This window comes from Pseudomonas sp. MWU13-2862 (assembly GCF_023242495.1).
Taxonomy (GTDB): Bacteria; Pseudomonadota; Gammaproteobacteria; order Pseudomonadales; family Pseudomonadaceae; genus Aquipseudomonas; species Aquipseudomonas gingeri_D.
In genome coordinates this window covers 1-115343 of the sequence record NZ_JALMEZ010000004.1, presented here as the reverse complement: position 1 = coordinate 115343, position 115343 = coordinate 1, and the positions used below count along the sequence as shown (strand labels likewise).

Genomic DNA, 115343 nt, shown 5'->3' with positions numbered 1-115343 from the left:
TTGCGGTCGAACACCAGGGTCGGGGCCATCGACGAGCGTGGACGCTTGCCCGCTTCGACACGGTTGGCCACCGGCTTGCCGTCTTCGCTGGGCACGAAGGAAAAGTCGGTCAACTGGTTGTTGAGGATAAAACCCTCGACCATCAGGTGCGAGCCGAACGAGCTTTCCACCGTGGTGGTCATCGACACGGCGCCGCCCTGGTCGTCCACGGCGACGATCTGCGAGGTGGAAATGCGCATCGGCGAGCGGTCCGGCGCCAGGGCCACCTGGATACCGGCCGGTACCCCGGGCTCGGCCTTGCCCAGGCTGCGTTCGCCGATCAGGCGCGCGCGGCTGGCGAGGTAGCCGGGGTCGATCAAGCCGGCGACCGGGACCGGGATGAAATCGCTGTCGGCGACATACAGGCCACGGTCGGCATAAGCCAGGCGATCGGCTTCGGCGATCAGGTGCACGGCCTGCGGGCTCGGTTCGAGACCGGCGGGACTTGAGCTTTTCAGCGGGCCGAGTGCGGCCAGGGCCTGGCGTTTGTCCTGCGCTTCCAAGGCCTGCAAGGTGCCGAAGATCTGCGCGATGGCGATGCCGCCGGAGGACGGTGGCGGCATGCCGCAGAGCTGCCATTGTTTGTAGTCGGAGCACACCGGTGCGCGCTCCTTGGCTTGATAGCCTTGCAGGTCGGCCAGCGAGAGCGTTCCGGGGTTGGTGCTGCCATTGACCGCCGCGACGATCTCCTCGGCGATGACACCCTTGTAGAGTGCGTCGGTGCCTTCGTTGGCGATGCGTTTGAGCACGGCGGCCAGCTTCGGATTCTTCAGCGTCGTGCCGACGGCTTTCGGGCTGCCGTCGGCGTTGAGGAAGTAGGCGGCCATGGCGGGCGAGTGGGGCAGGAACGGACTGGCGACGATCTGCTTGTGCAGGCGTGGCGAAATCGGGAAGCCCTGTTCGGCCAGGCGGATGGCCGGCGCGAAGAGCTTCGCCCAGGGCAGGCGACCTTGAGTGCGATGGGCCAGTTCGAGGGCGCGCATCACCCCGGGTGTACCGACCGAACGTCCGCCGATCTGTGCCTGGGTGAAGGCCATTGGTGTGCCGTCAGGGTTGAGGAAGAGTTTCTCGGTGGCGCCTGCCGGTGCGGTTTCACGTCCGTCGTAGGCATGCACCTTTTTGCCGTCCCAGACCATGATGAAGGCACCGCCGCCGATGCCGGTGGCTTGCGGTTCCACCAGGGTCAGTACGGCTTGCATGGCTATCGCCGCATCCACGGCGGAGCCGCCCTGGCGCAGGATCTCGCGCCCGGCTTCGGCCGCCAGGGGGTTGGCTGCCGCGGCCATGTGCCGGGTCGCGTGTTGCGTGAGCATGCCGGTGCGATAGCCCGTGCCGATTTCCGGCGCGTCGGGCAGGGTGGCGTCGGCGGAGGCAAACGGTGCGTTGCAGACGGCGAGCGCGAGGCTGATGGTCAGGGCGCAAAGGGAGAAACGACGTAATGGAAAACGTGAGTGCACTGTGTAGGCTCCTGCCTTGGACTTGCTCGGCACTATAGTCCGGGCGTGGCGGCGGGAACAATCGTTGAGCTGGCGGGGCCAGGCAGCAAGCCGTGCAAGCGGTGAATACCCAGCTGATCGAGTTGTATTGGCAGGTGGGTGCTTATATCAGCCATAAGCTGGAACAGGCCGAGTGGGGCGATGCAGTGGTCAGCCAGTTGGCCGAGCATCTGGCTCGGACGCAACCTGGGCTACGCGGATTTACTCGATCGAATTTGTTCCGCATGCGCCAGTTCTATGAGATTTATCGTGTAGAAGAAAAAGTCGCGCCGCTGGCGCGACAATTATCCTGGTCACATAATCTGATCATCTTCAGCCAGAGCAAATACCCGGAAGAACGAGAGTTTTATCTGCGTATGGCGGTTCAGGAGAAGTGGTCGAAACGTGAGTTGGAGCGCCAGTTCAAGGCGGCGTTGTTCGAGCGTAACGTGACCCAACCGGCAAAAGCTTCGGCAGTGCTGAGACAATCTCACCCCGATGCGCTGGAGGTATTTCGTGATGCCTATATGGTTGAGTTTCTCGGCCTCCCCGGCAGCCATGCCGAGGTCGATCTGCATCAGGGATTGCTGACGCGCCTGAAAGATTTCCTCATCGAGTTGGGCCGCGACTTCTGCTTTATCGGCTCCGAATACCCGCAGCCTGTCGCCAGCCTTGATTGCCTGCCGGACAAACAGTTGCTACAGGCCAAGCTGCATGAGTTCTATGCACTCAATACGTCGTCATAAAGGCGTACTCAAAACGCCCGGATCCAGCGCACTTTCGTCGAGGCCTGGACCGCCCCGCCTCCGCTTCCCGTGGTGGGTTGGGTGGTGACGGTCTGGTCGGCGGTGACGCTCGACACGTCGATGGCGATGCCGCCCTGGGAAATAGTGGTTGGGCTGGTGCCATTGTTACCGGTGGACAGCGCGCCTTTGATATTGGTGGTGGCGCCCGAGGTGCTGACCAGGCCGCCGAGGATGACGTTGCCGTACAGGGTCCAGCCGCTGGTGCTCAGTCCGCTGTTGGCTTCAATGGCAATGTTGCCGATGGGCAGGCCGCTGTGGCTGACGTTGGAGGCGTCGGTCCAGGTGGCCAGGGTCCCCGCTGTCTTGTTGCACAGGTTGGTCGGGTAGAACGACCCGCCGCACAGGTTCGTATAGCCGGAGAAGTTCGGCGAGTACAAGGGCACCATGCCGCTGCTGGTCAGGGTGACACTGGCGTTGGTGAGCACGGTATTGGTGAGTCGGGTCAGGCTCTGCACGCCATCGAGGGTGATATTGCCATTGAACCAGAGCACGCCCGGCGGCATGGCCTTGATACCGGTGAAGGTCCATCCGCTGCTGGGCGTCGCGCTGCTGCCGCAACTGGTGTTGCCATAGTTGCAGATCAGGAAGTTGGCCCCCAGCAGGGTGCGCATATCGGTGGTCGCCAGGTTGTAGGGGCCCGCCGGCACCGCCGTACCGGCGGCGGTCTTGACGTTCTGGATGGTCAGCATCGGCGTGTTGCCGACAAAGTCGAACACATAGTTGGCCTGGCTTTTCAGGGGCGTGACATCCACCGCGACGGTGGTGATGTTGCAGTACGGCACGCCGGGCAGGCCGGGTGAGGCGGTGGCGACGTTCTGCGTCAGGTTCGCCAGGGCGGCGCCGGTGTAGGCCGTGCCGTTCTGGTTGAGCAGCTTGCCGGCGATCTGGCTGGCGGCGGTGAACGACGGCGTGTTGTATTGCGTCACGCTCAAATTGCCGCCGCCCTGGAACTGGCCCACCGTCGCGGTAAGGATAGACACGTCACTGTTGGCCTTGAGCGCGGTGTAGGTGGCGCTGTAGCCGGTCAACGCCATGGTGTTGCCCCAGAAGGTGCCGACGGTGCCGGTGAGGAAGTTGATATCGCCGCCGTACACCGAGTTGTAGGTCAGCGAAATATTCGCGGGCAGGCTGCTGGTCCCGGAGATCAGCACGGCGCCGGCCGTGGTGCTGATGACCCCGCTGGCTTGGGTGACCTTGCTCAGGTCCAGGGTATAGACGGTACCGTCGGTGAGGGTGATCAGAGCCGTGCCGCTGCCGGCCGCGGTGATCGAGTTGTCGGTGTTTTTCGTGCCGCCGACCAGGGCGGTGCCGATCGTCGAGCCGCCCGATACCACGTTGGCCTTGAACGCTCCTGCCTGGATCGCCACGTAACTGCCACCGGACTGGGAAATCGCAATGGACTTGGCGCCCACCGTCAGGTTGACCGGCTGGCTGCTGGAACTCATGGCAAAGGTCCCTTCGGTATAGAGGGTCGCGTTGTTCGCGATGCCGCCACCGCTGAGGTTGATGCCGCCCTTGGCGCAGCCGGAGACATAGGCGGTCGAGCCGTTGGAAATGGTCAGCACACCGGTTACGGCGATGTTCGCCAGGGTGCTGCCGTTGGTGATCGACAGGCTGCCACCGCTGTAGTTGAAGTTGCCGTTGAACTGCAACGCCGGCGGCAGATTACCGCTGGGAGGCGAGCTCGCGGCACTGGCCGGCGTCAGCAGGTAGACCACTTGCACGGTGTTGGTCGCCAGGGTGTTGGTGGCGGTGATGGTGGCGGTGACCAGCGTGCTGCCACCGCTGGCGACCTTGGAAAGGATCTGCGCACTGAGCCCGCTGGCGCTGATCGGCAGGTTGCCGACGGTCACATTGGCCAGGGTGCTGTCCTGCTGCAATTGCGCCTGCAAGTACAGGCGCACCCATTCCACGCCACTCCAGACCCGCGATTCCGCCGGCGAAGTGGCGTGTGCCGCCAGTTGTTGCTGCTGGGCGCCGCGTATGCCGTACATCATCCCCAGGGCGGTCACGGTCAGGGCCATGCCGACGAACAGGATCATCAGCGTTGCGGCCATGCCGCGTTGAGCGGCGCGCGGCGATTGGGAAAACGATCGGGCTGGCATCGGGGGCTCGGTCAGGAAGAGGGTTTTTCGAAATTGATCAGGCACGCCGTCGCCTTGCTTTGGACGTAGGCGGGCTGCGGGTTGGTGCTATTGGGATCCAGTGTGCTGTTGTTGGCGCTCAGGGTGATTTGCAGGCGATAGGCGGTATTGGTGGTGTCGGTGTTACGGCCGTAAGGCCAGCAGGTGGCGAAGCCGACCGAGAACGGCGTGGTGCCCTGGCCGGCGGCGATCAGTGTGGTGCTGGTCCAGGTCGCGCTGCCCCATTGCGCCGAGGCCTGGGTACAAGTGGCCCCGCTATTGATGCTGATCAGGGCGCCGTTGCTGACCAGCAGCCCGGCACAACTGGCTACGGCCGCTGAGCTGGTCTGATAGGACCAGACAATCGCGTTGCCGGTGGTGCCGTTCGGCGCGGCGCTGGTCAGGGTCGGGAAGTTGGCCTGGGCGGTGGCGGTGCCGGTCAGGGTGCCATTGGTCAGGGTGGCGCCGGACAGCAGCACGAAATTGTTGTCGATATCGGAGGTGGCGCGCGCGGTGGGGCTGCCACTCCAGAACCCGCCATTCATCAGTTCACGTTGGGCCGTCAGCAGTCCCGAGGCGACCTGGCCATCCTGGCTGGCGCTCTGGAGCGATGTCACCGTGCTATAGACCAGGTTTTTATACAGCGAGAGCATGGCCAGGATACTGAGCAGGGAAATGACCGTGCCGACCATCAGGCTGATCATCGTGAAGCCACGTTGCGCGCGGCTCATGGCTCGTCTCCGACGCGGATGATGCCGCCAAAAATACCGCTGTCCTGGGTGCGGGTGGTCAGCACCACCGAACTCTGCGGTGCGCCGCCGGTGAGGACGCTGGTGCCGACGGTGACGGCAGGGGGGCTGGTGCAGGTCGCGACGATCGGCTGGGGCGTGGTCTGGGTGGGGAGGGACACGACGAGCAGGGCGGCGTTGGTCGTGCACAACAGCGCGCCATTCTGCTCCAGCAGGCTGCGCATCTGGCTGACCACGATATTTTCCAGTTTCATGTCGCGCTGGCTCACCGCCGCCCTCGACGCGATATAGGTGATCCCCAGGCCGATGATTGCCATCAGCAGGATGCCGACCAGTGCCTCGATCAGGATATCGCCGCGTTGTGGCTTCGCAGCCGATCTATATGAGCGGGACATTGACTGCAATCTCGCTGCCTGCCGTGACTTGAATGGTACCGGTGGTGCATGAGCCGCTGCTGACCGCGAAACCGCGGTTGCTGAAGGCGACGCAGGCCAGGTTGACGTTTGCGACCTGGAGAACGGCGGCAGTCGGAAGCGGGGTACTCCAGAGGATCTGTGTGGTCACGGTACAATCGATGGTCTGCCCGGGAGTGAGGCTCAATAACTTGAGGCTCTGGCCGGAGACGCACAGCACGGCGGCGGGTGCGGTGTCCTGTACCTTGCCCGGGTTGCGCAGGGCGATCGACTTGGCGCGGCTGATCCCTTGTCTCAAGAGACCGGCGGCATCGCGCTGATAGGCGCTGTTGGTCCACGACTGGGTCAAGGGCACCCCTACTACCAGCAAAAGCGTGAACACGGTAATCGTGATCATCAACTCGATCAGAGTGAAGCCACGGCTATGCATTACAGCCAACTGTTATACGGACTGCAGGAGGAGAGGTTGCGATTGTTACCCTGGTCCAGTGTCAGGACGCAGCCACTGACAGTGGCGCCGGTACCCGTGGCGGTCACAGTGTAGGTTGTGGCGGTGGAACTGAGGGAATAGCTGAAATTGCTGGACTGGCTGGGTTGCCAGCCTGACGTCGGGCTGGTGCAGGGCGACGGGCTGCCAAGCAGCACGCATTGGATCTGGGTGACACCGCTGGCGGTCGAGACCGGGTACACCAACTGTTTCTGGTAATAGTTTTCCAGGTTGAGGCTCAATGCGACCAGATCCGCCTCGGCTGACTTGAGGTTGCTCTTGGTGATGTAGCTGTTATAGGCCGGAAGGGCGATGGCGGCGAGGATCGCGACAATGGCGACCGTGATCATCATTTCGATCAGGGTAAAACCTGATTGTGTTCTGGCGTTGTTCATAGGCACTTCATCGGCAATTTTATTGGCGTTTACCCGGTGACCGACTGGTCGCGCGTCATTATGACATCATTGAATGACGGTTCGGGAATCGAGCCGACAGGAACGACCCGGCCTGAAGAATCTTTCATTATCGGTCTTATTCCAGGACCTTCTGCTGATCTCCATCACTCCGCAGGCCGATCGATCAACCGAGCGGAGCCTTGCTCAGGGCAGGGCTCCGTTCGGTCCGATTCATCGGTACGTTCAACGCAAAGCCTTTACGCCATCGCCAATTGCACCACCTTGAAAATCACCATGCCCATGGCGACGACCAGATAGCCGCGCAGTACGCCCATCCAGATCCGATTGCGTTGTGACAGGATCATGGGCTTGAGTTTGTTCAGGGGTGGCATGCGCCAGGAGTGCATCATTTCCTGGGTGACGGGGGGTGTTTTGTGGGGCAGGCCCACCTTGTCCACGGCTTCGCGGGCATGCAGCACGTTGACAGCGATGGCGATGACCAGGCCCACGACACCGCCACCAATCAGGATATCGGTGATGGTTTCACCGGACATGTCCGGGAAGGCCACGGCCGAGGTCAGGACCACGGACAACAGCACGAGTATCGCGACGATGACCGCGGTCACCAGATTGGTGAAGCGCTTGTTTACCCAGGGGCCGAGTACTTCCTTGTCATTACACAGCAGCAACAGGAACACCGTGGCGCTGGGCAGCAGGACGCCGGCCAGGGTCTGTACCGCGTTGGTCAGCAGGCCCAGCGGGACGCCGGGGATCAGCACCAGGGCGGCGGCGACGGCGATCAGGCCGCAGTACATCAGGTAGAAGCCCTTGGCATCGCCGGGTTTGCGGTGCAGCGAGTGCTTCAGGCTCAGGACATCACCCAGGGCGTAAGCGGTCGACAGCGACACGGCCATGGCCCCGATGATACTGGCGTCGATCAGGGCGACCGCGAACAGCACGCCCGGCAGGCGCCCGTGGTACTTGGCGATACCGGCGGCGATGGCACCGGCGTCGGTGAAGTTGCCGAACTCCGGGTTACCGACGAAGACCTGCGCGGTGAAGGCAATCATCGCCACCGCGCCGATCACCACCAGGGCGATGCCCAGCCACAGGTCGGCGCGTTCGTACTTGATGAAGCGTGGGGTGATGCGCTTGTCGATCACATAGCTTTGCTGGAAGAACAACTGCCAGGGCGCCACGGTGGTGCCGACGATCCCGATGATCAGCAGCAACACTTCCGACAGCTTGCCGTCAGCCGGCAGTTGCGGGGTGAAGAAGTCATGGGCCACCTGGGTCATGGGCGGGTGGATCATCAGGAAGATCGGCACCAGCAGCAGGCTGCCGAAGACCAGGACCAGGGCGAACCGTTCGAAGCGCCGGAAGTTGCCCGTGCACGCCGCCAGCATGATGAACACCGCTGCCAGGCACACGCCGGCCACCTTGGGCACCCCGAGGAAATCCATCCCCAGGCTGATGCCGATGAACTCGGTGACGATGGTCAGGGCGTTGAGGATAAACAGGTCGATGGCACTGAACGCGCCCCAGAACTTGCCGAAGCGGTCGAGGATCAGGCGGGCATGGCCGACACCGGTCACCACACCGAGGCGCAGGACCATCTCCTGGTTGACGTAGAGCACCGGGATCAGCAGGGCCAGGGTCCACAGCAACAGCGTGCCGTAGTTCTGGCCGGCCTGGCCGTAGGTGCTGAAGGCGCCGGCGTCGTTGTCGCCGACCATGACGATCAGGCCTGGGCCGAGGATGGCCATCAGGGTTTTGAGGCGATGCATCCAGCCGTTGCGTGGGGCGACATCGTCATGGCGGATGGTGCCGAAGGCTCCGCGGATATCGCCGATATGGGCGCTGTCGAGGACAGCGGATTGGGCATTCAAGTTGGACATGGTGAGTTCCTCCAAAGCGTGGCATTGGCAGCCGCTTTCGATTCCCATCGGACAGGCGAGCACGGGTCTTCCTTCTCCTGGCCACAATCCGTGGGCTTTGTTGGAGACGAAATGACAGGCATTCCTGGCGTTACGGGAAACGCAATAAATTGGGTTGTTCAACCGCTGACCGAGGTCGGTCCGGGTTGCTTGGAGGTCACACGGAAGGGAATTGCGTAAAGCGCGGGGCGTTCGAGCGGGGGAGATCAACCAGGGTCAGTCCTACCTGCCAGGCGGCACCATTCCAGTCAGTGTGACCGGCCTACTAGAGCTGGGGTCCATAGGAGTTCTCCGTGGTTATTTCGGCGAATGTAACCAAATGTGAGAGAAAATGGCGAGTAAAAATTTATGAATTTTTTATCGGCGTTTCGACCTGGTCAACGCCGAAGACATGGCGGGTGCGGATCAGCAGTTCGCCCGTTGGAACAAAGCCGGCGGCAAGGTGATGACGGATCTCACTCGCCGCCGCGCCGCCTCAGAACTGCTCGGCCTCCAGTCCGAACAATGAAGCGCTGCCCGCGCGGATGCTCTGTTCCAGACTCAGGATGCGCGGCAGCAACCGGCTGAAATAGAACCGCGCGGTTGCCCGTTTCGCTCCGTAAAATCCAGGTTCCTCGCTGTGCTTGTCCTGCGCGACCCGGTCCATGCGCGCCCAGAGATAGGCGTAGGCGACATAACCCAACAGGTGCAGGTATTCGACGCAGGCACTGCCGATGGTGTTGGGGTCGTCCACGGCCTGCTCCTGCAACCAGTCGCTGAGGCTTTCCAGGCGTTGCACCGCGTCCAGCAGATCGTCGGCGTAGGCTACGCCGGGCTGCGCGGCGTAGTGGCGGATCTCGGCGATGAACAGGCGCAAGGCGACACCTGCGTTTCCCAGCACCTTGCGGCCCAGCAGGTCGAGGGCCTGGATACCGTTGGTGCCTTCGTAGATCTGCGCGATGCGCACGTCCCGCACCAACTGTTCCTGGCCCCATTCGCGGATATAGCCGTGACCGCCGAAAATTTGTTGGCCGTGGATGCAACTGTCCAGGCCGGTGTCGGTGAAGAACGCCTTGGCCACCGGGGTCAGCAGGGCGACCAGGGCCTCGGCGTTGTGCCGCTCATCAGGCTGGTCGGAGAATTTGGCCAGGTCCAGTTGCTGGCCGACATAGCTGGCGAACGCGCGGCCGCCTTCGGTCATGGCCTTCATGCTGAGCAGCATGCGCCGCACGTCGGGGTGGACGATGATCGGGTCGGCGATCTGGTCCTTGGCCACTGCCCCGCCCGGGGCGCGGCTTTGAATGCGTTCGCGGGCATAGCTCCGGGCGTTCTGGTAGGACGCTTCGGCGCAACCGATACCCTGGATGCCGATGGACAAGCGCTCGTAGTTCATCATGGTGAACATGGCCGCCAGGCCCTTGTTGGCTTCTCCGATCAGCCAGCCGCTGGCACCGTCGAAGTTCATCACGCAGGTGGCGGAAGCCTTGATGCCCATCTTGTGCTCGATCGAGCCGCAGCTGACAGCGTTGGCGGCGCCCAGGCTGCCTTCGGCCTCGACGAGGATCTTCGGCACCAGGAACAACGAGATGCCTTTGGCGCCTGGCGGTGCATCCGGCAGCTTGGCCAGCACCAGGTGGATGATGTTCTCGGTCAGGTCCTGTTCGCCGCCGGTGATAAAGATCTTGCTGCCGCTGATGCGATAGCTGCCGTCGGCCTGGGGTTCGGCGCGGGTGCGGATCAGGCGCAGGTCGGTGCCGGCATGGGCTTCGGTCAGGCACATGGAGCCGGCCCAGCGGCCCTCGTACATCAGCGGCAGGAAGCGCTCTTTCAGCGCCTCGCTGGCATGGGCGTCGATGGCCAGGCAGGCGCCGGAAGTCAGCGCCGAATACAGGGCGAAACTGGAGTTGGCGCCGTAGAGCATTTCTTCGAATTGCACGGCGAGCATCTTCGGCATGCCCATGCCGCCGAACTGCGGGTTGCCGCTGAGGCCGACCCAACCGCCTTCGAGATAGGTGGCATAGGCGTCCTTGAAGCCTTTCGGGGTGCTGACCTGGCCGCCGTGCCATTGGGCGCCTTCTTCGTCGCCGCTACGGTTGAGGGGGGCGATCAGATTGCCGGTGACCTTGGCCGCCTCTTCAAGAATCGCGTCGGCGGTCTCCGCATCGACAGTCTCGGCCAGGGCCGGCAGGCGGGCCCAGAGTTGGCTGGCGTTGAAAACTTCATGTAATACGAAGCGCATGTCGCGCAGGGGGGCGTTGAACTCGGGCATGGCGTTAAACATCCTGCAAACAGGGGATGGAGACACGGCCGCGGCCGCGCCATGGGCGATGCGTATTACCCCGGACGTCGACAACGGCCGGGGAGGATAGGGCAAGGCTAGAGGTTTTTCGCCATATCGCGCAGGACGAACTTCTGGATCTTGCCGGTCGAAGTCTTGGGCAACTGGGTGAAGATCACGGTCCGCGGAACTTTGAAACCGGCCAGATGCTCGCGACAGAAGCTGATGATCTCGGCTTCACGCACGTCCGGGTGATGGGCCTTGAGGGTGATGAAGGCGCATGGTGTCTCCCCCCATTTTTCATCCGGACGGGCCACCACCGCGGCTTCCAGCACCGCCGGGTGGCGATAGAGCACGCCTTCGAGTTCGATGGTGGAGATGTTCTCACCGCCGGAAATGATGATGTCCTTGAGCCGGTCGCGGATCTCCACGTAACCATCCGGATGGGTCACCGCCAGGTCGCCGGTGTGGAACCAGCCGCCTTCGAAGGCTTCGGCCGTGGCGCTGGGGTTCTTCAGGTAACCCTTCATCACCGTGTTGCCGCGCATGAAGATCTCGCCGATGGTCTGGCCATCGGCGGGGACCGGCTCCAGGGTTTTCGGATCGGCCACCATCAGCCCTTCCAGGGTCTGGTAGCGCACGCCCTGGCGTGCCTTGACCTGCGCGCGTTCTTCCAGCGGCAGTTCATCCCAGGCCTCATGCCAGGCGCAGATGGTCACCGGGCCATAGACCTCGGTCAGGCCGTAGACGTGGGTGACCTTGATACCCATGGCTTCCACGGCGCCAATCACCTTGGCCGGTGGTGCGGCGCCGGCGACCAGGGCGTTGACCGGGTGATCGATCGCGGCCTTGGCCGACTCGGGCATGTTCACCAGGGCGTTGAGCACGATCGGCGCGCCGCTCAGGTGGGTGATCTGGTGTTCACGGATCAGGTTGAGGATCTTCTGCGGGTCGACCCGGCGCAGGAACACATGCACCCCGGCCATCGCGGTGACCACCCAGGGATAGCACCAGCCGTTGCAGTGGAACATCGGCAAGGTCCAGAGGTACACCGGGTGGTTGCCCATGCTCCAGATCATCTGGTTGCCGAGGGAGCTGAGATAGGCGCCGCGATGGTGATAGACCACGCCCTTGGGATTGCCGGTGGTGCCGGAGGTGTAGTTCAAGGCGATGGCCTGCCATTCGTCCTGCGGCCACTGCCAGTCGTAGGCCGGATCGCCTTCGGCCAGCAGCGCTTCATAGTCCAGGTCGCTGACGGCCTGGCCTTCGCCGTATTCCGGGTCATCGACATCGATCACCAGCGGCGGGTGGTCGAGCATGCCGATGGCGGCCTGCACCACGTCATGGAACTCGCGATCGGCGATCAGTACCTTGGCTTCGCCATGGGCCAGCATGAAGGCAATGGCTTCGGCATCCAGGCGCACGTTGAGGGCGTTGAGTACCGCGCCGATCATCGGCACGCCGAAGTGGGCTTCGAGCATGGCCGGTATGTTCGGCAGCATCACCGCCACTGTGTCATTACGACCGATGCCGCGTCCGGCCAGTGCCGAGGCCAGGCGCCGGCAGCGTGCGTAGGTCTGGGCCCAGGTGCGGCGGATCGAGCCGTGGATCACGGCGGGGTAGTCGGGGTAGACCTTGGCAGTACGCTCGATAAAGCTGAGCGGAGACAGGGCAATATGATTGACGGCCGTTGGCGCGAGGCCTTGCTCGTAGATGGACATGGTTCGGGTACCCGGTGGCTGATTATTAGCTCTATGTCCGAGGCGTTCGGTCTTTACCGACCCCTCGATGACTTATCCGGGGTGTTTTATATAATGTTTGCGGATAGGTATGGAAGTACTACCTGAGTTGTATAGTATATCTACTATAAAAATTTCAAGGCTCAAATCATGACCTCTGCACTGCCCGTGAAGTCGCTGCCGGCCCGGCCTTTCTCCAGGTGGTGGCCGCGATGATGTCCGCCTCCATTGGCCTGGTGCAGGGTTCGCCTTTACTGGAACATGATCCGCAGCCGAGCCTGCTGCTCGATGCCGGGGCACGACCGTTGGCGCTCAACGGGGCGCTGCTGGCGTTGCTCGAACAACAGCCATTGGCCGATGCCATGAGCCTGTTGCCGGTCAATCATCTGCCGCTGGTGCGGGCCTGCCTGGAACAGCAACGGGCCATCGAAGGGGTCGAGGCGCAATTCGAGCAGCGGATCCTGATCTGGACCTTTATTCCCGAGCCGCGGGAGAACCGTGTGCTGGCGCGTTGTCGCGAAGCCACCGCACAGGTCCTTGCCGAGCGCGAGTCGGCCACGGCCAGGCGTCTCTATCGCCTGATCACGGAAAACACCACCGACCTGATTTCCCGGCATACCCCCGATGGCTGTTTTCTCGATGCCTCCCCGGCGTCCTGGACCTTGCTCGGTTATTGGCCCGAAGCGTTGCGCGGCCGCCCGGCCCACAGCCTGTTCCATCCCCAGGGCCTGGCCGGCCTGATGCACCGCACCCGTGATGCCCTGGAGCAGGACGGTTATCACACCATGACCTATCGCATCCGTCATCGCGACGGTCATTACCGGTGGTTCGAGACCGCCTGCCGCGCGATCCGCGAAACCTATACCGGGTCGGTGGTGGAAGTGGTGAGTGTGTCCCGGGACATCACCGCCCGGGTCCAGGCCGAGGAAAACAAGCACCGGCTGGCGGAGGTGGTGGAAGCCAATCCTGACCCGGTGTTGTTCATCGAGCCCAGTGGCGATGTCACTTATCTCAACCCGGCGGCCCGGCGCACCCTCAAGCTCGGCGAGCAGTCGGCGATGCCGAGCCTGGGCGAATTTCTGGCCGCCGATGTCTTGGCGGCTCTGCAGCGCGAGGGGTGGAGTCGTGCCGAACGGGATGGTCGCTGGAGCATCGAGGCCCGCTTGCAAGCCCTCGATGGCGCTACCTCGGTGCCGGTATCCCTGATGCTGCTGGCGCATCGCTCGGCCAGCGGCGAACGTTTCTACTCCCTGGTCGCTCACGACCAGACCGAGCGCGAATTGCGCGAGGCCCAGCAGCGTCACCATCAGGACGAACTGGCCCACACCGCAAGGCTGGTGACCCTGGGCGAGCTGGCCTCGGGCATCGCCCACGAGATGAATCAGCCATTGGCGGCGGTGGTCAATTACGCCAGTGCCAGCCAGCGTTATTTGCAGGCCCTGGATAGCAATCCGCAGGCGGTCGAGCGGGTAGCCCAGGGCTTGGAGCGTATCGCCGTACACGCCAATCACGCCTCCGAGGTGATCAAGCGGCTGCGTGCGTTCCTGCGCAAAGGGCGGCGGCGCATGCAGGCCCTGGATATCAGCGAAGTGGGTCGTGACACGGTGCGCTTGTGTGCCTGGGAAGCCAGTGCCTGCCAGGTGACGATCGAGGAGCGCCTGCCGGATAATCTGCCGCCGGTTTATGCCGACCGGGTGCTGCTGGAGCAGGTATTGCTCAACCTGTTGCGCAACGCCATCGATGCCAACCGCGAGGTGCACCCGCGGCAGGCGTCGCGGATTATCCTGGCGGCCGAGCGCGGTGCTGATGGTGGCGTGGAGGTGAGTGTCAGCGACCAGGGCCCCGGTGTTTCCCCGGCGCAGTTGGAACAGATCTTCACCCCGTTCTACACCAGCAAGGCCAACGGCCTGGGCCTCGGGCTGTCGATGAGTCGCAGCATCCTCGAAGGCTTTGGTGGTGAGTTGCAGGCGCAGCCCATGGCCAGCGGCCTGCGGATGCGCTGCCGTTTGCCGGCGCAATAAGGTGCCGGCCGAAAAGAACAACAACAGGAGTAACGCAATGGTGAGTGTGGCGCAGCAGCTGGTCTATGTGGTTGACGATGACCAGGGCATGCTCGACTCGACGGTCTGGCTGCTGGAGTCGGTCGGCCTCAAGGCGCTGCCCTTCACCAGTGGACGGGACTTTCTCGAGGCCTGCGATGCCCGCCTCAATGCCTGCGTGCTGCTGGATGTGCGCATGCCGGGCATGGGCGGCTTGAATGTGCAGGAAGAGATGAGGGCGCGGGATATCCGCTTGCCGGTGATCTTTGTCAGTGGCCATGCCGATGTGCCGATCGTGGTGCGGGCGTTCAAGGCCGGTGCCCACGACTTTATCGAAAAGCCCTATAACGAACAGTTGCTGCTCGACAGCGTGCAGCAGGCCTTGAGCCGGGCCGACGACAGCCAGACGCTGAGCGAAGGACAGGCCCGGGTCCAGGCCCGGCTGGACAGCCTGACCCCGCGAGAGCGCGATGTGTTGTTACCGTTGGTGCAGGGTTACGCCAACCGGGAAATAGCCGAGCAGTTGGGGGTCAGTGTGAAGACCATCGACCTGTATCGCTCCAGGGTCATGAAGCGCATGGAGGCGCAGAGCCTCCCGGATCTGGTGGGGATGGTGATTGCGGTGGGATTGGTGGATCCGTTGAGGTTGCGTTGAGGCTTCAGCGGTGAGCTCCGTGGGTGCCTGAAATTATTTCTAACCACGATGGGCGATATGGATCTTGTTGCCATCCGGGTCACGAAGGTAGGCACCGTATGTGCTGTTAGCCGTGGACTGAAACTCATGACAGCTGCTTCAGCTTCGCCTCCACGGCATCGTCAAAAATGATGTAGAGCGCTTCGATATCGGCTGGCCGCAAGCGCTTGGCACTTTCCAAACCGCCGATAAACGTAATCTGAATGGCCCTTTCAGCCTCCAGGTCTGCGACGGTGCTGGCGGCATTGAGCGCCCTGACCAGGTCGCTGACAGGATCTCGGATGGGTTTTGGAAGTCGTAACAGGTCGAGCCTTTCTTGAGGCATGTCTTCCTTAACCGTTTGAGTTTAATGGTTAATATTGATTTTTATATGGAGTGAAAATTGAAGTGTCTTTCGAAATTACACTCCACTGTAACACCCATTTGAACTCGATCTGATAACCGATCCACACTCATTGCATACCCCCTATGTGGCGTTTTTTGAGGGTTATACGACCTTTACGCCATCAAGGTGCTGTTTCCATACTTTGCCCGGGAAATCGAGCGCAGACATGCGCATAACCGTGATGACGCCATGACCTTTCGGCTTGACCAATCACGAGGCAGAGAAGGGGACAGAAGATGAGGCTCAAGAACAAATCGGTTTTGATCACCGGCGGTACCAGTGGCATCGGTCTCGCCACCGCCAGGCTCTTCATTGCAGAAGGCGCGCGGGTCGCGGTGACCGGTCGCGATGTTGCCGTATTTGAGCGTGTGCAGGCCGAGCTGGGCGAGAACGCGCTGGTACTCCAGGGCGACGTACGTTCGCTCAAGGATATGCGGGCGATTGCCGCCGAGGTGAAAGAGCGGTTCGGCGGCCTGGATGTCGTGTTTGCCAACGCCGGTCGAGCATTCCCGTCGGCACTCAACGACATCGACGACGATCTCTATGAGGAAATCATGGACATCAACGTCAAGGGCGTGGTGGTCACGCTTCAGGCGGTGCTGCCTGACTTGCGGGAGGGCGCTTCGGTCATTCTCAACACCTCCTTCGTCGCGCAGACCGGCAAGCATGGCATCTCCCTGACCGCCGCGGCGAAGGCGGCCGTGCGATCACTGGCGCGCAGTTGGTCCTACGAGTTCCTCGACCGGAAAATCCGCTTCAACGCGATTGCGCCCGGTGCGATGGACACGCCCCTGATCAGCAAGTGGGGGATGTCCGATGAGTGGGTTCGCGAGCGTAAGGCCGAGTTCGCCCAGGCGGTTCCGGTGGGCCACATGGGCAAGGCCGAGGACATTGCGTACGCGGCGCTCTATCTCGCCAGCGACGAATCTTCCTATGTGGTCGGCACCGAACTGGTGGTCGATGGCGGTGCCTCGCAACTTTAAAGGAGAAGTTATCGTGACCGACCATAGCGAAAACAACGCCACCGGTGAGCGCCCGCTCAGCACGGGGAGTTCCCGCCGCGATGTGCTCAAGTTCGGCGGCATCGTCACCCTCGGCTCCCTCCTGGGCGGCGGAGCCCTGCTTGGCCGTGCCGCTCCCGCTCTTGCGCAGGCCGGCAGCGGGGGAGAGCTGGCCCCGAACGAACCGCTGAATATTCTGATCGTGAATTACGACGGCGGCACGCTGCTCGATTTCGCCGGCCCCAGCGAGATTTTTCACCGGCTACCCAATACCAAGGTTCGTTATGCGAGCCTCAATGGCGGCAATGTGACCCTCGAATTCGGGGTCGTGTATGGCAACACTGAACGACTGGCCGACATTGAGAGGACCGACCTGCTCCTGGTCCCAGGCGGCTCTGATTTGTCGGCACCGATGCGGCCGGAGTACCAGGCACAGATCCTGCGCCTGGCGGAAAGCGCCAAGCATATTACGTCGGTCTGCAACGGATCGCTCGTGCTCGCCGCCACGGGCATTCTCAAGGGCAAGCGCAGCGCCTGCCATTGGGCCTTCGTCAACAAGCTGACTGAATACGGAGCCATCGCTGTTCCTGATCGCTTCGTCGAGGACGACAACGGCCGATTCATGAGCGGCGGCGGCGTGACGGCGGGCATCGACTTCGCGCTTCGTGTTGCCGCGAAGTTGCGTGGTCAACAGGCCGCCGAATTCACGCAACTGGCGATCGAATATGACCCCGCTCCGCCGTTCCATTCCGGTCATCCCAGGGACGCTCGGCCAGAAGTCATCGCGATGGTCGACAAAGAACTGCCCGGTGCATCCAAGGGGCTCGCGCGAATACCCGGCGTTCGCTGAAACGCTGCCAGGCAATGTGGGCTGCACCTGCCCAATCGGGTGCAGCCCTCTTCCATTCAAGCCAATATCGGAAATCATCAGATGCGACAGATCCGTCCTTGTGCGGCTGCCCTTGCAGTCGGCTTCTCCTTTTTCGCCTTTATCCTGCCGGCCACCGCCGGTGAACCACAGCGTCCGCCGGAAGCGGCCATCAAGGCCGAGAACGCCCGATGGGCGCAGGCCTTCGCGCGGGGTGACTATGAGGCGATAGGTCGCCTCTATACGGAGGATGGCGCCCTCTTGCCGCCCGGGGGCGACCGAGTTATCGGCGCCCGCGCAATCACCGAATACTTCGCCAAGGGCTATGCCGGATCCCAGCCTGGCAGCGTATCTTTCAGCAATTACGAGTTCTACGGTGACGATCAGGCGGTTACCGAAGTTTCGGAGGCCGATGTCCGTGATCACAGTGGCGCGCTCAAGTTTCGCGGTAAACAGATCCTGGTCTTCCTGAAGCAGGGTGGCGTCTGGAAGCTGCACCGCGACATGTGGAGTGATTACGGCCCCCTGAAACCTGACGCGCGTTGAGCGCCCGGTTCTGACAACAGTGGCCCTGGTGGCCACTGACTAGGCTACGCGCGCGGATAGGGCGTCGATCTATCCGCGCTCACCGCTCAATCGGCTCTCGCGACGGACCGATTGCGGCGGATGTCCGTGCAGTTTGACGAAGGCCCTGCGCATCCGTTCCGGATCGCTGAAGCCCACCGCCAGGGCAATCTGTTCGATCGGTTCGCTGCCATCGCGCAGGCGCAGGCACGCCGCTTCAACGCGCAAGCGCTCGACCGCCTTGGCCGGCGTTTCACCGGTTTCCCGGCGAAAGGCCCGTCCGAATTGTCGCAGGCTCAATCTGGCCGCATCGGCGAGCCGCTCGACAGGTAGCGCTTCAGCCAGATGTTCCCTGGCGAAATTCAGCGCGATGCGGATGCGATCCGACTCCGGCTCCATTTGTGACATGGCGGAGAATTGCGACTGGCCTCCCGGTCGACGATAGGGCACGACCAGCAGCCTGGCGGTGGCACGCGCCACTTCCGCGCCCATATCCTGTTCGATCATGGCAAGCGCCAGGTCGATGCCGGCGGCGATGCCCGCGGATGTCCAGATATGTCCGTCCGCTATATAAATACTGTTCCCCCCGACCTTGATGCCAGGGAAGCGCGACTGCAATTGAGCGGCGTACAGCCAGTGCGTCGTGGCCCGGCGTCCGTCCAGCAGGCCGGTTTCCGCCAGCAGGAATGCCCCGGTACACACGCTTCCCACCCGCGAGGCCTTGGCCCCCAGTTTCTTGGCGGCGGCGATGTTTTCCGCTGTCCGCATCGGCTCGATATCGCCACCAATGAACAGGATGGTGTCAAACCTGCGCCTACCTGCCGACTGGGTCTCGATCGGAAGGCCAGTATTGCCAGGCACTGACCCTCCCGCCTGCGAGATGACCTGGAGATCATAGGGGGTATGGCCGGCGGCGGTGACCACCTGATTGAACGCCGAAAGGGGGCCGGCAAGATCAAGAGCATCATGGCCATGGCAAACGAAGAATCCGACTCGATGCATGATGAGGTCACTCAAAATCCGGGAGGGCGTATTTTGCGGGAAACCCTCGGATAGCGCCATGGCAGATCATTGCCTTCCACTGATGCAGAAGTCCTCGCGCTTGGCATGAGTGGGCACTGCCGCTGTTCGAGTGTGACGTTTCGTCGCTCCCATCGAGGCCGAGAATATTGATCTGAGTCAAGGTTGGCCGTCTTCGCCGTCGGGACAATTCCGCCATCCCTGCGAGTGCCCATCATGCCAGGCCCCTTCGATTTTCTAAAAAAACCATTAATGAAGGAAATTGGCCTGATATTGCTTATCAAGCTCATCTTGTTGTTGGGGATCCGAAGCATCTGGTTCAGCGCTCCGGTCGAGGTCATGGATGACGGCGTCAAAGTAGGCCAGCACGTGCTTGGCCCCACTCCTACACCTCCGGAGAAGCCCCCCCAATGATCTCGGAATCAGTCGTCGACTTATCTCGACTGCAATTCGCTATGACGGCGCTGTATCACTTTCTGTTCGTCCCTCTGACCTTGGGTTTGACCTTCCTCCTGGCCATCATGGAGTCGGTCTATGTGATGACCGGCAAGCAGGTCTACAAGGACATGACCCGGTTCTGGGGCAAGCTGTTCGGCATCAACTTCGCCTTGGGTGTCACCACCGGCCTGACCATGGAGTTTCAGTTCGGCACCAATTGGGCGTACTACAGCCATTACGTCGGCGACATTTTCGGTGCTCCGTTGGCGATTGAAGGCTTGATGGCGTTCTTCCTGGAATCGACCTTTATCGGCCTGTTCTTTTTTGGCTGGGATCGCCTGAGCAAAGTCCAGCATCTGGGGGTCACCTGGCTGGTCGCGATCGGCTCGAACATGTCGGCATTGTGGATCTTGATCGCCAACGGCTGGATGCAAAATCCAATCGGGGCAGAGTTCAACTTCACCACTATGCGGATGGAGCTGACCAGTTTCAGCGCCTTGTTGTTCAACCCCGTGGCACAGGTCAAGTTCGTCCACACCGTTGCGTCCGGCTACGTGACCGGCGCGATTTTTGTCCTGGCCATTTCTAGCTGGTACCTGCTCAAGGGCCGCGATATCGGGTTCGCGCGGCGCTCCTTTGCCATCGCGTCGGCCTTCGGCATGGCATCGATTCTTTCGGTCATCATTCTGGGCGACGAGTCTGGGTATGAAATCGGCGATGTTCAAAAAACCAAGCTCGCGGCGATCGAGGCCGAGTGGGATACCGAGGCCGCACCTGCAGCCTTTACGCTGTTCGGGCTGCCGAATCAGGCCGAACAACGTACCGATTACGCGGTGAAGATTCCTTATGTCATGGGGATTATTGCCACGCGATCGCTAGACACACAGGTGACAGGCATCAAGGACCTGGTGGCCCAGCATCAGGTACGGATCCGCAATGGCATGGTTGCCTATGACCTGCTTCGGCAACTGCGCGCAGGGGATAAAAGCGAACAGACAGTCTCTGCCTTCAACGCCGTGAAAAAAGATCTGGGCTACGGTTTACTGCTCAAGAAATACACGGACAAAGTGGTCGATGCCAGCGACCAACAAGTCAAACAGGCTGCGCTGGACTCCATCCCCGGCGTATCTTCGATTTTCTGGACCTTTCGCCTGATGGTACTCAGCGGCTTCCTGATGCTGGCCTTGTTCGTCTGTGCGTTCTGGGCGTCTACCCGCAAGAACGAAATGAGCAAACCCTGGTTGCTCAAGTGGGCGCTGTTCAGCCTGCCGCTGCCGTGGGTCGCCACGCAAACCGGCTGGTTTGTCGCGGAGCATGGTCGTCAGCCCTGGTCTGTCGGCGAAATACTCCCGACCCATCTGTCCGCTTCAAGCATTTCGACCGGTGATGTCTGGGGTTCTCTGCTGGCGCTGGTCGCGTTTTACAGCGTGCTGTTGGTGATCGAGATGTACCTGATGATCAAGTTCGCCCGACTGGGTCCGAGCAGCCTGCATACCGGTCGCTATCACCTGGAACGCGAGGCATCACTCGCCCACGCCACACAGCCGGCCCTGGTCTGAGGAGCACAATGATGTTCGACTATGAAAGCCTCAAACTGATCTGGTGGGTACTGGTTGGCGTCTTGCTGATCGGCTTCGCCCTGACCGATGGTTTCGACCTCGGCGCCGCCGCGCTGATGCCCTTCGTCGGCCGCAACGATAACGAACGACGGGTGGTGATCAACACCATCGCGCCGCATTGGGATGGCAATCAGGTTTGGCTGATTACCGCCGGCGGTGCCTTGTTCGCCGCTTGGCCATTGGTCTATGCCGCTGCGTTTTCGGGCTTCTACTGGGCCCTGCTGCTGGTGCTGTTTGCCTTGTTTGTTCGCCCGGTAGGCTTCGATTATCGGAGCAAACTGAGCAACACCCGCTGGCGGCAAAGCTGGGACTGGGGCCTGTTTGTTGGCGGTGTGGTGCCTTCGCTGGTATTCGGCGTGGCGTTCGGTAACCTGCTCCTGGGCGTGCCCTTCCAGTTTGATGACACGCTGCGCTCCAGCTACCACGGTAGTTTCTGGCAACTGCTCAGCCCATTCGGACTGCTCGCCAGCGTCGTCAGCTTGAGCATGCTCTGCCTGCACGGCGGCACGTGGTTGATGATGCGTACGGAGGGAGATATTGCCCGGCGTTCACGCCGCGCTGCTCAGCTGTTCGCGGCGGTTTATCTGCTGGCCTTCATCGGTGCCGGTCTCTGGCTCTTGCTGGGCAGCATCGAAGGGCAAACCATCACCTCCGCCTTTGAGCCCGGCATGGCCCTGAATCCGTTGAGCAAGACCGTCGCCGCGAGCAACCTGGGCTGGATGGCGAACTACGGGAAATACCCGCTGACCGTCATCGCACCGGTAGTGGGAATAGTCGGGGCGTTGTTGGCCCTGCTTTCGGCCAGCGGCGGTCACAGTCGCTGCGCGTTCCTGGGCAGCAGCCTGGCCATCGTTGGCACCCTCTGCACCGCTGGTTTTTCCCTGTTTCCCTTTGTCATGCCGTCGAGTATCGACCCGGCCTCCAGCCTGACTGTATGGGATGCGGTTTCCAGCCGTATGACACTCAATATCATGCTGGTTGCCGCAACGATTTTCGTGCCGCTGATCCTCTGCTACACCCTTTGGTGCTACGCCAAAATGTGGGGCAAAGTGACCACCAAGCACATCGACGCCAACCCCCACGGCCTTTACTGAGGAGCGCACACTATGTGGTATTTTGCCTGGATCCTCGGCGTCTTATTGGCCTGTAGCTTCGGCATCATCAACGTCATGTGGCTCGAAGCCACCGACACGCTGGATAAGGAGTCCGCGGGTGACCGCTGAAGCCGCACCGCGGTTGCGACGAGCCAGCAGCAGGGTCTTGTCCCTGCTGCTGGCCGTTCCATTGAGCCTGATTCTACTGATCCACCCCATCACCATCCTCAACGCCCAAGGTCACTACAACCACAACCTGCTGATGCTGGTCATGTGGGGCGTGGCCGCAGGGTATGTGCACGGCGTGGGCTTCGACCCGCGTGCGCGAGTGTGGCAAGTGCTGTTTCATCCGCTCGTGGCCTGGGGGCTGATGACCTTGGGCTATGCGGTGATGTGGGTGCATTAGGGAAACTTGGATGGGCGCCGCCTTTTCCAGCCACCTTTTCCGCAGAACGAGGACCTGCTGGCCGTCCTGACGGGCTGATCTGCCGCGACACGGCGGGTGACCATCGTCAACCTGGCCATGGCCGCTGCTGATGCCCGGGGACCGTCGGCAGCCCCCGGCATTTTTGCTCGATACCGTGGAGCGCTTCCGGCTGGACAGGGAGATCAGGCGCTTCATCGAGCATCCCGAAGACGAGACGCCGGCAAAAGACGCCGATGTACAACGCTATCTGCAACAAGTGGGACTGCAACTGATCTGGCCCACTTCACGGGTATTGCAGTTGTTCGAAGCGGGAGCCGCCAACCGGGTCGAGTACCCGCAAGACAGCGCCGAGGACTTGCCGCGAATCTCGGTGAGCGAGGCTCAATTGATGGCCGGCGATCTGTGGATCAGTGTGCTGAATCATCTGGACGACGAGCAGATCAGGGAGTGGCTGGGGGGCGACTACGCCTCGGCCGCAGACCGCCTGTTGGCGTTGAGGCGCAAAGCTGGCGAAGCCCTTGCCCGGCGCAGGAACGAAGTGTTCGACATCTGTTATCAGTTTCGGCAGCAGTCGGGCGATCCCCGGGTGCGGCAGGTCAGAAGGTTCTTTGCCGATCTGCCGACCTCCATGGTACGAGAGCTGATCGCCCGTGCTGACGAGGACGAGCTTCGTCAGTTGTCCACGGCGCAGGTGGCACCCCCGCGGATGCTCCGGGATGCGCTGTGGTATCGCCAGCAGTTGCGCTTGAACCGCGCGTACGAGGGGCTCTACCTGGCGTCGGCGGCCGGAGAGGACAGCGATGTGCTGGTGCTGCACACCCTGGAAACCTTGCCTTGCTGGCCCGGCTGCATGCGCATCGAGGTGCGCCAGGACAGCCCCGCGGGGGCCTTGCTGGACAGCATCGGGCTTGAGCAGGCCGAGTTGCAGCGGGTGCTGGTACGGGCGGATGGGCGCTATCGGGTCTACAACGGCCTGGGCCAATCATTGGGTGAGGCCGTGGATATGGTCACGGCCTTGCGGGTGGCCCTGCCCAAGTCGGTGCGCAGGACACTGGACATGCCGCTTGAAGCCGATGCCAGTGTATTGAGGGCCCTGCTGGTCGATCACACGCCGTTGCCACGCGTGCGATTGCTCGCGGCGTTGGGAATGACTGCCGTATCGCCGCCGGTGGCGGCCATGGCAGGGCTGTCGCTGCCTTCGTCGGCCAGGGACTTGCCGTCGAGCAGGTAGCCGTCGTGAAGGGACTTCGGGCGGTTGGCGGTGGTGTTCCGGGCCCAGCGGTTGAACGGTACGAGCGCGCGGAAGGCCCGTTGATCGCCGTTCAGCAGGTAGTCAAGGTTGTAGTAGCTGTCGTCGACATCTGCTCCGATGTCGAGCTCCTATCGATCAAGCAAAAAAGTGATGCATTTATTTTCGAAAAAATAGATCCGTCACCTTTTCAGTCATGCTTGGCCCCTACTTAGTCCCTGCTTGGTCCCGAAAGAGGCCCGCTTTCAACGGCCCGCCGAATCACCCCCCTGAACTGGTTACCCTGCCGGTCGTCGTCCAGCCTGATCATTGACCAGGCGTCGATCGCGCGCGGGATGCCCGTGCCCAAACCGCGATAGGGGAGGATGTGCACAGCATGGGAGGTGAGCGTCGGGTTACGACGGTTGGACAGGCCGAATCGAATTTTCTCGGTATCGAGCACGTCAGGCAGGTGCCCGGGGCTGATCAGTTCGATGCGATCGGCGAAGATCATGATCCGGATCGAGGCGCTGACAAAGTAGTCGCGATGGATCAGGGCATTGACCAGCAGTTCTTCGAACACCTCCTCCGGCACTTCCAGCTGGCCGAGGGTATTGAAGCCCTGCTGGCGCTGCACATGGCGCAGTTTGCACTTGATGAAGGCCAGGCTGCGCCGGTAATGCTCCAGCAGGTTGCCGTCTATGTCTTCGCTGTCTAGATAGTGGCGGTCATGCAGCACCGTGCCCGGAAACGCCACGGCCTTGATATCGAACGCCGGGCACAGACGTTGTGGCGCCTGGCCGAAGAGCAGCAAACCGGCCAAATTGGGTGTGCCGCCATTGGCGAGCCCAAGATTTTCCAGGATGCGGATGGTTTCCAAACCTGTCTGTTCTGAGCTTTGTCGAAGCGTCTTTGGAAGTACTCGCCAAGCGCCTTGGCGTCGATATCTGGCCGGGGTAATCTGAATCAGTGTTTTAATTAATTGATTATTAAGATTTATGTTAATTTTTTATTTTGGCTGGAATGCCCATTGGAATACTTTGCGAAAAAGAGCATACCGTCTCAGCGCCAGTTTGTATTTGATTTGACAAATATGCAGATTCACGATGACTAATCTGCTTCGGGTCTACGATGAGCTGTGAATAGAGTCCTGCTATCGCAGCATAAGGCAAATCGGCCAGAATCCGCCGTAGTGACTAGACTTAAGAGTAAGAGCTATTGACATAGTATCGCTCGTCATAACGTCATCAAAAAAATTAAAAGCGAGGACTATAAAAATGTATTGGGTGGAGATTGAAGCAGACGGTAGATATATCTATGACGGGCAAGAATATCCTATCCCTGTCGATGATGTTCAGGAGTTTGAGAGTTATGAGTCTGAGCGCTTTGGTAACGATTGGGCAAAGATAGTTATCCCATTTTTACTTGAAACGGAACACGGAAATTTTAAATGGGAGATTGAAGTAATTGAATATTTAAAATTAAATGTGACGAGTTTTTTAGGTTTCTCTCTTAAAGAACTACCCAGTGAAATAATTCTTAAGGAAGAGGTGGTGTTTCGTCTTCAAGATGGTTGGCTTTCGTCTGATTCAATGCGTATCGAACAATGCCGGTTTAAATGCGCCCCTGGTAAATTAAAGGGGCGCGTATTAATATCGTCACAAGTGTGTTGAGCTTATTTGTGTGTGATTAGTGTATAGGTCTAAATTGATCCAGTGTTCATTGTTTGGAGAGCTTAAAAATATAGCAATATAAATCAGTGCAAAATTTTTTGCAGTCAATAAGTTTTATCGCCCTACCTATAGGAAATGTATCGCCTCGATTAATTTCGAGCAGGGGAAGTTCCGCAGCTTCCTTGAGAAATATATAGGTTTGCATGTACGAGTAAATAAGCTCGATTTTTTTACGTTTAATGGCAAAATAGGAGTATGGTAAAATTTGAGAAGTATTGAAAATGTTTTTTCCGAGAAGCTCGAGAAGCTCGACAAGCACCACTTTGAGAAAAGGAAGGCACTTAGTTAATATGCCCCATATTAAGGAGATCTTGGGTCAGCTAGAATTTTTGAACCTCTCTCATGAGAGTGTTAGGGCCATATTAGAATGTTAAGTTGTGTGGACCTTTTTGCAGGTGCGGGCGGATTTTCTTTGGCTGCACGGATGGCCGGCTTTAAAGTGAAAGCTGCCGTTGAGCTAAAAAAGCAGGCTTGCCTAACCTATCGACATAATTTATGTCCGAACGGGGAAACGACACTTTACGAAGGCGATATTTTAGATCTATCCCCTAAGACGATAGTCAATGATAATTTTACCGACATCCAGTGTGATCTGCTCCTTGGCGGGCCTCCATGCCAGGGTTTTTCTGTACACAGAATAAATAGTAGCGGCGTTTCTGATCCTAGAAATAAACTAATCTTAAGGTACTTTGAGTTTGTGAAGGAATTGCAACCCAAAGTCTTCCTAATGGAAAACGTACCGGGCCTATTGTGGGAGCGACATAAATCGTTCCTACAGGAATTTTATGATGCAGGTAAAAAATCAAAGTATAAAGTATTACCCCCAATAGTCTTGGATGCGAGAGACTTCGGTGTTCCGCAACGCAGAAAGCGTGTATTTATACTTGGGATTCGGCCTGATATCGACTTAGATATAGTTTGGCCGCCGAAGAGAACCCATGGAGATAAAAAAGACTTATTAAATAATCCCCACCTAAAGCCATGGGTGTCATGCCAATCTATATTTGATACGGCTACAACTAAAGATGATGAAAATGATGTGCATATGAATCATACTGAATCATTAATAAACGTTTTTAAGTCGACCCCTATCAACGGTGGTAGCCGCAAAGACTCCACTCGCATCTTACCTTGCCATACAAGTCATAATGGACACACCGACGTTTATGGGCGCATCGATCCCTCGCTACCTGGTCCTACGATGACAACAGCTTGTGTGAACCCCTCTAAAGGCCGTTTTGTACATCCAGTGGAGCACCATGGTATCACAGTGCGCCAGGCAGCACGATTTCAAACGTTTCCTGATTGGTTTGTATTCAAAGGCGGATTGATGGCTGCAGGGGAACAGGTCGGAAATGCTGTCCCTGTTGACATGGGAAAAGAAATAATTAGTGCGATAGCTAACGCTTTAAGCAACTATAAATAAGTCTGCGACCGGAGATGGAACCTCATTATGATCGAGTCTATTTCATTTAAAACTAGAGCCAGGACTGTTGATCACTTAGGGCGAGAACAGATTGCAGATTGCCCAACAGCTATATCGGAGCTTTGGAAAAATGCATATGACGCATATTCAAGGAAAGTCTCGCTTGATATATATCAAGACGACACTCCTATAGCAGCTCTTGTTGATGACGGTCACGGTATGAACAAAGAGGAGTTCATACAGAAATGGCTTGTTATTGGCACGGAGTCGAAAGCAACCGGCGAAGCAGCGGCGGATGATGATCGAAAGGGATTACTCCCGAGACCTCGACAAGGTCAAAAGGGAATTGGTCGGCTATCAGCAGCAGCTCTTGGTCCCTTACTTTTATTTGTTTCAAAAAGAAGTAAGTCTTCATTTGTTTTAGCGCTTATAGATTGGCGATTATTTGAAAACCCTTTCCTGTTGCTAGATGACGTACAAATACCCGTTCTGGAAATCGAACATAAAGAAGATATTCTCAAAAATATACCCGTAATGTTCGATCAATTGCTAGAGAATATTATAGGCACTGGTCCAGATGAAAGGCGAAACGAGCGAATATCTGACGCTTGGGAAAAGTATGATGCCATCGAAACCCGGGAAGGGTTGCCGAGCACTCGCTTATCAATTGAAAATATCATCATAACTACTGCTTTCTCTGACCGCCATTTTGAGCAGTGGCCAGTTTGGAATGGCAAGTCAGATAGTGGAACTGCTCTTTTAGTGTCGGATATATCCTTCGACTTGTACGCACAGTTAAACTCATCGGCCACGTCCTCATTAGAACAGCCAGAGCAGCAGGCTAAAGAAAGACTTTTTGAAACGTTATCTAATTTTACTGATCCATTTTCAGATGCCGACGATGTTGATAGTGGATTCAGTGTATCAGATTTTGAGTATTCTGTTACTGCCTGGCATGGTGCACTTCCGACCACGATAGTTTCTTCAGATAGATCTTTTGATTATGAAAATCTTGAAGATTTGGAACACATATTAGAGGGGCGATTTGATGAGTCTGGTATATTTCGCGGAAAAGCTAAAGTTTTCGGGAAGTGGCTAGATGAGCCTGTTTTGATACCACCAAAAACGCTCGGAGGAGTTCGCTCGGATACAAGAGTAGGTTCGTTTAGAATAAGGATTGGTACATTTGAAGTATTGCTTTCCAATACTTCTCATTCTGAAGAGGTTTGGTCAAAGTTAACCGCTCAAGCTGAGAAGTATAGCGGCTTTATGGTTTACCGGGATGGTTTGCGCGTCATGCCTTATGGCAGGGAAGACAATGATTTTTTTGAAATTGAGAAAAGGAGGTCAAATCATGCTGGCCGGGAGTTTTGGTCATACCGGAGGGTTTTTGGCCGAGTTGCTATTGCGAGAGCGCACAATCCAAACTTGAAAGATAAAGCCGGCCGCGAAGGTATTATTGATAATAAGGCTGCGAAAATATTTCGTGACCTTGTTGAAAACCTTCTAATGACTTCTGCGAGACGATACTTCGGAACTGACTCAAAAATCAGGCAAGCGGTGTTGCCCGAGATACAGCTTGGTAGGCAGCAGCAGAAAGCCGAAGAAGCGCAGAAAAATATAAGAAGTAGACAAAGAAAAGAGTTTCGCCAAAAGCTAAATCGTTTCATTCCTATCATGGATGTCATGTGCAACGAGCTTGAGCTAATTGCTGAACAAGCTAAAGTTAACAGTCTTCCAGATAACGAAGAAGGATTAATAAAGCTTAGAGAGGCTTTATTGGAAATACAATCGACAAGAAGCGATTTAACATTTGGCTCAGTCCCTAAAACTCTCGGGTCATTATCTAGCGACTATAAGTCATTTAGAAAAAAGCAGTGTATGCTAGCGACTTAATCAGCCAGCTCAACAGTTCGGTAATCTTAAGTCTGGAAAAAATCAGACCTCGCTCGCCACGTGATATTGCTTATTCTGAGCTTAGCAGACACGCTAACTCCATACAGCAAAGGCTTAGACGCTGGAACATTGAAGCAAAAAAACTTTTAGCGGAGGAATCGGAGCGCCTAGGAAACTTGATAGATGAACGTAGCAAACTCTATCACTCAGCGTGTTTGCCATACCTAGAACCGCTCACTGAAGGGGCCACCTCCTTATCTACGACATTGAACCAACTTGAAGTGGAAAGAGAAGCGCTAGATTCTGAAAACGAAGAAATTTTTACAGCATACATTTCTTCCTTACAAAGTTTACGAGACAGTGTAAACGTAGAGGCGATGGTGTCATTTTCTTTAGATCGTTATGAAGAGGCGACGAAAGAAATATCCCGTCTAAATGCATTGGCGCAGTTAGGGATCACTGTAGAAATTATAGGTCACGAAATCGAAGGTCTCGAACTATCAATAACAGAGGCTCTGCGCAGCTCACCTCACGATTTTAAGTGCACACCAAACTATAAAACAATTAGTCAGTCTCATGAAGAACTTATAGATCGCTTACGATTTCTTTCCCCGCTGAAGCTATCAGGTGAAAAAATCAGGACCTGGATCAGTGGGAAAGAAATATTTGAATACTCTAGTATGTTTTTGAGGAAAACGCTTGAGGCTTCAGGAGTGAAGTTGGTTGCAAGCCAAGATTTTTTGAGGTTTTCAGTCTTTGAACAGCAAGAAAGAATATTTCCAGTATTTATTAATATAATAAATAATGCGATTTATTGGTCCTCGCAGCAGCGTAGCGATCCTCCTGAAATACTTCTTGATGTAGTCGATGGTGAAGTATTGATCGCGGACAATGGACCTGGAGTTGAAGCTGATGATATCGATCGGCTATTCACTTTATTTTTTACAACGAAAATTAGAGGCGGCCGCGGAGTTGGACTTTACTTATGTCGAGCTAACCTAGCAGTTGGCGGCCACTCCGTGTTCTATGTGACAGATAAAAGCAAGTGTAAATTACCAGGAGCTAATTTCTTGATTAATTTTAAAGGAGTAAAATATGATTGAGAATATGCCGATAGCTTCTGCGCCACTAGTGCCGACTGAGATATATGAAAAGCTTATTGAGCAAGCCTATATTGACCCTATCAGGACGGTAATTGTTGTTGATGATGAGTTTCCGTCATTAGACAGTCTTATAGAAAAAGAACTTAACGGCGTTCGCCCATGGGCGGGAAGCGAAGGTGACGCTCGCAAAGTGAGCGAAATTTTAAGTTACTGCAGGAATCGAGATAGGCCATGGTTAGTAGATGTTCATGATGGGCGAGAGGTTTCTGTAAGAGGAGAGGAAAGGATTGCTCCGTATTTACATCATAGCGACTTAATGATCTTGGATTACCATCTAGCCGGGGACTCTGGTACAGGCGATCACGCTATTGGCATATTGCGCGATTTAGCCAGTAATGATCATTTTAATATGGTTATTGTATACACAAAGGGCGACAGCGACGCGATAGGGAATGTGTTTAGGCAGATTTCTTTAAGCTTAATGAGCGACGATGAGTCTTTAAGTGATATCCCACATTATCCAAAACAGCAAATCAATGAAGCAATTGCAGAGTGGGAGGATGACGATACGGAAATTGAGGCCAAGCTGCTATCAATTATATCTGATCAAACTTACCTAGAGGTCCGAAAAAGTAATTCTTGCAAAGAGTTACTTAAAATGCCTGAGTGGCAGCTCCTGAAAGAGCTACTCAAGACCGCACCAGCAAACAAAGTTGGTGACGCGCTCTGGGCCAAGTGGTTAATATCTAAAAAACATGATGTATTGAAGGAGCAGTTCTCGACAAGCGATTTGGGTGATATATCTTGGGTAAGAGAAAAAGCTTTTAATTGGCTGCGAACTGACAGACTTTTTGTTACGGTTATTAGTAAATCTCATGCCCCTAAAGATCTTCCGGAAATGCTCAAAGCAGCAATAATAAATTGGTGCCCATCCCCCCATCAGCTGCTTATGGCACGGATGAGAGCCCAGATGGATGAGCATGGTGTGTTAGCCGAATCTGGTGTTCTTCGAGATCGTTTACTTCAAGCAGGTTGGATGCGCCAACTCTTCAGTGAAAAATGCGTTGACCGAAAACAGACATTGAAGGGAACAGTCGACAAGCACTGGGAGGCGCTGGGAGATAACCTGCGCGCCAATATCGATAGCTATGCAGGAGAACTCACATCTCATTTAGACGAATTAGGAGAGGATGAAGTATTTAAACGCTTTTTTGGTCATATAAATTTAGCTACTCAAAACGATAAAATTTTAAAGCGGCTAAATACGCATGCTTGTATGAAGGCCCGATTCGAACACTCGCACCTGATGACTGGACATATTATAAAAATCGGGAGTGAGTTGTGGGCTTGCCTATCTCCCGCATGTGATCTAGTCCCAGGTCAGAAAAAGACGGGCTGGCAAGGACGATTGGGTGACTACTTACCGTTCAAAGCGGTGCTGCTTCATAAAGTGTCTGACGAAGCGGCCCTAGAGCAAGCCAATCAGAATATTTTTGTTTTTATTCCTACAGAAAAAGACGCGGATTGTTATTCAATCTATCCGATGGGTGAAGCGCATACAAACCCGCAATGGGAACAGTTGTTTGCGAAAAACTCCGGACGCTTCTCTGGCGAAAATGGGCATCTTGTTATTGGTAGGCTTAACGAGTCTGAAGGGGATCTGAAGTTTGAGAACTCTGGTGCCGAAGTTATTTGCCAGTTACGTTATGAATATGCTCTTAATCTGTTGCAGCGATTAGGTACAACCCTGACTAGGGTTGGGTTGGACTATCACTCAAGTTAATAGATCTCTCTGAATGGAGTATTATTCACCGCATACGCATCCGCGCATACGATGGGCATGATTCATGGAGAGGTAAAAAATGATGTGATTTTTGCCGTGTTGTTATTTAGATAGTCGCTTCAAGGCGAAGCGACTATCTTACATCTTAATATCTTTATGGTTTCAAGGAGCTGGCTGAAGCTTTGTTACAGAGAGCTAGTTTGGCACTTAAATACTGTTGCTTTTTTTCGGAAGAAACTCAGAGTTCAATAATGATCAATAACTCACGCCTTACTCTGCGGGTATCTACTTCTGACGGCGGCGTGTGAGGCGCTGAGACCTGGCGCGACGGCTCATCATATCGACGCAAAGCCGAAAGCATCACCGTCCAAGCGGTCCTCAGGAAGGATTTGAAGTTGGCTTTCTGCTGAGGTTGCAGCATATGCTGATCATGCGGCGTGACCCCGTCACTTCCCTAATCAACCCGCTTTGATGCCTGAGTCTGTAATTGACGTTTGAGATTTGCTTTTCCCGCCAAACCCTCCGATCAAGTGATCTTCGAAATGGGGACGGATCTATTTGTTGTCGGGCAATGACGGGGAGGCGTACCTCCCCTGGTACGGAAGTCCTCGTTAGCTTGTCGCTCCCTCTGGTGCTTCCTCTATCACCGAGTCCACCAACCCAAGCGCCAACTCGATCAGATGAACCACACCCATGCCCACCTTGCGGTTGGCGCCGGTGAGGTTATCGGCGTTTTCATAAGCAGTGGCCGCAGCGGATTCCAGAATTGAGCTGGCATTCACCAGCGCTTCTTCACGATTTTGAGCGGCAGTTATCTGGTGTCGTGCTGCCGTGACGCTTGCACGTTTCAACGTGCTGCCTTCCGGCAAATTGTAGTGAGCCAACGCCCGGTCAGCGGCTTGCGGGTCGATGATGCCTGGGTCGATTGAGACCGGCGGATTGGGTGTGATCTTGAACATCGCGGTAACTCCTAACGTAAGTGAGAGCCGCCAATATCACTGCTAAATGATGGGTGGCGGCCGTACGCAGGTTAGCAGACCGGTACGTTAGGAAACCGGCGCACCCGAAGATGCCCTGCGCACAGCCACCATAAAACTCCGGGCATGAAAAAGCGCCGGCTAGAGAGGTGGCGCTGTGCGCCTAACGGTTTCCGGGCTGCTAAACCCGATCACTGATTTGCAGTGATGGGTCGAAGACTAGTCAGCGGAATTGGCAGGCGCAAGCGAACGGGAGTTTCTAGGAAATTTCAGGCAAGGGAAAGGGAGTCGTCTTGCAGGGTGTGAAAAATTGAGCAGAGAGGGCGGGGGTTTTGGCTGGTTTGGGGGCAGGGAGAGATCGTGCGGAAGGGGGATTGGGGTTGTTGCGGCTGGCCTCTTCGCGGGCAAGCCCTGCTCCTACAAGGGGGGGCGAGTGGCGGCAGGGGTGGCTCGAAAAGTCAGGGAGCCCAGATGCAACGAAGCCCGCACAAGGCGGGCTTCGTTTTGCTTCGTTTGGTGGAGCCGGGGGGATTTGAACCCCCGTCCGCCAGTACTCCGCTGTCGGTACTACATGCGTAGCCGTGTCTATTAAGTTAACCCGCAGCGACCCGACGGGCAGGGTGCTTTGGGCGAGTTGTGTAAGTTTTAGCCGCTTCGTCCACAACGTACTGCACGGCGATTCTGTTCTATATGACAATCATTTTGGGTTTACAGACATCCCCTGATGATTGCTGGCACCGAAGTAGCCAGGAGGAAGGCTAGCGCCGCTTACGCAGCGAGAGCTTGTTCCCCGTAATGGTCGTCATTGGCAACTATAAGTAGTTGCAACAGTGGATTTACGAGTTCTGTTACCAACTCGGCATGCACCTAGAGTTTCGCGACCGGCGTCGAATCCTAAACGGCCCCGTGCCTGCTGTACGTAACCAGCAGGCCTGCGCAGTGTACGCCAATCTGGCTCGCAAGGCCATCCCGACGCACGGCTGGTTTACTAGCCGCCTTTCTGGCTGTTCTGGATTTCCAGAAGTGCCCGGTCGGTGATGGCAACGCAGTCGTCAGTGCCTTTTTCGGTTTTTTGCGCCTCGGCGGCCTTCGCCTGCTGGACGCTGGTGTCGAGGTTGGCCTGCTGGCTGGATCCCAACTGGGCTCTGGCGTTACTGAGGGTCTGCAGGTTGACCTGGCACTGATCCTTCGGCGAGGCAAACGACGGTGCGGCTAGGACGGAAGCGGTGACGAACAGGCCAAGCAGTACAGAACGGTTCATGTATATCTCCTTGAACTGAGTGATCCGATGTCATCGGTCACCAGCGCAGACTGTCGATTAGAAGAAGTCCCTTTTTCACGGGACTTGATCTGTGGACTGCGCTCGCTTGCCAAGGTTCTATTTTTTTATCCGTGCGCCGACCTGGCCCGGGTCACCCGATCCACCAGGTACACCAGCCCGTGGTAGTCGATCCCGCCATGCTGGCTCAGGCCGATCTCGCAGGTGCGGCTGGTGGAGATGCCCTCTTCGCAATACTGCACGGCATCCTTCAAGGTCCGCAGCGAGTGGGCATTGAGCTCCGGGGTGGTGAAACCCTTGTCGCCGGCAAAACCACAGCAGTGAATGCCTTCCGGAATCACCACGTTATGGCTGCAACGTCGCGCCAGGTCGATCAGTGCCTGGCTCTCGCCCAGGTGCTGGGTGCTGCAGGTCACGTGCACCGCAATCGGCGTGTCCTGCGGGGTGAATTCCAGCCGCTCCACTAAATGCGTGCGGATGAAGCGCACTGGATCGTAGAGGTCGAGGCGGGTGTCGCCCAGGTCCTGCACCAGACGCAAGGTGCACGGGCTGGTGTCGCAATAGATCGGATCGAGGCCGCCACGGCTGGCGTGCAGCAGCGCGCCAATCAACTCCTGGCGCTTGTGCTCGGCCTGTTCGACGTAGCCCTTGGAGGCAAACGGCTGGCCGCAGCAGAGCTGGTCGGTGTTGTCCGGGAACACCACCTGGTAACCGGCTTTTTCCAGCAGGCCGCGAGTCTTGTCCAGCAGCGACATCTGCTCCTTGTCACCCGCCGCCGGGCCCATCACCCGCGAGACGCAGGCGGCCAGATAAACCACCCGTGGTCGCTCGTCGCTGACCGCCGGACTGAAGCGCACCGCCCGCTCCGGTTGCGGCATGGCGCTGGTCCATTGCGGTACACGTCCCTTGGACAGGCGCGTCAGGCCCGACGACAGCTTCGCCAGGCGCGGTGCCCCGAGCAGCATGCGTGCGCCGTTGGCGACATGCAGGGTAAAGCGCGCCCCTTGCAAGACCGTGGCGAAATGGGTGCCGAGCCAGTCGGCGGCTTTTCCGTGTGTGGCGTGCTCGCCCCGCAGCTTCTTCACCAGCTCGCCGGTGTTGATGCCCACCGGGCAACGTTGCGCACAGAGCCCGGTCGCGGCGCAGGTGTCGATGCCCTGGTACTGATAGGCCGCCTCCAGTTCCGTGGTGTCCACCCCGGCGCGTTTTTTCGCCTGGATATCCCGCCACATCACGATCCGCTGGCGCGGGCTCAAGGTCAGGCCCTTCGACGGGCAGACCGGTTCGCAGAAACCGCACTCGATGCACTTGTCGACGATCTCATCGGCGGCAGGCAACGGTTTGAGGTGCTTGAGGTGAATCTGCGGATCGTCACTGAGCACCACGTCCGGGTTGAGAATGCCCTGGGGGTCGAGCAGGCGTTTGATGGCCCACATCAACTGGTAGGCGTCGCGGCCCCATTCCAGTTCGACAAAGGGCGCCATATTGCGTCCGGTGCCGTGCTCGGCCTTGAGCGAGCCGCCGAATTCGACGGCAACAAGGTGCGCGACGTCGTCCATAAATGCCTGGTAGCGGGACACCTCGGCGGCGCTGTTGAAGCCCTGGGTAAAGACGAAGTGCAGGTTGCCTTCCAGGGCATGGCCGAACAGGATCGCCTCGTCGTAGTGGTGCTTGTCGAACAGGGCGATCAGGCGGTTGACGCCGATGGCCAGTTGTTCGACCGGGAAGGTCACGTCCTCGATGATCACCGTGGTGCCGGTCTTGCGCACGGCACCGACGGCAGGAAAGGTGTCCTTGCGGATCGCCCAGAGCCGGGCGTTTTCGGTCGGGTCTTCGGTGAAGTCGACCTGTTTTTCCACCGGGAAGGACGTCAGCGACGTCATGATCTGCCGCAGTTGTTCCTGCAACAGCGACGAGGACGCGGCACGGGATTCGATCAGCAGGGCGCAGGCGCCGTCGGACAGTTCGCGCACGAACGCCGGCATGCCCGGTTTGTCCTGTACCGAACGCATGCTGCGGCGATCGAGCAGCTCCACGGCGGACACCGGCTGGCTTTTCAGTACGGTGACGGCGGTGCAGCAGGTCTCCACATCGGGGAAGACGATCAGTGCCGACGCCTTGTTCGGGTGATCGATCACCGTGTCGTAGGTCACTGCGCTGATAAACCCGAGGGTGCCTTCGGAGCCCACCAGCAGATGACTGAGAATCTCCAGCGGCTCATCGAAATCCACCAGGGCGTTGAGGGACAGGCCGGTGGTGTTTTTCAGCCGGTACTTGTGCCGGATCTTGGCGGCCAGTTCGCTGTTGGCGCGGGTTTCCCGGGCCAGTACCGAAAGCTGATGGAGCAGCGGGCCATGGCTCTGGTGAAAGGCCGCGACGCTGGCCGCATCCTCGGTATCCAGACGACTACCGTCGGCGAGGATCAGGCGCATCCCGGCCAGGGTGTGATAGGTGTTCTGTGCGGTGCCGCAGCACATGCCGCTGGCATTGTTGGCGACGATGCCGCCGATCTTGCAGGCGTTGATCGAGGCCGGGTCCGGGCCGATCTTGCGCCCGAACGGTGCCAGCCAGGCATTGGCCTGGGCGCCAATAACCCCGGGTTGCAGGCGGATCCGCGCACCTTGATCGCGAATCTCCCGACCGTTCCAGTGGTCGCCCAGTACGATCAGCACCGAGTCGCTGATGGCCTGGCCCGACAGGCTGGTGCCGGCCGCGCGGAAGGTCACCGGAACCTGGTCGCGGCTCGCCAGTTTGAGCAGGGCCACCACTTCATCTTCGGACTCGACGCGGATCACCAGCTTGGGGATCAGTCGATAGAAGCTGGCGTCGGTGCCGAAGGCCAGGGTCGAGAGCGGGTCGTCGAAACGGCGCTCGCGGGGGATCAGGCGTTCGACCGCGTGGAGGAACGGGTGGGGCAGGCTCATGCAAACTCCTCACGGGGTCGCGGCGTCTGTTGCGCGACGTGCCCCGTTCAATCAGGCGGTGATTCGTTTGGGCGCGATGTTCAGGCGCCCAGTTCACGAACCAGCGAATCACGGTTGATCTCGCTGATGGACTTGGCGCCGGTGAGCACCATGGCCACGCGCATTTCCTTCTCGAACAGGTCCAGCAGATTCTTCACGCCCGCTTCACCGGCGACGGCGAGTGCGTAGAGGAACGCGCGGCCGATCAGTACGGTGTCGGCGCCCAGGGCGATCATGCGCACCACGTCCAGACCGCTGCGGATGCCGGAGTCGGCGAGGATCTTCAGGTCGCCTTTCACCGCATCGGCGATGGCCGGCAGGGCGCGGGCGCTGGACAGTACGCCGTCGAGCTGGCGACCGCCATGGTTGGAGACCACGATGCCGTCGGCACCGAATTTCACCGCGTCCCTGGCATCCTGCGGATCGAGAATACCCTTGATGACCATCGGCCCTTCCCAGAACTCGCGGATCCACTCCAGGTCCTTCCAGGAAATCGACGGGTCGAAGTTGTTGCCCAGCCAGCCGATGTAGTCGCCCAGGCCGGTCGGGTTACCGCGATACTTTGAGATATTGCCGAGGTCGTGGGGCTTGCCCATCAGGCCCACGTCCCAGGCCCACTGCGGGTGAGTCATGGCTTGCCAGACCCGCCGCAGCGGCGCGTTCGGGCCGCTCATCCCGGAATGCGCATCCCGGTAGCGGGCGCCCGGCACCGGCATGTCCACGGTAAAGACCAGGGTGGTGACACCCGCTGCCTTGGCGCGCTCCAGGGCATTGCGCATAAAACCGCGGTCCTTGAGTACGTACAGCTGGAACCACATGGGGCGGCTGATGGCCGGGGCCACTTCCTCGATCGGACAGACCGACACGGTCGACATCGTAAAGGGAATGCCCTTGGCCGCCGCCGCGCGGGCCGCCTGAACCTCGCCGCGACGGGCATACATGCCGGTCAGGCCGACGGGCGCCAGGGCCACCGGCATGCTCAAGGTCTCATTGAACAGCCGGGTTTCCAGGCTCAGCTCGGACATGTTCTTCAGCACGCGCTGACGCAGGGCGATGTTCGCCAGGTCCTCGACGTTATGACGCAGGGTGTGTTCGGCGTAGGCGCCGCCGTCGGCATAGTGGAACAGGAACGGCGGCAGTTTGCGTTGGGCCGCTGCGCGGTAATCGGTAGAGGCGGAAATAATCATGGGGGCTCGCAGCCTTGGTTGAAAGGGAACGGTTGCCGGGGGCTTCGACAGGCCCCCGGCCCTTGTCACTTTAGTGCACCAGCATGCCGGTAAAGATATAGGCCTGGGCCAGGGTGATCAGCCCGACAATGGTGGCGAAGAACAGGCTGTGCTTGAGGGTGAAGCGGAACAGATCCGACTCCTTGCCCACCAGGCCGGTGGCGGCGCAGGCCACGGCGATCGATTGCGGGGAGATCATCTTGCCGGTTACGCCGCCGCTGGTATTGGCCGCCACCAGCAGGGTGTCGCTGACGCCGATCTGGTGTCCGGTGGTGGCCTGCAGGGAGCTGAACAGGGCGTTGGACGAGGTATCGGAACCGGTGAGGAACACCCCCAGCCAGCCGAGGAACGGCGAGAAGAACGGGAACGCGGCGCCGGTCGCGGCCAGGACCAGGGCCATGGTCGAGGACATGCCCGAGTAGTTGGTGACGAACGCGAAAGCCAGCACCATGCCGATGGACAGGATCGGCCAGCGCAGCTCGTACAGGGTTTCTTTAAAAGTGGTCAGACCAGTTTTGATATCGATTTTCAGGATCAGCATCGACACCAGGGCGGAGAAGAAAATCGCCGTGCCGGTGGCCGCGATCGGGTCGAGCTTGAAGATCGCTGCAATCGGCGTGGGCGCCGCGACGATCGGCGCGGTCTTGATCACCAGTTGGTCGAGGTGCGGGATGGCAAAGCTGAACACCGTGCCGTACATCGCGCCGCCAGTGGCGAACAACGCCTTGAACGACTTCAGGGTCCAGATCGTCACCAGCACGGTGAGGATCAGGAACGGCGACCAGGCCTTGAAGATCTGGCCCAGGCTGTAGGGCGAGGCGAGGCTGCTGCGCGGCTGGCCGAAACCGCCGGCGCTGGCGGTGCTCAACACGCCCGCGGCGGCGCCGGCGATCTGCGCGCCTGCGGTGCGCTTGGGTTGCCAGATTTTCAGGAACAAGGTCAGGGAGACCAGGCTGACCAGCGCCGAGGTGATGTCCGGCAGTTCCGGGCCGATGAAGTTCGAGGTGAAGAACTGGGTCACGGCAAAGCTCAGGCCGGCCACCAGGGCCGCCGGCCAGGTTTCCCGCACGCCGCGCAGGCCGTCCATCATGAACACTAGCCAGAACGGCACGAACAACGACAGCAGCGGCAGTTGGCGACCGGCCATGGCGCCGATCTTGAACGCGTCGATGCCAGTGACCTGGCCCGCAACGATGATCGGGATACCGAGGGCACCGAAGGCCACCGGTGCGGTGTTGGCGATCAGGCACAGGCCGGCGGCATAGAGCGGGTTGAAGCCCAGGCCGACCAGCAGGGCGGCGGTGATCGCCACCGGGGCGCCGAAGCCGGCGGCACCTTCCAGGAAGGCGCCGAAGCAGAAGCCGATCAGCAGCACTTGCAGGCGCTGGTCATCGGTAATCGACAGCACCGAACTGCGGATGATTTCGAACTGGCCGCTCTTGACCGTCAGTTTGTAGAGGAACACCGCCGCCACGATGATCCAGGCAATGGGCCACAGGCCGTAGGCAAATCCGTAGCCGGCGGCGGCGAGCGCCATGTCGACCGGCATCTTGAAGGCGAAGATCGCCACCAGGATCGACAGCGCGAGAGTGATGCTGCCCGCCACATGACCCTTGAGGCGAAACACCGCCAGGGCCAGGAAGAAGAACACGATGGGAATCACGGCCGCGAGAGCGGACAGGCCGAGGCTGCCGAGAGGGCTGTAGAGCTGTTGCCAGGTTTGCATAGTGGGGTGGCCCCTAATTGTTGTTGGTCAGGCACTGATGGGGATTTGGATAATTGGTAATACCAATTTACAATCGCCGGACGCTAGGTTAAAAGCCTTGTTAGGGATGTGTCAATTTGCCGCCCTGAAACTTTCGTCTGATAGGTGGTCGGCGAGAGGGCTGAGCAGGTGATTTATGTCGTGTCTGGCAGGTGCTGGTCGTGCCTCGATAGGCCAGAATAGGCAGTCCCGGCAAGGGTTCGGGATGGTGAGGAGTGAGTGATGGGGTTTGATCAGGTTCGTCAGCGCCGTTTGTCTGACGATATTGTCCAGCGGTTGGAGGAGATGATCCTCGAGGGCACGCTCAAGGCCGGCGAGCGGCTGCCGGCCGAGCGCGCGCTGGCCGAGCAGTTCGGTGTCTCACGGCCGTCGCTGCGCGAGGCAATCCAGAAACTGGTGGCCAAGGGGCTGCTGGTCAGTCGCCAGGGCGGTGGCAACTATGTGGTGGAGTCGCTGGGTTCGACCTTCAGTGACCCGTTGCTGCATCTGCTGGAAAGCAATCCGGAGGCCCAGCGTGACCTGCTGGAGTTTCGTCATACCCTGGAGGCGTCTTGCGCGTATTACGCGGCATTGCGGGCGACCGAGGCGGATCGGGAGCGCTTGCGGGTAGCCTTTGAGCATCTGCAGAGTTGCTATGGGCGGGCGGATGAGGTGAGCCGGGCGGAGGAGGGCGCGGCGGACGCGAGTTTTCACCTGGCGATTGCCGAGGCGAGTCACAACGCGGTGTTGCTCCATACCATCCGCGGCTTGTTCGATCTGCTCAAGCGCAATGTGGTGACCAACATTGGCGGCATGTACAAGCAGCGCAGCGAAACCCGGGACATGCTGATCAACCAGCACCGCGAGCTGTACCTGGCGATTATCGAAGGGCGTGCCGAAGACGCGCGAGCCGTATCCAGCCGGCACATTCTGTATGTGCAGGAGGTGCTGGAGGAAGTGCGCCAGGAAGTGCAGCGGGTGGCGCGGGCGGAGCGGCGCAAGGGGTTGTAAGCGTGGCGAGGGGTTGCCCCCCTCGCCACGGGCTCAATCTTCCTTGCCCTTGTTGCGCACCGCGCGCTGCAAGTCCCGATTGGCATCGCGCTCGCGCTCGGTATCGCGCTTGTCGTATTCCTTCTTGCCCTTGCCCAGGGCGATCTCGCACTTGACCAGGTGCTTGCTCCAATACAGCGACAGGCAGACACAAGCATGGCCTTTCTGCTGCACGGCCGCATGGATCTTTTCCAGCTCGCGCTGGTTGAGCAGCAGCTTGCGCGTGCGCGTCGGGTCGGCAATGACGTGGGTGCTGGCGGTCGTCAACGGCGTGAAGTGGCTGCCAAACAGCCAGGCCTCACCGTTCTTGAGCAGCACATAACTGTCGACCAGTTGTGCCTTGCCTGCACGCAGACTCTTTACTTCCCAGCCGGCCAGGACCAGACCAGCCTCGAACCGTTGTTCGACGAAGTAATCGTGGCGCGCCTTTTTATTTTGCGCGATGGTCCCTGTGGGGTGCTTCTTCTGTTTAGCCATAGGGGCGGCATTATAGGGAGTTGCGCGTCACTCGGCTACGGTGAAGCTGCGTGCTTGAGCGCGTAGGATGAATCCCGGACAATGCGCGCACTTTTGTTTGCCGCCCAGCTGTGGAATCAACGCTGACATGACGACCCATATTCAACGTTCGGCCTTGCTGCCTTACCCGGCACAGGCGCTTTATGACCTGGTGAACGACGTGGCGCGTTACCCGGAGTTCCTGCCGTGGTGTTCGACGGCCCAGGTGCTGGAAAGCTCGGAGGTGCACATGCGTGCCACGCTGGGGGTAGCCAAGGCGGGCTTGAGCCAGCATTTCGTCACCCGCAATACGCTGCTGCCGGGGCACTCGATTGAAATGAACCTGGAAGAGGGGCCGTTCACTCAGTTGCACGGTGTCTGGGTGTTCAAGCCCCTGGGGGAGAAAGCCTGCAAGATCAGCCTGGACATGACCTTCGATTACGCCGGGCCCCTCGTGCGGGCAACCCTGGGGCCGCTGTTCAATCAGGCGGCCAATACCCTGGTGGATGCCTTCTGTCAGCGGGCCAAGCAACTCCATGGTTGAGCCCATGATCGCGATAGAGGTGGTTTACGCCGATATCGGGCGTCAGTGCCTGCAGGCGGTTTCAGTGCCGGCGGGAACGACGTTGCGGGCGGCGGTGCGCCTGTCTGGGATCGCCGAGCAGTTTCCCGGGCTGGATATAGCAAGCTGTCCGCTGGGGATTTTCGGCAAGGCGATCGCCGATGCCGATAGCCGCACGGTGGAGGAGGGCGATCGCATCGAAATCTATCGTCCCTTGCTGGCCGATCCCAAGGAAGTCCGGCGCCTGCGTGCGGAAAAAGCGGCCAAGGCCAAGGCGCAAAACCTGTAGCCAAAAAAAAGCCCGGACATGCCGGGCTTTTTTTTGTACCGCCGTTTTACTGCGGCGTGGTGTCCAGCGGTTGCGGCGTCGGAACCGGTACGGCTTTTACGCCGTCGACATCCTTCTGGATCTGGTCCAGCAGCGAACCCGGCTTGACCGGCTTCTCAGGTTGCGGCTTCTCGGCATTCTGCGCCGGAGCGTTCACTTGTGTGCCGTCCTTGCCCAGGATCGCTTCGTCACGGCTTACGCCGGGCTTGAAGTCGCCGGACAGGCTGGCGAGTTGATCATTGGCATTGAAGATCAGGCTGACACGCTCCTGTTGGCGTTCACCGCCGCCGGGCTGCAGGCTATACAGGTAATCCCAGCGATTGGGGTGGAATGTGTCGACCAACAGAGGGTTGCCCATGATAAACCTTACTTGCTTGCGGGTCATTCCCGGGCGCAACTGGTCTATCATGTCCTGCGTGACGACATTGCCCTGTTGGATGTCGATTTTGTAAACCCCGGGGAATGAACAACCGGCGAGTGCGAGCAGTCCCACTAAGGTAAAACTGGTTAGCAACAGCTTGGTGTTTTGCATCGGTGGGCGACTTCCACTATCTTGGCTGGGACAACGTAAACCCCGATCATACCCGTATTAAGAGAAGCTGCGAAGCAGCATCGCGAGAAAGCTGACCATGGTTGAAAATAGCGAACTACGTAAAGCCGGCTTAAAAGTGACTCTGCCACGGGTCAAGATTCTGCAAATGCTTGATTCCGCCGAGCAGCGTCACATGAGCGCCGAGGATGTCTACAAGGCGCTGATGGAAGCGGGCGAGGATGTTGGCCTGGCAACGGTCTACCGTGTACTGACCCAGTTCGAAGCGGCCGGGTTGGTGGTTCGCCACAATTTCGATGGCGGCCATGCGGTCTTCGAGCTGGCGGACGGCGGGCACCACGATCATATGGTCAACGTGGATACCAGTGAGGTGATCGAATTCACCAGCCCGGAAATCGAGAAGCTGCAGAAGGCTATCGCCGAAGAGCACGATTTCGAGCTGGTGGACCACAATCTGGTGCTGTACGTACGTAAAAAGAAAAAATAAGTCTGTCGCGGATACCGGTTCGCGAAGCGAACAAAGGCGACCCTAGGGTCGCCTTTGTGTTTTTTGTTGCCGGATTTTTCCGGGTGTCGATATCCGGACTCAGGCTTTGGCCGTGATCACCATCTTTTTCGCGTGGGCCAGGGACTCCTTGGTCAGGTCGATGCCCCCGAGCATGCGCGCGACTTCTTCGATCCGTTCAGCCTTGCTCAGTTTCGAGACTGCCGTACGGGTGGCATCGCTGCCACGCATCTTGTGCACAAATAGATGGTGGTGCCCTTGCGCCGCTACTTGCGGCAGGTGCGTGACGGTCAGTACCTGCCCGCGCTCGCCGAGGCGACGCAGCAGTTGACCGACGATCTCGGCGGTCGGGCCGCCGATACCCACGTCCACTTCGTCGAACACCAGGGTCGGGATGCGCGAGGTCTGTGCGGTGATGACCTGGATCGCCAGGCTGATCCGTGACAGCTCGCCCCCCGAGGCCACCTTGGCCAGGGCCTTGAGCGGCTGACCGGGGTTGGCGCTGACCAGCAATTCGACCAGTTCAAGGCCATAAGGCAGCGGTTCGTTGCTGGTGTTGGCGTGCAGTTCGATGCTGAAGCGCCCTCCGGGCATGCCCAGGCGCTGGATTTCCTGTTCCACGGCATTGGCGAGGCCAGTCGCCGCTTGATGACGTAGATCACTAAGTTCCCGTGCCCGTTCCTGATAGTGTCGGGCATAAGCCGCGAGTTCTTCGGTGAGGCGCTCGATGGCTTCGTCATTGGCATTGAGGGTTTCGATTTCATCCAGCAGCTTTTGCTGGAGGGTCGCTACCTCCGTTGGCTGGATGCGGTGCTTGCGCGCCAGGGTGTAGATCGCGTCCAGGCGCTCCTCCAGCTGTTGCAACCGGGCCGGGTCGGCGTCGAAGTGATCGAGGAAGCGGTTCAGTTCGCCGACGGCTTCCTCGACCTGGATCTGCGCGCTGGCCAGCAGGTTGGTGGCTTCGCCCAGTGAGCCGGAGCCGTTGCTGACGCTGGACAGGCGATTGAGGCTCGCGGTCAGGGCATTGAGCACATTGCCCGAGTCGCTTTCGCTGCACTGTTCCACCACTTGGCGGCAGATGCCGAGCAGGGTTTCGGCGTTGGTCAGGTTCTTGTGTTCCTGCTCCAGGTCCCCCAGCTCGTTTTCCCCCAGGCCGAGGTTCTCGAGTTCTTCGAGCTGGTAGCTGAGCAGTTGGTGGCGGGCGCGCTGTTCGTCGCCGGAATTGGAGAGGCGCTCCAGTTCCTGGCGGGTCTGGCGCCAGCGCTGGGCGGCAAGCTGTACCTGGCGGGCGAGGTCGGTGGCGCCGGCGTATTCGTCGAGCAGTCGGCGATGGGTGTCGGTTTTCAGCAGGGACTGGTGTTCGTGCTGGCTGTGGATGTCGATCAGCAGTTCGCCGAGGGCCTTGAGGTCGCCCTGGGGGCAGGGCGAACCGTTGATATAGCCGCGCGAGCGACCTTCGGCGGTAATGACCCGGCGCAGGATGCACGGACCGTCGTTGTCGAGGTCGCGTTCGGCGAGCCAGGCCCGGGCCTCGGGTATGTCTTCGAGGTCGAAGGTGGCGAGGATATCGGCCTTGTCCGCGCCGGGGCGGACCACGCCGCTGTCGGCGCGATCGCCCAGGGTCAGCCCGAGGGCGTCGAGCATGATCGACTTGCCGGCGCCGGTTTCGCCAGTGATTACGCTCATCCCGCGATCCAGTTCCAGATCGAGATGTTCGACGATTGCGTAGTTATGTACGGACAGGTGCACCAGCATGAAGGCCGCTCCCAGGCTTTAGGTCTGGTTATTTATACAGTGTTTTGATTTGCGCTGACAATGCTTGCCCTTAGTTCGATTGGCTTGAATGTCGGGGTTTCTTAGCGCGATCTGTAATCGCGCGCGGATGGACCGGGGTGCGATTGCCGCGCTGGCGGCCCTTGAACCTGGAAATTGCGACCCCATATATCGGGGCAGAAGCGCGAGTCGAGCTCGCAGACGATATTGAAAGGAGGTTTTTTATGGCTGACGAACAGACTCTGGATTCGCAAAATCAGGAAGCCGGCTCGGCCGCACAGGCTCAGGGCGACGATCTGGCTACCCGCGTCCAGGTGCTCGAAGAGCAACTGGCAGCGGCGCAGGATCAAGGGTTGCGTGTCGCGGCCGACCTGCAGAACATCCGCCGGCGTGCCGAGCAGGATGTGGAAAAAGCGCACAAATTCGCCCTGGAGAAGTTTGCCGGCGACCTGCTGCCGATCATCGACAGCCTGGAGCGCGGCCTGGACCTGTCCAACCCGGACGATGAAAACATCCGGCCGATGCGCGAAGGCATCGAGCTGACCCTGAAGATGTTCCAGGACACCCTCAAGCGTTATCAGCTGGAAGCCATCGACCCCCACGGCGAACCCTTCAACGCCTCCCTGCACCAGGCCATGGCCATGCAGGAAAGCGCCGAGGTCGAGCCCAACAGCGTGCTGAAGGTGTTCCAGAAAGGCTATCAACTGCACGGTCGCCTGCTGCGCCCGGCGATGGTTGTGGTCAGCAAGGCGGTGGCGCCGGTTTCGCCGACGATCGACGAGCAGGCTTGAAATCGGCTGCAAGGCCCCCCATCTACAAGTCAAGCGTTTAAGTGCTACCACAGTTGGCCATAACCGCTGCGGTAAAAAAAATCAAAGTTTCGGGAGAGTGAAATGGGCAAAATTATCGGTATCGACCTGGGGACTACCAACTCCTGCGTCTCCATTCTTGAAAACGGCAAGGCCAAAGTGATCGAAAACGCCGAGGGTGCACGCACCACGCCGTCGATCATTGCCTACGCCAACGATGGCGAAATCCTGGTTGGCCAGTCGGCCAAGCGCCAGGCGGTGACCAATCCGCATAACACCCTGTACGCGGTGAAGCGTCTGATCGGTCGCAAGTTCGACGAAGAAGTCGTTCAGAAAGACATCAAGATGGTCCCTTACAAAATCGCCAAGGCTGACAACGGCGACGCTTGGGTTGAAGTGAACGGCCAGAAAATGGCGCCGCCACAGATCTCGGCTGAAATCCTGAAGAAGATGAAGAAAACCGCCGAAGACTACCTCGGCGAGACTGTGACTGAAGCGGTCATCACCGTTCCGGCCTACTTCAACGACAGCCAGCGCCAGGCCACCAAGGACGCCGGTCGTATCGCCGGTCTGGACGTCAAGCGCATCATCAACGAACCGACCGCGGCCGCTCTGGCCTACGGTATGGACAAGGCCAAGGGCGACCACACCGTCATCGTTTATGACCTGGGTGGCGGTACCTTCGACGTGTCCGTGATCGAAATCGCCGAAGTCGATGGCGAGCATCAGTTCGAAGTGTTGGCCACCAACGGTGACACCTTCCTCGGTGGTGAAGACTTTGACATTCGTTTGATCGACTACCTCGTCGACGAGTTCAAGAAAGAAAGCGGCATGAACCTCAAGGGTGACCCGCTGGCCATGCAGCGCCTGAAAGAAGCTGCTGAAAAAGCCAAGATCGAGCTGTCCTCGGCTCAGTCGACCGACGTCAACCTGCCGTACATCACCGCAGATGCCACCGGTCCCAAGCACTTGAACGTGAAAATCTCCCGCGCCAAGCTGGAAGCGCTGGTGGAAGACCTGGTTCAGCGCACCATCGAACCTTGCCGCATCGCGCTGAAAGACGCCGGTATCGACGTCGCCAAGATCAACGACGTGATCCTGGTCGGTGGTCAGACCCGCATGCCGCTGGTGCAGAAGCTGGTCACCGATTTCTTCGGTAAAGAAGCCCGTAAAGACGTTAACCCGGACGAAGCCGTTGCCATGGGTGCTGCTATCCAGGGCGCTGTTCTGGCCGGTGATGTGAAAGACGTTCTGCTGCTCGACGTCAGCCCGCTGACCCTGGGTATCGAAACCATGGGTGGCGTGATGACCGCGCTGATCGAGAAAAACACCACGATTCCTACCAAGAAATCGCAAGTGTTCTCGACTGCCGACGACAACCAGGGCGCCGTGACCATCCACGTCCTGCAGGGTGAGCGTAAGCAAGCCACGCAGAACAAGTCCCTGGGCAAGTTCGACCTGGCCGAGATTCCACCAGCGCCACGTGGCGTGCCACAGATCGAAGTGACTTTCGACATCGACGCCAACGGCATCCTGCACGTCGGCGCGAAGGACAAGGCCACCGGCAAAGAGCAGAAGATCACCATCAAGGCCAACTCCGGCCTGTCGGATGAAGAAATCCAGCAGATGATTCGTGATGCCGAGCTCAATGCCGAAGAAGACCGCAAGTTCGAAGAGCTGGCCAGTGCCCGCAACCAGGGTGATGCCCTGGTGCATTCGACGCGCAAGATGGTTGCTGACGCCGGTGACAAGGTGACCGCCGAAGAGAAAACCGCGATCGAAGCGGCCGTGGTTGCCCTGGAAGCCGCTGTCAAAGGCGACGACAAGGCCGCTATCGAAGCCAAGGTCGAGGAACTGTCCAAGGTCTCCGCGCCTGTGGCCCAGAAGATGTACGCCGAACAGGGCGCCAAGCCTGAAGCCGGTGCACAACCTGCTCAGGAAGAAGCGCACCACAAGGATGACGTCGTCGACGCTGAGTTCGAAGAAGTCAAAGAACACAAGTAACCACTTGTAGGTCAACCGGTTGACTGCCCTTGAGCGGTGACTGGTAGGATGTCGCCGCGCGGGAGCTTGCTCCCGCGTTGGCGTGTCTGGAATAGACGAATTTTTACAGCATGCGACAGCGTTCGGGTGCTGGTGGTAGGGGCGGGACTGTTCCAGTCGGTTGTCCCGAACATCCTCAAGAGTGCAAAGAATCATGGCAAAGCGTGACTATTACGAGGTTTTGGGGGTCGAGCGTGGCTCCAGCGAGGCGGACCTGAAAAAAGCGTACCGCCGCCTCGCGATGAAACATCACCCGGACCGTAATCCGGATGACAAGGCGTCGGAAGAGCTGTTCAAGGAGGCCAACGAGGCCTACGAAGTACTGTCCGATTCCAGCAAGCGTGCAGCCTACGACCAGTACGGCCATGCGGGCGTCGACCCGAGCATGGGGGGCGGCGGTGCCGGTTTCGGCGGGCAGAATTTCTCCGATATCTTCGGCGATGTATTCAGCGATTTCTTTGGTGGCGGTCGCGGCGGTTCCCGTGGTGGCGCACAGCGCGGCAGTGATCTGCGCTACACCCTGGAACTGAATCTGGAAGAAGCGGTACGCGGTACCACCGTCAATATCCGCGTGCCGACGCTGGTCAACTGCAAGCCGTGCGACGGCTCCGGGGCCAAGAAAGGTTCCGCGCCGATCACTTGCCCGACCTGTGGCGGCATCGGCCAGGTGCGCATGCAGCAAGGCTTCTTCTCGGTGCAGCAAACCTGCCCGCGTTGCCATGGCCAGGGCAAGATCATTTCCGATCCGTGCGATTCCTGCCATGGTCAGGGCCGCGTGGAAGAGTACAAGACCCTGTCGGTGAAAGTGCCGTCGGGCGTCGATACCGGTGACCGTATTCGCCTGTCCGGCGAAGGCGAGGCGGGTACCCAGGGTGGTCCGACCGGCGATCTGTATGTCGTGATCAATGTCCGCGAACACGATATTTTCCAGCGCGACGGCAAGCATCTGTTCTGCGAGGTGCCGATCAGCTTCGTCGACGCGGCCCTGGGCGGCGAGCTGGAAGTGCCGACCCTGGACGGTCGCGTCAAGTTGAAGATTCCGGAAGGGACCCAGACCGGCAAGCAGTTCCGTCTGCGCGGCAAGGGCGTTGCGCCGGTGCGTGGTGGTGGAGCGGGTGACCTGATGTGCCGTGTGGCCGTCGAGACCCCGGTGAACCTGAGCCGTCGCCAGCGTGAGTTGCTCGAAGAGTTCCGCTCCTCCCTGGACGGTGACAGCTCTCATTCGCCCAAGGCCAGCGGTTGGTTCGAAGGCATGAAGCGTTTCTTCGGCGACCTGTAAGGAGCGAGGCATGCGACGTATAGCTGTGATGGGCGCCGCCGGGCGCATGGGCAAGATCCTGATCGAAGCGGTGCAGCAGCGCGCTCCGCTCACCGCTCTGACGGCGGCGATCGTCCGTCCCGGCAGTTCGCTGGTCGGTGCGGATGCCGGCGAGTTGGCTTCGTTGGGGCGTATCGGCGTGCCGTTGTCCGAGGGGTTGGATGCGCTGGCGGATGGGTTCGATGTGTTGATCGACTTCACGCTGCCGGAAGTGATGCTGAAAAACCTGGCGTTCTGTCGCCAGGCGGGCAAGGCCATGGTGATCGGTACCACCGGCCTGAGCGCCGAGCAGAAGCAGTTGCTGGTGGAGGCGGGCAAGGATATTCCCATCGTCTTCGCCGCCAATTTCAGTGTCGGGGTCAATCTGTCGCTGAAGTTGCTCGCGCTGACTGCTCGGGTGATGGGTGATGAAGCGGATATCGAGATTATCGAGACGCATCATCGGCACAAGGTCGATTCGCCTTCGGGAACGGCCATGCGCATGGGCGAGGTGATTGCCGATGCCCTGGGCCGTGATCTGCAGAAGGTCGCGGTCTATGGTCGCGAAGGTCATGTCGGTGCGCGGGCACATGACACCATCGGTTTTGCCACGGTGCGCGGCGGTGATGTGGTCGGTGATCACACCGTGCTGTTTGCCACCGAAGGTGAGCGCCTGGAGATCACCCACAAGGCTTCGAGTCGCATGACCTTCGCCAAGGGCGCGGTGCGTGCGGCATTGTGGCTGGATGGCAAGGCGCCAGGCCTGTACGATATGCAGGATGTGCTCGAACTGCACTGATTGATGTCCCGGGAGCAGGGTTTGCGAGGTCTGCCCGCCCTGTTTCGCACCGCAAAGCGACGCCCTGTCGCATTCCCTGGCCTTTTCGGCTCATTAGCGGTGGATTAAAAAAGCCTTTTTCTGTAAGCTACAGCTTTAGTGTGTCCACTAAAAGCGCGCAGAATAATTCAGTGAACGAGCGGGGTGACGTGTCCATACGTCATTCCGCTTTTTTACAACCTGCGATCGCCCTTTCAGGCTTTATTTACGGGAGGTCTTCTTGACTAAGCCAGCCATACTCGCCCTTGCTGATGGCAGCATTTTTCGCGGCGAAGCCATTGGAGCCGACGGTCAGACCGTTGGTGAGGTGGTGTTCAACACCGCCATGACCGGCTATCAGGAAATCCTTACCGATCCTTCCTATGCCCAGCAAATCGTTACCCTGACCTACCCGCACATCGGCAACACCGGCACCACGCCGGAAGATGTCGAGTCCGATCGTGTCTGGTCCGCCGGCCTGGTCATTCGCGACCTGCCGCTGGTAGCGAGCAACTGGCGTAACACGATGTCGCTGTCCGATTACCTGAAGGCCAACAACGTGGTGGCCATCGCCGGCATCGACACCCGCCGCCTGACCCGCATCCTGCGGGAAAAAGGCTCGCAGAACGGCTGCATCATGGCCGGCGACAATATTTCCGAAGCCGCGGCAATTGCCGCGGCACAAGGCTTCCCAGGCCTGAAGGGCATGGACCTGGCGAAAGTCGTCAGCACCACCGAGCAGTACGAGTGGCGCTCGACGGTCTGGGACTTGAAGACCGACAGCCACGCGACCATCGAAGCCTCCGAGCTGCCTTACCATGTCGTGGCCTACGACTACGGTATCAAGTACAACATCCTGCGCATGCTGGTCGAGCGCGGCTGCCGTGTGACGGTCGTGCCGGCGCAAACCCCGGCCAGCGACGTCCTGGCCCTGCAGCCGGACGGCGTGTTCCTGTCCAACGGCCCGGGCGATCCCGAGCCATGCGACTACGCTATCCAGGCGATCAAGGATGTGCTGGAAACCGAGATCCCGGTGTTCGGTATCTGCCTGGGTCACCAACTGCTGGCCCTGGCCTCCGGCGCCAAGACCCTGAAAATGGGTCACGGCCATCACGGTGCCAACCACCCGGTCCAGGACCTGGACACCGGCGTTGTCATGATCACCAGCCAGAACCACGGTTTTGCCGTGGATGAAGCGACCCTGCCGGCCAATGTCCGGGCGATTCACAAGTCGCTGTTCGACGGTTCCCTGCAAGGCATCGAGCGCACCGACAAGAGCGCGTTCAGCTTCCAGGGTCACCCTGAAGCCAGCCCGGGCCCGAACGACGTTGCACCGCTGTTCGATCGCTTCATCAATGAGATGGCCAAGCGCCGTTGATCGCCTGAATACCCGGGGCGGCCCCGCAACGCGGCGGCCCCCCGGGTCTCTTCTAGGATTGTTCAACGGCTTGCCGACTGACCTGCGGATTTGAGTGACAAACCCATGCCAAAACGTACAGACATAAAAAGCATCCTGATTCTCGGTGCCGGCCCGATCGTGATCGGCCAGGCCTGCGAATTCGACTACTCCGGCGCCCAGGCCTGCAAGGCCCTGCGCGAAGAGGGTTACCGCGTCATCCTGGTGAACTCGAACCCGGCCACCATCATGACCGACCCGGCCATGGCCGACGCCACCTACATCGAACCGATCAAGTGGCAGACCGTGGCCAAGATCATCGAGAAGGAGCGTCCGGACGCCCTGCTGCCGACCATGGGTGGCCAGACCGCCCTGAACTGCGCCCTGGACCTGGAGCGCGAAGGCGTGCTCGAGAAGTTCGGCGTGGAAATGATCGGTGCCAACGCCGACACCATCGACAAGGCCGAAGACCGTTCGCGTTTCGACAAGGCGATGAAATCCATCGGCCTGGACTGCCCGCGTTCCGGTATCGCCCACAGCATGGAAGAGGCCAATGCGGTCCTCGAGAAGCTCGGCTTCCCGTGCATCATCCGTCCGTCCTTCACCATGGGCGGCACCGGTGGCGGTATCGCCTACAACCGTGAAGAGTTCGAAGAAATCTGCGCCCGTGGCCTGGACCTGTCGCCGACCAAGGAACTGCTGATCGACGAATCGCTGATCGGCTGGAAAGAGTACGAGATGGAGGTGGTCCGCGACAAAAAGGACAACTGCATCATCGTCTGCTCCATCGAGAACTTCGACCCGATGGGCGTGCACACCGGTGACTCGATCACCGTTGCGCCGGCACAGACCCTGACCGACAAGGAATACCAGATCCTGCGTAACGCCTCCCTGGCGGTACTGCGCGAGATCGGCGTGGAAACCGGTGGTTCCAACGTTCAGTTCGGCATCTGCCCGAACACCGGCCGCATGGTCGTGATCGAAATGAACCCGCGGGTATCGCGTTCCTCGGCCCTGGCTTCGAAAGCCACCGGCTTCCCGATCGCCAAGGTCGCGGCCAAGCTGGCCGTGGGTTACACCCTGGACGAGCTGTCGAACGACATCACCGGCGGCAAGACTCCGGCGTCCTTCGAACCGTCCATCGACTACGTCGTGACCAAGCTGCCGCGCTTCGCCTTCGAGAAGTTCCCGAAAGCCGACGCCCGCCTGACCACCCAGATGAAGTCGGTCGGTGAAGTCATGGCCATCGGCCGGACCTTCCAGGAATCCCTGCAGAAAGCCCTGCGCGGCCTGGAAGTGGGCGTTTGTGGCCTGGACGAGAAGCTCGACCTGAGCAACCCGGAAAGCATGAACGTGCTCAAGCGCGAGCTGACCGTGCCGGGCGCCGAGCGTATCTGGTACGTGGCCGATGCCTTCCGCGCTGGCATGACCGTCGAAGAAATCTTCGGCATGAACATGATCGATCCGTGGTTCCTGGTGCAGATCGAAGATCTGATCAAGGACGAAGAGAAGGTCAAGACCCTGGGTCTGTCGGCCATCGACCGCGACCTGATGTTCCGCCTCAAGCGCAAGGGCTTCTCCGACATGCGTCTGGCCAAGCTGCTGGGCGTCACCGAGAAAAACCTGCGGACCCACCGCCACAAGCTGGAAGTGTTCCCGGTCTACAAGCGCGTCGACACCTGCGCGGCCGAGTTCGCCACCGACACCGCCTACCTCTACTCGACGTACGAAGAAGAGTGCGAGGCCGCGCCATCGGGTCGCGACAAGATCATGATCCTCGGCGGCGGTCCGAACCGTATCGGCCAGGGCATCGAGTTCGACTACTGCTGTGTGCACGCGGCCCTGGCGCTGCGCGAAGACGGGTACGAGACCATCATGGTCAACTGCAACCCGGAAACCGTGTCCACCGACTACGACACCTCCGATCGCCTGTACTTCGAGCCGGTGACCCTGGAAGACGTGCTGGAAATCGTCCGTGTCGAGAAGCCGAAAGGTGTGATCGTCCAGTACGGCGGCCAGACCCCGTTGAAACTGGCGCGTGCCCTGGAAGCGGCCGGCGTGCCGATCATCGGCACCAGCCCCGACGCCATCGACCGTGCCGAAGACCGTGAGCGCTTCCAGCAGATGGTCGAGCGCCTGAACCTGCGTCAGCCGCCAAACGCCACCGTGCGCAGCGAAGACGAAGCGATTCGTGCCGCGAGCAAGATCGGTTACCCGCTGGTGGTGCGTCCGTCCTACGTACTGGGCGGTCGGGCGATGGAAATCGTCTACGAAGAAGAAGAGCTCAAGCGTTACCTGCGTGATGCGGTGAAAGTCTCCAACGACAGCCCGGTGCTGCTGGACCACTTCCTCAACTGCGCCATCGAAATGGACGTGGATGCGGTCTGCGACGGCACCGACGTGGTGATCGGCGCGATCATGCAGCACATCGAGCAGGCCGGCGTTCACTCCGGTGACTCCGCGTGCTCGCTGCCGCCGTACTCGCTGCCGGCGCATATCCAGGACGAGATGCGCGACCAGGTCAAGAAAATGGCCCTGGAATTGGGCGTTGTCGGCCTGATGAACGTGCAGTTGGCCTTGCAAGGCGAAGATATCTACGTCATCGAAGTCAACCCGCGCGCCTCGCGGACCGTGCCGTTCGTCTCCAAGTGCATCGGTGTCTCCCTGGCCATGATCGCCGCCCGCGTGATGGCCGGTAAGACCCTGAAGGAACTGAACTTCACCAAGGAAATCATTCCGAACTTCTACAGCGTGAAAGAGGCGGTGTTCCCCTTCGCCAAATTCCCTGGCGTGGACCCGATCCTGGGCCCTGAGATGAAGTCCACCGGTGAAGTAATGGGCGTCGGCGACACCTTCGGCGAAGCCTTCGCCAAGGCCCAGATGGGTGCCAGCGAAGTGCTGCCGACCGGCGGTACCGCCTTTATCAGCGTGCGTGATGACGACAAGCCACTGGTTGCAGGCGTGGCCCGTGATCTGATCAACTTGGGCTTCGAAGTGGTGGCCACTGCCGGCACGGCCAAGCTGATCGAAGCGGCCGGGCTGAAAGTGCGCCGGGTCAACAAGGTGACGGAAGGTCGTCCGCACGTCGTCGACATGATCAAGAATGACGAAGTCACCCTGATCATCAACACGACCGAAGGCCGTCAGTCGATCGCTGACTCGTACTCCATTCGTCGTAACGCGCTGCAGCACAAGATCTACTGCACCACTACCATTGCTGCTGGCGAAGCCATCTGCGAAGCGCTCAAGTTCGGTCCGGAGAAGACCGTGCGTCGCTTGCAGGATCTACACGCAGGATTGAAGGCATGATCAAATACCCCATGACCGTCCAGGGCGCGAAAGCCCTGGAAGAAGAGCATGCTCACCTGACCAAGGTCGTCCGTCCGAAGCTGAGCCAGGACATCGGTACGGCCCGCGAGCTGGGTGACTTGAAGGAAAACGCCGAATACCACGCTGCTCGCGAGCAGCAGGGTATGGTCGAGGCGCGGATCCGTGACATCGAAGGTCGCATGCAGAACGCGGTGATCATCGACGTCACGACCATCCCGCACACCGGCAAGGTGATTTTTGGCACCACCGTGGAAATCGCCAACGTCGAAACCGACGAAAGCGTGGTTTACCACATCGTGGGTGAAGACGAAGCCGACTTCAAACTCGGCAAGATCTCCGTCGGCTCACCGCTGGCCCGCGCCTTGATTGCCAAGGAAGAGGGTGACGTGGTGGCTGTCAAAACGCCGAGTGGCGTTATCGAGTACGAGATTGTTGAAGTCCGCCACATCTGAACGCCGGCGCCCGCTACGTGCGGGCGCCATGCTCTGGCAGCTGACCCAGATGCTCTGGGTCGGCGGCCTGTGGCTGCTGCACATCGGCTTGTTGCCGGTGTTGACGAAAATCGGCCTGGCACCGCTGCTGATCGACGAGATCAATAGCCTGCTGGGCTCTTTATTGATAGGGTTTGCAACGGTGTGTGTGATCGTGCAGACCCTGGTGTTGCTCCAGGCCGAAGGCCGGGCAAGCCTCTGGCGCGATACGCGCGGGCAATTGCTGCTGATGTCGCTGTATGCGTGCGGGATGTATTTCGCGGTGCATACCTGGCTGCCGGATGCATTGCGCTGGCAGTTGTTCAGTTACCTGGTGCTCGGCCTTTGCGGCCTGGTGCTGGTGCTGCAACCGGTGCCGGGCGAGAGTGGCAGGGTACGCACGGCGTACCCTTGACCCGTCTACGTCACTTGAAACGATGGACGTTGGACAACTGCTTGTTGACGCTGAAGTTCTTGCGATACAGCAGCGCCATCTTGCCGATGACTTGCACCAGATCCGCCTTGCCGGCCTTGCACAGTTGCGCAATAGCCTCCAGGCGCGATTCGCGGTCGAGGATATTGAGCTTGATCTTGATCAGCTCATGATCGCTCAATGCGCGTTCAAGCTCGGCTAACACACCTTCGGTCAAACCGTTGTCAGCCACAGTCAATACTGGTTTCAGATGGTGGCCGATGGATTTGTACTGTTTCTTCTGCTCTTGAGTGAGCGGCATAATCTGACCCCTGCGTCTGATCTTGTAAAAAGCGGCGGCCAGTTTACCCGAGCGCGTCCGGGACCGCCCAGTTAATCGCGATTCGACTATTTTTTTGAGGTGGCCCGTGGCCCGTTCCAAGACTAGCCTTAACTGGCTGAAAGAACATTTCAACGATCCATACGTCAAAATGGCGCAAAAAGACGGCTACCGCTCCCGTGCCAGCTACAAATTGCTGGAGGTCCAGGAGAAGGACCGGATCATTCGCCCGGGTATGACCGTGATCGACCTCGGCGCGGCGCCGGGTGGCTGGTCCCAGGTGACCAGTCGTCTGATTGGTGGCAAGGGCCGTCTGATCGCGTCCGACATCCTGGACATGGACAGCATCCCCGATGTGACCTTCATCAAGGGCGACTTCACCGAGGACGCCGTACTGGCGCAAATCCTCGAGGCGGTGGGAAATTCCGAGGTGGACCTTGTGATTTCCGATATGGCCCCCAATATGAGTGGTACACCCGAAGTGGATATGCCGCGTTCGATGTTCCTTTGTGAGCTGGCTCTCGATCTCGCCGGACGCGTCCTACGCCCCGGTGGTGATTTTTTGATCAAGGTTTTCCAGGGCGAAGGCTTCGACGAGTACCACAGGAACTTCCGCAAGCTGTTTGACAAGGTCCAGACGCGCAAGCCGGCGTCTTCCCGTGATCGGTCCCGCGAGCAGTATCTGCTGGGTCGTGGCTTCCGCGGACGGATCGAGTAAGACGAGGTTCTTGGCCGGGGCGATAGGTTTTTCGTATTTCGCCCCGTGAGAATAAGCGCATATTGTGTAGTGATTGTTTCACAAAGGGTTACAGACGGCGCCTGCAGGATCTGTAGGTAATGTAGTAAGTTATGCCGGTGAATATCATGCGAAGCGCGCGCCAGTAGCGGATCCCGCTTCATGAGGGTAGTTAATTGAACGATATGGCAAAGAATCTGATCCTGTGGTTGATCATCGCGGCTGTCCTGGTGACGGTGATGAACAACTTCTCCAGTCCTAACGAGCCGCAGACCCTCAACTATTCCGACTTCATCCAGCAGGTCAAGGATGGCAAAGTCGAGCGCGTTGCCGTGGACGGCTACGTGATCACCGGCAAGCGCAACGATGGCGACAGCTTCAAGACCATCCGCCCTGCCATTCAGGACAACGGCCTGATCGGCGACCTGGTGGACAACCACGTCGTGGTCGAAGGCAAGCAGCCTGAGCAGCAGAGCATCTGGACCCAATTATTGGTCGCCAGCTTCCCGATCCTGGTGATCATCGCGGTGTTCATGTTCTTCATGCGCCAGATGCAGGGCGGTGCGGGCGGCAAGGGCGGGCCGATGAGTTTCGGCAAGAGCAAGGCGCGCCTGCTTTCCGAAGACCAGGTGAAAACCACCCTGGCCGACGTCGCCGGTTGCGACGAAGCCAAGGAAGAAGTCGGCGAGCTGGTGGAGTTCCTCCGCGATCCGGGCAAGTTCCAGCGCCTGGGCGGCCGGATTCCTCGCGGCGTGCTGATGGTCGGTCCTCCGGGTACCGGTAAAACCTTGCTGGCCAAGGCGATTGCCGGCGAAGCCAAGGTACCGTTCTTCACTATTTCCGGTTCCGATTTCGTCGAGATGTTCGTCGGCGTCGGTGCCAGCCGTGTCCGTGACATGTTCGAGCAGGCGAAGAAACACGCGCCTTGCATCATCTTCATCGACGAAATCGATGCGGTCGGTCGTCACCGTGGTGCCGGCATGGGCGGTGGTCATGACGAACGCGAACAGACCCTCAACCAGTTGCTGGTGGAGATGGACGGTTTCGAGATGAACGACGGCATCATCGTGATTGCCGCCACCAACCGTCCTGACGTACTCGACCCGGCGCTGCTGCGTCCTGGTCGCTTCGACCGTCAGGTGGTCGTTGGTCTGCCGGATATCCGCGGTCGCGAACAGATTCTCAAAGTGCATATGCGCAAGGTGCCCATGGGCGACGACGTCGCGCCAGGGGTGATTGCACGCGGTACGCCGGGCTTCTCCGGTGCCGACCTGGCCAACCTGGTGAACGAGGCCTCCCTGTTCGCCGCACGTGCCGGCAAGCGCATCGTCGAGATGAAAGAGTTCGAACTGGCGAAAGACAAGATCATGATGGGTGCCGAGCGCAAATCCATGGTCATGTCCGAGAAGGAAAAACAGAACACCGCGTATCACGAGGCCGGTCACGCCATTGTCGGTCGTGTGGTGCCCGAGCATGATCCGGTCTACAAGGTCTCTATCATCCCGCGCGGTCGTGCGCTGGGTGTGACCATGTTCCTGCCGGAAGAAGATCGCTACAGCCTGTCCAAGCGTGCGCTGATCAGCCAGATCTGCTCGCTGTATGGCGGCCGTATCGCTGAAGAGATGACCCTGGGTTTCGACGGTGTCACCACCGGCGCCTCCAACGACATCATGCGTGCCAGCCAGATTGCCCGGAACATGGTCACCAAGTGGGGCCTGTCCGAGAAGTTGGGTCCGCTGATGTACGCCGAGGAAGACCAGGAAGTATTCCTGGGTCGTGGCGGCGGCGGTCAGAACGCCAGCTTCTCCGGCGAAACGGCCAAGCTGATCGACTCGGAAGTGCGCAGCATCATTGACCAGTGCTACGGCACGGCCAAGCAGATCCTGACGGATAACCGCGACAAGCTCGACGCCATGGCGGACGCGCTGATGAAGTACGAAACCATCGATGCCGAGCAGATCGACGACATCATGGCTGGTCGCCCACCGCGTGAACCACGCGATTGGGAAGGTGGTTCGGGCACCTCGGGGACTCCGCCGGTAGTCCAGAACGAGCGACCAGAAACGCCGATCGGCGGCCCCGCGGCTGATCATTAAGGTTTGAAATGACTTCTGTTCAGTCCTCGACCCGGTTGCCTTGCGGCAACCGGGCTCTTGATTTGGCCCGGACGCATGTCATGGGCATCCTCAACGTCACCCCTGATTCCTTTTCCGATGGCGGTCGTTTCAACCACCTTGATGCAGCCCTGCGCCACGCGCAGGCCATGGTCGAGGCGGGGGCGACGCTGATCGATATCGGTGGCGAGTCGACCCGTCCCGGTGCGCCCGTGGTTTCTCCTCTGGAGGAGCTGGAGCGTGTCGCACCGGTGGTCGAGCGTATCCATCGGGAACTGGATGTGATCATCTCGGTCGATACGTCCACGCCGCAGGTCATGCTGGAGAGCGCTCGCTTGGGCGCGGGCCTGATCAATGACGTGCGCTCGTTGCGGCGTGATGGTGCCCTGCAGGCCGCTGCTGCGACTGGCTTGCCGGTCTGCCTGATGCATATGCTCGGCGAGCCGGGCAATATGCAGGACAACCCTCATTACGATGATGTCACGGGCGAGGTGGTGGCTTTTCTCGCCGAGCGCATGGAGCAGTGTGCGGCAGCCGGTATCGCCGCCGAGCGCATTGTGCTCGACCCGGGGTTTGGCTTTGCCAAGACCCTGGCGCATAACCTGAGTCTGTTCAAGCATATGGAAGCCTTGCATGCCCTGGGTCGGCCGCTATTGGTCGGCGTCTCGCGCAAGAGCATGATAGGCCAGGCCCTCGGTCGTCCGGTCGGTGAGCGCCTCTATGGCGGCCTGGCCCTGGCGGCATTGGCGATAAGCAAGGGCGCACGGATTCTTCGCGTGCACGATGTCGCCGAAACGGTCGACGTGGTGCGCATGATCGCTGCCGTTGACGCTGCACAATAAGAGCGATGGAGTTCTGATGAAGAAAAAATACTTCGGCACCGACGGTATTCGTGGGCGCGTAGGGCAGTACCCGATCACCCCGGATTTCATGCTCAAGCTCGGTTGGGCCGCCGGCATGGCGTTCCGCAAGCTGGGTGCCTGCAAGGTGCTGGTGGGCAAGGACACGCGGATCTCCGGCTATATGTTCGAGTCCGCCCTGGAAGCCGGTCTTTCCGCTGCCGGCGCCGATGTGATGCTGTTGGGACCGATGCCGACGCCGGCCATCGCCTACCTGACCCGGACCTTTCACGCCGAGGCGGGGATCGTGATCAGCGCGTCGCACAATCCCCATGACGACAACGGCATCAAGTTTTTCTCCGGTGCGGGTACCAAGCTGCCGGATGATGTCGAACTGATGATCGAGGAATTGCTCGATGCGCCGATGACCGTGGTCGAGTCGGAAAAGCTCGGCAAGGTCTCGCGGATCAATGACGCGGCCGGTCGCTATATCGAATTCTGCAAGAGCAGCGTGCCGACGGGGACCAACCTTGCGGGCCTGAAGATTGTTATCGACTGTGCCCACGGCGCCACCTACAAGGTCGCTCCGAGTGTGTTTCGCGAACTGGGCGCGCAGGTCGTCGCCCTGTCGGCGGCCCCCAACGGTCTGAACATCAACGACAACTGCGGTTCGACCCATATGAAGTCGCTGCAGGCGGCGGTGCTGGCCGAGCAGGCGGACCTGGGCATCGCCTTTGACGGCGACGGCGATCGGGTGCTGATGGTCGATCATACCGGCGCCGTGGTGGATGGTGACGAGTTGGTGTTCATCATTGCCCGGGATATGGCCGAGCGCGGCAAGCTCAATGGCGGCGTGGTTGGTACCTCGATGAGCAACCTGGGTCTTGAGTTGGCCTTCAAAGAGCTGGATATCCCGTTCGTGCGCGCCAATGTCGGCGACCGTTATGTGATTGCCGAGCTGCTGGAGCGCAACTGGCTGGTGGGTGGCGAAAACTCCGGGCATATTCTCTGCCTGAACCACACCACCACCGGCGATGCGATCATCGCCGCGTTGCAAACCCTGATGGCCCTGCGGCGCCGTGGCGAAGGTCTGGCCCAGGCGCGCCAGGCGCTGCGCAAGTGCCCGCAGGTGCTGGTCAATGTGCGTTTTGCCGGCGGCGTCGACCCGGTCAAGCACCCGAAGGTGATGCAGGCTTGCGAGCGTGTCACCGAGGCCATGAACGGTCGCGGCCGGGTGCTGTTGCGCAAGTCCGGTACCGAGCCGCTGGTGCGTGTCATGGTGGAAGGCGAAGACGAAGTTACGGTTCGCGGCCATGCCGATGCGCTGGCAAAACTGGTGACTGAAGTTTGCGCCTGATTTCGGCTTGCCAGTGAGGATGCGGTTGGGTAACATCTGCGCCCACTTTGACCTGCGAGGTACAGCATGCGTCGCCCAATGGTAGCTGGTAACTGGAAGATGCACGGTACCCGCGCCAGCGTCGTCGAGCTGATCAACGGCCTGCGTGACCTGGCCTTGCCGAGCGGTGTCGATGTGGCGGTATTCCCGTCTTGCCTGCATATCAGCCAAGTGGTTGAAGGCTTGGAAGGCAAATCGATTCTGGTGGGTGCGCAGAACTCGGCGGTGGAGCCCCAGCAGGGCGCCCTGACCGGTGAAGTTGCACCGAGTCAGTTGCTCGATGCAGGGTGTTCCCTGGTGCTGGTAGGGCATTCCGAACGTCGCCTGATCATGGGTGAGTCGGATGCAGTCCTCATCCGCAAGTTTGCGGCAGCGCAGGCTTGTGGTTTGATTCCGGTGCTCTGTGTAGGGGAAACCCTGGAGCAGCGTGAGGTCGGCAAGACGCTGGAAGTGGTTTCGCGTCAGCTGGACAGTATTATCGAGGAGCTGGGTGTCGGCGCTTTTGCCAAGGCTGTCATCGCTTACGAACCGGTCTGGGCCATTGGCACCGGGCTGACAGCTTCGCCGCAACAGGCGCAGGATGTGCACGCCGCCATTCGCGCGCAGTTGGCGGCAAAGAATTCTGAGGTCGCACAAGGTGTGCGGCTTCTATACGGCGGCAGCGTGAAGGCGGCCAATGCGGTCGAACTGTTCGGCATGCCGGATATCGATGGGGGGCTCATTGGTGGGGCTTCCCTGAATGCAGATGAGTTCGGTGCGATCTGTCGCGCCGCGGGAAACTGAAAAAATGCTGGAAACAGTCGTAGTCGTTCTTCATCTGTTGGGTGCCCTGGGCGTTGTCGCTCTGGTATTGCTGCAACAGGGTAAAGGTGCGGACGCTGGTGCGTCTTTCGGGGCAGGTGCTTCAAATACTGTGTTCGGAAGCCAAGGTTCCTCTACCTTTCTTAGTAAGTTTACTGCTATACTTGCCGCAGGTTTCTTCATAACCAGCTTGGGGTTAGGTTACTTTGCTAAAGAGAAAGCTCATGAGCTGACTCAAGTAGGTTTGCCAAACCCGGCAGTGTTGGAAGTGCCAAAGCAGAAGCCGGCATCTGATGATGTACCGGTGCTCCAGGAACCTAAGTCGGCCTCACCGACTGATGTACCCAAGGCTCCAGAGCAGAAGTAAAATGGGTTTCATGCTGTAAACGTTGTATTGCCGAGGTGGTGGAATTGGTAGACACGCAACCTTGAGGTGGTTGTGCCCATAGGGTGTAGGGGTTCGAGTCCCCTTCTCGGTACCAATTATCAGGAGAGCCCGCTGTTGCGGGCTTTCTTGTAGGTGGAAGGTTACATTGACCCTGCAAGGGATCGGTCGTATACTTCCGCCCCAGCTTTGTCGCGGGGTGGAGCAGTCTGGTAGCTCGTCGGGCTCATAACCCGAAGGTCGTCGGTTCAAATCCGGCCCCCGCAACCAGTTTTAGCGGAGCCCCTTTTCAGGGGCTTTTTGTTGGCTGGGTACTTCATGACGCCGCTGTTCGACGGCGTTTCAGGGATGGGCGATTCGCCCATTTTTTGTTTATTTCTATTGCATGCACAGAGATGCACGAGGGGGTTCAGGTGTCGAGCAAGCTAGAACAGTTGCAGGCCTTGTTGGCCCCGGTGGTCGTGGCCCTTGGCTATGAATGCTGGGGTATTGAGTATTCGGCTCAAGGTCGCCATTCCGTGTTGCGCGTTTATATCGATAAAGAAGGCGGTGTGCTGGTGGACGACTGTGCCATCGTCAGCCGCCAGATCAGTGGTGTCCTGGACGTCGAAGACCCCATCACCAATGAATACACCCTTGAGGTTTCCTCTCCTGGCATGGAACGCCCGCTGTTCACCCTTGAACAGTTTGCCTCGCATGCCGGCGAACAAGTGAAGATAAAGTTGCGCTCGCCTTTCGAAGGTCGACGTAATTTTCAGGGCCTTCTGCGCGGAGTGGAAGAGCAGGACATCGTGGTGCAGGTGGAAGACCATGAGTTCCTGTTGCCGATCGATTTGATCGACAAGGCCAACATTATTCCCAGTTTTGACTGAGACGCGGATCCCGCGGATCCAATGGCTTGCGAAAGGCGAGGCGTACGATGAGCAAAGAAGTATTGCTGGTTGTTGAGTCGGTATCCAACGAAAAGGGTGTACCGGCAAGCGTGATTTTTGAGGCGCTGGAGATTGCTCTGGCGACCGCTACCAAGAAGCGCTTTGAAGACGAAGTTGACCTGCGTGTGGAAATCAACCGCCACACCGGTGCCTATGAGACTTTCCGTCGCTGGACAGTCGTCGAGGAAGCCGATCTCGATGATCCGGCGATCGAGACCTGGCCGAGCAAAGTCGCAGAAACCCACCCAGGCGCCAAGGTTGGCGACGTCGTCGAAGACAAGATCGAGTCCATCGAATTCGGTCGCATCGCCGCTCAGACCGCCAAGCAAGTCATTGTGCAGAAGGTTCGCGAAGCCGAGCGTGCACAGGTCGTCGACGCCTATCGCGAGCGCCTGGGGGAAATCATCTCCGGCACCGTGAAGAAAGTCACCCGTGACAACGTCATTGTTGACCTGGGTAACAACGCCGAAGCGCTGCTGGCTCGCGAAGACATCATTTCCCGCGAGACTTTCCGCGTCGGCGTGCGCGTGCGCGCCCTGCTCAAGGAAATCCGCACCGAGAACCGCGGCCCTCAGTTGATCCTGTCGCGTACCGCGCCGGAAATGCTGATCGAGCTGTTCCGTATCGAAGTGCCGGAAATCGCCGAAGGCCTGATCGAAGTGATGGCCGCGTCCCGTGACCCGGGTTCGCGCGCCAAGATCGCGGTCCGCTCCAAGGACAAACGCATCGACCCGCAAGGCGCGTGCATTGGTATGCGCGGTTCGCGCGTCCAGGCTGTCTCCGGCGAGTTGGGCGGCGAGCGCGTGGACATCGTCCTGTGGGACGACAACCCGGCGCAGTTCGTGATCAACGCCATGTCGCCGGCGGAAGTCGCGGCAATTATCGTTGACGAGGATGCCCACGCGATGGACATCGCCGTCGGCGCAGACAATCTCGCTCAGGCCATCGGTCGCGGTGGTCAGAACGTGCGTCTGGCCAGCCAGTTGACCGGCTGGACCCTGAATGTGATGACCGAATCGGACATCCAGGCTAAGCAGCAAGCAGAGACCGGTGACATTCTGCGCAACTTCATCGACGAGCTGGAAGTCGACGAAGATCTGGCGCAGGTACTGGTTGATGAAGGCTTTACCAGCCTGGAAGAGATTGCCTACGTACCGTTGGAAGAAATGCTCAACATCGATGGCTTTGACGAAGACACCGTCAACGAGCTTCGCGCTCGGGCCAAGGATCGTTTGTTGACTAAAGCCATCGCTACTGAGGAAAAGCTGGCAGACGCCCATCCGGCCGAAGACCTGCTCTCGCTTGAGGGTATGGACAAGGATTTGGCGATGGAACTGGCGGTGCGCGGCGTAATTACCCGCGAAGACCTGGCCGAGCAGTCTATTGACGACCTGCTCGACATCGACGGCATTGACGATGATCGTGCCGGCAAGTTGATCATGGCCGCCCGAGCCCATTGGTTCGAGTAATTAGGCGCGGCCTGAGGAGAGAAGTGCATGACGCAAGTCACGGTGAAACAACTGGCCGATGAGGTCAAAACACCGGTAGAGCGCCTGTTGCAGCAGATGCGTGAGGCAGGTCTGCCACACACCGCCGCCGAGGAACATGTGACCGACAGTGAGAAGCAATCGCTGCTGACTCACCTGAAAAGCAGCCACAAGGCTAAAGTGGAAGAGCCGCGCAAGATTACCTTGCAGCGCAAGACCACCAGCACCCTGCGTGTTGCCGGTAGCAAAAGCATCAGCGTTGAAGTACGCAAGAAGAAAGTCTTCGTACAACGCAGCCCGGAAGAAATCGAAGCCGAGCGCAAGCGCGAGCTGGAAGAACGTCGTGCCGTAGAGAATGCGGCTCGTCAAAAGGCTGAAGAAGAAGCCAAGCGTCGCGCCGAAGAAGAAGCGCGCCGCCAGCCTGCTGCTGCTCCGGGTAACGCTGCGGTGGTCGAAGCCGTTGCCCAGGCACCTGTTGTCGCTGCCGAGCCTGTCCGTGAAGTCGCGGCGGCCGCTCCTGCACCAGCCGTCGAGCGCAAGCGCGAAGAACCGCGTCGCCCGGACAAGCCACGTGCCGACGATAGCAATCGTCGTAGCGGCAGTGGCGATGGCGAACGCAAGAACGCCCCGCACCGTGCTTCGGTCAAGGAAAAGGCGCCGGCGCCACGTGTGGCTCCGCGCACTACCGACGAAGAAAGCGACGGTTTCCGTCGTGGCGGTCGCGGCAAGGCCAAGCTGAAGAAACGCAACGCCCACGGTTTCCAGAGCCCAACCGGCCCTATCGTGCGTGAAGTGAAGATCGGCGAGACCATCACTGTTGGCGATCTCGCCCAGCAGATGTCGGTCAAGGCTGCTGAAATCATCAAGTTCATGTTCAAGCTGGGTACCCCGGCCACCATCAACCAGGTACTGGACCAGGAAACTGCCCAGCTGGTTGCTGAAGAACTGGGCCACAAAGTGACCCTGGTCAGCGACACCGCCCTGGAAGATTCCCTGGCCGAGTCCCTGAAGTTCGAAGGTGAAGCGTTCTCCCGTGCACCGGTCGTGACCGTCATGGGCCACGTTGACCACGGTAAGACCTCGCTGCTCGACTACATCCGTCGTGCCAAGGTAGCGGCCGGCGAAGCCGGTGGTATTACCCAGCACATCGGTGCGTACCACGTTGAAACCGATCGCGGCATGGTCACGTTCCTCGACACCCCGGGCCACGCCGCGTTTACCGCGATGCGTGCCCGTGGTGCCAAGGCCACTGACATTGTGATCCTGGTGGTTGCAGCGGACGACGGCGTAATGCCGCAGACCATTGAAGCTGTCCAGCACGCCAAGGCTGCCGGTGTTCCACTGGTGGTTGCCGTGAACAAGATCGACAAGCCGGGCGCCGATCTCGATCGCATCCGTAGCGAACTGTCGGTTCATGGCGTGACCTCGGAAGAGTGGGGCGGCGACACCCCGTTCGTATCGGTTTCGGCGAAAGTCGGTACCGGCGTGGACGAGTTGCTCGAAGCGGTCCTGCTGCAAGCCGAAGTGCTTGAACTGAAAGCGACTCCGTCGGCTCCTGGCCGTGGCGTCGTGGTTGAATCGCGTCTCGACAAAGGTCGTGGCCCGGTGGCTACCGTTCTGGTTCAAGACGGTACCCTGCGCCAAGGCGACATGGTCCTGGTCGGTTCGAACTATGGCCGTGTACGGGCCATGCTCGACGAGAACGGCAAGCCGATCAAGGAAGCCGGTCCTTCCATCCCGGTCGAGATCCTCGGCCTGGACGGTACCCCGGACGCTGGCGACGAGATGAGCGTGGTTGCCGACGAGAAGAAAGCCCGTGAAGTGGCTCTGTTCCGTCAAGGCAAGTTCCGCGAAGTCAAACTGGCTCGCGCCCATGCTGGCAAGCTGGAAAACATCTTCGAGAACATGGGCCAGGAAGAGAAGAAGACGCTTAACATCGTCCTCAAATCCGACGTCCGTGGTTCGCTGGAAGCGTTGAACGGCGCCTTGAACGGCCTGGGTAACGACGAAGTGCAAGTGCGTGTTGTCGGTGGCGGTGTCGGTGGTATCACCGAGTCCGACGCCAACCTGGCACTGGCCTCCAACGCTGTACTGTTCGGCTTCAACGTGCGTGCCGATGCTGGCGCACGGAAGATCGTCGAGCAGGAAGGTCTGGATATGCGTTACTACAACGTGATCTACGACATCATCGAAGACGTCAAGAAAGCCCTCACCGGTATGCTGGGCAGCGATGTTCGCGAGAACATCCTGGGTACCGCTGAAGTGCGTGACGTGTTCCGCTCGCCGAAGTTTGGCGCGATCGCCGGTTGCATGGTGATCGAGGGTGTTGTTCACCGTAACCGTCCAATCCGTGTACTGCGTGAAGACATCGTTATCTTCGAAGGCGAGCTGGAATCCCTGCGCCGCTTCAAGGATGACGCTTCCGAAGTGCGTGCCGGCATGGAATGCGGTATCGGCGTGAAGAGCTACAACGACGTCAAGGTCGGTGACAAGATCGAAGTCTACGAGAAGGTCCAGGTTGCTCGCAGCCTCTGACTCGCGCACTTCAAGGGCCACGCCGAGCCGTCGCATTGAAATGCGCGGCACGGTGTCAGGACTCTAAACGCAACGCCCGGTCCGGCTTCTGCCAGGCCGGGCGTTTGCCGCTTTCAGACCCGCGGGTTTCACCGCAGGGCAGCTACAGGTAACAAGACATGGCAAAAGAATACAGCCGTACCCAACGTATCGGCGACCAGATGCAGCGTGAGCTCGCGCAGCTGATCCGTCGTGAAGTCAAAGACCCGCGCGTCGGCCTGGTCACCATTACCGCCGTCGACGTCAGTCGTGACGTCGGCCACGCGAAGATCTTCATCACCGTGATGGGCCAGGACAACCCGGAAGACATCGCCCAGAGCATCAAGGTGCTCAACGCGGCGGCGGGTTTCCTGCGCATGCAACTGGCTCGCGAGATGAAGCTGCGCAGCGTGCCGCAGTTGCACTTCCACTACGACGAAAGCGTCGTGCGTGGTGCCCACCTGTCGGCGCTGATCGAGCGCGCCGTGGCCGAAGACAATCAACATGTCGACGGCACGGCTCCAGAAGACACCCTTCCAGAAGACGGTCGGGAGTAGTCGGTGGCTCAGGTCAAGCGTATCCGTCGTAATGTCAGCGGCATCATTCTGCTGGACAAGCCGTTGGGGTTCACTTCCAACGCTGCCTTGCAGAAGGTCCGCTGGTTGCTCAACGCCGAGAAGGCCGGCCATACCGGCAGCCTCGATCCGTTGGCCACCGGCGTGCTGCCGTTGTGTTTCGGCGAAGCCACCAAGTTCTCGCAGTACCTGCTCGATTCCGACAAGGGTTACGAAACCCTGGCGCAACTGGGCAAGACCACCACCACCGCGGACGCCGAAGGCGAGGTTTTGCAGACGCGCCCGGTGACCGTTGGTCGTGCCGATATCGAAGCGGTGTTGCCGGAATTTCGCGGTCAAATCAGTCAGATACCGCCGATGTACTCGGCGCTCAAGCGGGACGGGCAGCCGTTGTACAAGCTCGCCCGTGCCGGTGAAGTAGTGGAGCGCGAACCGCGTTCTGTTACTATTGCGCGCTTGGAATTGCTCGCCTGCGAAGGCGATACTGCGCGGCTGGCGGTGGATTGCAGCAAGGGCACCTATATTCGTACCCTGGTGGAGGATATCGGTGAGAAGCTCGGTTGTGGCGCGTACGTGGCTGAATTGCGACGGACCCAGGCCGGCCCCTTCACCCTGGCCCAGACCGTCACGCTGGAAGAACTCGAGGCGGTGCATGCCGAAGGCGGCAACGAAGCGGTTGATCGCTTCCTCATGCCTTCGGACAGCGGTCTGCTAGACTGGCCGCTGCTGCACTTTTCCGAGCACAGTGCGTTCTATTGGCTCAACGGCCAACCGGTACGTGCCCCGGACGCGCCGAAGTTCGGCATGGTGCGGGTACAGGATCATAACGGTCGCTTTATCGGTATCGGTGAAGTGAGCGAAGACGGGCGCATCGCGCCGCGTCGGCTGATTCGGTCAGAATGACCGGAAACCAGCCTGTGTCAAAGCAGGCTGGAGAGGGTGGCTGTCAACAGGCACGGTCACTACTCATTTATAGATACAGGGATTTGTCCCTGGCCTGTTGAAACTGTTTTTTTGAAACAGTTTCTTGATAAAAGGATTGCCTCATGGCTCTCAGCGTTGAAGAAAAAGCTCAAATCGTTACCGACTACCAGCAAGCCGTTGGTGATACTGGTTCGCCAGAAGTGCAAGTTGCACTGCTGACCGCCAACATCAACAAACTGCAAGGTCACTTCAAGGCCAACGGTAAAGACCACCACTCCCGTCGTGGTCTGATCCGCATGGTTAACCAGCGTCGTAAGCTGCTGGACTACCTGAAAGGCAAGGACGTGAGCCGTTACAGCGCTCTGATCGGTCGCCTGGGTCTGCGTCGCTAATCAGCGATTGCGCTATGAGGTTGGTTGTTTGCTGTGCGTCAGCGGGTTTCCCGCCGGCGCATGGCAAGCTTCCAGCCTCAAGTTTTATCTGAGCACCTGCTTTACCCGAAGACAGCACCCGGACAATGACAGTCGGGCCGATTCCCGGCGTTGCCCAAGAATTTCGCAAGAAGACAAGTTCCCCAAGAGCCACAAAAGAAGGTAGGACACCGTGAACCCGGTCATCAAAAAATTCCAGTTCGGTCAGTCGACCGTCACCCTCGAGACAGGCCGTATCGCCCGTCAGGCTTCCGGCGCAGTATTGGTCACCGTTGACGACGACGTCAGCGTATTGGTGACCGTTGTCGGTGCCAAGCAAGCGGATCCAAGCAAAGGCTTCTTCCCGCTGTCCGTGCACTACCAGGAAAAAACCTACGCCGCCGGCAAGATCCCTGGTGGCTTCTTCAAGCGTGAAGGCCGTCCTTCCGAAAAAGAAACCCTGACTTCGCGCCTGATCGACCGTCCGATCCGCCCGCTGTTCCCTGAAGGTTTCATGAACGAAGTGCAGGTTGTCTGCACCGTCGTTTCCACCAGCAAGAAGACCGATCCGGACATCGCTGCGATGATCGGTACCTCGGCAGCCCTGGCCATCTCCGGTATTCCTTTCGATGGCCCGATCGGCGCCGCGCGCGTGGCTTTCCACGAAAGCACCGGCTACCTGCTGAACCCGACTTACGAGCAGCAGAAAGCCTCGAGCCTGGACATGGTCGTTGCCGGTACCTCGGAAGCGGTACTGATGGTTGAATCGGAAGCCAAAGAGCTGACCGAAGACCAGATGCTGGGCGCCGTGCTGTTCGCCCACGACGAATTCCAAGTGGTTATCCAGGCTGTCAAGGAACTGGCCGCCGAAGCTGCCAAGCCAACCTGGACCTGGGCTGCCGCTCCAGAAGCCACAGCCCTGCTGGGCGCGATCCGTGCCGAGTTCGGCGACGCGATCTCCCAGGCCTACACCATCACCGTCAAGGCCGACCGTTACGCGCGTCTGGGCGAGCTGAAAGACCAGGTGGTTGCCAAACTGTCCGGTGAAGAAGGCCAGCCTTCCTCCAGCGAAGTGAAAGCCGCTTTCGGCGAAATCGAATACCGCACCGTTCGCGAAAACATCGTCAACGGCAAGCCACGTATCGACGGCCGCGACACCAAGACCGTACGTCCGCTGAACATCGAAGTCGGTGTTCTGCCCAAGACCCACGGTTCGGCCCTGTTCACCCGTGGTGAAACCCAGGCGCTGGTTGTTGCAACATTGGGTACTGCCCGTGATGCACAGCTGCTGGATACCCTGGAAGGCGAGAAAAAAGACCCCTTCATGCTGCACTACAACTTCCCGCCGTTCTCGGTCGGTGAGTGTGGTCGCATGGGCGGTGCGGGTCGTCGTGAAATCGGTCACGGTCGTCTGGCCCGTCGTTCGGTCCAGGCCATGCTGCCGGATGCCGCTGAATTCCCGTACACCATCCGCGTGGTTTCGGAAATCACCGAGTCCAACGGTTCGAGCTCCATGGCTTCGGTCTGTGGCGCTTCCCTGGCCCTGATGGACGCCGGTGTGCCGATGAAGGCGCCGGTTGCCGGTATCGCCATGGGTCTGGTCAAAGAAGGCGAGAAATTCGCCATCCTGACCGACATCCTGGGTGACGAAGACCACCTCGGCGACATGGACTTCAAGGTAGCCGGTACCGCCAAAGGCGTCACCGCGCTGCAGATGGACATCAAGATCAAGGGCATCACCGAAGAGATCATGGAGATCGCCCTGGGCCAGGCCCTGGAAGCGCGCCTGAACATCCTCGGCCAGATGAACCAGATCATTGGTCAGTCCCGCACCGAGCTGTCGGAAAATGCTCCGACCATGATCGCGATGAAAATCGACACCGACAAAATCCGTGATGTCATCGGTAAAGGCGGCGCGACCATTCGTGCGATCTGTGAAGAGACCAAGGCTTCGATCGACATCGAAGACGACGGCTCGATCAAGATCTTCGGCGAAACCAAGGAAGCGGCTGAAGCGGCTCGTCAGCGCGTCCTGGGCATCACCGCGGAAGCTGAAATCGGCAAGATCTACGTCGGTAAGGTTGAGCGCATCGTCGACTTCGGCGCATTCGTCAACATCCTGCCAGGCAAGGACGGTCTGGTTCACATCTCGATGCTGAGCGACGCTCGCGTAGAGAAAGTGACCGATATCCTGAAAGAAGGCCAGGAAGTGGAAGTGCTGGTACTGGACGTGGACAACCGCGGCCGTATCAAGCTGTCCATCAAGGACGTTGCAGCAGCCAAGGCGTCGGGCGTTTAATCGCGCTTTGACTTCTCGCTGAAAAAGGCACCCTTCGGGGTGCTTTTTTTATGGGCGCTGGAAAAGCCCGATGTTTCAGTGGGGGGCTCGCCGCGCAAACCCGCAACTTGCATGCAGTTTGGCGGCCGGTCATGCAATCTGCACGATTCCGATTTTTATAGTTTGTTTTAACTTATTGATTTTTATAGTTTTATTTTGTTTTCGTGGGTTGGCACAGCGCCTGCAACCTTACAGATAACCCTGCCGCCAGGATCGAGGCGCAGACTTTTCCAGAAGAACAGGAGTTATTTGTATGAAGAAGTTCGCTATCGCTGCCGCCACTGCCACTGCCACTGCCACCGCCCTGACCCTGACCTTGGCCAATGCCGCATTTGCCGCTCAACCGACTTCTCAGGCTCCAATGGTTGTCGCGGCTGGTGAAGTCACCAAGGCCAAGGAAGAGACTTCCGACACCTGGATCACCACCAAGGTCAAAGCTGACCTGGTCACCGAAAAAGGCATCCCGGGTACCGACATCAAGGTTGAAACCAACAAAGGTGTGGTTTCCCTGTCGTCCATGACCCCAGTGACCTCCGCACAGAAAGACACCGCGGTGAGCATCACCAAGAAAATCAAAGGGGTCAAAGACGTTTCGGCCGCTGGCTTGAAAACCGAGTAACGCACAAGGATCTCGCTTGAACCCGCTTTAGGGTGAAGCAAGTAGTGTTGCAGTACGCTTGCCGAGCCTCGAGGTTCAGGCGATGGGTCACAGGGAGTGACCAACTACAGGCCCCGACGCAGTGTGTCGGGGCCTGTTTTATTATGGGTTGTCAGTTACCGCGCTTGCTGTCGATACGCTCCAGGCGTCCGCCGACAAAGCGCAGGTACTGGACCATGCCACCGCTCTGCGGATAGACCCACTCTTCGATCTGCACCTCGGTGCGCCGGTCGAAGCTGCGCTGATAGCCCACCAGGTCCTGGGAGCGCGGCTCGCCGCATTTGCCGAGCACTTCCGACTTGCGATCCCCCACGCTGATCAACTGGCTGCCGCAACGCAGGGTGTCGGCCTGGGCCTGGCCGGCGAGCAGCGCCAGCGCCAGGCTGAACATCACGGGCTTGAGCATGCTTACTCGCTATCCAGATGCAACGGGGTCACGACACTGCCATCTTTCTGCGCATCGCCGAGGTTGGCGTCGATAAGGTACACGCGGTCATCGGCCAACTGGCCCTTGTCCACCAGGAAGTCCTTGATGCTGCTGGCGCGGTCCTGGCCGAGCTTGCGCAGCAGCGGCTCATTGCCGCTCCAGGCTGTGATCACCCCGGCCTTCAGTTTGGCGCTACGTTCGTCGTTACCCAGCTTGGCCCACTCGGCAGGCGGTTGCTGCTTGAGCAGGGTGCGGTAGATGCCTTCGAGCATCGGCGCTTTCTCTCCTTCCGGCACCTGGAGCATCGAGGCCTGGGCCGGCACCTTGTCGCCGCGACGCTGGAGCATCTTGTAGTAGGTGGCCTGGTATTCGCGATCCAGGCGCTGCTGGGCGATCAACGCGCCGTCACTGCTCTGGGCCGCGGTGCCTTCGATTTCCAGGCGCAGGTTGGGACGCTCCTTCAGGGCCGCCGCCAGCTTGGTCAGGGACGACTGGGCATCGCTGCTCAGCTCGCTGGAGCCGGGAGCAAAGGACACGTTGCTGAGGTCCTGGGTGTCGCCCCCGGAGATCAGCCCGCCAATGAACTTGAAGGGCGCGGTGGCGGCCCGCACGATCAGGTTGCGCAGGGTCTGCCAGATGATCGGCATCACGCTGAACTGCGGGTTGTTGAGGTCGCCGCTCACCGGCAGTTCGATGGAGATGTTGCCGTCGGAGTCCTTGAGCAGGGCAATCGCCAGCTTGATCGGCAGGTCCACGGCATCCGGGCTGTCGACTTTCTCACCCAGTTGCAGTTGTTCGACCACCAGTTTGTTTTCGGCTTTCAGCTGGCCCTTGGTGATCAGGTAGTGCACGTCGAGATTGAGCCGGCCCTTGCGGATGCGGTAGCCGGCGAACTTGCCGGAGTAGGGGGTCAGCGTGGTCAGCTCGACGCGCTTGAAGCTGGTGGCGATATCCAGGCTGGCCATCGGGTCGAACGGGTTCACCGCGCCCTTGATGGTGACCGGCGCATAACGATCGACCTTGCCGTTGATATCGACGCCGGCCGGTTTCGGCTGGCGGCTGTCGATGGTGCCGATCTGGCCGTTGAGCTGCTGGACCGCCGTGGCGAAGTGCGGGGTCAGGCTGAAGTCGGCGAAGTTGGCCGAGCCGTCATTGATGGCAATACCGCCAATGTGGATACCCAGCGGCTTGCTGCTGGATGCCGTGGGTTGCGCCTTGGCTTTTTCCGCCGACTTGCTCGCCGGCGGTTGCGGGATCAGCAGGTCATCGATGTTGGTGGTGCGATCGTCGTTGATCATGAAGCGGGCATAGGGTTGCAGCAGGTTGACCTTGTCGATCGACAAGCTGTCACCGTGCTGATAGCTCAGGCCATCGATCGTCAGCTTCTGCCACTTCACGAAGTCGCGGCTCTTGAGGGTGTCGAGGGTCTGCAACTGGTCGACCTGGGCCTTGCCGGTCACGCTGAAGGCCAGCGGGTCGACGCTTTTCAGATTGACCGCGAGATCGCTGCCGAGCATGCCGCTGCGCACTTCCAGGCGCATGAACGGTTCGACATAGGCCTGGGCCACCCGCAGGTCGATGTCCTGGGTATTGACCTTGAGCTTGGCGCTGATCGGGCTCAGGTTGACTTCGCCGCTGGCGAGAATCTTGCCCTGCTTGCCCAGCCCGGTGTCGAGCTTGAGGGTGAAGGGTGACTGGTTGAGGCTGTCGAAGTTTTCCAGGTCCAGGTTCAGCGGACCGAGCTCCAGGGCCACCTGGGTTTTCGGCGCGCGGTCGGCCAGGTGCACGCGGTAGTCGCGCAGTTGCACATCCTTGAGCAGGACCTGCCAGGGCTTGCTCGGCGCTGGCGGTTCGGTCTTGGCCGTGTCGGAAGCCGCCGGTGCTTCCTTGGGCGCCGGTTTGGCCGGTTGTGAGGCGAAGAGTTTCTGCCAGTCGAGTTGCCCGTCCTTCTCGCGGGCGGCCCAGGTTTCGAGCTTGTTGCTGCGGATCTTGCCGACCACGACCTGCTGCTTGGCCAGGTCGACGCTGGTTTCGCTGACGTCCAGGCGCTCCAGGCGTACCAGCGGGCGCCCATCCGGCGCCTTCATGGCGAAGGGCGCGACGCTGACGGCGGTGTTGCTCAGCAGCAGCTCGGTGTCTTTGGCGAGGCTGAACTTGTAGTCGGTGCTGAGGTTGATGACACCGTCCTCGAGTACCAGCGGCAGGGCATCGCGCACATAGGGCCACCAGCCTTTCATATGGCTGTCGCTGATCTTCAGCGAGCCCTCGGAAGCCACTGGCACCAGGCTGAAGTTGCCTTTCCAGTCGATCCGTCCGCTATCGCCACCGATGGCCACCAGGGTCATGGCGGCGTTGTCTTCAGGCAGGGTGCTGAGGTTCTTCAGCGCCAGGTCCATGGGGGTGTAGGTGAATTCGATCGGCTCGTTGGGGCGCAGGTCCTGGAAATGCAGGCGCCCGCCGGCCAGTTCGATCTGGTCGATGCGCACCGGGAACGGCTTGCTATTGGGGTCGGCCGGGGTCGGTTCGCTGGGCGGCAGCTTGAACAGCTGGGCGAGGTTCAGGGTGCCGTCCTTGCTGAATGTCACCTCGGTGTTGGGCTTGTCCAGCTGGATGTCGACCAGGTGCAGGGCGTGGGTCCAGAGACTGTCGATCTGCAGGTTGACGTAGAGACGCTCGAACGCGACCTGTTCCTTGCCCGGTTCACCGATATTCAGCCCCCACAGGGTCAGCTCGAGACTGAAAGGATTGAACTCCAGGCGCTGCAGGCTGGCGGGCACCGTGGCGTAGTGCGCCAGTTGCTGGTTGGCGATACGCAGGCCAACCCCGGGAATGATCAGGAACCCGAGCACGGTGTACAGCGCGAGGCCGGTCAACAAGGCGCCGAGGGCGCGTTTCAATCCTTTGGGCATGTGAGGCGTCGTCTCTCTTGGTGGAGGTGCCTTGGAGTATGGCATGCGTTTGCGGTTCCGAAGCAAGCCCCTTGTTGCTGCGTAAAAGTGGGTGTTTGCGAGTGGTTCCTACAGGTGCAAAACCAGGGTCTTCAATGGCGGTTGCAGGTCGCGGGAAGGGAAGTCGGCGGCAGGGGCCAGCACTTGCCATTCACGCACCGGACGCCCGGCTTTTTCCGCGCAACGCAGGACCTGTTCGCGCCAGTCTTCCAGGCTGACTTTCGCCAGGTTGTTGCAGCAGATCAGCACACCGTTGTCGGCGGTCGCCAGCAGGGCCGGCTTGAGCAGGCTCTGGTAGTCGCGCAGCAGGTCGACGGTACCGAAGGCGCTCTTGGCCCAGGCGGGCGGGTCGAGCAGCACCAGGTCGTACTGGCGCTGTTCCAGGCGCTGGTAGCTGGGCAGCTTCTGCCCGCGCCGCTGGCTGATGGGCAGGCCGGCGAGCTGGCGGATGGCGGGGAAGTAGTCGGACTGGATGAAGTCCATCTCCGGCAGGTGCGGGTTGAGCTGGCCGTTCTCCCGGCCGACCGCCAGGTTGCCCTCGGCGAAGTCCAGGTTGCAGACCTCCCGGGCACCGCCGGCCGCGGCGCTGAGGCCGACGCCACAGGTGTAGGCGAAGAGGTTCAGCACGCTCTTGCCGGCGCTGTGCTGGCGGACCCAGGCGCGGGCGTTGCGCAGGTCGAGGAACAGCAGCGGGTCCTGGCCGGCGTGACGGCCACGGACGCGGTAGTTCAGGCCGCCCTCATGACCGACCAGGTCGGCGAGGGCGGCTTCGTCGGCGCGATAGACCGGGTCTTCACGATCGATCCGCGAGTTGCCCCGGGAGCGGTCGTTGTAGACCAGCAGGGTGTCCAGTTCCAGATGCTGGTTGATGGCCGTGTGCAGGGCGAGCAGGTCTTCGCGTTCCAGGGTCTGGTGGAAGGTCTGCACCATCAACTGCGGGCCGTAGCGGTCGATGGTCAGGCCGCCGGCACCTTCCTGGCTGCCGTGGAACAGGCGATAGCAATCGGTGCCCTGGCCGTGCAGCTCGGCGAGCAGTGCCTGGCGATGATCGAGGGCGGCGCGCAGCGCCTGGTTCAAGGAAGACATGCTCGGCGCCTTGGGGTCGGATTTGGCGCGGGAGTTTACCAGCCTTCAGGGGATCAGGCCCATGCGGCGTTTGGCGCGCTGGGCGGAACCGTTGCGCATGGCCCAGCGCAACAACGGCGCGCTGCGCTTGACGCCGGCCCGGATGACCTGGCGTTGCAGCGGGTTTTGCGACTGGCCGAGCATCTCGCCGGCCCAGTCCGGCAGCAGGTCGATACCGGCCTGCATCATCAGGCTGCCGAACGGTTGGGCCAGGCGACTCGGGGCGGGGGCGGCCAGCAGCAGGCGCAACACTTCGCGGCTGCGGGTATCGCAGAGCAGTTGCGGGCGCATGCGTTGCAGGTAGTCGGCGATGGCCTGGCGTGAGCGGGGTACATCCTGTGCGCCCAGGCGTTCGGCGATCACGGCGATTTCATCGTAGTAGCGGTCCTGGTCCGCCGGCGACAGCTGCGGGTTGCAGTAGCGCAGATGGGCCTTGAGAAAGCTGCTGACCTCGGCCACATGCACCCAGGTCAACAGCTCCGGGTCGCTGGCGGCGTAAGGCCGGCCATCCGGCGCGGTGCCGACCACCTGCAGGTGGATGGTGCGGACCTTGTCGATCAACCACTCGGCGTCCTTGCGCGAGCCGAAGGTGGTCCCGGCAATGAACTGGCTGGTGCGCCGCAAGCGCCCGAGCATGTCCTGGCGAAAGTTCGAATGGTCCCAGACACCGGCCAGGGCCAGCGGGTGCAGGGCTTGCAGCATCAGCGCGCTGATGCCGCCGATCAGCATGCTGCTGAAGTCGCCATGCACCTGCCAGCTCACCGAGTCCGGGCCGAAGAGGCCGGGGTCGCCCTTGGGGTTTTCCAGGTCGAGCATGCCCAGGGACAGGCCGGTCAGGCTCATAAGCTGGGTTTCGATGCGGCGGCGAAGGAATTCCATGCTGGCTCGGTCAATAGGGCGGGAAACAACGTCCACCGCCCGGGGTTCAGGGATTGAGGCGTTGCTCGATCAGGCCATCGACCACGCTCGGGTCGGCCAGGGTCGAGGTGTCGCCGAGGCTGTCCAGCTCGTTGCTGGCGATCTTGCGCAGGATACGCCGCATGATCTTGCCCGAGCGGGTTTTCGGCAAGGCCGGGGCCCACTGGATCAGGTCCGGCTTGGCAAAGCTGCCGATTTCCTTGCCGACCAGGGCCAGCAGCGCCTTTTTCAGCGTGTCGTCTGCCTCGACGCCTTTCATCGGGGTGACGAAGGCATACAGGCCCTGGCCCTTGAGGTCGTGGGGATAACCGACCACGGCGGCTTCGGCGACGCTATCATGCAGCACCAGGGCGCTTTCCACTTCGGCGGTGCCGATACGGTGGCCGGAGACGTTGATCACATCATCGATACGACCGGTGATCCAGTAGTCGCCGTCCTCGTCGCGGCGGGCGCCGTCGCCCGTGAAGTAGTAACCGGGATAGGGCTTGAAATAGGTTTCGAGCATACGCTGCGGGTCGCCATAGACGCTGCGGATCTGCCCTGGCCAACTGCTTTTCAGGGCGAATACGCCGCTGCCGGCGCCACTGATTTCCTGACCTTGCTCATCCAGCAGGACCGGCAGCACGCCGAACATCGGCTGGGTCGCGCAGCCGGGCTTGATCCGGCTGTTGGCGATCAGCGGGGTGAGCATGATGCCGCCGGTCTCGGTCTGCCACCAGGTGTCGACGATGGGGCAGCGTTGCTCGCCGACGGCATTGAAATACCACTCCCAGGCTTCCGGGTTGATCGGCTCGCCGACACTGCCGAGCAGGCGCAGGCTAGCCCGCGAGGTGTTTTCCAGCGGTGCCGGGCCTTCGCGCATCAGGGCGCGCAGGGCGGTGGGCGCGGTGTAGAAGATATTCACCTGGTGCTTGTCGATGACCTGCCAGAAACGCGAGGAGTCCGGATAGTTCGGCACGCCTTCGTAGATCAGGCTGGTCGCGCCGTTGGCCAGCGGGCCGTAGACGATATAACTGTGGCCGGTGACCCAGCCGACATCGGCGGTGCACCAGAAGACTTCGCCGGGGCGATAGTCGAACACGTACTGGAAGGTCATGGCGACCTGCAGCAGGTAGCCGCCGGTGCTGTGCAATACCCCTTTGGGTTTGCCGGTGCTGCCGGAGGTGTAGAGGATGAACAGCGGGTCTTCGGCGCCCATCGGTTCGCAGGGGCAGTCGGCGCTGATACCGTGCAGGGCTTCGTGGTACCAGAGGTCGCGGTCCGCTACCCAGTTCACCTCGGCCTGGGTGCGTTCCACCACCAGCACGGTGCTGACATTCGGGCAACTGAGCAGCGCCTGGTCGACATTCTGCTTGAGGGGTATGTATTTGCCGCCGCGCACGCCTTCATCGGCGGTGATCACCGTGCGGCAGTCGGCATCGAGGATGCGGTCGCGCAGGGCATCGGGGGAAAAACCGCCGAAGACCACCGAGTGGATGGCGCCGAGGCGCGCGCAGGCGAGCATGGCGTAGGCGGCTTCGGGAATCATCGGCATGTAGATGCACACCCGGTCGCCTTTGTTCACGCCACGGGCCTTGAGCACATTGGCCAGGCGGCAGACGTTGTGGTGCAGTTTGCGGTAGGTGATCTGCGCCGATTCGCTGGGGTTGTCGCCTTCCCAGACCAGGGCGATCTGGTCGCCACGGCTGTCGAGATGGCGGTCGATGCAGTTGTAGCTGACATTCAATTGCGCGCCGGCGAACCAGCTGGCCTGGCCGGTACGCAGGTCCCAGTGCTGGACGCTGTCCCAGGGTCTGGACCAGTCGAGAAAACGTTTGGCCTGTTCGGCCCAGAAGGTATCGGGTTGGTCGATGGACTGGCGGTAGAGGCGCCGGTAGTCGTCCTGGCTCAATTGCGCGGCCTGACGCACGGCGTCGGCCTTGGGGAAGGTGCGAAGATCGAACATGGCGTTTCCTTGTTCTTGTCTACGACAAGTCTCAAGGGTGCGCTCTGTTGTGGCGGGGTTCAAGCGGATAAAAAGGTCGAACCTGCACCGGCTGGCCTCCCGGGCCCAGACGCCCGGGATGCCACTGTCTTAACCCGGTCCTTGTAGGAGCAGGGCTTGCCCGCGAAGGGGCCTTCGAAGCCGCCAAAAGCTTCGCGGGCAAGCCCTGCTCCTACAGGTTCGGTGGTGTCCCGGGCAGATGGGGCTGCCCGGGAGGCTGCTATCAACCGCGATGACGACCGCGGAAGTAGTTGATCAGGCCCTGGGTCGAAGCATCTTCGGCCGAGGACTCTTCGCTGCCGGTCAGGCGGTTGTAGACGCCCTTGCCCAGTTCCTTGCCCAGCTCAACGCCCCATTGGTCGAAGGCGTTGATGCCCCAGATCACGCTCTGCACGAAGACCTTGTGTTCGTACATCGCCACCAGGGCGCCGAGACGACGCGGGCTGATACGCTCGACCACCAGGGTGTTGCTCGGACGGTTGCCCGGGATCACCTTGTGCGGTGCCAGTTTCTGCACCTCGGCTTCGCTCAAGCCCTTGTCACGCAGCTCGCGTTCCGCTTCGTCGCGGGTCTTGCCGAGCATCAGCGCCTGGCTCTGGGACAGGCAGTTGGCGTACAGCCACTGATGGTGGTCGGCAACCGGGTTGAAGCTGACGATTGGCACGATAAAGTCGGCCGGGATCAACTGGGTGCCCTGGTGCAGCAACTGGTGGTATGCATGCTGGCCGTTGCAGCCGACGCCGCCCCAGATCACCGGACCGGTATCGGTGGACACCGGCGTGCCGTCCTGGCGCACGCTCTTGCCGTTGGATTCCATATCCAGCTGCTGCAGGTGCTTGGTGATATTGCGCAGGTAGTGGTCGTACGGCAGGATCGCATGGCTCTGCGCACCCCAGAAGTTGCCGTACCAGACACCCAGCAGGGCCAGCAGCACCGGCATGTTCTGTTCGAACGGCGCGGTCTGGAAATGCTGGTCCATGGTGTAGGCACCGGACAGCAGCTCCTTGAAGTTCGACATGCCGATGGCCAGGGCGATCGGCAAGCCGATGGCCGACCACAGCGAGTAACGCCCGCCGACCCAGTCCCACATCGGGAAGATGTTCTCTTCACGGATGCCGAAGGCCACGGCCGCGGCGTTGTTGCTCGAGACCGCGATGAAGTGCTTGTACAGCTCCGCTTCGGAGCCGCCCTGGGCCAGGTACCAATCACGGGCGGCACGGGCATTCTTCAGGGTTTCAAGGGTGGTGAAGGTTTTCGACGAGACGATGAACAGGGTGGTCTCGGCGCGGATCTTGGCGGACAGCTCATGGAATTCACTGCCATCGATATTCGCCAGGTAATGGCAGCGCACACCTTTATGGGCGTAGGACAGCAACGCCTCGGACACCAGCTCCGGCCCCAGGAACGAACCACCGATACCGATGTTCACCACGTCGGTGATCGGTTTTTCGCTGTAGCCGCGCCACAGGCCGTCGTGGATTTTTCCGACCAGCTCGGTCATCTGGTTCAGCACTTTGTGCACGTCGGGCATCACGTTGACGCCGTTGACCGAGAGCTTGTCGCCCACCGGGCGGCGCAGGGCGGTGTGCAGGGCCGGGCGACCTTCGGAGGCGTTGACCAGTTCACCGGCAAACAGCGACTTGATCGCGCCTTGCAGGTCGACTTCATTGGCCAGGCCCACCAGCAGGTTGCGGGTTTCCTGGGTGATCAGGTTCTTGGAGTAGTCGAGGAACAACCCGCAGCTGCTGAGGGTGAACTGATTGAAGCGCTGCGGATCGGCATTGAAAGCTTCGCGCATGCTGAAATCGTGCATGTTGTCGCGGTGTTGGTTCAGCGCCTGCCAGGCGGGCAGGGTGGTCACGTCGTGAGGAGTGCGGTAGTACGCCATCGCTGCGGGTTTCCTTTTACGAGAGCTGCCTTTTGGACATTTGGCTTTTTGGACACCAGAAACGCCGGAACGTCCTGCTTTTGTCTCTGGCAGTGTCCGGCAACCTGCATCAGCACGGTTGAATGAGGCAGGGGCGATTACAGTACCGCTCGCGCCTGCATCTGTCTTGGCTTTGTCTGACCTTTACTCGGTACTTTTTCGCACTCTCGGGGACGAAAGGCGTTTTCGCGTATACGTTTGGATGGTGATCAGGCGACCTGCACCGGAATCGAGTGGCTGGTGTGGCTCAGTTCGTTGCCCGGGGCCATGTACAGCATGCGCGGTTTGAAATCCACCAGTTCGGCTTCGCTGTAATGGGCGTAGGCGCAGATGATCACCCGGTCGCCGACGCCGGCCTTGTGGGCGGCGGCACCGTTTACCGAGATGATCCGCGAGCCTTCCTCGCCGCGAATGGCGTAGGTGGTGAAACGCTCGCCGTTGTCGACGTTGTAGATCTGGATCTGTTCGTATTCACGGATCCCGGCCAGGTCCAGCCACTCGCCGTCGATGGCGCAGGAACCTTCGTAATCGAGCACCGCGTGGGTGACTTCGGCGCGATGCAGTTTGGCTTTGAGCATGATGGCGTGCATGGGGTGCTTCCTTCGTCGGATCCTCGTGCGGCGCCACGCATGTGTGCTGCGTGGCGCCGGGCGGCGGCAGTTTGCCCGAAGCCGTGGGGCCGGGCAATCGGGCGGTCAGGCCGGGCTGTCGAGGTTCAGGTGCAGGTTGTCGATCAGGCGTGTGGTGCCGAGGAAGGCGGCGACCAGGATCACCAGGTCACGGTCCTCGGGCGTCGCCGGGCGCAGGTTCAGGGCGTGGCGGATTTCCAGGTAGTCGGGCCGGAAGCCGGCGCTTTCGATCTGCCGGGTCTGTTCGGCCAGTAGCTTGGGGTAGTCGCGTTCGCCCTGTTCTATGGCTTCGGCGATCTGCTTCAGGCTGCGATACAGCGCGGGTGCCTTGGCCCGCTGTTCTTCGTCGAGAAAGCCGTTGCGCGAGGACAGCGCCAGGCCGTCGGCGGCGCGCACGGTCGGTTCGCCGATGATCTGGATCGGCATGTTCAGGTCATGCACCAACTGCCGGATCACCGCCAGTTGCTGGAAGTCCTTCTGGCCGAACACCGCCAGGTCCGGCTGGACCATGTTGAACAGCTTGCTGACCACGGTCGCCACCCCTTCGAAATGCCCGGGACGGCTGGCGCCGCACAGGCCTTCGGAGAGTTGCGGGACGCTGACGCGAGTCTGGCCGCCCATGCCGCCGGGGTACATTTCCTCGACACTGGGGGCGAACAGCAGATGGCAACCGGCCTGGAGCAGTTTCTCCTGGTCGGCGGCGAGGGTCCGTGGGTACTTGTCGAGGTCTTCGTTGGCGCCGAATTGCAGCGGGTTGACGAAAATGCTCGCCACCACGAAGTCCGCCCGTTGCGCAGCCTTGGTCACCAGGGCCGCGTGGCCGCTGTGCAGGTTGCCCATGGTCGGCACGAAACCGATGCGCTTGCCTTCGCCGCGGGCGCGCGCCACGGCGGCGCGCAGTTCGAGAACGGTCTTGACTGTGTTCATGCACTGAATCCGTGTTCGATCCCAGGGAAAGTGACGGCCTTGACCTCACTGACGTAGGCACTCAGGGCGCCATGCAGGCTGTCCTGGCCGGCCATGAAGTTCTTCACGAACTTGGGCACGCGACCGCTGATGGACAGGCCGAGCATGTCGTGCAGGACCAGGACCTGGCCGTCGGTGGCGCTGCCGGCACCGATGCCGATCACCGGGACCTTCACCGCCTGGGTGATTTCCGCGGCCAGTTCGCTCGGCACGCATTCAAGCAGGATCATGGCCGCGCCGGCCTGTTCCAGGGCGATGGCGTCGGCGCGCATCTGCCGGGCCTGGGCTTCGCCGCGGCCCTGGACCTTGTAGCCGCCGAAGATGTTCACCGACTGTGGGGTCAGGCCCATGTGCACGCACACCGGGACGCCGCGTTCGGCCAACTGGCGGATGGATTCGGCGAGCCAGGCGGCGCCTTCGACCTTGACCATATGCGCACCGGCTTGCATCAACAGGCCGCTGTTGTGAAAGGTCTGCTCGAGGGTGGCGTAGGCCATGAACGGCAGGTCGGCAATGATGAAGGCGCCCTGGTTGCCGCGTTTGACACTGGCCGTGTGATAGCAGATATCGGCGACGGTAACGGGCAGCGTGCTGTCATGCCCTTGGGTAACCATGCCCAGCGAATCGCCGATCAGCAGCACTTCGACACCGGCCGCGCAGCTGGCGTGGGCGAAGGTGGCGTCGTAGCAGGTCAGCATGGTGATTTTTTCACCCTTTTGCTTGAGGCCTTGCAGGGTGGTCAGGGTAATGTCTGGCATGAAAAAGTCCTCATTAGGCGCCGTGCAAATGACTGCGAGTAACGCGCGTGATTCGTCGTGTATACAGGCGCACGTTCTGATGTCGTGCTTGCAAAGCCTGGATTGCGCCCTTCAAACGCCGCAGAGGCGGCAACGGGACGCCTATAGTCGTGAGGAGAACTGGGGAAGTCAATCGTGTGTGTTACCGCAATGTTACGCCGGGAGTGTTACCGGCGTAACTGATGCGATTCAGCAGTGGGAGGGCTGCAGGCGTTCCAGGCCGACGAACGGGCAATCCGCCAGCAGCGCCTTGAGGCTGCGGCCATCGGCCAGCTGCAAATCTGCCGGAGCCAGTTCCGCCAGGGGGTAGAGCACGAACGCCCGGGCCTGCATATGGTAATGCGGGACCTTCAGGCGCGGCTCGTCGATCAGCCGCTCACCGAACAACAGGATATCCAGGTCAAGGGTGCGCGGCCCCCAGCGCTCATGCCGTTCGCGACCCTGGTCGATTTCGATGGCTTGCAGCGCATCCAGCAGCGCCAGGGGCGTCAGGTCGCTGTCGAGGGCGACGACGGCATTGGTGTAGCGCGGCTGACCGGGCAGCAGCGAATCGCTCTGGTAGAACGCGGAAACGCCCGCCAGCACGGTGTCGGGCAGTTGCCCCAGGGCCTGGACGGCGTTGCGCAATTGCTCCGCCGGGTCCGCCAGGTTGCTGCCCAGCCCGATATACACGTGTTCCATCGACTTACTCGTCCGTACCAGCGGCACGCTTGCGCTTGCCGGCGGTGCTGCGTCGACGTTTGCGCGGACCGCTGCCGGTACCGTCGTCCTTGCTGCCCAGGTCACGGATCATGTCGCGTCGACCGGCGTCATTGGCATCCTGGTAGTCCGTCCACCATTCGCCCAGGCCATCGGTCTCTTCGCCGGCGGTTTCGCGCAGCAGCAGGAAGTCGTAGCCGGCACGAAAACGCGGGTTGTCCAGCAGCAGGTCGGCACGTTTGCCGCTGCGCCGTGGCAGGCGTTCCTGCATGTCCCAGATCTCGCGGATCGGCAGGGTGAAGCGCTTTGGAATCGCAATGCGCTGGCACTGTTCGCTGATCAACTCGTGGGCGGCTTCCTGCATCGCCGGAATCGGCGGCATGCCCTTCGCCTGCAAGCGCAGCACACGACCCGGCAACGCCGGCCAGAGCAGCGCGGCAAACAGGAACGCCGGGGTCACCGGCTTGTTCTGCTGGATGCGCAGGTCGGTGTTGACCAAGGCTTCGCTGATCAGCGTATGGGTGTAGGTCGGATTGTGTTCCAGGGCCTCGAAGCTGGCCGGGAACAGCGGCTCGAACAGCTTGAGGTCGACCAGCATTTCGAAGGTGTCGGCGGCATATCCCGAGAGGAACAGCTTGAGCACTTCTTCGAACAGGCGCGCGGACGGGATCTCGCGGAGCATCGGTGCCAGCTTGCGAATCGGCGCGACGGTGTGCTTCTCGATACCGAAGTCCAGCTTGGCGGCGAAACGCACGGCCCGCAGCATCCGTACCGGGTCTTCCTGGTAACGCTGGGTCGGGTCGCCGATCAGGCGGATCAGGCGATTGCGGATATCGTGCACGCCGTTGGCGTAGTCGAGGATGCGCTCGCTGACCGGATCGTAATACAGGGCGTTGATGGTGAAGTCGCGGCGCTGGGCGTCGTCTTCGAGGGTGCCGTAGACGTTGTCGCGCAGAATCCGCCCGCTTTCGTTACGCGAGGACTGATTGCTGTCCTCGTCTTCGTCTTGCGGGTGGTTGGCGCGAAAGGTCGCGACTTCGATGATTTCCCGACCGAAGTGGATATGCACCAGCTTGAAGCGACGCCCGATGATCCGGGCGTTGCGGAATTCGGCGCGGATCTGCTCCGGCGTGGCGCTGGTGGCGACGTCGAAATCCTTGGGCGTGATGTTGAGCAGCATGTCGCGCACGCAACCGCCGACCAGATAGGCCTGGTAACCGGCGTTCTGCAGGCGTTCGACGATGTTGACCGCATACCGGCTGAACTGGGCCTTTTGCAGCGAGTGCTGGCCACTGTTGAGCACTTCAGGGGTGCTGCGTTTATGTTGCGTTCGACGCGAGGGAGAACGTAATGACTGGAACAGCTTCTTCAGCATGGGAGGCACTGTTTGAAGGAATATTCGGCCACCTCAAAGAATGACCGCACGATGGGCGAGGATTCTAGCATTTAGTCGAGGGATGGTGTAGGAAGCCGCCGCAGTATCGGCCAGGGACCCTGCCAGAGGGCCTGTTGCAGGCGTTGCGAAGGCTGCCAATCAATCAATCGAGGGGAGGCGTGGGACGGGCGGGTCGGTATCGCGGAAACTACAAGGGGAGCCGAAGCTCCCCCAGAAGTAGTTGCGTGCTCTATTTTTATTATGGTTGCGGGCTTCTTGTTTTTGTTGATCGCCCTGTGCCACTAGGCTTCAAGCCAGTGGGCTCTCCCAATCGGGAGCCAAGAGCAAACGGATTGCTTTGATCGCTGCAGTGTAATGATCCAGAGGATCCAACCAGTTCAGGCGCTGCTTTGAGGGCAGTTTTTGTTGTTCTCGGCCTGGTCGCGGGGCAAGCCCCAATTACAGTACTTCTCCAAAAGAATCAGTTAGCTACGCCTCTCGCCGTGTTGTTTTTATTGTGCGTGAGTCGATACGTCTTGTTTTTATTGTCTGGTGCAGTGCTTGTTATTGTTCTTGTACCAAAGCTATAGCAGGTGCCGTGCCAACTTTTTCGAAACCCCGTAAACATTGGGTTTTCCCGAGAAAACGGTTTTTTTCAGGCGAAAAAAAGCCGGATCTTCGTTACCGATAGACCCGGCTTTTGTTACGTGAAAATCCCGGGGTAACAGTTTTTTCACAAGGTGCAGTGTTACCCGTGGAGGCGCCCCCGGCTCAGCTCTCGCTGGCCACCCCGGTCTTGCGCCGTGGAATGCCCAGGCGCTGGCGCCGTTCCCACAGGCACTTGCGGCTGACCCCGAGTTTGCGTGCCAGTTCGGTCTCGGTCATATGGTCCTGGTGCTCGAGGACGAAGTGCTGGAAGTAGTCTTCCAGTGACAGGTCCTCGGTCGGCTCATGGCTGGCGTTACTGGCGCTGGCCTGTTGCGGCACCAGGCCGATGAATTCTTCCTCTTCCAGATCCCCGAGCTCGATGTCGATGCCCAGCAGGTCGGCGGAAATTTCCGGGCTTTCGCACAGGATCACCGCGCGCTCGACCGCATTCTCCAGTTCACGGACGTTACCCGGCCAGGAGTAATGGCGGATGGCTTGCTCGGCGTCGGGAGCGAAGCGCAGGTCGGTACGACCCACTCGTGCGCTCTGGCGGGCGAGGAAAGCATTGGCGATCTCGTTGACGTCGGCGCCGCGCTCGCGCAAGGCCGGCAGCTTCAGGGCGATCACGTGCAGGCGATAGTAAAGGTCTTCGCGGAACTGGCCGATCTTGGCCAGGCTCTTGAGGTCGCGGTGGGTCGCGGCGATCAGGCGCACATCGACTTTCTGCGACTGCACCGAGCCGACCCGACGGATCTCGCCTTCCTGCAATACCCGCAGCAGGCGTGCCTGGGCTTCGAGGGGCAGCTCGCCGATTTCGTCGAGGAACAGCGTGCCGCCGTCCGCCGCTTCCACCAGGCCGGCGCGACCGGCGCTGGCCCCGGTGAAGGCGCCTTTTTCGTGGCCGAACAGTTCGGATTCGATCAGGCTTTCGGGAATCGCCGCGCAGTTGACCGAGATCATCGGCGCCTTGGCGCGCTTGGACAGGTTGTGCAGGGCGCGGGCCACCAGCTCCTTGCCGGTACCCGACTCGCCCTGGACCAGGACGTTGGAGTCGGTGGGCGCGACTTTGCGGATCTTGCTGTAGAGGTCCTGCATCGGCGGACAGGAGCCGATGATGCCGATTTCGCCATTGGTGTTGTTGGCACCGGCTTTTTCCGCCGCGCCATTGCCCTTGCCGGCGACTTTCTCGGCCGGCGCGCCTTGGTTGCCCTGGCGATCACGGAGGATGCGGGCCACGGCCTGGAGCATCTCGTCGTGGTCGAACGGCTTGGCGATGTAGTCCACCGCGCCCATCTTCATCGAGTCCACGGCCGAGCGCAGGCTGGCGTAGCTGGTCATGATCAGCACGGGGGTGCCCTGGCCGAGCTTGATCAGCTCGGTGCCGGGAGCGCCGGGCAGGCGCAGGTCGCTGACGATCAGGTCGAACGAGGGGATACTGAAACGTTCCTGGGCTTCCTGCACCGAACCGGCTTCGCTGACCTGGTACTGATTACGTTCCAGCAGGCGACGCAGGGCGGAGCGGATAATGGTTTCGTCTTCGACGATCAGAATGTGCGGCATTGATTCGGTTCTCTCGACGGTCTCAGTTCACAGCGGACGTCGCTTCGACATGACGCGGCAGGGTGACCCGGATACGGGTGCCACGTTGGCTTTGGATGTCAGCCGGGCTGTCGATGGTGATTTGTCCATAATGCTCTTCAACGATGGAATAGACCAGAGCAAGGCCCAGACCGGTGCCCTCGCCTGGATCCTTGGTGGTGAAGAAGGGTTCGAACAATCGGTCCATGATGTTCTTCGGGATACCCGTGCCTTCGTCCTCGACGATCAGGTCGACGGTGTGTTCGAAAGCTTCGCTCTTGACCCGCACCGCACCACCCGCGGGTGAGGCGTCTCGGGCATTGGAGAGCAGGTTGATGAGCACCTGGGCCAGGCGTTGGGAATCGCCGTCGACCCAGTGCTCGGGATCGCACAGGTTGAAGAACTGTACTTCGAAGTTGCGCCGGTTCAAGGCCAGCAGACCAATGGCATCCTGGGCGACCTCGGCCAGACAGACGGCTTCGTCGTTGTGCTGGTGACTGCCGGCGTGGGCGAAGCTCATCAGCGACTGGACGATGCGCGAGACGCGTTTGGTCTGTTCGAGGATCTGCCCGCTGATTTCGGTCAGTTCGCTATCGTCCTCACGCTCTTCGCGCAGGTTCTGCGCCAGGCAGGCGATACCGGTGATCGGGTTGCCGATCTCGTGGGCCACGCCGGCCGCCAGCCGACCGATGCTCGCCAGCCGCTCGGAGTGCACCAGCTTGTCTTCGAGCATCTGGGTTTCGGTGAGGTCCTCGACCAGCAGCACCAGGCCGCTGTTGCCCGGCGCCAGTGGCTCGTCGATGGCGGCCTTGTGCAGGTTCAGCCAGCGGGTCTGGCCGTCGAGGGCCAGGTGCTGCTTGTGCAGGTGTTCGTCGGGCAGGTTGATAAAACCCTGCAGCAAATCCTTCCACGGCTCGCCGAGGGTGCCCAGGCGTGAGCCGACCACGCGTTGCGCGGCGACCCCGGTGAGCTCTTCCATGGCCTTGTTCCACATCAGGATCTCCTGGTCCTTGGCCAGCGAACAGACGCCCATCGGCAGTTCCTGCAGGGTCTGGCGGTGGTAGCGGCGCAGGGCGTCGAGTTCGGCGGCAAGGCCGGTGAGACGCGAGTGGTAGTCTTCCAGGCGGCTTTCGATGAAGTGGATGTCTTCGGTGACATAGCTTTCGCCACCGGCCTTGTAGGGCAGGAAGGTCTCCACCATGTCCTGGGCCACGCTCGGGCCCATCAGCCCGGAGAGGTTGGCTTCAATGCGGTCACGCAGGCGGCGCAGGGCGTAGGGGCGACGCTCGTCGAAGGGCAGGTAGAGATCGCGCAGGGCCTGTTCGACCTCTTTCTGCGCGGCCTTGGCCCCCAGCGGCTTGGCCAGCTGGGTAGCGAATTCCTGCGGAGAGGCGGCGTGCAGCTCGCGGCGTTGCGGGCGCCGCACGTTGTCCACCGCGCAGGCTTCGGCGGCGCTGGCCTCTTCGGGGCTGGCGCTGGTGAACAGCGAGATCAGGGTGAACATCAGCACGTTGGCCGCCAGGGAGGCGATGGCCGCCATATGCCAGCTGGTGTCGTCGAGCACATAGATCATGTTCAGCAGCGGCACATAGAAGCCCTGCAGATTGCCGACCAACGGCAGCAGCATGGTCACCAGCCAGACCAGGATCCCCGCCAGCAGGCCGGCAATGAAACCGCGCCGGTTGGCGGTCGGCCAGTACAGCACCGAGAGCACGCCGGGGAGGAATTGCAGGGTCGCGACAAAGGCGACGATGCCGAGGTTGGCGAGGTCCTGCTCGGCGCCCAGCAGCAGGTAGAAACCATAGCCGGCCATGATGATGGCAACGATCAGGGCACGGCGCGTCCACTTCAGCCAGCGATAGATATTGCCTTCGGCCGGCGGCTGGTAGAGCGGCAGCACCAGGTGGTTCAGGGCCATGCCCGACAGTGCCAGTGTGGTGACGATAATCAGCCCGCTGGCGGCCGAGAGTCCGCCGACGTAGGCCAGCAGGGCCAGGGCCTCGTTGTTGGCGGCAATGCCGATGCCGAGGGTGAAGTATTCCGGGTTGGTGGTGGCGCCGAGCTTGAGTCCGGCCCAGAGAATCAGCGGCACCGCCAGGCTCATCAGCAGCAGGAACAGCGGCAGGCCCCAGCTGGCGCTGACCAGGGAGCGCGGGTTGAGGTTCTCGGTGAAGGTCATGTGATACATGTGAGGCATCACAATGGCCGAGGCGAAGAACACCAGCAGCAGGGTGCGCCACGGACCTTCCTGCAACGGCGTGTGCAACGCGGCCAGGGCGGTCTGGTTCTGCAGCAGCCAGAGCTCGAGCTGCTGCGGGCCGTCGAACACTCCGTACAAGGCGTAGAGGCCAACCCCGCCGATGGCGATCAGCTTGATCACCGACTCGAAGGCAATGGCGAACACCAGGCCTTCGTGTTTTTCCCGGGTGGCGATATGCCGCGAGCCGAAGAAGATGGTGAACAGGCTGATCAGCGCGCAGAAGCTCAGGGCTACCCGGTGCTGCACCGGTTCGCGGGTGAGGATGCCGATGGAGTCGGCCACCGCCTGGATCTGCAACGCCAGCAGCGGCAGTACGCCGATCAGCATGAATACCGTGGTCAGGGCGCCGGCCCAGGTGCTGCGAAAGCGGAAGGCGAACAGGTCGGCCAGGGACGAGAGCTGGTAGGTGCGGGTGATCTTCAGGATCGGGTAGAGCAGCACCGGCGCCAGCAGGAAGGCGCCGGAAACCCCGAGGTAACTGGAGAGAAAGCCATAGCCGTACTGGTAGGCCAGGCCCACCGTGCCATAAAACGCCCAGGCACTGGCGTAGACGCCCAGGGACAGGGTGTAGGTCAGCGGGTGGCGGATGATCGAGCGTGGGATCACCCCGCGTTCACTGATCCAGGCCACGCCGAACAACGCCAGCAGGTACGCGGCGCTGATCAGCAGCATCTGGGTCAGGCTAAAGCTCATCGGCATCTTTTTGGCTCTGCAGGATGAAGGTCACGACGATCAGGATCAGCCAGAGCAGATAAGGGCGATACCAGGCGCCGGTGGCGTCGATCCACCAGTCCATGATGGCCGGCGAGAACAGGTAGATCCCGACCACCAGCAGCAGGACCAAGCGATAGATGTACATCCCGGCCTCTCTTTATTGTGTGCGTGCCCGAAAACGTGCGGCGATGGTAACGGATGGGCGCCAACCTGCAAGGGGCGTCAGTGCAATTGCGCTTCGGCGAGGGTGGCTGTCCTGGGAATCAGTGTGGCATCCCAATGGCCGATACCCCAGTCCAGCACCTCCCGCGGCGTGCCCTGTTCCAGTGCGGCGGGCGGGTGTTGCCCCAGTGTACGCAGGGCGCGCATCAGCAAGGGGGTTGCCTGGTCGGCTGCCAGCGGCGGCGAGCGGTAGGACTTGCCGAGTTTGTGGCCATCCGGCTGGATGATCAGCGGCACGTGCAGGTAACGCGGCTGCGGCAGTCCGAGCAGCTCCTGCAGGTAGAGCTGGCGTGGCGTGGAGTCCAGCAGGTCGGCGCCGCGGACGATATCGGTCACCCCTTGCCAGGCGTCGTCCAGCACCACCGCCAGTTGGTAGGCGTAGAGCCCGTCGCGGCGGCGGATCACAAAATCGCCGGCCTCACGGCCCAGGTGCTGCTGGAACGAACCTTGTACCCGGTCCTCGAAGCGGTAGCTCAGCTCCGGCACACGCAGGCGAATGGCGGCATTCTCGATGCCGTGGCCGAGATTGCGGCACAAACCCGGGTAGATCCCCAGGTAGGGCTCCAACTCCTTGCGCGAGCAGGTGCAGGCGTAGGCCAGGCCCTGGCTGAACAGGCGCTCGAGGACCTGGGCATAGGCGTCGTGACGTTCGCTCTGGCGGACCAGTTCGCCGTCCCATTCGAAGCCGTAGCGTTGCAGGGTATCGAGGATCGAGGCTTGGGCGCCGGGTTCTTCGCGCGGCGGGTCGAGGTCTTCCATGCGCAGCAGCCAGCGTCCGCCGACCGAGCGGGCGTCGAGGTACGAGGCCAGGGCGGCGACCAGTGAACCGAAATGCAAGTGGCCGCTGGGCGTGGGGGCGAAGCGTCCGATATAGGCGGGGGTGGCAGTCATGGTTCGGATATTACTGGAGAATCCGTAGGCGATAAGCCGCGTCGGCGACACAAATGAAAACGGAGCGTTCGCACGCTCCGTTTGCTCAGGTTTCGGCAGGGACTACTTGCCGACCTGTTTTTCCTTGATTTCCGCCAGGGTCTTGCAGTCGACGCACATGTCGGCGGTCGGTCGGGCTTCCAGCCGGCGGATGCCGATCTCGACGCCACAGGACTCGCACCAGCCATACTCTTCGTCTTCGATGAGCTGCAGGGTCTTGTCGATTTTCTTGATCAGCTTGCGCTCGCGGTCGCGGGCACGCAGTTCGAGGCTGAACTCTTCTTCCTGGCTGGCACGGTCCGCCGGGTCAGGAAAGTTCGCCGCTTCGTCCTTCATGTGATCAACGGTACGGTCGACTTCATGCATCAATTCCTGCTTCCATTTCTGCAGGATCTTGGTGAAGTGCTTGCGCATGGGCTCGCCCATGTACTCCTCGCCCTTGCTTTCAACATAGGGTTCGAAGCCGCCGATCTTTGGCTCAGTGCTTTGCTGCTTTGCTTGGGTGGGCATGAATGGACCGCCTCTACTCTTCTAATCCATTGCGCAGGATTTCAACATCACCGACACCTGCCGGCCCTGCGGCTGCAAGCGGGCGAACTTACCAGATCGAATCGGGGTGCGCTACTCCCGGTTGTCGAGGCTGGACTTGTCGAGTCGAACGTCGTGACTGAACGTCCCCCTCCTACAAGAAGCGGGCCAATATATGCCGGATGAAAGGCGTCAGCTTCATGAAGCAATGGTTAATTGTTTATTTTAGTCAATCTTCCGGGGAACGTAGGATGCTTTAAACATTCCAGGGTGATCGAGGTTGGGTAGAATCGGTCTATCGCCCATTCCCCGTCAAATCAAGGAAGGCCCATGACTCAGCACTACAGCGCGCGCAGCCGCGCAATCGAACCCTTTCATGTGATGGCGCTGCTGGCGCGCGCCAATGAGTTGCAGGCCGCCGGGCATGATGTGATCCACCTCGAGATCGGTGAGCCGGACTTCACCACCGCCGCGCCGATCATCCGCGCCGGCCAGGCCGCGCTGGAGACGGGTAAGACCCGTTATACGGCGGCACGTGGGCTGCCGCAATTGCGTGAGGCGATAGCAGGCTTTTATCAGCAGCGTTACGGGCTGGATATCGATCCGCAGCGTATTTTGATCACTCCGGGTGGTTCCGGTGCGCTGCTGTTGGCCACCAGTTTGCTGGTGGACCCCGGTAAACACTGGCTGCTGGCCGATCCGGGCTACCCGTGCAATCGGCATTTCCTGCGCCTGGTCGAGGGCGCGGCACAACTGGTGCCGGTCGGGCCTGAGGTGCGTTATCAGCTCACCGCCGACCTGGTGGCACGGCATTGGGACCAGGACAGTGTCGGCGCCCTGGTGGCATCGCCGGCCAACCCCACCGGGACCCTGCTGACGCGGGACGAACTGGGGGCGCTGTCGGCGGCGCTCAAGGAGCGTCATGGCCATCTGGTGGTGGACGAGATCTATCACGGCCTGACCTACGGCTGCGATGCGGCCAGCGTGCTGGAAGTCGATGACAGCGCCTTTGTGCTCAACAGCTTTTCCAAATATTTCGGCATGACCGGCTGGCGGCTGGGCTGGCTGGTGGCGCCGCCGGAAGCGGTGGCGGACCTGGAAAAACTCGCGCAGAACCTCTACATCAGTGCGCCGAGCATGGCCCAGCATGCGGCGCTGGCCTGTTTCGAACCGGCGACCCTGAGCATTCTCGAAGAGCGCCGGGCCGAGTTCGGGCGCCGTCGCGACTTCCTCTTGCCGGCGTTGCGCGAGCTGGGTTTCGGGATCGCCGTGGAGCCCCAGGGCGCTTTCTACTTGTACGCCGATATCAGCGCGTTCGGCGGTGATGCCTTCGCGTTCTGCCGACATTTCCTCGAAACCGAACATGTGGCCTTTACCCCGGGGCTGGACTTCGGTCGTCACCTGGCCAGCCATCATGTGCGGTTTGCCTACACCCAGAGCCTGCCGCGCCTTGAGCAGGCGGTGGAGCGGATTGCCCGGGGTCTGCGGAGCTGGCAAGGCTGATGCGTTTTTCTCCTGCCCTCGAAGAAGGTCGTCTGATCCAGCGCTACAAACGTTTCCTGGCGGACATCGAAACCGCCTCCGGCGAGTTGCTGACCATTCACTGTCCCAATACCGGCTCGATGCTCAATTGCATGGTGCCGGGCGGGCAGGTCTGGTTCAGTCGCTCCAATGACCCCAAGCGCAAGTTGCCCGGCACCTGGGAGATCGGTGAAACCCCCCAGGGGCGATTGGCCTGCGTGAATACCGCGCGGGCCAATCCTTTGGTCGAGGAGGCCCTGCGCGCCGGGGTCATCAGCGAACTGAACGGTTTTACCGCTTTGAAGCGTGAAGTGGCCTACGGTCAGGAGAACAGCCGGATCGACTTTCGTCTCGACTATCCGACGGGGCCGGCGTTTGTCGAAGTCAAAAGCGTCACCCTCGGCTTCGATGGTACGGCGGTGGCGGCCTTTCCGGATGCGGTGACCCAGCGCGGCGCCAAGCATCTGCGCGAGCTGGCCACCCTGGCACGCGAAGGTGTGCGGGCGGTGCAGCTGTATTGCGTGAACCTGACCGGCATCGAGGCGGTGCGGCCGGCCGAGGAAATTGATCCGGGTTATGCCGCGGCCCTGCGTGAAGCGGTGGCGGCCGGGGTCGAGGTGCTGGCCTATGGGGTGAGCCTGACGCCGGAGGAGATCCGCGTCGATCGCCGGTTGCCGGTGCGGCTCTAGCGGCTCACGGCGTCAGCCAGATGCCCTGCGCGTCTTCCTTGCAAGGGATCGCCAGCAGTGACTGCCCGGCGCAAGGTCCGGCCACGCACTCACCGCTTTCAATCAGGAACAGCGCGCCGTGGGTTGCGCACTGGATCAGGCTGGCGCTGGGGTCGAGAAACTGGTCGGGACGCCATTCCAGGGGGATGCCGCGGTGCGGGCAGCGATTCTGGTAGACATAGACCCGGCCCTCGCGGCGCACGGCCAACAGCGGCCGCCCGTCCACATCAAAACCACGACTGCTGTTGTCGGCCAGGGTGTTCGAGTCGCAGAGAAATTTCATGTTGATCCTTTAGGGAGCCTCGCACCTGTTTGTCCTCGTCGCCGGGCTGGCGCTCAGCCATGCCGCCCTGGTGACCGAACTGCCGCTACGCTGGGTCAGCGCCGGCGGGGCGTTGTCGGAATGGGTCAGTGTCCTGGGGGCGGAGTCTAAATTGGTCGGGGTCGATACCACCAGCCAGCATCCTGAATCCCTGAATCCCTGAATCCCTGAAAGCCTTGCCGAGTATCGGCTACCAGTAGTGGGTAGGACGCATCTTGTTCTGATGTGGGTCGAGTCCCGGTCTTTGGTTGACACATGCCTTGGCGCGGACGAGTCCTTTATCCTGCTGCCCATAGCGTATTTCGCCTCATCCGGCAGCCAGGACCGCCGAGGAGGCGCCTCGGACGCTTGTCAGGTTTATGCAACGATCCGGATTGGGAGTGAAGATGAAGCAGATGAATGATGCCGATCAACAACTGGCACGCCAGGCCATTGGCCTGCTCGACTTGACCTCGCTGAGTGGCGATGACGATGACGAGCGCATCCTTTCGCTTTGCCAGCGGGCGCAGACGCCATTCGGTCCGGTGGCTGCGGTGTGCGTGTTTCCACGTTTTGTCGCCTTGGCGCGACGGGCTCTCGATGCGCAGGGCGGGCAGGCGATCCGGGTCGCCACGGTGGTCAACTTCCCCCACGGCGGACCGAATGTCGCCTCGGTGGTCGCTGAAACCCTGGAGGCGATCGCCGCCGGCGCCAATGAGGTGGACCTGGTCTATCCCTATCGCTCGTTGTTGATGGGCGATGCGCAGACCGGCCTGAGCATGGTCGCCGCCTGTCGTGATGCCTGCCAGGGGCGGGCCAAACTCAAGGTGATCCTGGAGACCGGTGAGTTGCGCGACCCGCAGATGATCCGCCAGGCCAGCCAGGACGCGATTGCCGCCGGCGCCGACTTTCTCAAGACCAGTACCGGCAAAGTCCTGGTCAATGCGACCGAACAGGCCGTGCGCATCATGCTTGAAGCCATTGCCGAGCGGGGCGGGCTGGTGGGGCTGAAGGCTTCCGGCGGCATCCGCACCTTCGATGATGCGCGGACCTATATCGAACTGGCGCGCACGCGTTTCGGTGCTGCCTGGGTCAACGCCGATCACGTGCGGCTCGGGGCTTCCGGCTTGCTGGATGAGTTGCTGGCGCGACTGGAATCTCCGGTCGCGCCGGAGGTCGGGGAGGCCTGACGCACCTGGGGGGCCGGGATCTCTGCCGGCTGGCTTTCGGACAGGCAAAAAAAGACCCGGCAAAAAGCCGGGTCAATAACCGTGATTAGCCTGATGAGGAGATAATCTGAGAGTCCGAACCAGGGCCTTCCAGAAAATCCAACCGATCTCGCGATCAGTTGTGATAATCATAACGATTCTCATTTCTAAGTCAATGTCTTTTTCTCGACCGTTCGTCCAGGGTGCGACGGCGGATGAGTGATCGAGGTCGCGGTGGTTCAGCGCGCCGTGCCGATGGCGCTCAGGCGCGTGACTTCCTTGTTCAGCAAATCGATGCGTCGGGCCATGCTTTCGATCAGGCTGTGGGCGATGCGCGGGTTGCTCTGGGTCAGGCTGAGGAATTGCTCCTTGGGGATCAGCATGACCGTGCACGGCTGGCTGGCGATCACGCTGGCGCTGCGTTTCTCGCCGGTGAACACCGCCATGGCGCCGAAAATCTCGTCCTTGGGCACATCGCCGACCTTGTGCCCGTCGACAAAGGCCTCGGCGTGTCCGTCGGTAATGATGAAGACATGGTCGGCATCGTCACCTTGGCGGATCATCACTTCACCACTGGCCACCTGCTGGAAGCCGTTGCTGCTGCGAAATTCCGGCTGTTTCAGGCGGGTGACGGCGTCGGAGAGCAGGGCGGTCTGGCCGATCAGGTAACGCAGCAGCGCTTCGGCGCGGCTTTCGTCGGCGTAGATATGGGTGAAGAGGTCGGTGCGCCGGTAGGGAATCAGACGCAGCGGGTTGTCGCTGCTCAGCACGCAGCGCGGCCAGTCGATGCCCTGGCGCAATCCGACCAGGTCGCCTTCATGCAAATAGAACAATGCACGCTCGTCGACCCGGGCATGCAGCAGGCCGCTGTCGATCAGGAACACCTGATCGGCGGGCAGCAAGGCACCGAGGTCAGCGATTTGCTCAAGCTCCAGGGGGGCCGCGCAGGGGGGCAAACCTTTGAGCAGCTGTGCCGGAATCGTCTGCAGACGATTGATCAGTTCTTCGGCGTAGGCCGGTTGCTCCCCGAGTAGATACATGCCAAACCTGCGAAATCAATTTTTGTGACGCGACGATATCGCGTCCAACTGTTTATTCAAGGCTTCTTTGCGTTCTTGAGGGATATCGTTCCAATGAATGTCCATCAAGGCGCCTTCGATCGCATATAACAGCACTTTCGATGCCCGGAATCCGCGGGTTCGTACCGCGCGGTAGGCATCCACCGCTCCCAGTCGACGCAAATCCGATGCGCTGTGGATACCCACCGCGTGCAGCCATTGCGCCGACGTCTTGCCAAGGTTCTTCAGGTGTTGCAGTTCATCGTTCATCAAGCCTCCTTGCGACGGCCGAACGCTGCGTGGACGAGAGTAGGCAAGCCTGAAAAGGAGTGTAGGCGGTCAGTAGGAAAGACGTGGTTCTTTGCTCGGCGTTGGTGCAAATGCTTCTAAGCCGCGGCTTTCTCCAACGCTGGCCGGCAGCACAGGGATGGCGCGCAAAGGGAAAAATCGTACAGCAGGAGCCTTGTCGAGGCCGTGAGCAGGCACCAGACGGCAGGCGCTGCCGCCATCCTCTGGCCCCTCCGCGAGGGCTAGGCGCTGTAGCGCAGACGCGTACCGAACTGCATCGACATGAGAATCTCGGCCGGGGTCAGTTCCACGGGGAAGTAAGCGCCGGAAATCTGCGCATGGGCCACGCTGGCACCGACCAGGATGGATTTCTGCAGATCTACGCCACGCAGATCGGCGGAGCGGAAGTAGGCATCGGTGAAGTCGATCCCCTCGGCATTCAGTTCGCGCAGGTCCAGGCCACGGAAGTCACCGCCGCGCATGTCGATCGGACCGTCCTTGGGGCGGGCCTTGTTGAAGCCGGCAATGTCATCCTTGTGCAGCAGGGCAAACAAAGGTGAGTCGAGCAGCTTGGGATGGCTCATGAGACGTCTCCTGTTGGAATTATGACGCCAGTATAATGCCACTATGTTTCAGCCGTGAAGCACTTGCGGCCCCACGGCTGAAATAGTTTTTACAGGCCCGGCAGACGCTGGCGAATCTGCTCGACCAGGGCGTCGAGGCTCCCGCTTTCATGGGTTTCGACACGCTTGGTGCGCAGTACTTCATCGGCGCTCAGGGCCTCGCGGCTGGCTTGCTGGGCGGCGATCACTTCCAGTGTAGCGTCGGATGGGTCGACGGCATCGGCCTGGCGCCGGGCCAGCCAGCTTTCGATCACGGCCTGTGGGGCGTTGCAATCGAGGATCAGGCACGGTACGCCAGTGGCTTCGGCAACCTGGGCGGCGGCGTTGCGTTGCTCGCGCTTGAGGTAGGTGGCGTCGATCACCACCGGGAAGCCGGCGCGCAGGACGGTGTCGGCGATTTCATGCAGGCGCCGGTAGGTGCTCACGCTGGCGTCGCGGCTATAGATGCCGTCGCCGACGTTGTTTTCGACTTGCTGGTCGCCGAACAGGCGTTTGCGTTCGACATCCGAGCGCAGGCGTACGGCGCCCAGGGCTTCCACCAGGCGCAGGGCGACGTGGCTCTTGCCGACGGCGGAGACGCCGCTGGTGATGGCCAGGAAGCGCGACGGAATGGTGCTGTAGCTTTCCGCCAGATTGGCGTAGTTGCGGTACTGGCGCATGCTGCTGGCGCGTTGCACCGGATCTTCGGCCGGCATGCTGAACAGCGCGACCTTGGCGCGCACCAGGGCACGATAGGCCTTGTAGAAGTTCAGCAGGGCCAGGCCCTGGTAGTCGCCGGTCAGTTCCAGGTACTGGCTGATAAAGCGTCGGGCCAGGCTCTTGAGGCCGCGGTCTTCGAGGTCCATCGCGAGGAAGCCGGTGTCGGCGTAGACGTCGGTGAAGCGGAAGGGTTCGTTGAACTCGATGCAGTCGAAGATCACCACCTTGCCGTCGATGACGGTGGCGTTGCCCAGGTGGATGTCGCCGTGGCATTCACGAATGAAACCTTCGGCCTTGCGCTGGGCCAGCAGCGGCTTGAGGCGCTCGAAACTGGTTTCGGCCCAGGCTTGCAGGGCGTCGAGTTGCAGCAGGTCGGCCTTTTCGCTGAGGAAGGGGCGGATCTGTTCGAAGTTCTGCCGGACCGGGTCCATGACCGCTTCCGGAGTGCCCTGGTAGTGATCTTTAGGCACTTCGGGGGCACTCTGGTGGAACGCGGCGATCTGTTGGGCCATTTCATCGATGTGCACGGTGGTCAGTTCACCGTTGGCCTGCAGGGTGCTCAGCAACTGGCTCTGCGGGAACTGGCGCATTTTCAGCACATATTCGATGGCCGGACCGCCGCCGCCCAGGACGGGGGCCTCGACGCTGCCGGTGATCGGCAGGACTTCCAGGTACAGGTCGTGGGTCAGGCGCTGGTTCAGGCGCAGCTCTTCCGCGCAGAAATGTGCGCGAGCGCTCAGTTCGGTGAAGTCGAGGAAGCCGAAGTTGACCGGTTTCTTGATCTTGTAGGCATAGGGTCCGGTGAGCAGGACCCAGGAAATGTGGGTTTCGATAACCTGGAAGCCTTCCACCGGATGCGGGTAGAGGGCCGGGTTTTGCAGGGCGGTAATCAGGGACTGGCTCACTGGCGATCCTTCAAGAGGGCGGTAAATTCAAGGCGGTCATTATGGCCGCTGCGGGCTCAGGTGCAAACCGCCGGACGTACATGTTGATCATCAATAAAGTGCGTATAATCCGCCGCCATGACTCGTACCCGATCCCCCCGTTCCCGCGCCAAATCCAAACCTCCCGCCAGCCGCCTGCGCCCCTGGCTTGGCTGGGCGATCAAGCTCAGCCTGGTGGGCCTCGTCGTGCTGGCCGGTTTTGCCGTCTACCTCGATGCCATCGTGCAGGAGAAATTCTCCGGCAAGCGCTGGACCATCCCGGCCAAGGTCTATGCCCGGCCGCTGGAGCTGTTCGCCGGCCAGAAACTGAGCAAGGAAGACTTCCTCACCGAACTCGATGCCCTCGGTTATCGTCGTGAACCCGTGGCCAATGGCCCGGGGGCGGCGGCGGTCAACGGCAATACCGTGGACCTGAACACCCGTGGCTTCCAGTTCTATGAAGGCATGGAGTCGGCCCAGCCGGTGCGGGTGCGCTTCTCCGGCGACTATGTGGCCGAGCTGTCCTCGCTCAATGGCGCGAAGCTTTCGGTGGTGCGCCTTGAGCCGCTGCTGATCGGCGGCCTGTACCCGAAGAACCTCGAAGACCGCATCCTGATCAAGATCGACCAGGTGCCGCCGTACCTGCTCGACACCCTGGTGGCGGTCGAGGATCGGGATTTCTATCATCACTTCGGCGTCTCGCCCAAGTCGATTGCCCGGGCCATCTGGGTCAATACCTCGGCCGGACAGATGCGCCAGGGCGGCAGTACCCTGACCCAGCAGTTGGTCAAGAACTTCTTCCTGACCAACGAACGCAGCCTGAGCCGCAAGCTCACCGAGGCCATGATGGCCATGCTGCTGGAGCTGCATTACGACAAGAAAGAGATTCTCGAGGCCTACCTCAACGAGGTCTTTATCGGCCAGGACGGCCAGCGCGCGGTGCACGGCTTCGGCCTGGCCAGCCAGTTCTTCTTCAGCCAGCCCCTGGCGGAGCTGAAGTTGCATCAGGTGGCGTTGCTGGTGGGCATGGTCAAGGGGCCGTCCTATTACAACCCGCGACGTTACCCGGATCGCGCGTTGGAACGACGTAACCTGGTGCTCGACCTGCTGGAGCAGCAGGGCGTGGCCAGCGCCGAGCAAGTCGCGGCGGCGAAGAAAATGCCGTTGGGGGTGACCGCCCGTGGCAGTCTGGCGGACAGTTCCTTCCCCGGCTTCCTCGACCTGGTCAAGCGGCAACTGCGCGAAGACTACCGCGACGAAGACTTGACCGAGGAAGGCCTGCGTATCTTCACCAGCTTCGACCCGATCCTGCAGATGAAGGCCGAGGCTTCGGTCAACGACACCTTCAAGCGCCTGGCCGGGCGCAAGGGCAGCGACGATATCGAGGCGGCCATGGTGGTGACCAACCCGGAAACCGGTGAGATCCAGGCCATGATCGGCAGTCGCCAGGCCAGTTTTGCCGGGTTCAACCGGGCGCTGGATGCGGTGCGGCCGGTGGGTTCTCTGATCAAACCGGCGGTGTATCTGACGGCGCTGGAGAAACCCAGCCAGTACACGCTGACCAGTTGGCTGTCGGACGAAGCCTTCTCGGTGAAAGGCGCCGACGGTCAGATCTGGAAGCCGCAGAACTTTGACCGCCGTTCCCACGGCACGATTTTCCTCTATCAGGGCCTGGCGCATTCCTACAACCTGTCGACCGCTCGACTGGGCCTGGAGGTTGGCGTGCCGAATGTCCTCAAGACCCTCGGACGCCTTGGTGTTACCCGTGAGTTCCCGGCCTTTCCGTCGATGTTGCTGGGTGCCGCGAGCATGACGCCGATGGATATCGCGACCATGTACCAGACCCTGGCCAACGGCGGCTTCAATACGCCGATGCGGGGGATTCGCAGTGTCCTGACGGCCGAGGGCCAGCCGCTCAAGCGTTATCCGTTCCAGATCCAGCAGCGTTTCGACGCGGGCTCGATCTACCTGATCCAGGCGGCGATGCAGCGGGTGATGCGCGAGGGTACCGGGAGCGGGGTCTACAACGTCCTGCCCAAGACCCTGACCCTGGCCGGCAAGACCGGTACCAGTAACGACTCGCGGGACAGCTGGTTCGCCGGTTTCGGCCAGGACCTGCTGGCGGTGGTCTGGCTCGGTCGCGATGACAACGGCAAGACACCGTTCACCGGTGCCAGTGGCGCCTTGCAGGTCTGGACCAGTTTCATGCGCAAGGCCGATCCGCTGCCATTGGATATGCCGCAGCCGGATAACGTGGTCCAGGCCTGGGTCGATCCGCATACCGGGCAAGGCTCCGATGCCAATTGCCCGGGCGCGGTGCAGATGCCGTATATTCGCGGCAGTGAACCGGTACCCGGTGCGTCGTGTGGTGGCGTGGCCCCTGCGCCGGCCACCGAAGTGATGGATTGGGTCAAGGGCTGGTTGAATTGAGCGAAGAGGGTTTGACGTGAACAAGTGGTGGATTCCAGCTTTTGCCGCACTGACCGTGCTGGGTGGTTGTTCCAGCGTGCCACGGGGTTCGATCCCGGTGGTCGATTCGGGGACTGCGGTCTCCAACAATGAGCGGATCTCGTCCACTGGCGGTTTCCGCAAGACCGTCACCAAGGGGCCGGTGCCAAGCCAGACCCAGGCGGTGCCGCAGGATTCCGGCGTGGTGGTGATGATTCCGGGTGGTGGGGCGACAACCTCGGCACCGATCAGTACCGAGCCGTTCACCCCTGGGCCGATTACCCCAGGACCTTCGAGCAACGCGCCGATCCAGGCCGTGCCGGGTGACACGGGTGCCTATAACCAGGGCGCGTACAGCCCGCCGGTCAATCAGGGTGCTTACAACATGCCGAGCCCGGTGGCGCCGAGCGGTATTCCGTCGAACAACAGCGGTGGTTTGTCCGCTGACGAGCAACTGGACGGTCCGGTGCTGGCGTTGTTGACCACCGCCCAGCAGCAGCAATCCAGTGGCGACCTCAATGGTGCCTCGTCCAGCCTTGAGCGCGCCCAGCGCGTGGCCCCGCGTGAACCGCAAGTACTTTATCGCCTGGCCCAGGTGCGCATGGCCCAGGGTGATGCGCCGCAAGCCGAGCAACTGGCCCGTCGCGGCCTGAGCTTCGCCAACGGCCGTCCGGATCTGCAAGCCAACCTCTGGGGCATCATTGCCCAGGCGCGGAGCAAGCAGGGTGATGCCGCGGGTGCCGCCCAGGCACAGCAGAAGGCCAAGGCTGGTTACTGATGGATGCACGTTTTCCGTTGATTGCCGAGCAACTCCTGCTGATCGAGCGGGAGTTGCGGGCCCAGGGCTGCTGGGATGAGGAGCCGCCCAGCGTCGAGGCCCTGGCCAGTGTCGAACCCTTCAGTGTCGATACCCTGGAGTTCGAGCAGTGGCTGCAATGGATTTTCCTGCCGAGGATGAAGCTGATCCTCGAGGCGGATCTGCCGCTGCCCAATGCGTCCGGGATTCTGGCCATGGCCGAAATGGTCTATGCCCAGCGGCCGGGGCAGGGGCGCGGTTTGCAGCGGTTGCTGGCGCAGTTTGACCAGCTGATTGCCGAGACCCGCTGACCTGTAGGAGCTGGCAAGCCAGCTCCCACAGTTACGAGCAGTTTTCCTCGATGCTCTTGCGCGTCTCTATCAAGCGTGTCTGGCGTTCTTCATCGGTCAGGCGGCGGACTTCGCCATTGACCTCTTCACGCACTCGCGCATTGTTTTCCAGCTGGGCCAGGTTGGTCCGCGCTTTCTCGCAATAGGCTTTGCGCACCACTTCCTGATCGGCAATCTGCTTCTTGACCTTGGCGTCCACGGCCTGCTGGTCGCCCACCGCCGTGCTCGCGGGCACGGCGGGACGCGGTGGTGGCGCCGGGACGTTGCCGATCGCCGGGGTCACCACGGTGGCCGCTTGGCCGGCGGGCGGCTGTGCATCGAAATGCGTCTGGCCCTGGGCATCGACCCATTTGTAGATCGGCCCGGCCTGGCACAGCGGGCTCAAGGCGAGTAGCAGGCCCGCCATCAGAATGCTTCTACGCATCAGGTTTCCTTGTCAGACAATGCGATAAGCAACGTAGCACATTCCCTCGTGAAAGGTTTTCTTCTGCGTTGTCATGTGCTTAGTTCGAAGAAAGCTCACAAGATAACTTGACTTGGACGGGACGAATCAGAACAATCCAAAGTCCGCTGTAGAGGGACTGCCAGAAGCAGGCCCACTCGGCAGATCATGAGGCGCACATCCGCGCCGACCTGTTACACCCGCAACGCGTTACCTCGCGCTGGGTGGGAAACCCCCGCAACATTTGGGGCACTCCCAATACTTGCTCAGTCAGTGCTGACGTAGTCGGCGACCACCGTCGCTCATGCTCTGCTGAGAAGTAAACCTATTAAGACCCGTCCTCCAGTGTGCGTGGACGGTATTCTGGCGTTTTAGAGGTGAACAACGTGGAGCTTTTATCTGGCGGTGAGATGCTCGTCCGCTTTTTGCGTGACGAAGGCGTCAAGTACATCTACGGGTACCCGGGTGGTGCTCTCCTTCATGTCTACGATGCCCTGTTCAAGGAGCCGGATGTCACCCACATCCTGGTTCGTCATGAGCAGGCCGCGACCCATATGGCCGACGGCTACGCCCGTGCCACCGGTAAAGCCGGCGTGGTCCTGGTGACATCCGGTCCTGGCGCAACCAATGCCATCACCGGTATCGCCACGGCGTACATGGACTCCATTCCGATGGTGATCATCTCCGGTCAGGTGCCAAGCACCCTGGTCGGCACCGATGCGTTCCAGGAAACCGACATGATCGGTATCTCCCGGCCGATCGTGAAGCACAGCTTCATGATCAAGCACGCTTCGGAAATCCCGGAAGTCATGAAGAAGGCGTTCTACCTGGCGCAATCCGGTCGTCCTGGTCCTGTCGTTGTCGATATCCCGAAAGACATGACCAACCCGGCCGAGAAATTCGAATACGTCTTCCCGAAAAAAGCCAAGCTGCGTTCCTACAGCCCGGCGGTACGTGGCCACTCCGGCCAGATCCGCAAGGCGGCGGAAATGCTCCTGGCGGCCAAGCGTCCGGTGCTCTATGCGGGCGGCGGCGTGATCCTCGGGGGTGGCTCCGCGCCGCTGACCGAGCTGGCGAAAATGCTCAACCTGCCCGTCACCAATACCCTGATGGGCCTGGGCGCCTACCCTGGCACCGACCGGCAGTTCGTCGGCATGCTCGGCATGCACGGCAGCTACACCGCCAACCTGACCATGCACCACGCCGATGTGATCCTGGCCGTGGGCGCGCGCTTCGACGACCGGGTGATCAACGGCCCGTCGAAGTTCTGCCCGAACGCCAAGATCATCCATATCGACATCGACCCGGCATCGATCTCCAAGACCATCAAGGCAGACGTGCCTATCGTTGGGCCGGTGGAGAGCGTGCTGACCGAAATGGTCGCGACCCTCAAGGAAATCGGCGAGACTCCGAACAAGGAGTCGGTGGCCAGTTGGTGGAAGCAGATCGACGAATGGCGCGGCGACCGCGGCCTGTTCCCTTATGACAAGGGCGACGGCAGCATCATCAAGCCACAGACCGTGATCGAGACCCTGTGCGAAGTGACCAAGGGCGATGCCTTTGTGACCTCCGACGTGGGCCAGCACCAGATGTTCGCGGCGCAGTACTACAAGTTCAACAAGCCCAACCGCTGGATCAACTCCGGCGGCCTGGGCACCATGGGCTTCGGTTTCCCCGCGGCCATGGGTGTGAAGCTGAGTTTCCCTGACTCCGACGTCGCGTGCGTCACGGGTGAGGGCAGCATCCAGATGAACATCCAGGAGCTGTCGACCTGCCTGCAATATGGCCTGCCGGTGAAGATCGTCAGCCTGAACAACGGTGTGCTCGGCATGGTCCGCCAGTGGCAGGACATGAGCTACGGCAGTCGTCACTCGCACTCGTACATGGAATCGCTGCCTGACTTCGTCAAGCTGGTCGAAGCCTACGGTCACGTCGGTATCCGTATCACGGATCTGAAAGACTTGAAGCCGAAGATGGAAGAAGCGTTCGCCATGAAGGATCGCCTGGTATTCCTCGATATCCAGGTCGACACCAGCGAGCACGTCTACCCGATGCAGATCAAAGACGGCTCCATGCGCGATATGTGGCTGAGCAAGACGGAGCGTACCTAATATGCGGCACATCATTTCCCTGCTTCTGGAAAACGAACCTGGCGCTCTGTCCCGTGTGGTTGGCCTGTTTTCGCAACGCAACTACAACATCGAAAGCCTGACCGTGGCCCCGACCGAAGACCCGACCCTGTCGCGTCTGACGTTGACCACTGTCGGGCATGACGAAGTCATCGAACAGATCACCAAGAACCTGAACAAGCTGATCGAAGTGGTCAAGCTGGTGGACCTCTCGGAAAGTGCTCATATCGAGCGCGAACTGATGCTGGTCAAGGTCAAGGCCACTGGCGCCCAGCGCGCCGAGATCAAGCGCACCACCGATATTTACCGGGGTCAGATCGTTGATGTCAGCGCCAGCGTCTATACCGTTCAACTGACCGGTACCAGCGACAAGCTCGACAGCTTCATTCAGTCCATCGGCACCGCCTCGATTCTGGAGACCGTCCGTAGTGGCGTCACCGGTATTGCGCGCGGCGACAAAGTACTCAGCATCTAAACCAACTTGCAAACGGCCTGAACGGCCTGGATATAAAGGGGAATTTCATGAAGGTTTACTACGATAAAGATTGCGACCTGTCGATCATCCAGGGCAAGAAAGTCGCCATCATCGGCTACGGCTCCCAGGGTCACGCACAAGCTTGCAACCTGAAAGACTCCGGCGTTGACGTAACTGTCGGCCTGCGCAAAGGCTCGGCCACTGTTGCCAAGGCTGAAGCCCATGGCCTGAAAGTGACCGACGTTGCCAGCGCTGTTGCCGCTGCCGACCTGGTCATGATCCTGACCCCGGACGAGTTCCAGTCCGCGCTGTACAAGAACGAAATCGAGCCGAACATCAAGAAAGGCGCCACCCTGGCCTTCTCCCACGGCTTCGCGATCCACTACAACCAGGTCGTGCCACGCGCCGACCTCGACGTGATCATGATCGCGCCGAAGGCTCCAGGCCACACCGTGCGTTCCGAGTTCGTCAAAGGCGGCGGTATCCCTGACCTGATCGCGATCTACCAGGACGCCTCGGGCAACGCCAAGAACGTTGCGCTGTCCTACGCCGCCGGCGTTGGCGGTGGTCGTACCGGTATCATCGAAACCACCTTCAAGGACGAGACCGAAACCGACCTGTTCGGCGAACAAGCCGTTCTGTGCGGCGGTACCGTCGAGCTGGTCAAAGCCGGTTTCGAAACCCTGGTTGAAGCGGGCTACGCGCCGGAAATGGCCTACTTCGAATGCCTGCACGAACTGAAGCTGATCGTTGACCTCATGTACGAAGGCGGTATCGCCAACATGAACTACTCGATCTCCAACAACGCCGAATACGGCGAGTACGTGACCGGCCCTGAAGTCATCAACGCCGAATCCCGCCAGGCCATGCGCAACGCTCTGAAGCGCATCCAGGACGGTGAATACGCGAAGATGTTCATCAGCGAAGGTGCCACCGGCTACCCATCGATGACCGCCAAGCGTCGTAACAACGCTGCTCACGGCATCGAGATCATCGGCGAGCAACTGCGCTCGATGATGCCGTGGATCGGCGCGAACAAGATCGTCGACAAAGCCAAGAACTGAGTCGACGCTCAACCGGCTGCCTGGCCCCTCGGGGCTGAGCGCCGGTACAGGCTGCATCCAAACGCCCCGACTTGTCGGGGCGTTTTGTTTTGTCACATAAAGCTTTCATGTCAGATGTTGAACATTCCAGGCAAAGGACGTAATTTACTTACATGTAAGATTTTTCGGAGGGCAGATGCCCCGTAAAAAAACAGCGGATGACAAGCCCCTCACGGGCGAGAAAACGTCATCACCGGCCAAGACCAAGACTACCGCCGACTACGTTCGCGATATGCGCACGCGGCTGCGCGACGCCGGGCTGGTGAAGCGGGAATTCTGGATTCTTCCCGAGAATGCGACGGCCCTGCGGGGTATCGAAAAGGCGCTACGCCAGCCCTTCCTGGGTGAACGGATCAAACTGGAGGCTTTCATGACTGAGAACATCAACTGGACGATCAACTCGCTGCACAAGGCGCTGTCGGAGCTGGAGGTCGTCTCCAGTGGCGAGATTGTGCTGACCCTCGCCGAAAACGCCGAGCAGAGCATCAAGCTGAGCATGACCGAATTCGGCGACCTGCCGCTCTACCTGGCGGTGTCCGGTGACCAGATCCTGGTGGACGCGACCCTGGTCGAAGTGAGCCGGGTCAAGGATCCAGCGGTCTTCAACGGCCTGGTGCTGCGCAGTCGCGACCTGTTCCCACTGTCCTCCGTGGGCATCGAGCGGGTCGGCGACGGTACCGAGGTCTACTGCATGTTCGGCGCGCTGAGCGCGGCTTCCACCATCACCGTGATCGTCCAGGAAATCTTCACCCTGGCCGAGAACGTGATCCGTGCGGTGGAAGCGTTCGAAGACCACATCCACGTTTAATGAAGTCCCCAAGGAGTTTTCGATGAGTATCTGGAAGAAAGTCATAACGGCCATTCGTGGTGGTGTTTCCGAGGTGGGTGAGACCATTGTCGACGCCAACGCCATTCGTATCCTCGAGCAGGAACAGCGCGACGCCGAAAATGCCGTGGCCAAGGCCAAGAACGGCCTGGTGGACATCAAGGCCCGCTACAAGCTGTCGCAACAGCGCCTCGACGGCCTGAACAACGACATCGCCAACTGGGAAGGCAAGGCCATGGCCGCGCTGGACAAGGGCGTGGAAAGCCTGGCCGGCGAGTGCGCCAACAAGGTGGCCGAGATCGAGGCCCTGCGCGACCAGGAGAAAATCCTGGCCGATCAGTTCGGCGCCCAGGTCGAGATGCTGCATGCCCAGGTGATCAAGGCGGAAAACCAGATCAAGGGGTTGAAGCAGCAGGTCGAAATGGCCAAGGCCCGCGAGACGGTCCAGCAGGCGCGTGTTGCTACCGCCGCGGCCACCGGCGGGGCGAATGGCAAGCTGGAAACGGCGGTCGGTTCGCTGGCGCGTATCAAGCAACGCCAGGATGAGCGCGACGCCAAGCTGGATGCGGCGCAGGAATTGGCCGACGAGTCCAACGGCGGTGATCTGGAGCGTCGTCTGCAGGACGCCGGTATCGGCGCCAAGTCGGGCAGCGGCAGTGATGTGCTGGCGCGTCTGAAGGCCAGGCAGAATCCCGGCTCGGGTCAGTAAGCTCGGGGCTTGGGGCAAGCGCGTCAGCGTTTTGCCCTTTTTGCCGTCTGGAAAACGGGCCGGTGCGTTGTTGCGACAGAAAGGAGAGACACGATGAGTTGGATCAAGCGCGCCATGGGCTTCGAGGCGCCGAAGCCTGCCGCGGGGGCTACCTCGGTAGCGCCGGGCAACCCCCTGGGGCTGGCCTCGGGGCGGATGCTCTGCCTGGATCGCTCCTTGAAGCTGATGCTTGAAGGGCAGTCCCATGTGGTGGTGCCCGATGACGAGAAAGTCTGGGCGGTGGGCGATATCGACCTCGGGCAGTCGATGCGCTTGCAGCGGTTTTACCTCGATAACGAGGATTATTTCCTGCAAGTGGTCATGGACGGCCCCGCGGCCGAGGATATTCAGGACATTATCCTGTTCGGCTACCACGACGTCACCACGATCAACAGCAAGGAGCAGCTGCTGCAACTGACCGGCCCGAATGCGAAGATCGGCATGCCGCTCTACGAACTCGAAGGCGAGGAGTATGGGCGGCAATGGGGCGGTGAGGACGGGCAGACCGAACTCACACCCATGCAGGAGTTCGTCAAGAGCCCGGACGGTGCCTACTCGATCAAGCACCTGAGCATGCTCTATTCCCGCGAGATCGGCCTGCTCAACCGTCGGGAGTTCCTGCTCTTTTCGGTCGAGGAAGACGAGGAGGGGGTGATCACCCTGTCCACCGCCGTTGGCGTGACGCTGCAAATCACCGATATCGAAGTTCTCTGACAAGGAAATCATCATGCTCGAAGCGCTGCGCCTGTCGCTCAACGCCACCGCGGTATTCGGCTTCATCATCTATATGGCGGTGGCGGCTGTTCTGTTCGTGTTGTTCCAGTTCATCTACACCCTGATCACTCCCCACAAGGAGTTCGCCCTGATCCGTGAGGGCAATACCGCCGCGGCGGTGGCCCTGGGTGGTTCGTTGGTGGGTTTTGCCCTGCCGGCCAGCAATATCATCGCCAACAGCATCAGTGTCGTCGACGTCGTTGTCTGGGTGTTGATCGCGGCCGTGGTGCAGTTGCTGGCGTTTGTCGTGACCAGCCTGGTGCTCAAGGGGCTGTCCGGGCGTATTGTGCGCGGCGAGATGGCGGCGGCGATCTATTCGGCCTCGGTAGCCATCAGTGTCGGCCTGTTGAATTCGGCCTGCATGACACCGTCGACCTGAGCCCAGGGCAAGGATAAGGATGATTCGATGAGAACCCGTAGCTCCGTAAAACTGGTGCTGGCCGGCACCTTTCCGCTGGCGCTTTCCGCCTGCGGTGCATCCCAGGACACCGTTGCCTTCAACGCCAAGAGCAACTTCAAGTCGGTCGAGGAGTGTGTGGCGGCGAAAGTGCCGGTGGAGGTCTGTTCCGACGCCTTCATGCAGGCGCTGGCCGATCACCGGCGTATCGCGCCGACCTATGACGACCAGGCCTCCTGCGACAGCGACTTCGTTCCCGGCTATTGCCAGATCACCCCGGATGGCAAGTACATGCCGAAGATGGGCGGCTTTGAACTGGCGATGTCCGGTGATGTGCCGCGCAAGGACCTTGAACAGGCCCAGCAACAAGCGGCCGTGCAGTCGGGCGGTGGTGGCAATGGCGGCCTGCTGACCGGCTTGTTGCTTGGCAATCTGCTCAGCAACAGCGGTGGCGGCGGGCGCTACTATTCCCAGCCGATCTACGACAGTCGCGACAATCGCGGTAGCTATGGCAGTTCGACGCTGTCGCAGCAGATCGAGCAGGGCAAGTCGTTCAGTCGTTCGACCCAGGCCCGCAGCAGTTCCACCAACACCTACACGCCGGCCACCCTCGGCAAAAGCCTGGGCAGCGGTTCCGGCTCGGTGTCCTCGACGGTCTCGCGTGGCGGCTTCGGCAGCCAGGCGACCGCACGCAGTGGTTGGGGCGGCAAGAGCGGCAGCATTTTCAGTTCCGGCGGTTGAGGGGAGCGGCCAGGGTGAAAAAGATCGGTATCGCAGAGCGTCCGCACTGGCGCGAAAGTGTCGAGCGCGAAGGGTTCGGTTTCCACACCATCGGTGGCGAGCGCTACTGGGATGAGCGCGGTTATTACCTGTTCACCGAAGAGCAGGTCACGCGGGACCTGGAAGCGCCGACCAAGGCACTGCATGACCTGTGCCTGGATGTGGTCGAGCGCGTCGTCGACAGCGAAGAGCTGCTGACGGGCCTGGCCATACCGCCGGCGTTTTTCGATCTGGTCCGCGATTCCTGGAAGCAGGGGCATCCGCATCTGTACGGCCGCTTCGACCTGGCGTATGACGGCAGCGGTCCGGCCAAGTGCCTGGAAGCCAATTACGACACCCCCACCAGTCTGCTCGAAGCCGGTTCCGTGCAGTTGCTCTGGCTCGAGGAGCAGATCGCCCGGGGTGTGCTGCCGACGCAGGCGAGTCAGTTCAATACCATCGCCGAAGATCTGGTCAGGGCCTTTGCGGCCTTTCCGGCCGGTGGGGCTTTCTACTTCTCGGCCATGTCGGGCTCGGAGGAGGATCGCGGGACTACGGATTTTCTGCGCAAGATGGCCGCGCATGCGGGGATCGAGGCACGGCATATCGATATCGAGGACATCGGCCTCACCGCCCAGGGTCGCTTTGTCGATCTGGACGGCCGTTGGATCGAGCGACTGTTCAAGCTACATGCCTGGGAACATATCTTCCACGAGGTGTTCGGTCAGGCAGTGCCCGGTTGTGACACGCAATTTATCGAACCCGCCTGGAAAGCCATTGTCAGTAACAAAGGCATTTTGCCGCTGCTGTGGAAGTTTCATGAAGGGCATCCCAACCTGTTGCCCGCTTATGTCGACCAGAACCCGCAGCGGCCCGTGCCCAAGGGCTGGGTGCGCAAACCGTTCTTTTCCCGTGAGGGGGCGAACATCGAGATTCGTACCGGCGATGACCAGGTGGTGGCCGAGGATGGGCCTTACACGGATGCGCCCTATATCCTGCAGGCGTTTTCCCCTTTGCCGAAGTTCGGCGACAGCTATACCGTGATCGGTTCATGGGTGGTGGGGGATGTGGCCGCCGGGATCGGCATTCGTGAGGACGACAGCCTGATTACCAAGGACAGCAGTCGATTCCTGCCTCACGTTGTCCTGGGCTGATCGACCTGTCTGGCCCGGGTTTTCCCGCAGGCCAGGGCGCTTCTGGTATAAAGCGGGATCTTTTTGCGCTCCCATCGTAGTCGCCGAGTGCTGTTGAAACCTTTCATTTAGCTGCAAGGTAATATCATGACTGAACGTCCCGAAGAGCCTGGTCAGGGCTCCGAAGCCGAAAGCCTGCTCCCCATCGACGAACATGTCGAAGAGGGGCATGACGCCGACGGCCAGAAAGTCCGCCATCGCGGTATCTATCTGTTGCCGAACCTGTTCACCACCGCGAACCTGTTCGCCGGTTTCTACGCCATCATCAGCGCGATGAGTGCGCAGAGCGCCGCGAGTGCCGGGGACCCGGCGGGGGCGAGCAAGTATTTCGCGTTTTCCGCCATCGCGATCTTTGTCGCCATGGTCCTTGACGGCCTGGACGGTCGCGTGGCGCGCATGACCAATACCCAGAGCGCCTTCGGCGCCGAGTATGACTCGTTGTCCGATATGGTCGCCTTCGGCGTTGCCCCGGCACTCCTGGCATTCGGCTGGGCGCTGGGGGATATGGGCAAGGTCGGCTGGATGGTTGCCTTTATCTATGTAGCTGGCGCGGCATTGCGTCTGGCGCGCTTCAATACCCAGGTCGGCACCGCCGACAAGCGCTACTTTATCGGCCTGGCCAGTCCGGCGGCGGCCGGCGTGGTGGCGGGGACGGTGTGGGCGTTCAGCGACTACGGGATCCAGGGTTCGAAGATGTCGTTCCTGGTGGCCTTGCTGGTGGCGGCGGCCGGGATGCTGATGGTCAGCAACATCAAGTACAACAGTTTCAAGGAGCTGGACCTCAAGGGGCGCGTGCCGTTTGTCGCGATTCTCGCCGTGGTGCTGGTGTTCGCCGTGGTGTTCAGCGATCCGCCGCGCATCCTGCTGCTGATCTTCCTCGCCTATGCGGCCTCGGGTCCTATCCAGTACCTGTTGCATCTTCGTCGGCACAAAGCCGGCGAGTGATGTAATTTCCCGCAGACTCCGTAGTCTATTGGTGCATCAGTCCTCCAATGCTACGGAGTTGCCATGTTTATCAAGCTTCCCAAGCGATCCGATTGCAAAGAATCGGACGTCACGCCTGAATCCCTCTATCTTTCCCGTCGTACCTTGCTGGGCGCTTCCGTCGCCGCACTGGCGATCGGCAGTCTGCCGCGTTGGGCCAGTGCCGCCGAAGCGGCGCGTTATGCCGATGTGGACGCGGGGAATGCGCCGTCCTGGTTTGCCGGGAAACTGCCGGAGACTAAATGGGGCGCGGTGACGGTCAAGGGGGAAGCGATTACCCCCTACAAGGATGCGACCCACTACAACAACTTCTATGAGTTCGGCACCGACAAGGGCGATCCGGCGCAGAACGCCGGCTCCCTGAAGACCGAACCCTGGTCGGTGGTGGTGGACGGTGAAGTCGGCAAGCCGGGACGTTATGCCCTGGAGGACTTTATGAAGCCCTACCAGTTGGAGGAGCGCATCTATCGCCTGCGTTGTGTCGAGGCCTGGTCCATGGTGATTCCCTGGATCGGCTTTCCGATTTCGTCGTTGCTCAAGCAGGTCGAGCCGACCTCCAAGGCCAAGTACATTCGCTTCGAAACCCTGCAGGATCCCAAGAGCATGCCGGGCCAGCGTTCCGGTTTCGCCCTGATCGACTGGCCTTATGTAGAGGGCTTGCGGCTGGACGAGGCGATGAACCCTTTGGCCATTCTGGCAGTGGGTATGTATGGGCGGGAACTGCCGAATCAGAATGGTGCGCCGTTGCGTCTGGTGGTGCCGTGGAAGTACGGGTTCAAGAGTGTGAAATCCATTGTGCGCATCAGCCTGGTGGAAGAGCAGCCCAAGACCACCTGGCAAAGCATTGCCTCGGATGAGTATGGCTTTTATGCCAATGTGAACCCTACCGTAGACCACCCGCGTTGGACCCAGGCCCGGGAGCGGCGTTTGCCCAGCGGACTGTTCAGTCCCAATGTGCGTGAGACGCAGATGTTCAATGGCTACTCGGATGAAGTCGCCTCCCTATATACCGGCCTGGATCTGCGGAAGAACTACTGATGCGATATCCGTTCTGGCGTGTGGGCGTCTTTATTGCGGCGGCGATCTGGCCGTTGCTCTGGTTGTATCAGGCCTGGAGCCTGGCCTTGGGTCCGGATCCGGGAAAGGTCATGGTGGATCGGCTGGGCTTGGGCACCTTGATTCTGTTGTTGGTGACCTTGAGCATGACGCCGTTGCAGAAACTCAGTGGCTGGCCGGGCTGGATCGCGGTGCGCCGACAATTGGGTTTGTGGTGCTTTGCCTATGTGGTGTTGCATCTGGCGGCTTACCTGGTGTTTGTGCTCGGGCTGGACTGGTCGCAATTGGCGGTCGAGTTGCGCAAGCGGCCCTACATCATTGTCGGTGCGCTGGGTTTCCTCTGTTTATTGGCGCTTGCCGTGACGTCGAATCGTTACAGCCAGCGTCGCCTGGGGAAGGGCTGGAAGAAGTTGCACCGCCTGGTCTATGTGATTCTCGGGTTGGGGTTGCTGCATATGTTGTGGATCGTGCGGGCGGACCTGAAGGAGTGGACGGTGTATGCCTCTATCGGTGCATTGCTATTGGTCTTGCGTGTCCCGCTGGTGACACGTCGAATTCCTCGTCTGGTTGCCCGAAAACCGGCCTTA

General features: G+C 60.4%; 103 protein-coding genes, 2 tRNA genes, 1 other RNA gene and 2 pseudogenes (1 of these 108 running past the window's edge). 64 read left to right on the top strand and 44 right to left on the bottom strand.

From position 1 onward, the window contains the following. On the bottom strand, positions 1-1496 hold the 5' portion of the coding sequence (gene ggt / locus M5C56_RS08815) for a gamma-glutamyltransferase (protein ID WP_103496147.1). The gene continues 337 nt to the left of window position 1, outside the view; the window shows 1496 of its 1833 coding nt (coding positions 1-1496); the start codon lies at positions 1494-1496; its stop codon lies off the left edge, out of view. 74 nt (positions 1497-1570) lie between these two features. Between ggt and M5C56_RS08810 the strand changes: the two are divergent. After that, positions 1571-2260: pseudogene (locus M5C56_RS08810) on the top strand (PDDEXK nuclease domain-containing protein); the annotation flags it as partial. Between the two features lie 8 nt (positions 2261-2268). Here the strand turns inward: M5C56_RS08810 and M5C56_RS08805 are convergent. From M5C56_RS08805 to M5C56_RS08770, 8 genes are all read right to left on the bottom strand, one after another. Next, positions 2269-4425, bottom strand: coding sequence for a hypothetical protein (locus M5C56_RS08805; protein WP_103496149.1), 2157 nt, complete (start codon positions 4423-4425; stop codon positions 2269-2271). A gap of 11 nt (positions 4426-4436) precedes the next feature. After that, positions 4437-5174: a hypothetical protein gene (locus M5C56_RS08800; RefSeq protein ID WP_103496150.1), complete on the bottom strand. Its 738-nt coding sequence runs from the start codon at positions 5172-5174 to the stop codon at positions 4437-4439. After that, on the bottom strand, positions 5171-5587 hold the full coding sequence (locus M5C56_RS08795) for a hypothetical protein (RefSeq protein ID WP_103496151.1): 417 nt from the start codon (positions 5585-5587) through the stop codon (positions 5171-5173). Before M5C56_RS08795 ends, M5C56_RS08800 begins: the two co-directional genes overlap by 4 nt. Beyond that, entirely contained in the window at positions 5571-6035 is a 465-nt protein-coding gene (locus M5C56_RS08790) for a prepilin-type N-terminal cleavage/methylation domain-containing protein (RefSeq protein WP_103496152.1), read from the bottom strand. The genes M5C56_RS08795 and M5C56_RS08790 overlap by 17 nt, the downstream gene beginning before the upstream one ends. Next, positions 6035-6487: a type IV pilin protein gene (locus M5C56_RS08785; RefSeq protein WP_103496153.1), complete on the bottom strand. Its 453-nt coding sequence runs from the start codon at positions 6485-6487 to the stop codon at positions 6035-6037. The genes M5C56_RS08790 and M5C56_RS08785 overlap by 1 nt, the downstream gene beginning before the upstream one ends. Before the next feature lie 257 nt (positions 6488-6744). After that, entirely contained in the window at positions 6745-8385 is a 1641-nt protein-coding gene (locus M5C56_RS08780; RefSeq protein ID WP_103496170.1) for an Nramp family divalent metal transporter, read from the bottom strand. Between the two features lie 514 nt (positions 8386-8899). Then, entirely contained in the window at positions 8900-10672 is a 1773-nt protein-coding gene (locus M5C56_RS08775; RefSeq protein WP_103496154.1) for an acyl-CoA dehydrogenase C-terminal domain-containing protein, read from the bottom strand. A gap of 107 nt (positions 10673-10779) precedes the next feature. After that, positions 10780-12402 carry an acyl-CoA synthetase gene (locus tag M5C56_RS08770; RefSeq protein ID WP_103496155.1) on the bottom strand — a complete coding sequence of 541 codons (1623 nt, stop codon included), beginning with the start codon at positions 12400-12402 and terminating at the stop codon, positions 10780-10782. 230 nt (positions 12403-12632) lie between these two features. On the opposite strand from M5C56_RS08770, the gene M5C56_RS08765 reads away from it, so the two are divergent. Beyond that, on the top strand, positions 12633-14441 hold the full coding sequence (locus M5C56_RS08765; protein ID WP_103496156.1) for a PAS domain S-box protein: 1809 nt from the start codon (positions 12633-12635) through the stop codon (positions 14439-14441). Positions 14442-14478: 37 nt separating this feature from the next. After that, positions 14479-15114 (top strand): response regulator transcription factor, encoded by a 636-nt coding sequence (locus M5C56_RS08760; RefSeq protein ID WP_103496157.1) that lies wholly within the window; start codon positions 14479-14481, stop codon positions 15112-15114. A gap of 124 nt (positions 15115-15238) precedes the next feature. On the opposite strand, the gene M5C56_RS08755 is transcribed toward M5C56_RS08760, so the two are convergent. Next, on the bottom strand, positions 15239-15478 hold the full coding sequence (locus tag M5C56_RS08755; protein ID WP_103496158.1) for a hypothetical protein: 240 nt from the start codon (positions 15476-15478) through the stop codon (positions 15239-15241). Between the two features lie 296 nt (positions 15479-15774). Between M5C56_RS08755 and M5C56_RS08750 the strand changes: the two genes are divergently transcribed. The 3 genes from M5C56_RS08750 to M5C56_RS08740 all read left to right on the top strand — a co-directional run bounded on the left by M5C56_RS08750 (position 15775) and on the right by M5C56_RS08740 (position 17953). Then, entirely contained in the window at positions 15775-16521 is a 747-nt protein-coding gene (locus tag M5C56_RS08750) for an SDR family oxidoreductase (RefSeq protein ID WP_103496159.1), read from the top strand. Between the two features lie 13 nt (positions 16522-16534). Further along, a complete protein-coding gene (locus M5C56_RS08745; RefSeq protein ID WP_103496160.1) occupies positions 16535-17389 on the top strand; it encodes a DJ-1/PfpI family protein in 855 nt (284 codons plus the stop codon). An 81-nt stretch (positions 17390-17470) separates the two neighbouring features. Further along, positions 17471-17953, top strand: a complete 483-nt coding sequence (locus M5C56_RS08740) for a nuclear transport factor 2 family protein (RefSeq protein ID WP_103496161.1) — start codon at positions 17471-17473, stop codon at positions 17951-17953. Between the two features lie 69 nt (positions 17954-18022). Here M5C56_RS08740 and M5C56_RS08735 read toward each other — a convergent pair whose 3' ends face one another. After that, positions 18023-19033, bottom strand: coding sequence for a helix-turn-helix domain-containing protein (locus M5C56_RS08735; protein WP_247263100.1), 1011 nt, complete (start codon positions 19031-19033; stop codon positions 18023-18025). A 174-nt stretch (positions 19034-19207) separates the two neighbouring features. Between M5C56_RS08735 and cydP the strand changes: the two genes are divergently transcribed. The 6 genes from cydP to M5C56_RS08710 all read left to right on the top strand — a co-directional run bounded on the left by cydP (position 19208) and on the right by M5C56_RS08710 (position 23800). Then, positions 19208-19405: a cytochrome oxidase putative small subunit CydP gene (gene cydP, locus M5C56_RS32475; protein ID WP_103496172.1), complete on the top strand. Its 198-nt coding sequence runs from the start codon at positions 19208-19210 to the stop codon at positions 19403-19405. Next, positions 19402-20988: a cytochrome ubiquinol oxidase subunit I gene (locus tag M5C56_RS08730; RefSeq protein ID WP_103496162.1), complete on the top strand. Its 1587-nt coding sequence runs from the start codon at positions 19402-19404 to the stop codon at positions 20986-20988. The genes cydP and M5C56_RS08730 overlap by 4 nt, the downstream gene beginning before the upstream one ends. A gap of 11 nt (positions 20989-20999) precedes the next feature. Continuing rightward, complete coding sequence (gene cydB / locus M5C56_RS08725) at positions 21000-22142, top strand: cytochrome d ubiquinol oxidase subunit II (protein WP_103496163.1); 1143 nt, start codon at positions 21000-21002, stop codon at positions 22140-22142. A gap of 12 nt (positions 22143-22154) precedes the next feature. Further along, complete coding sequence (gene cydX, locus M5C56_RS08720; RefSeq protein WP_100939626.1) at positions 22155-22271, top strand: cytochrome bd-I oxidase subunit CydX; 117 nt, start codon at positions 22155-22157, stop codon at positions 22269-22271. Next, positions 22261-22548: a cyd operon YbgE family protein gene (locus M5C56_RS08715; protein WP_247263099.1), complete on the top strand. Its 288-nt coding sequence runs from the start codon at positions 22261-22263 to the stop codon at positions 22546-22548. The genes cydX and M5C56_RS08715 overlap by 11 nt, the downstream gene beginning before the upstream one ends. Positions 22549-22678: 130 nt before the next feature. Next, positions 22679-23800: a hypothetical protein gene (locus M5C56_RS08710; protein WP_103496164.1), complete on the top strand. Its 1122-nt coding sequence runs from the start codon at positions 22679-22681 to the stop codon at positions 23798-23800. A gap of 229 nt (positions 23801-24029) precedes the next feature. On the opposite strand, the gene M5C56_RS08705 is transcribed toward M5C56_RS08710, so the two are convergent. Beyond that, positions 24030-24677 carry an ATP-binding protein gene (locus M5C56_RS08705; RefSeq protein ID WP_247263098.1) on the bottom strand — a complete coding sequence of 216 codons (648 nt, stop codon included), beginning with the start codon at positions 24675-24677 and terminating at the stop codon, positions 24030-24032. A 397-nt stretch (positions 24678-25074) separates the two neighbouring features. On the opposite strand from M5C56_RS08705, the gene M5C56_RS08700 reads away from it, so the two are divergent. From M5C56_RS08700 to M5C56_RS08680, 5 genes are all read left to right on the top strand, one after another. Continuing rightward, positions 25075-25470, top strand: coding sequence for a hypothetical protein (locus M5C56_RS08700; RefSeq protein WP_247263097.1), 396 nt, complete (start codon positions 25075-25077; stop codon positions 25468-25470). Positions 25471-25909: 439 nt separating this feature from the next. Then, entirely contained in the window at positions 25910-26956 is a 1047-nt protein-coding gene (locus tag M5C56_RS08695) for a DNA cytosine methyltransferase (protein ID WP_247263096.1), read from the top strand. A gap of 27 nt (positions 26957-26983) precedes the next feature. Further along, complete coding sequence (locus M5C56_RS08690; protein WP_247263095.1) at positions 26984-28852, top strand: ATP-binding protein; 1869 nt, start codon at positions 26984-26986, stop codon at positions 28850-28852. Continuing rightward, positions 28834-29955, top strand: coding sequence for an ATP-binding protein (locus tag M5C56_RS32470; RefSeq protein ID WP_247263094.1), 1122 nt, complete (start codon positions 28834-28836; stop codon positions 29953-29955). Before M5C56_RS08690 ends, M5C56_RS32470 begins: the two co-directional genes overlap by 19 nt. Then, positions 29948-31738 carry a response regulator receiver domain gene (locus tag M5C56_RS08680; protein WP_103496166.1) on the top strand — a complete coding sequence of 597 codons (1791 nt, stop codon included), beginning with the start codon at positions 29948-29950 and terminating at the stop codon, positions 31736-31738. The genes M5C56_RS32470 and M5C56_RS08680 overlap by 8 nt, the downstream gene beginning before the upstream one ends. Before the next feature lie 611 nt (positions 31739-32349). Here M5C56_RS08680 and M5C56_RS08675 read toward each other — a convergent pair. The 6 genes from M5C56_RS08675 to M5C56_RS08650 form a co-directional block, all read right to left on the bottom strand. Then, positions 32350-32697 (bottom strand): hypothetical protein, encoded by a 348-nt coding sequence (locus M5C56_RS08675; protein WP_103496167.1) that lies wholly within the window; start codon positions 32695-32697, stop codon positions 32350-32352. Between the two features lie 532 nt (positions 32698-33229). Further along, positions 33230-33621, bottom strand: a transfer-messenger RNA (tmRNA) gene (gene ssrA, locus M5C56_RS08670). 82 nt (positions 33622-33703) lie between these two features. Then, positions 33704-33976, bottom strand: a complete 273-nt coding sequence (locus M5C56_RS08665; RefSeq protein WP_103494952.1) for a hypothetical protein — start codon at positions 33974-33976, stop codon at positions 33704-33706. Between the two features lie 125 nt (positions 33977-34101). Then, the gene (locus M5C56_RS08660) at positions 34102-36918 is read right to left on the bottom strand and encodes an FAD-binding and (Fe-S)-binding domain-containing protein (protein ID WP_103494951.1); all 2817 of its coding nucleotides are present in this window, start codon (positions 36916-36918) and stop codon (positions 34102-34104) included. Between the two features lie 80 nt (positions 36919-36998). Beyond that, positions 36999-38144 (bottom strand): FMN-dependent L-lactate dehydrogenase LldD, encoded by a 1146-nt coding sequence (gene lldD / locus M5C56_RS08655; protein ID WP_103494950.1) that lies wholly within the window; start codon positions 38142-38144, stop codon positions 36999-37001. A 70-nt stretch (positions 38145-38214) separates the two neighbouring features. Continuing rightward, positions 38215-39909, bottom strand: a complete 1695-nt coding sequence (locus M5C56_RS08650) for a lactate permease LctP family transporter (RefSeq protein ID WP_103494949.1) — start codon at positions 39907-39909, stop codon at positions 38215-38217. A gap of 261 nt (positions 39910-40170) precedes the next feature. On the opposite strand from M5C56_RS08650, the gene M5C56_RS08645 reads away from it, so the two are divergent. Then, positions 40171-40938, top strand: a complete 768-nt coding sequence (locus M5C56_RS08645) for a GntR family transcriptional regulator (protein WP_103494948.1) — start codon at positions 40171-40173, stop codon at positions 40936-40938. Positions 40939-40971: 33 nt separating this feature from the next. Here M5C56_RS08645 and smpB read toward each other — a convergent pair whose 3' ends face one another. Further along, positions 40972-41454 (bottom strand): SsrA-binding protein SmpB, encoded by a 483-nt coding sequence (gene smpB / locus M5C56_RS08640; protein ID WP_100939616.1) that lies wholly within the window; start codon positions 41452-41454, stop codon positions 40972-40974. Between the two features lie 127 nt (positions 41455-41581). Between smpB and M5C56_RS08635 the strand changes: the two genes are divergently transcribed. After that, positions 41582-42016 (top strand): type II toxin-antitoxin system RatA family toxin, encoded by a 435-nt coding sequence (locus tag M5C56_RS08635; RefSeq protein ID WP_103494947.1) that lies wholly within the window; start codon positions 41582-41584, stop codon positions 42014-42016. Further along, a complete protein-coding gene (locus tag M5C56_RS08630; protein WP_103494946.1) occupies positions 42009-42323 on the top strand; it encodes an RnfH family protein in 315 nt (104 codons plus the stop codon). Before M5C56_RS08635 ends, M5C56_RS08630 begins: the two co-directional genes overlap by 8 nt. 46 nt (positions 42324-42369) lie before the next feature. Here M5C56_RS08630 and M5C56_RS08625 read toward each other — a convergent pair whose 3' ends face one another. Further along, positions 42370-42894, bottom strand: coding sequence for an outer membrane protein assembly factor BamE (locus tag M5C56_RS08625; RefSeq protein ID WP_103494945.1), 525 nt, complete (start codon positions 42892-42894; stop codon positions 42370-42372). 97 nt (positions 42895-42991) lie between these two features. Between M5C56_RS08625 and fur the strand changes: the two genes are divergently transcribed. Beyond that, positions 42992-43399: a ferric iron uptake transcriptional regulator gene (gene fur, locus M5C56_RS08620; RefSeq protein ID WP_103494944.1), complete on the top strand. Its 408-nt coding sequence runs from the start codon at positions 42992-42994 to the stop codon at positions 43397-43399. Between the two features lie 99 nt (positions 43400-43498). On the opposite strand, the gene recN is transcribed toward fur, so the two are convergent. Then, complete coding sequence (gene recN, locus M5C56_RS08615) at positions 43499-45172, bottom strand: DNA repair protein RecN (RefSeq protein WP_103494943.1); 1674 nt, start codon at positions 45170-45172, stop codon at positions 43499-43501. A 242-nt stretch (positions 45173-45414) separates the two neighbouring features. Between recN and grpE the strand changes: the two genes are divergently transcribed. The 8 genes from grpE to M5C56_RS08575 all read left to right on the top strand — a co-directional run bounded on the left by grpE (position 45415) and on the right by M5C56_RS08575 (position 55767). Then, positions 45415-45981: a nucleotide exchange factor GrpE gene (gene grpE / locus M5C56_RS08610; RefSeq protein ID WP_103494942.1), complete on the top strand. Its 567-nt coding sequence runs from the start codon at positions 45415-45417 to the stop codon at positions 45979-45981. Positions 45982-46083: 102 nt separating this feature from the next. Next, on the top strand, positions 46084-48003 hold the full coding sequence (gene dnaK, locus M5C56_RS08605) for a molecular chaperone DnaK (RefSeq protein WP_103494941.1): 1920 nt from the start codon (positions 46084-46086) through the stop codon (positions 48001-48003). Positions 48004-48196: 193 nt separating this feature from the next. Continuing rightward, a complete protein-coding gene (dnaJ, locus tag M5C56_RS08600) occupies positions 48197-49321 on the top strand; it encodes a molecular chaperone DnaJ (RefSeq protein WP_103494940.1) in 1125 nt (374 codons plus the stop codon). Positions 49322-49331: 10 nt separating this feature from the next. Continuing rightward, entirely contained in the window at positions 49332-50138 is an 807-nt protein-coding gene (gene dapB, locus M5C56_RS08595; protein WP_103494939.1) for a 4-hydroxy-tetrahydrodipicolinate reductase, read from the top strand. Between the two features lie 259 nt (positions 50139-50397). Continuing rightward, complete coding sequence (gene carA, locus M5C56_RS08590; protein ID WP_103494938.1) at positions 50398-51534, top strand: glutamine-hydrolyzing carbamoyl-phosphate synthase small subunit; 1137 nt, start codon at positions 50398-50400, stop codon at positions 51532-51534. A 105-nt stretch (positions 51535-51639) separates the two neighbouring features. Next, complete coding sequence (carB, locus tag M5C56_RS08585) at positions 51640-54861, top strand: carbamoyl-phosphate synthase large subunit (RefSeq protein WP_103494937.1); 3222 nt, start codon at positions 51640-51642, stop codon at positions 54859-54861. Further along, positions 54858-55334, top strand: coding sequence for a transcription elongation factor GreA (gene greA / locus M5C56_RS08580; RefSeq protein WP_103494936.1), 477 nt, complete (start codon positions 54858-54860; stop codon positions 55332-55334). Before carB ends, greA begins: the two co-directional genes overlap by 4 nt. Positions 55335-55362: 28 nt before the next feature. After that, positions 55363-55767: an MFS transporter gene (locus M5C56_RS08575; protein ID WP_103494935.1), complete on the top strand. Its 405-nt coding sequence runs from the start codon at positions 55363-55365 to the stop codon at positions 55765-55767. A 10-nt stretch (positions 55768-55777) separates the two neighbouring features. Here the strand turns inward: M5C56_RS08575 and yhbY are convergent, their stop codons facing one another. Next, complete coding sequence (gene yhbY / locus M5C56_RS08570) at positions 55778-56086, bottom strand: ribosome assembly RNA-binding protein YhbY (protein WP_103494934.1); 309 nt, start codon at positions 56084-56086, stop codon at positions 55778-55780. Positions 56087-56192: 106 nt separating this feature from the next. On the opposite strand from yhbY, the gene rlmE reads away from it, so the two are divergent. The 16 genes from rlmE (at position 56193) to M5C56_RS08490 (ending at position 72213) form a co-directional block, all read left to right on the top strand. Further along, positions 56193-56822, top strand: a complete 630-nt coding sequence (gene rlmE, locus M5C56_RS08565) for a 23S rRNA (uridine(2552)-2'-O)-methyltransferase RlmE (RefSeq protein WP_103494933.1) — start codon at positions 56193-56195, stop codon at positions 56820-56822. A 203-nt stretch (positions 56823-57025) separates the two neighbouring features. Beyond that, a complete protein-coding gene (gene ftsH / locus M5C56_RS08560) occupies positions 57026-58936 on the top strand; it encodes an ATP-dependent zinc metalloprotease FtsH (protein WP_103494953.1) in 1911 nt (636 codons plus the stop codon). 8 nt (positions 58937-58944) lie between these two features. After that, complete coding sequence (gene folP / locus M5C56_RS08555; protein ID WP_103494932.1) at positions 58945-59796, top strand: dihydropteroate synthase; 852 nt, start codon at positions 58945-58947, stop codon at positions 59794-59796. Positions 59797-59812: 16 nt separating this feature from the next. Beyond that, entirely contained in the window at positions 59813-61150 is a 1338-nt protein-coding gene (glmM, locus tag M5C56_RS08550; protein WP_103494931.1) for a phosphoglucosamine mutase, read from the top strand. 66 nt (positions 61151-61216) lie between these two features. Further along, complete coding sequence (gene tpiA, locus M5C56_RS08545) at positions 61217-61972, top strand: triose-phosphate isomerase (RefSeq protein WP_103494930.1); 756 nt, start codon at positions 61217-61219, stop codon at positions 61970-61972. A gap of 4 nt (positions 61973-61976) precedes the next feature. After that, positions 61977-62357, top strand: a complete 381-nt coding sequence (secG, locus tag M5C56_RS08540; protein WP_100939598.1) for a preprotein translocase subunit SecG — start codon at positions 61977-61979, stop codon at positions 62355-62357. Between the two features lie 29 nt (positions 62358-62386). Further along, a tRNA-Leu gene (locus M5C56_RS08535) sits at positions 62387-62472 on the top strand. Positions 62473-62568: 96 nt separating this feature from the next. Beyond that, a tRNA-Met gene (locus M5C56_RS08530) sits at positions 62569-62645 on the top strand. 143 nt (positions 62646-62788) lie between these two features. Next, positions 62789-63247 (top strand): ribosome maturation factor RimP, encoded by a 459-nt coding sequence (gene rimP, locus M5C56_RS08525; RefSeq protein ID WP_177102043.1) that lies wholly within the window; start codon positions 62789-62791, stop codon positions 63245-63247. 47 nt (positions 63248-63294) lie between these two features. After that, positions 63295-64776 (top strand): transcription termination factor NusA, encoded by a 1482-nt coding sequence (nusA, locus tag M5C56_RS08520; RefSeq protein ID WP_100939596.1) that lies wholly within the window; start codon positions 63295-63297, stop codon positions 64774-64776. Between the two features lie 27 nt (positions 64777-64803). Then, positions 64804-67329 carry a translation initiation factor IF-2 gene (gene infB / locus M5C56_RS08515; protein WP_103495486.1) on the top strand — a complete coding sequence of 842 codons (2526 nt, stop codon included), beginning with the start codon at positions 64804-64806 and terminating at the stop codon, positions 67327-67329. Between the two features lie 158 nt (positions 67330-67487). Further along, complete coding sequence (gene rbfA / locus M5C56_RS08510) at positions 67488-67904, top strand: 30S ribosome-binding factor RbfA (protein ID WP_103495485.1); 417 nt, start codon at positions 67488-67490, stop codon at positions 67902-67904. A 3-nt stretch (positions 67905-67907) separates the two neighbouring features. Next, the gene (gene truB / locus M5C56_RS08505) at positions 67908-68825 is read left to right on the top strand and encodes a tRNA pseudouridine(55) synthase TruB (protein ID WP_103495484.1); all 918 of its coding nucleotides are present in this window, start codon (positions 67908-67910) and stop codon (positions 68823-68825) included. A gap of 143 nt (positions 68826-68968) precedes the next feature. Continuing rightward, entirely contained in the window at positions 68969-69238 is a 270-nt protein-coding gene (rpsO, locus tag M5C56_RS08500; RefSeq protein WP_002555121.1) for a 30S ribosomal protein S15, read from the top strand. Between the two features lie 211 nt (positions 69239-69449). Further along, positions 69450-71555 carry a polyribonucleotide nucleotidyltransferase gene (gene pnp / locus M5C56_RS08495; protein WP_103495483.1) on the top strand — a complete coding sequence of 702 codons (2106 nt, stop codon included), beginning with the start codon at positions 69450-69452 and terminating at the stop codon, positions 71553-71555. Positions 71556-71847: 292 nt separating this feature from the next. Next, positions 71848-72213 (top strand): BON domain-containing protein, encoded by a 366-nt coding sequence (locus M5C56_RS08490; RefSeq protein ID WP_103495482.1) that lies wholly within the window; start codon positions 71848-71850, stop codon positions 72211-72213. Positions 72214-72364: 151 nt separating this feature from the next. Here the strand turns inward: M5C56_RS08490 and M5C56_RS08485 are convergent, their stop codons facing one another. From M5C56_RS08485 to dksA, 16 genes are all read right to left on the bottom strand, one after another. Next, on the bottom strand, positions 72365-72658 hold the full coding sequence (locus tag M5C56_RS08485) for a DUF2845 domain-containing protein (RefSeq protein WP_103495481.1): 294 nt from the start codon (positions 72656-72658) through the stop codon (positions 72365-72367). 2 nt (positions 72659-72660) lie between these two features. Beyond that, positions 72661-75588 (bottom strand): DUF748 domain-containing protein, encoded by a 2928-nt coding sequence (locus M5C56_RS08480; RefSeq protein WP_103495480.1) that lies wholly within the window; start codon positions 75586-75588, stop codon positions 72661-72663. Positions 75589-75696: 108 nt separating this feature from the next. Further along, complete coding sequence (locus M5C56_RS08475; RefSeq protein WP_103495479.1) at positions 75697-76713, bottom strand: class I SAM-dependent methyltransferase; 1017 nt, start codon at positions 76711-76713, stop codon at positions 75697-75699. Between the two features lie 45 nt (positions 76714-76758). Beyond that, positions 76759-77631, bottom strand: coding sequence for an oxygenase MpaB family protein (locus M5C56_RS08470; protein ID WP_103495478.1), 873 nt, complete (start codon positions 77629-77631; stop codon positions 76759-76761). A 46-nt stretch (positions 77632-77677) separates the two neighbouring features. Next, positions 77678-79615, bottom strand: coding sequence for an acetate--CoA ligase (acs, locus tag M5C56_RS08465; protein WP_103495477.1), 1938 nt, complete (start codon positions 79613-79615; stop codon positions 77678-77680). A 262-nt stretch (positions 79616-79877) separates the two neighbouring features. Next, entirely contained in the window at positions 79878-81542 is a 1665-nt protein-coding gene (gene pgi, locus M5C56_RS08460) for a glucose-6-phosphate isomerase (protein ID WP_103495476.1), read from the bottom strand. 248 nt (positions 81543-81790) lie between these two features. After that, on the bottom strand, positions 81791-82171 hold the full coding sequence (gene panD / locus M5C56_RS08455) for an aspartate 1-decarboxylase (RefSeq protein WP_040064140.1): 381 nt from the start codon (positions 82169-82171) through the stop codon (positions 81791-81793). A 105-nt stretch (positions 82172-82276) separates the two neighbouring features. Beyond that, a complete protein-coding gene (gene panC, locus M5C56_RS08450) occupies positions 82277-83137 on the bottom strand; it encodes a pantoate--beta-alanine ligase (protein ID WP_103495475.1) in 861 nt (286 codons plus the stop codon). Next, positions 83134-83934, bottom strand: coding sequence for a 3-methyl-2-oxobutanoate hydroxymethyltransferase (gene panB / locus M5C56_RS08445; protein ID WP_103495474.1), 801 nt, complete (start codon positions 83932-83934; stop codon positions 83134-83136). Before panB ends, panC begins: the two co-directional genes overlap by 4 nt. 228 nt (positions 83935-84162) lie before the next feature. After that, complete coding sequence (folK, locus tag M5C56_RS08440; protein WP_103495473.1) at positions 84163-84654, bottom strand: 2-amino-4-hydroxy-6-hydroxymethyldihydropteridine diphosphokinase; 492 nt, start codon at positions 84652-84654, stop codon at positions 84163-84165. Between the two features lie 4 nt (positions 84655-84658). Next, on the bottom strand, positions 84659-86047 hold the full coding sequence (locus M5C56_RS08435) for a polynucleotide adenylyltransferase PcnB (protein ID WP_103495472.1): 1389 nt from the start codon (positions 86045-86047) through the stop codon (positions 84659-84661). A gap of 771 nt (positions 86048-86818) precedes the next feature. Then, a complete protein-coding gene (locus tag M5C56_RS08430; RefSeq protein WP_103495471.1) occupies positions 86819-88255 on the bottom strand; it encodes a sigma-54 dependent transcriptional regulator in 1437 nt (478 codons plus the stop codon). Positions 88256-88277: 22 nt separating this feature from the next. Beyond that, positions 88278-91232, bottom strand: a complete 2955-nt coding sequence (locus M5C56_RS08425) for a sensor histidine kinase (RefSeq protein ID WP_247263093.1) — start codon at positions 91230-91232, stop codon at positions 88278-88280. Then, positions 91216-91392: a hypothetical protein gene (locus M5C56_RS08420; protein WP_003176118.1), complete on the bottom strand. Its 177-nt coding sequence runs from the start codon at positions 91390-91392 to the stop codon at positions 91216-91218. The genes M5C56_RS08425 and M5C56_RS08420 overlap by 17 nt, the downstream gene beginning before the upstream one ends. 77 nt (positions 91393-91469) lie before the next feature. Further along, on the bottom strand, positions 91470-92360 hold the full coding sequence (gene gluQRS / locus M5C56_RS08415) for a tRNA glutamyl-Q(34) synthetase GluQRS (RefSeq protein ID WP_103495469.1): 891 nt from the start codon (positions 92358-92360) through the stop codon (positions 91470-91472). Between the two features lie 102 nt (positions 92361-92462). After that, entirely contained in the window at positions 92463-92909 is a 447-nt protein-coding gene (gene dksA, locus M5C56_RS08410) for an RNA polymerase-binding protein DksA (protein WP_100939578.1), read from the bottom strand. 348 nt (positions 92910-93257) lie between these two features. On the opposite strand from dksA, the gene M5C56_RS08405 reads away from it, so the two are divergent. Together M5C56_RS08405 and sfsA are read left to right on the top strand one after the other, a co-directional pair. Next, positions 93258-94430: a pyridoxal phosphate-dependent aminotransferase gene (locus M5C56_RS08405; protein ID WP_103495468.1), complete on the top strand. Its 1173-nt coding sequence runs from the start codon at positions 93258-93260 to the stop codon at positions 94428-94430. Next, on the top strand, positions 94430-95137 hold the full coding sequence (gene sfsA / locus M5C56_RS08400; RefSeq protein ID WP_103495467.1) for a DNA/RNA nuclease SfsA: 708 nt from the start codon (positions 94430-94432) through the stop codon (positions 95135-95137). Before M5C56_RS08405 ends, sfsA begins: the two co-directional genes overlap by 1 nt. 4 nt (positions 95138-95141) lie before the next feature. Here sfsA and M5C56_RS08395 read toward each other — a convergent pair whose 3' ends face one another. After that, the gene (locus tag M5C56_RS08395; protein ID WP_103495466.1) at positions 95142-95459 is read right to left on the bottom strand and encodes a Rieske (2Fe-2S) protein; all 318 of its coding nucleotides are present in this window, start codon (positions 95457-95459) and stop codon (positions 95142-95144) included. A 25-nt stretch (positions 95460-95484) separates the two neighbouring features. Here M5C56_RS08395 and M5C56_RS08390 point away from each other — a divergent pair. Both M5C56_RS08390 and deoC read left to right on the top strand, forming a co-directional pair. After that, positions 95485-95695, top strand: a pseudogene (locus M5C56_RS08390) (hemin ABC transporter substrate-binding protein); the annotation flags it as partial. A 189-nt stretch (positions 95696-95884) separates the two neighbouring features. Beyond that, on the top strand, positions 95885-96667 hold the full coding sequence (deoC, locus tag M5C56_RS08385) for a deoxyribose-phosphate aldolase (RefSeq protein ID WP_103495465.1): 783 nt from the start codon (positions 95885-95887) through the stop codon (positions 96665-96667). 257 nt (positions 96668-96924) lie between these two features. Here deoC and M5C56_RS08380 read toward each other — a convergent pair whose 3' ends face one another. From M5C56_RS08380 to M5C56_RS08365, 4 genes are all read right to left on the bottom strand, one after another. Then, complete coding sequence (locus M5C56_RS08380) at positions 96925-97725, bottom strand: cyclic nucleotide-binding domain-containing protein (RefSeq protein WP_103495464.1); 801 nt, start codon at positions 97723-97725, stop codon at positions 96925-96927. Positions 97726-97740: 15 nt separating this feature from the next. After that, positions 97741-98013, bottom strand: a complete 273-nt coding sequence (locus M5C56_RS08375; protein ID WP_100939569.1) for a TfoX/Sxy family protein — start codon at positions 98011-98013, stop codon at positions 97741-97743. A gap of 260 nt (positions 98014-98273) precedes the next feature. Next, on the bottom strand, positions 98274-98615 hold the full coding sequence (locus tag M5C56_RS08370) for a pentapeptide repeat-containing protein (RefSeq protein WP_103495463.1): 342 nt from the start codon (positions 98613-98615) through the stop codon (positions 98274-98276). A gap of 89 nt (positions 98616-98704) precedes the next feature. Beyond that, a complete protein-coding gene (locus tag M5C56_RS08365) occupies positions 98705-100258 on the bottom strand; it encodes a bifunctional aminoglycoside phosphotransferase/ATP-binding protein (protein ID WP_103495462.1) in 1554 nt (517 codons plus the stop codon). Positions 100259-100375: 117 nt separating this feature from the next. Here M5C56_RS08365 and mrcB point away from each other — a divergent pair, with 117 nt between their 5' ends. Genes mrcB through M5C56_RS08350 form a run of 3 tightly spaced genes read left to right on the top strand, consistent with a single transcriptional unit; the run spans position 100376 to position 103831 of the window. Continuing rightward, positions 100376-102706 carry a penicillin-binding protein 1B gene (gene mrcB, locus M5C56_RS08360; RefSeq protein ID WP_103495461.1) on the top strand — a complete coding sequence of 777 codons (2331 nt, stop codon included), beginning with the start codon at positions 100376-100378 and terminating at the stop codon, positions 102704-102706. 16 nt (positions 102707-102722) lie between these two features. Beyond that, positions 102723-103502 carry a tetratricopeptide repeat protein gene (locus tag M5C56_RS08355; RefSeq protein WP_103495460.1) on the top strand — a complete coding sequence of 260 codons (780 nt, stop codon included), beginning with the start codon at positions 102723-102725 and terminating at the stop codon, positions 103500-103502. After that, the gene (locus M5C56_RS08350) at positions 103502-103831 is read left to right on the top strand and encodes a YqcC family protein (protein WP_103495459.1); all 330 of its coding nucleotides are present in this window, start codon (positions 103502-103504) and stop codon (positions 103829-103831) included. The genes M5C56_RS08355 and M5C56_RS08350 overlap by 1 nt, the downstream gene beginning before the upstream one ends. A 31-nt stretch (positions 103832-103862) precedes the next feature. Here the strand turns inward: M5C56_RS08350 and M5C56_RS08345 are convergent, their stop codons facing one another. Next, positions 103863-104294 (bottom strand): DUF4124 domain-containing protein, encoded by a 432-nt coding sequence (locus M5C56_RS08345; protein WP_103495458.1) that lies wholly within the window; start codon positions 104292-104294, stop codon positions 103863-103865. Positions 104295-104698: 404 nt separating this feature from the next. Between M5C56_RS08345 and M5C56_RS08340 the strand changes: the two genes are divergently transcribed. From M5C56_RS08340 to msrQ, 12 genes are all read left to right on the top strand, one after another. Further along, complete coding sequence (locus M5C56_RS08340) at positions 104699-106423, top strand: acetolactate synthase 3 large subunit (RefSeq protein ID WP_103495488.1); 1725 nt, start codon at positions 104699-104701, stop codon at positions 106421-106423. 1 nt (position 106424) lies between these two features. Next, positions 106425-106916 carry an acetolactate synthase small subunit gene (ilvN, locus tag M5C56_RS08335; protein WP_003176102.1) on the top strand — a complete coding sequence of 164 codons (492 nt, stop codon included), beginning with the start codon at positions 106425-106427 and terminating at the stop codon, positions 106914-106916. A gap of 47 nt (positions 106917-106963) precedes the next feature. After that, positions 106964-107980, top strand: coding sequence for a ketol-acid reductoisomerase (gene ilvC, locus M5C56_RS08330; RefSeq protein WP_003212125.1), 1017 nt, complete (start codon positions 106964-106966; stop codon positions 107978-107980). A 175-nt stretch (positions 107981-108155) separates the two neighbouring features. After that, the gene (locus M5C56_RS08325) at positions 108156-108827 is read left to right on the top strand and encodes a YjfI family protein (protein WP_103495457.1); all 672 of its coding nucleotides are present in this window, start codon (positions 108156-108158) and stop codon (positions 108825-108827) included. A gap of 22 nt (positions 108828-108849) precedes the next feature. Beyond that, the gene (locus M5C56_RS08320) at positions 108850-109554 is read left to right on the top strand and encodes a PspA/IM30 family protein (RefSeq protein ID WP_103495456.1); all 705 of its coding nucleotides are present in this window, start codon (positions 108850-108852) and stop codon (positions 109552-109554) included. Positions 109555-109647: 93 nt separating this feature from the next. Continuing rightward, on the top strand, positions 109648-110307 hold the full coding sequence (locus tag M5C56_RS08315) for a DUF2491 family protein (RefSeq protein ID WP_103495455.1): 660 nt from the start codon (positions 109648-109650) through the stop codon (positions 110305-110307). 13 nt (positions 110308-110320) lie between these two features. Further along, the gene (locus M5C56_RS08310; protein ID WP_103495454.1) at positions 110321-110746 is read left to right on the top strand and encodes a DUF350 domain-containing protein; all 426 of its coding nucleotides are present in this window, start codon (positions 110321-110323) and stop codon (positions 110744-110746) included. A gap of 27 nt (positions 110747-110773) precedes the next feature. After that, complete coding sequence (locus M5C56_RS08305) at positions 110774-111505, top strand: DUF1190 domain-containing protein (RefSeq protein WP_103495453.1); 732 nt, start codon at positions 110774-110776, stop codon at positions 111503-111505. A 14-nt stretch (positions 111506-111519) separates the two neighbouring features. Continuing rightward, on the top strand, positions 111520-112677 hold the full coding sequence (locus tag M5C56_RS08300) for a glutathionylspermidine synthase family protein (protein WP_103495452.1): 1158 nt from the start codon (positions 111520-111522) through the stop codon (positions 112675-112677). Between the two features lie 126 nt (positions 112678-112803). Continuing rightward, entirely contained in the window at positions 112804-113661 is an 858-nt protein-coding gene (pssA, locus tag M5C56_RS08295; protein WP_100939556.1) for a CDP-diacylglycerol--serine O-phosphatidyltransferase, read from the top strand. A 63-nt stretch (positions 113662-113724) separates the two neighbouring features. Continuing rightward, the gene (gene msrP, locus M5C56_RS08290) at positions 113725-114738 is read left to right on the top strand and encodes a protein-methionine-sulfoxide reductase catalytic subunit MsrP (RefSeq protein ID WP_103495451.1); all 1014 of its coding nucleotides are present in this window, start codon (positions 113725-113727) and stop codon (positions 114736-114738) included. Further along, positions 114738-115343: protein-methionine-sulfoxide reductase heme-binding subunit MsrQ (msrQ, locus tag M5C56_RS08285; protein ID WP_103495450.1), on the top strand; the 606-nt coding region annotated here is incomplete at its 3' end. The genes msrP and msrQ, both read left to right, overlap by 1 nt.

What these genes read in the sequence shown, in the direction of transcription:
- recN (WP_103494943.1), bottom strand. Translation starts at nt 45,172, where the DNA reads ATGCTGGTGCACCTGTCCGTACATAACTACGCAATCGTCGAACATCTC.
- M5C56_RS08710 (WP_103496164.1), top strand. Translation starts at nt 22,679, where the DNA reads ATGCCCGGGGACCGTCGGCAGCCCCCGGCATTTTTGCTCGATACCGTG.
- ftsH (WP_103494953.1), top strand. Translation starts at nt 57,026, where the DNA reads ATGGCAAAGAATCTGATCCTGTGGTTGATCATCGCGGCTGTCCTGGTG.
- M5C56_RS08750 (WP_103496159.1), top strand. Translation starts at nt 15,775, where the DNA reads ATGAGGCTCAAGAACAAATCGGTTTTGATCACCGGCGGTACCAGTGGC.
- deoC (WP_103495465.1), top strand. Translation starts at nt 95,885, where the DNA reads ATGAAGCAGATGAATGATGCCGATCAACAACTGGCACGCCAGGCCATT.
- M5C56_RS08675 (WP_103496167.1), bottom strand. Translation starts at nt 32,697, where the DNA reads ATGTTCAAGATCACACCCAATCCGCCGGTCTCAATCGACCCAGGCATC.
- M5C56_RS08320 (WP_103495456.1), top strand. Translation starts at nt 108,850, where the DNA reads ATGAGTATCTGGAAGAAAGTCATAACGGCCATTCGTGGTGGTGTTTCC.
- M5C56_RS08755 (WP_103496158.1), bottom strand. Translation starts at nt 15,478, where the DNA reads ATGCCTCAAGAAAGGCTCGACCTGTTACGACTTCCAAAACCCATCCGA.
- M5C56_RS08785 (WP_103496153.1), bottom strand. Translation starts at nt 6,487, where the DNA reads ATGAACAACGCCAGAACACAATCAGGTTTTACCCTGATCGAAATGATG.
- M5C56_RS08345 (WP_103495458.1), bottom strand. Translation starts at nt 104,294, where the DNA reads ATGCGTAGAAGCATTCTGATGGCGGGCCTGCTACTCGCCTTGAGCCCG.
- M5C56_RS08630 (WP_103494946.1), top strand. Translation starts at nt 42,009, where the DNA reads ATGGTTGAGCCCATGATCGCGATAGAGGTGGTTTACGCCGATATCGGG.
- dnaK (WP_103494941.1), top strand. Translation starts at nt 46,084, where the DNA reads ATGGGCAAAATTATCGGTATCGACCTGGGGACTACCAACTCCTGCGTC.
- folP (WP_103494932.1), top strand. Translation starts at nt 58,945, where the DNA reads ATGACTTCTGTTCAGTCCTCGACCCGGTTGCCTTGCGGCAACCGGGCT.
- M5C56_RS08650 (WP_103494949.1), bottom strand. Translation starts at nt 39,909, where the DNA reads ATGCAAACCTGGCAACAGCTCTACAGCCCTCTCGGCAGCCTCGGCCTG.
- M5C56_RS08435 (WP_103495472.1), bottom strand. Translation starts at nt 86,047, where the DNA reads ATGCTGAAGAAGCTGTTCCAGTCATTACGTTCTCCCTCGCGTCGAACG.
- M5C56_RS08635 (WP_103494947.1), top strand. Translation starts at nt 41,582, where the DNA reads ATGACGACCCATATTCAACGTTCGGCCTTGCTGCCTTACCCGGCACAG.
- M5C56_RS08310 (WP_103495454.1), top strand. Translation starts at nt 110,321, where the DNA reads ATGCTCGAAGCGCTGCGCCTGTCGCTCAACGCCACCGCGGTATTCGGC.
- glmM (WP_103494931.1), top strand. Translation starts at nt 59,813, where the DNA reads ATGAAGAAAAAATACTTCGGCACCGACGGTATTCGTGGGCGCGTAGGG.
- M5C56_RS08405 (WP_103495468.1), top strand. Translation starts at nt 93,258, where the DNA reads ATGACTCAGCACTACAGCGCGCGCAGCCGCGCAATCGAACCCTTTCAT.
- nusA (WP_100939596.1), top strand. Translation starts at nt 63,295, where the DNA reads ATGAGCAAAGAAGTATTGCTGGTTGTTGAGTCGGTATCCAACGAAAAG.
- M5C56_RS08665 (WP_103494952.1), bottom strand. Translation starts at nt 33,976, where the DNA reads ATGAACCGTTCTGTACTGCTTGGCCTGTTCGTCACCGCTTCCGTCCTA.
- cydP (WP_103496172.1), top strand. Translation starts at nt 19,208, where the DNA reads ATGCCAGGCCCCTTCGATTTTCTAAAAAAACCATTAATGAAGGAAATT.
- dksA (WP_100939578.1), bottom strand. Translation starts at nt 92,909, where the DNA reads ATGCCCACCCAAGCAAAGCAGCAAAGCACTGAGCCAAAGATCGGCGGC.
- M5C56_RS08420 (WP_003176118.1), bottom strand. Translation starts at nt 91,392, where the DNA reads ATGTACATCTATCGCTTGGTCCTGCTGCTGGTGGTCGGGATCTACCTG.
- secG (WP_100939598.1), top strand. Translation starts at nt 61,977, where the DNA reads ATGCTGGAAACAGTCGTAGTCGTTCTTCATCTGTTGGGTGCCCTGGGC.
- M5C56_RS08325 (WP_103495457.1), top strand. Translation starts at nt 108,156, where the DNA reads ATGCCCCGTAAAAAAACAGCGGATGACAAGCCCCTCACGGGCGAGAAA.
- M5C56_RS08805 (WP_103496149.1), bottom strand. Translation starts at nt 4,425, where the DNA reads ATGCCAGCCCGATCGTTTTCCCAATCGCCGCGCGCCGCTCAACGCGGC.
- dapB (WP_103494939.1), top strand. Translation starts at nt 49,332, where the DNA reads ATGCGACGTATAGCTGTGATGGGCGCCGCCGGGCGCATGGGCAAGATC.
- grpE (WP_103494942.1), top strand. Translation starts at nt 45,415, where the DNA reads ATGGCTGACGAACAGACTCTGGATTCGCAAAATCAGGAAGCCGGCTCG.
- M5C56_RS08780 (WP_103496170.1), bottom strand. Translation starts at nt 8,385, where the DNA reads ATGTCCAACTTGAATGCCCAATCCGCTGTCCTCGACAGCGCCCATATC.
- pgi (WP_103495476.1), bottom strand. Translation starts at nt 81,542, where the DNA reads ATGGCGTACTACCGCACTCCTCACGACGTGACCACCCTGCCCGCCTGG.
- rbfA (WP_103495485.1), top strand. Translation starts at nt 67,488, where the DNA reads ATGGCAAAAGAATACAGCCGTACCCAACGTATCGGCGACCAGATGCAG.
- M5C56_RS08475 (WP_103495479.1), bottom strand. Translation starts at nt 76,713, where the DNA reads ATGTCTTCCTTGAACCAGGCGCTGCGCGCCGCCCTCGATCATCGCCAG.
- M5C56_RS08480 (WP_103495480.1), bottom strand. Translation starts at nt 75,588, where the DNA reads ATGCCCAAAGGATTGAAACGCGCCCTCGGCGCCTTGTTGACCGGCCTC.
- carB (WP_103494937.1), top strand. Translation starts at nt 51,640, where the DNA reads ATGCCAAAACGTACAGACATAAAAAGCATCCTGATTCTCGGTGCCGGC.
- M5C56_RS08490 (WP_103495482.1), top strand. Translation starts at nt 71,848, where the DNA reads ATGAAGAAGTTCGCTATCGCTGCCGCCACTGCCACTGCCACTGCCACC.
- mrcB (WP_103495461.1), top strand. Translation starts at nt 100,376, where the DNA reads ATGACTCGTACCCGATCCCCCCGTTCCCGCGCCAAATCCAAACCTCCC.
- M5C56_RS08740 (WP_103496161.1), top strand. Translation starts at nt 17,471, where the DNA reads ATGCGACAGATCCGTCCTTGTGCGGCTGCCCTTGCAGTCGGCTTCTCC.
- M5C56_RS08430 (WP_103495471.1), bottom strand. Translation starts at nt 88,255, where the DNA reads ATGCCGCACATTCTGATCGTCGAAGACGAAACCATTATCCGCTCCGCC.
- M5C56_RS08485 (WP_103495481.1), bottom strand. Translation starts at nt 72,658, where the DNA reads ATGCTCAAGCCCGTGATGTTCAGCCTGGCGCTGGCGCTGCTCGCCGGC.
- M5C56_RS08800 (WP_103496150.1), bottom strand. Translation starts at nt 5,174, where the DNA reads ATGAGCCGCGCGCAACGTGGCTTCACGATGATCAGCCTGATGGTCGGC.
- M5C56_RS08350 (WP_103495459.1), top strand. Translation starts at nt 103,502, where the DNA reads ATGGATGCACGTTTTCCGTTGATTGCCGAGCAACTCCTGCTGATCGAG.
- gluQRS (WP_103495469.1), bottom strand. Translation starts at nt 92,360, where the DNA reads ATGACTGCCACCCCCGCCTATATCGGACGCTTCGCCCCCACGCCCAGC.
- M5C56_RS08305 (WP_103495453.1), top strand. Translation starts at nt 110,774, where the DNA reads ATGAGAACCCGTAGCTCCGTAAAACTGGTGCTGGCCGGCACCTTTCCG.
- M5C56_RS08680 (WP_103496166.1), top strand. Translation starts at nt 29,948, where the DNA reads ATGATTGAGAATATGCCGATAGCTTCTGCGCCACTAGTGCCGACTGAG.
- yhbY (WP_103494934.1), bottom strand. Translation starts at nt 56,086, where the DNA reads ATGCCGCTCACTCAAGAGCAGAAGAAACAGTACAAATCCATCGGCCAC.
- M5C56_RS08700 (WP_247263097.1), top strand. Translation starts at nt 25,075, where the DNA reads ATGTATTGGGTGGAGATTGAAGCAGACGGTAGATATATCTATGACGGG.
- M5C56_RS08425 (WP_247263093.1), bottom strand. Translation starts at nt 91,232, where the DNA reads ATGCCGATGAGCTTTAGCCTGACCCAGATGCTGCTGATCAGCGCCGCG.
- M5C56_RS08370 (WP_103495463.1), bottom strand. Translation starts at nt 98,615, where the DNA reads ATGAGCCATCCCAAGCTGCTCGACTCACCTTTGTTTGCCCTGCTGCAC.
- M5C56_RS08765 (WP_103496156.1), top strand. Translation starts at nt 12,633, where the DNA reads ATGATGTCCGCCTCCATTGGCCTGGTGCAGGGTTCGCCTTTACTGGAA.
- greA (WP_103494936.1), top strand. Translation starts at nt 54,858, where the DNA reads ATGATCAAATACCCCATGACCGTCCAGGGCGCGAAAGCCCTGGAAGAA.
- dnaJ (WP_103494940.1), top strand. Translation starts at nt 48,197, where the DNA reads ATGGCAAAGCGTGACTATTACGAGGTTTTGGGGGTCGAGCGTGGCTCC.
- M5C56_RS08380 (WP_103495464.1), bottom strand. Translation starts at nt 97,725, where the DNA reads ATGTATCTACTCGGGGAGCAACCGGCCTACGCCGAAGAACTGATCAAT.
- M5C56_RS08735 (WP_247263100.1), bottom strand. Translation starts at nt 19,033, where the DNA reads ATGGCGCTATCCGAGGGTTTCCCGCAAAATACGCCCTCCCGGATTTTG.
- sfsA (WP_103495467.1), top strand. Translation starts at nt 94,430, where the DNA reads ATGCGTTTTTCTCCTGCCCTCGAAGAAGGTCGTCTGATCCAGCGCTAC.
- M5C56_RS08375 (WP_100939569.1), bottom strand. Translation starts at nt 98,013, where the DNA reads ATGAACGATGAACTGCAACACCTGAAGAACCTTGGCAAGACGTCGGCG.
- panC (WP_103495475.1), bottom strand. Translation starts at nt 83,137, where the DNA reads ATGAACACAGTCAAGACCGTTCTCGAACTGCGCGCCGCCGTGGCGCGC.
- folK (WP_103495473.1), bottom strand. Translation starts at nt 84,654, where the DNA reads ATGGAACACGTGTATATCGGGCTGGGCAGCAACCTGGCGGACCCGGCG.
- ilvC (WP_003212125.1), top strand. Translation starts at nt 106,964, where the DNA reads ATGAAGGTTTACTACGATAAAGATTGCGACCTGTCGATCATCCAGGGC.
- M5C56_RS08395 (WP_103495466.1), bottom strand. Translation starts at nt 95,459, where the DNA reads ATGAAATTTCTCTGCGACTCGAACACCCTGGCCGACAACAGCAGTCGT.
- M5C56_RS08730 (WP_103496162.1), top strand. Translation starts at nt 19,402, where the DNA reads ATGATCTCGGAATCAGTCGTCGACTTATCTCGACTGCAATTCGCTATG.
- infB (WP_103495486.1), top strand. Translation starts at nt 64,804, where the DNA reads ATGACGCAAGTCACGGTGAAACAACTGGCCGATGAGGTCAAAACACCG.
- rpsO (WP_002555121.1), top strand. Translation starts at nt 68,969, where the DNA reads ATGGCTCTCAGCGTTGAAGAAAAAGCTCAAATCGTTACCGACTACCAG.
- M5C56_RS08315 (WP_103495455.1), top strand. Translation starts at nt 109,648, where the DNA reads ATGAGTTGGATCAAGCGCGCCATGGGCTTCGAGGCGCCGAAGCCTGCC.
- M5C56_RS08470 (WP_103495478.1), bottom strand. Translation starts at nt 77,631, where the DNA reads ATGGAATTCCTTCGCCGCCGCATCGAAACCCAGCTTATGAGCCTGACC.
- M5C56_RS08770 (WP_103496155.1), bottom strand. Translation starts at nt 12,402, where the DNA reads ATGTCCATCTACGAGCAAGGCCTCGCGCCAACGGCCGTCAATCATATT.
- M5C56_RS08795 (WP_103496151.1), bottom strand. Translation starts at nt 5,587, where the DNA reads ATGTCCCGCTCATATAGATCGGCTGCGAAGCCACAACGCGGCGATATC.
- panB (WP_103495474.1), bottom strand. Translation starts at nt 83,934, where the DNA reads ATGCCAGACATTACCCTGACCACCCTGCAAGGCCTCAAGCAAAAGGGT.
- fur (WP_103494944.1), top strand. Translation starts at nt 42,992, where the DNA reads ATGGTTGAAAATAGCGAACTACGTAAAGCCGGCTTAAAAGTGACTCTG.
- M5C56_RS08625 (WP_103494945.1), bottom strand. Translation starts at nt 42,894, where the DNA reads ATGCAAAACACCAAGCTGTTGCTAACCAGTTTTACCTTAGTGGGACTG.
- lldD (WP_103494950.1), bottom strand. Translation starts at nt 38,144, where the DNA reads ATGATTATTTCCGCCTCTACCGATTACCGCGCAGCGGCCCAACGCAAA.
- acs (WP_103495477.1), bottom strand. Translation starts at nt 79,615, where the DNA reads ATGTTCGATCTTCGCACCTTCCCCAAGGCCGACGCCGTGCGTCAGGCC.
- panD (WP_040064140.1), bottom strand. Translation starts at nt 82,171, where the DNA reads ATGCACGCCATCATGCTCAAAGCCAAACTGCATCGCGCCGAAGTCACC.
- cydX (WP_100939626.1), top strand. Translation starts at nt 22,155, where the DNA reads ATGTGGTATTTTGCCTGGATCCTCGGCGTCTTATTGGCCTGTAGCTTC.
- M5C56_RS08660 (WP_103494951.1), bottom strand. Translation starts at nt 36,918, where the DNA reads ATGAGCCTGCCCCACCCGTTCCTCCACGCGGTCGAACGCCTGATCCCC.
- msrP (WP_103495451.1), top strand. Translation starts at nt 113,725, where the DNA reads ATGTTTATCAAGCTTCCCAAGCGATCCGATTGCAAAGAATCGGACGTC.
- M5C56_RS08645 (WP_103494948.1), top strand. Translation starts at nt 40,171, where the DNA reads ATGGGGTTTGATCAGGTTCGTCAGCGCCGTTTGTCTGACGATATTGTC.
- smpB (WP_100939616.1), bottom strand. Translation starts at nt 41,454, where the DNA reads ATGGCTAAACAGAAGAAGCACCCCACAGGGACCATCGCGCAAAATAAA.
- cydB (WP_103496163.1), top strand. Translation starts at nt 21,000, where the DNA reads ATGTTCGACTATGAAAGCCTCAAACTGATCTGGTGGGTACTGGTTGGC.
- ilvN (WP_003176102.1), top strand. Translation starts at nt 106,425, where the DNA reads ATGCGGCACATCATTTCCCTGCTTCTGGAAAACGAACCTGGCGCTCTG.
- tpiA (WP_103494930.1), top strand. Translation starts at nt 61,217, where the DNA reads ATGCGTCGCCCAATGGTAGCTGGTAACTGGAAGATGCACGGTACCCGC.
- M5C56_RS08790 (WP_103496152.1), bottom strand. Translation starts at nt 6,035, where the DNA reads ATGCATAGCCGTGGCTTCACTCTGATCGAGTTGATGATCACGATTACC.
- M5C56_RS08575 (WP_103494935.1), top strand. Translation starts at nt 55,363, where the DNA reads ATGCTCTGGCAGCTGACCCAGATGCTCTGGGTCGGCGGCCTGTGGCTG.
- pssA (WP_100939556.1), top strand. Translation starts at nt 112,804, where the DNA reads ATGACTGAACGTCCCGAAGAGCCTGGTCAGGGCTCCGAAGCCGAAAGC.
- M5C56_RS08760 (WP_103496157.1), top strand. Translation starts at nt 14,479, where the DNA reads ATGGTGAGTGTGGCGCAGCAGCTGGTCTATGTGGTTGACGATGACCAG.
- M5C56_RS08690 (WP_247263095.1), top strand. Translation starts at nt 26,984, where the DNA reads ATGATCGAGTCTATTTCATTTAAAACTAGAGCCAGGACTGTTGATCAC.
- M5C56_RS08775 (WP_103496154.1), bottom strand. Translation starts at nt 10,672, where the DNA reads ATGCCCGAGTTCAACGCCCCCCTGCGCGACATGCGCTTCGTATTACAT.